Origin of the sequence: Arthrobacter sp. CAN_A1, from assembly GCF_015751665.1 — a bacterium.
In the GTDB taxonomy this organism is placed as follows: Bacteria; Actinomycetota; Actinomycetes; order Actinomycetales; family Micrococcaceae; genus Arthrobacter_D.
In genome coordinates this window covers 1-101,989 of the sequence record NZ_JADOUR010000013.1, presented here as the reverse complement: position 1 = coordinate 101,989, position 101,989 = coordinate 1, and the positions used below count along the sequence as shown (strand labels likewise).

The 101,989-nt window shown below is 64.9% G+C and carries 90 protein-coding genes, 1 tRNA gene and 1 riboswitch; of the genes, 74 read left to right on the top strand and 17 right to left on the bottom strand.

Features of this window, described 5'->3' with window-relative positions; genetic code table 11:
• Window positions 1–246: 246 nt before the first annotated feature.
• From IWX62_RS13775 to IWX62_RS13720, 12 genes are all read left to right on the top strand, one after another.
• The gene (locus IWX62_RS13775; protein WP_333483433.1) at window positions 247–1,809 is read left to right on the top strand and encodes a hypothetical protein; all 1,563 of its coding nucleotides are present in this window, start codon (window positions 247–249) and stop codon (window positions 1,807–1,809) included.
• Window positions 1,802–2,821: an HAD-IIA family hydrolase gene (locus IWX62_RS13770; RefSeq protein ID WP_196841982.1), complete on the top strand. Its 1,020-nt coding sequence runs from the start codon at window positions 1,802–1,804 to the stop codon at window positions 2,819–2,821. The genes IWX62_RS13775 and IWX62_RS13770 overlap by 8 nt, the downstream gene beginning before the upstream one ends.
• The gene (locus IWX62_RS13765; protein WP_196841981.1) at window positions 2,818–3,069 is read left to right on the top strand and encodes a hypothetical protein; all 252 of its coding nucleotides are present in this window, start codon (window positions 2,818–2,820) and stop codon (window positions 3,067–3,069) included. Before IWX62_RS13770 ends, IWX62_RS13765 begins: the two co-directional genes overlap by 4 nt.
• Window positions 3,056–3,928, top strand: a complete 873-nt coding sequence (locus IWX62_RS13760; RefSeq protein WP_196841980.1) for a TlyA family RNA methyltransferase — start codon at window positions 3,056–3,058, stop codon at window positions 3,926–3,928. The genes IWX62_RS13765 and IWX62_RS13760 overlap by 14 nt, the downstream gene beginning before the upstream one ends.
• The gene (locus IWX62_RS13755; RefSeq protein ID WP_196841979.1) at window positions 3,925–4,851 is read left to right on the top strand and encodes an NAD kinase; all 927 of its coding nucleotides are present in this window, start codon (window positions 3,925–3,927) and stop codon (window positions 4,849–4,851) included. Before IWX62_RS13760 ends, IWX62_RS13755 begins: the two co-directional genes overlap by 4 nt.
• Window positions 4,848–6,575, top strand: a complete 1,728-nt coding sequence (gene recN, locus IWX62_RS13750; RefSeq protein WP_196841978.1) for a DNA repair protein RecN — start codon at window positions 4,848–4,850, stop codon at window positions 6,573–6,575. Before IWX62_RS13755 ends, recN begins: the two co-directional genes overlap by 4 nt.
• Window positions 6,569–8,272: a CTP synthase gene (locus IWX62_RS13745; RefSeq protein ID WP_333483432.1), complete on the top strand. Its 1,704-nt coding sequence runs from the start codon at window positions 6,569–6,571 to the stop codon at window positions 8,270–8,272. Before recN ends, IWX62_RS13745 begins: the two co-directional genes overlap by 7 nt.
• Before the next feature lies 1 nt (window position 8,273).
• Window positions 8,274–8,978 (top strand): NUDIX domain-containing protein, encoded by a 705-nt coding sequence (locus IWX62_RS13740; RefSeq protein ID WP_196841976.1) that lies wholly within the window; start codon window positions 8,274–8,276, stop codon window positions 8,976–8,978.
• 2 nt (window positions 8,979–8,980) lie between these two features.
• On the top strand, window positions 8,981–9,955 hold the full coding sequence (xerD, locus tag IWX62_RS13735; protein ID WP_196841975.1) for a site-specific tyrosine recombinase XerD: 975 nt from the start codon (window positions 8,981–8,983) through the stop codon (window positions 9,953–9,955).
• 166 nt (window positions 9,956–10,121) lie between these two features.
• A complete protein-coding gene (locus IWX62_RS13730; protein ID WP_196841974.1) occupies window positions 10,122–10,634 on the top strand; it encodes an RNA polymerase sigma factor in 513 nt (170 codons plus the stop codon).
• A gap of 1 nt (window position 10,635) precedes the next feature.
• Window positions 10,636–11,916, top strand: coding sequence for a hypothetical protein (locus tag IWX62_RS13725; protein WP_196841973.1), 1,281 nt, complete (start codon window positions 10,636–10,638; stop codon window positions 11,914–11,916).
• 63 nt (window positions 11,917–11,979) lie between these two features.
• Window positions 11,980–12,456 (top strand): 8-oxo-dGTP diphosphatase, encoded by a 477-nt coding sequence (locus IWX62_RS13720; RefSeq protein WP_196841972.1) that lies wholly within the window; start codon window positions 11,980–11,982, stop codon window positions 12,454–12,456.
• Between the two features lie 107 nt (window positions 12,457–12,563).
• Here IWX62_RS13720 and IWX62_RS13715 read toward each other — a convergent pair whose 3' ends face one another.
• From IWX62_RS13715 to IWX62_RS13700, 4 genes are read right to left on the bottom strand one after another with little or no spacing between them, the layout of a single operon-like run.
• The gene (locus tag IWX62_RS13715; RefSeq protein ID WP_196841971.1) at window positions 12,564–13,703 is read right to left on the bottom strand and encodes a bifunctional 2-methylcitrate synthase/citrate synthase; all 1,140 of its coding nucleotides are present in this window, start codon (window positions 13,701–13,703) and stop codon (window positions 12,564–12,566) included.
• Window positions 13,700–14,653: a methylisocitrate lyase gene (gene prpB / locus IWX62_RS13710; RefSeq protein WP_196841970.1), complete on the bottom strand. Its 954-nt coding sequence runs from the start codon at window positions 14,651–14,653 to the stop codon at window positions 13,700–13,702. The genes IWX62_RS13715 and prpB overlap by 4 nt, the downstream gene beginning before the upstream one ends.
• On the bottom strand, window positions 14,654–16,189 hold the full coding sequence (locus IWX62_RS13705) for an MmgE/PrpD family protein (RefSeq protein WP_196841969.1): 1,536 nt from the start codon (window positions 16,187–16,189) through the stop codon (window positions 14,654–14,656). It lies immediately after the preceding gene.
• Entirely contained in the window at window positions 16,182–16,865 is a 684-nt protein-coding gene (locus IWX62_RS13700) for a GntR family transcriptional regulator (RefSeq protein ID WP_196841968.1), read from the bottom strand. The genes IWX62_RS13705 and IWX62_RS13700 overlap by 8 nt, the downstream gene beginning before the upstream one ends.
• A gap of 252 nt (window positions 16,866–17,117) precedes the next feature.
• Here IWX62_RS13700 and IWX62_RS13695 point away from each other — a divergent pair, with 252 nt between their 5' ends.
• Window positions 17,118–19,037, top strand: a complete 1,920-nt coding sequence (locus IWX62_RS13695) for a propionyl-CoA synthetase (protein WP_196841967.1) — start codon at window positions 17,118–17,120, stop codon at window positions 19,035–19,037.
• 94 nt (window positions 19,038–19,131) lie between these two features.
• On the opposite strand, the gene IWX62_RS13690 is transcribed toward IWX62_RS13695, so the two are convergent.
• Both IWX62_RS13690 and IWX62_RS13685 read right to left on the bottom strand, forming a co-directional pair.
• Complete coding sequence (locus tag IWX62_RS13690) at window positions 19,132–19,821, bottom strand: response regulator (protein ID WP_196841966.1); 690 nt, start codon at window positions 19,819–19,821, stop codon at window positions 19,132–19,134.
• A complete protein-coding gene (locus IWX62_RS13685) occupies window positions 19,814–21,457 on the bottom strand; it encodes a sensor histidine kinase (protein ID WP_196841965.1) in 1,644 nt (547 codons plus the stop codon). Before IWX62_RS13685 ends, IWX62_RS13690 begins: the two co-directional genes overlap by 8 nt.
• A 119-nt stretch (window positions 21,458–21,576) precedes the next feature.
• Here IWX62_RS13685 and IWX62_RS13680 point away from each other — a divergent pair, with 119 nt between their 5' ends.
• The 9 genes from IWX62_RS13680 (at window position 21,577) to IWX62_RS13640 (ending at window position 30,931) form a co-directional block, all read left to right on the top strand.
• Entirely contained in the window at window positions 21,577–23,019 is a 1,443-nt protein-coding gene (locus IWX62_RS13680; RefSeq protein ID WP_196841964.1) for a cation:dicarboxylate symporter family transporter, read from the top strand.
• A gap of 331 nt (window positions 23,020–23,350) precedes the next feature.
• A complete protein-coding gene (locus tag IWX62_RS13675) occupies window positions 23,351–24,229 on the top strand; it encodes a ParA family protein (RefSeq protein WP_196841963.1) in 879 nt (292 codons plus the stop codon).
• Between the two features lie 39 nt (window positions 24,230–24,268).
• The gene (locus IWX62_RS13670) at window positions 24,269–25,186 is read left to right on the top strand and encodes a segregation and condensation protein A (protein WP_442859262.1); all 918 of its coding nucleotides are present in this window, start codon (window positions 24,269–24,271) and stop codon (window positions 25,184–25,186) included.
• Entirely contained in the window at window positions 25,183–25,833 is a 651-nt protein-coding gene (scpB, locus tag IWX62_RS13665) for an SMC-Scp complex subunit ScpB (protein ID WP_196841962.1), read from the top strand. Before IWX62_RS13670 ends, scpB begins: the two co-directional genes overlap by 4 nt.
• Before the next feature lie 24 nt (window positions 25,834–25,857).
• Window positions 25,858–27,321: a pseudouridine synthase gene (locus IWX62_RS13660; RefSeq protein ID WP_196841961.1), complete on the top strand. Its 1,464-nt coding sequence runs from the start codon at window positions 25,858–25,860 to the stop codon at window positions 27,319–27,321.
• Window positions 27,322–27,325: 4 nt separating this feature from the next.
• Entirely contained in the window at window positions 27,326–28,438 is a 1,113-nt protein-coding gene (locus IWX62_RS13655) for a prephenate dehydrogenase (RefSeq protein ID WP_196841960.1), read from the top strand.
• Window positions 28,435–29,130, top strand: a complete 696-nt coding sequence (cmk, locus tag IWX62_RS13650; protein ID WP_196841959.1) for a (d)CMP kinase — start codon at window positions 28,435–28,437, stop codon at window positions 29,128–29,130. The genes IWX62_RS13655 and cmk overlap by 4 nt, the downstream gene beginning before the upstream one ends.
• 18 nt (window positions 29,131–29,148) lie before the next feature.
• A complete protein-coding gene (gene der, locus IWX62_RS13645) occupies window positions 29,149–30,693 on the top strand; it encodes a ribosome biogenesis GTPase Der (protein WP_196841958.1) in 1,545 nt (514 codons plus the stop codon).
• Between the two features lie 164 nt (window positions 30,694–30,857).
• A tRNA-Pro gene (locus tag IWX62_RS13640) sits at window positions 30,858–30,931 on the top strand.
• Window positions 30,932–31,159: 228 nt separating this feature from the next.
• Here the strand turns inward: IWX62_RS13640 and IWX62_RS13635 are convergent.
• A complete protein-coding gene (locus IWX62_RS13635; protein ID WP_196841957.1) occupies window positions 31,160–31,861 on the bottom strand; it encodes a type 1 glutamine amidotransferase domain-containing protein in 702 nt (233 codons plus the stop codon).
• Window positions 31,862–32,350: 489 nt separating this feature from the next.
• Between IWX62_RS13635 and IWX62_RS16465 the strand changes: the two genes are divergently transcribed.
• From IWX62_RS16465 to ligD, 5 genes are all read left to right on the top strand, one after another.
• Window positions 32,351–32,539, top strand: coding sequence for a hypothetical protein (locus IWX62_RS16465; protein ID WP_442859263.1), 189 nt, complete (start codon window positions 32,351–32,353; stop codon window positions 32,537–32,539).
• A gap of 526 nt (window positions 32,540–33,065) precedes the next feature.
• On the top strand, window positions 33,066–34,688 hold the full coding sequence (locus IWX62_RS13625; protein ID WP_196841955.1) for a polysaccharide deacetylase family protein: 1,623 nt from the start codon (window positions 33,066–33,068) through the stop codon (window positions 34,686–34,688).
• 39 nt (window positions 34,689–34,727) lie between these two features.
• On the top strand, window positions 34,728–35,543 hold the full coding sequence (locus IWX62_RS13620) for a hypothetical protein (protein WP_196841954.1): 816 nt from the start codon (window positions 34,728–34,730) through the stop codon (window positions 35,541–35,543).
• A gap of 128 nt (window positions 35,544–35,671) precedes the next feature.
• Window positions 35,672–36,649, top strand: a complete 978-nt coding sequence (locus tag IWX62_RS13615) for a magnesium transporter (protein WP_196841953.1) — start codon at window positions 35,672–35,674, stop codon at window positions 36,647–36,649.
• A 34-nt stretch (window positions 36,650–36,683) separates the two neighbouring features.
• Window positions 36,684–37,706, top strand: coding sequence for a non-homologous end-joining DNA ligase (ligD, locus tag IWX62_RS13610; RefSeq protein WP_196841952.1), 1,023 nt, complete (start codon window positions 36,684–36,686; stop codon window positions 37,704–37,706).
• A 9-nt stretch (window positions 37,707–37,715) separates the two neighbouring features.
• On the opposite strand, the gene IWX62_RS13605 is transcribed toward ligD, so the two are convergent.
• Window positions 37,716–38,762, bottom strand: a complete 1,047-nt coding sequence (locus IWX62_RS13605) for an ATP-dependent DNA ligase (RefSeq protein WP_196841951.1) — start codon at window positions 38,760–38,762, stop codon at window positions 37,716–37,718.
• A 147-nt stretch (window positions 38,763–38,909) separates the two neighbouring features.
• Here IWX62_RS13605 and gcvH point away from each other — a divergent pair, with 147 nt between their 5' ends.
• The 5 genes from gcvH (at window position 38,910) to IWX62_RS13580 (ending at window position 41,984) form a co-directional block, all read left to right on the top strand.
• Window positions 38,910–39,296 carry a glycine cleavage system protein GcvH gene (gene gcvH / locus IWX62_RS13600; RefSeq protein ID WP_196841950.1) on the top strand — a complete coding sequence of 129 codons (387 nt, stop codon included), beginning with the start codon at window positions 38,910–38,912 and terminating at the stop codon, window positions 39,294–39,296.
• 104 nt (window positions 39,297–39,400) lie between these two features.
• Window positions 39,401–39,895: an FHA domain-containing protein gene (locus IWX62_RS13595; protein ID WP_196841949.1), complete on the top strand. Its 495-nt coding sequence runs from the start codon at window positions 39,401–39,403 to the stop codon at window positions 39,893–39,895.
• A 10-nt stretch (window positions 39,896–39,905) separates the two neighbouring features.
• Window positions 39,906–40,655 (top strand): transcriptional regulator FtsR, encoded by a 750-nt coding sequence (ftsR, locus tag IWX62_RS13590; protein ID WP_333483431.1) that lies wholly within the window; start codon window positions 39,906–39,908, stop codon window positions 40,653–40,655.
• Between the two features lie 11 nt (window positions 40,656–40,666).
• Entirely contained in the window at window positions 40,667–41,176 is a 510-nt protein-coding gene (locus tag IWX62_RS13585) for a bifunctional nuclease family protein (protein ID WP_196841948.1), read from the top strand.
• Between the two features lie 214 nt (window positions 41,177–41,390).
• Window positions 41,391–41,984 carry a MerR family transcriptional regulator gene (locus tag IWX62_RS13580; protein WP_196841947.1) on the top strand — a complete coding sequence of 198 codons (594 nt, stop codon included), beginning with the start codon at window positions 41,391–41,393 and terminating at the stop codon, window positions 41,982–41,984.
• Window positions 41,985–42,145: 161 nt separating this feature from the next.
• On the opposite strand, the gene IWX62_RS13575 is transcribed toward IWX62_RS13580, so the two are convergent.
• Window positions 42,146–42,982, bottom strand: coding sequence for a ParA family protein (locus tag IWX62_RS13575; protein ID WP_196841946.1), 837 nt, complete (start codon window positions 42,980–42,982; stop codon window positions 42,146–42,148).
• 309 nt (window positions 42,983–43,291) lie between these two features.
• Here IWX62_RS13575 and IWX62_RS13570 point away from each other — a divergent pair, with 309 nt between their 5' ends.
• The 3 genes from IWX62_RS13570 to IWX62_RS13560 all read left to right on the top strand — a co-directional run bounded on the left by IWX62_RS13570 (window position 43,292) and on the right by IWX62_RS13560 (window position 49,649).
• Window positions 43,292–46,699, top strand: a complete 3,408-nt coding sequence (locus IWX62_RS13570; RefSeq protein ID WP_196841945.1) for a pyruvate carboxylase — start codon at window positions 43,292–43,294, stop codon at window positions 46,697–46,699.
• 89 nt (window positions 46,700–46,788) lie between these two features.
• On the top strand, window positions 46,789–48,252 hold the full coding sequence (locus IWX62_RS13565; protein WP_196841944.1) for a MinD/ParA family ATP-binding protein: 1,464 nt from the start codon (window positions 46,789–46,791) through the stop codon (window positions 48,250–48,252).
• A complete protein-coding gene (locus IWX62_RS13560) occupies window positions 48,249–49,649 on the top strand; it encodes a mycothione reductase (protein WP_196841943.1) in 1,401 nt (466 codons plus the stop codon). The genes IWX62_RS13565 and IWX62_RS13560 overlap by 4 nt, the downstream gene beginning before the upstream one ends.
• A gap of 24 nt (window positions 49,650–49,673) precedes the next feature.
• On the opposite strand, the gene IWX62_RS13555 is transcribed toward IWX62_RS13560, so the two are convergent.
• On the bottom strand, window positions 49,674–51,482 hold the full coding sequence (locus IWX62_RS13555; RefSeq protein WP_196841942.1) for an AMP-dependent synthetase/ligase: 1,809 nt from the start codon (window positions 51,480–51,482) through the stop codon (window positions 49,674–49,676).
• Window positions 51,483–51,621: 139 nt separating this feature from the next.
• On the opposite strand from IWX62_RS13555, the gene IWX62_RS13550 reads away from it, so the two are divergent.
• From IWX62_RS13550 to IWX62_RS13515, 8 genes are all read left to right on the top strand, one after another.
• Window positions 51,622–52,737: an ROK family glucokinase gene (locus IWX62_RS13550; RefSeq protein WP_196841941.1), complete on the top strand. Its 1,116-nt coding sequence runs from the start codon at window positions 51,622–51,624 to the stop codon at window positions 52,735–52,737.
• Between the two features lie 179 nt (window positions 52,738–52,916).
• Complete coding sequence (locus IWX62_RS13545; RefSeq protein WP_196841940.1) at window positions 52,917–53,099, top strand: hypothetical protein; 183 nt, start codon at window positions 52,917–52,919, stop codon at window positions 53,097–53,099.
• Between the two features lie 181 nt (window positions 53,100–53,280).
• Entirely contained in the window at window positions 53,281–54,642 is a 1,362-nt protein-coding gene (locus tag IWX62_RS13540) for an HNH endonuclease signature motif containing protein (protein WP_333483430.1), read from the top strand.
• A 384-nt stretch (window positions 54,643–55,026) separates the two neighbouring features.
• A complete protein-coding gene (locus IWX62_RS13535; protein WP_196841939.1) occupies window positions 55,027–55,620 on the top strand; it encodes a DUF6318 family protein in 594 nt (197 codons plus the stop codon).
• Between the two features lie 477 nt (window positions 55,621–56,097).
• Window positions 56,098–56,574, top strand: coding sequence for a hypothetical protein (locus tag IWX62_RS13530; RefSeq protein WP_196841938.1), 477 nt, complete (start codon window positions 56,098–56,100; stop codon window positions 56,572–56,574).
• Window positions 56,575–56,743: 169 nt separating this feature from the next.
• Complete coding sequence (locus IWX62_RS13525) at window positions 56,744–57,337, top strand: helix-turn-helix domain-containing protein (protein ID WP_196841937.1); 594 nt, start codon at window positions 56,744–56,746, stop codon at window positions 57,335–57,337.
• Window positions 57,334–58,065 (top strand): B3/B4 domain-containing protein, encoded by a 732-nt coding sequence (locus IWX62_RS13520; protein ID WP_196841936.1) that lies wholly within the window; start codon window positions 57,334–57,336, stop codon window positions 58,063–58,065. The genes IWX62_RS13525 and IWX62_RS13520 overlap by 4 nt, the downstream gene beginning before the upstream one ends.
• Window positions 58,062–59,027 carry an EamA family transporter gene (locus IWX62_RS13515; RefSeq protein WP_333483429.1) on the top strand — a complete coding sequence of 322 codons (966 nt, stop codon included), beginning with the start codon at window positions 58,062–58,064 and terminating at the stop codon, window positions 59,025–59,027. The genes IWX62_RS13520 and IWX62_RS13515 overlap by 4 nt, the downstream gene beginning before the upstream one ends.
• Here the strand turns inward: IWX62_RS13515 and IWX62_RS13510 are convergent.
• Window positions 58,921–59,445: a hypothetical protein gene (locus tag IWX62_RS13510; RefSeq protein ID WP_196841935.1), complete on the bottom strand. Its 525-nt coding sequence runs from the start codon at window positions 59,443–59,445 to the stop codon at window positions 58,921–58,923. The genes IWX62_RS13515 and IWX62_RS13510 overlap by 107 nt on opposite strands.
• On the bottom strand, window positions 59,442–60,206 hold the full coding sequence (locus IWX62_RS13505) for an alpha/beta hydrolase (protein ID WP_196841934.1): 765 nt from the start codon (window positions 60,204–60,206) through the stop codon (window positions 59,442–59,444). The genes IWX62_RS13510 and IWX62_RS13505 overlap by 4 nt, the downstream gene beginning before the upstream one ends.
• Before the next feature lie 130 nt (window positions 60,207–60,336).
• Here IWX62_RS13505 and IWX62_RS13500 point away from each other — a divergent pair, with 130 nt between their 5' ends.
• Window positions 60,337–61,233 carry a lysophospholipid acyltransferase family protein gene (locus IWX62_RS13500; protein ID WP_333483428.1) on the top strand — a complete coding sequence of 299 codons (897 nt, stop codon included), beginning with the start codon at window positions 60,337–60,339 and terminating at the stop codon, window positions 61,231–61,233.
• Window positions 61,234–61,442: 209 nt separating this feature from the next.
• Entirely contained in the window at window positions 61,443–62,834 is a 1,392-nt protein-coding gene (locus tag IWX62_RS13495) for a class II 3-deoxy-7-phosphoheptulonate synthase (protein ID WP_196841933.1), read from the top strand.
• An 88-nt stretch (window positions 62,835–62,922) separates the two neighbouring features.
• Here the strand turns inward: IWX62_RS13495 and IWX62_RS13490 are convergent, their stop codons facing one another.
• Window positions 62,923–65,046, bottom strand: a complete 2,124-nt coding sequence (locus IWX62_RS13490) for a protein kinase domain-containing protein (protein ID WP_196841932.1) — start codon at window positions 65,044–65,046, stop codon at window positions 62,923–62,925.
• Between the two features lie 81 nt (window positions 65,047–65,127).
• The gene (locus IWX62_RS13485; RefSeq protein ID WP_196841931.1) at window positions 65,128–66,519 is read right to left on the bottom strand and encodes a LysM peptidoglycan-binding domain-containing protein; all 1,392 of its coding nucleotides are present in this window, start codon (window positions 66,517–66,519) and stop codon (window positions 65,128–65,130) included.
• A 262-nt stretch (window positions 66,520–66,781) separates the two neighbouring features.
• On the opposite strand from IWX62_RS13485, the gene IWX62_RS13480 reads away from it, so the two are divergent.
• Complete coding sequence (locus IWX62_RS13480; RefSeq protein ID WP_196841930.1) at window positions 66,782–67,135, top strand: Rv2175c family DNA-binding protein; 354 nt, start codon at window positions 66,782–66,784, stop codon at window positions 67,133–67,135.
• Between the two features lie 94 nt (window positions 67,136–67,229).
• Here the strand turns inward: IWX62_RS13480 and IWX62_RS13475 are convergent, their stop codons facing one another.
• Complete coding sequence (locus IWX62_RS13475) at window positions 67,230–68,354, bottom strand: polyprenyl synthetase family protein (RefSeq protein WP_196841929.1); 1,125 nt, start codon at window positions 68,352–68,354, stop codon at window positions 67,230–67,232.
• Between the two features lie 110 nt (window positions 68,355–68,464).
• Here IWX62_RS13475 and dinB point away from each other — a divergent pair, with 110 nt between their 5' ends.
• From dinB to dnaE, 23 genes are all read left to right on the top strand, one after another.
• On the top strand, window positions 68,465–69,676 hold the full coding sequence (dinB, locus tag IWX62_RS13470; RefSeq protein ID WP_333483427.1) for a DNA polymerase IV: 1,212 nt from the start codon (window positions 68,465–68,467) through the stop codon (window positions 69,674–69,676).
• A gap of 226 nt (window positions 69,677–69,902) precedes the next feature.
• Window positions 69,903–70,283: a DUF3040 domain-containing protein gene (locus tag IWX62_RS13465; protein WP_196841928.1), complete on the top strand. Its 381-nt coding sequence runs from the start codon at window positions 69,903–69,905 to the stop codon at window positions 70,281–70,283.
• Between the two features lie 346 nt (window positions 70,284–70,629).
• On the top strand, window positions 70,630–71,061 hold the full coding sequence (gene mraZ, locus IWX62_RS13460; protein ID WP_196841984.1) for a division/cell wall cluster transcriptional repressor MraZ: 432 nt from the start codon (window positions 70,630–70,632) through the stop codon (window positions 71,059–71,061).
• A 196-nt stretch (window positions 71,062–71,257) separates the two neighbouring features.
• Window positions 71,258–72,268 carry a 16S rRNA (cytosine(1402)-N(4))-methyltransferase RsmH gene (gene rsmH / locus IWX62_RS13455; protein WP_196841927.1) on the top strand — a complete coding sequence of 337 codons (1,011 nt, stop codon included), beginning with the start codon at window positions 71,258–71,260 and terminating at the stop codon, window positions 72,266–72,268.
• Window positions 72,265–72,888, top strand: a complete 624-nt coding sequence (locus IWX62_RS13450; protein WP_196841926.1) for a hypothetical protein — start codon at window positions 72,265–72,267, stop codon at window positions 72,886–72,888. Before rsmH ends, IWX62_RS13450 begins: the two co-directional genes overlap by 4 nt.
• Window positions 72,889–72,933: 45 nt before the next feature.
• Entirely contained in the window at window positions 72,934–74,703 is a 1,770-nt protein-coding gene (locus tag IWX62_RS13445) for a peptidoglycan D,D-transpeptidase FtsI family protein (protein WP_196841925.1), read from the top strand.
• A gap of 57 nt (window positions 74,704–74,760) precedes the next feature.
• Window positions 74,761–76,407 (top strand): UDP-N-acetylmuramoyl-L-alanyl-D-glutamate--2,6-diaminopimelate ligase, encoded by a 1,647-nt coding sequence (locus IWX62_RS13440; protein ID WP_196841983.1) that lies wholly within the window; start codon window positions 74,761–74,763, stop codon window positions 76,405–76,407.
• 6 nt (window positions 76,408–76,413) lie between these two features.
• Complete coding sequence (locus IWX62_RS13435; RefSeq protein ID WP_196841924.1) at window positions 76,414–77,934, top strand: UDP-N-acetylmuramoyl-tripeptide--D-alanyl-D-alanine ligase; 1,521 nt, start codon at window positions 76,414–76,416, stop codon at window positions 77,932–77,934.
• Window positions 77,931–79,034, top strand: coding sequence for a phospho-N-acetylmuramoyl-pentapeptide-transferase (gene mraY, locus IWX62_RS13430; RefSeq protein ID WP_196841923.1), 1,104 nt, complete (start codon window positions 77,931–77,933; stop codon window positions 79,032–79,034). The genes IWX62_RS13435 and mraY overlap by 4 nt, the downstream gene beginning before the upstream one ends.
• Complete coding sequence (murD, locus tag IWX62_RS13425) at window positions 79,031–80,581, top strand: UDP-N-acetylmuramoyl-L-alanine--D-glutamate ligase (RefSeq protein WP_196841922.1); 1,551 nt, start codon at window positions 79,031–79,033, stop codon at window positions 80,579–80,581. Before mraY ends, murD begins: the two co-directional genes overlap by 4 nt.
• Window positions 80,581–81,933 (top strand): putative lipid II flippase FtsW, encoded by a 1,353-nt coding sequence (gene ftsW / locus IWX62_RS13420; protein WP_196841921.1) that lies wholly within the window; start codon window positions 80,581–80,583, stop codon window positions 81,931–81,933. Before murD ends, ftsW begins: the two co-directional genes overlap by 1 nt.
• On the top strand, window positions 81,930–83,039 hold the full coding sequence (gene murG, locus IWX62_RS13415; RefSeq protein ID WP_196841920.1) for an undecaprenyldiphospho-muramoylpentapeptide beta-N-acetylglucosaminyltransferase: 1,110 nt from the start codon (window positions 81,930–81,932) through the stop codon (window positions 83,037–83,039). The genes ftsW and murG overlap by 4 nt, the downstream gene beginning before the upstream one ends.
• Entirely contained in the window at window positions 83,036–84,460 is a 1,425-nt protein-coding gene (murC, locus tag IWX62_RS13410; RefSeq protein WP_196841919.1) for a UDP-N-acetylmuramate--L-alanine ligase, read from the top strand. Before murG ends, murC begins: the two co-directional genes overlap by 4 nt.
• Window positions 84,457–85,347 (top strand): cell division protein FtsQ/DivIB, encoded by an 891-nt coding sequence (locus IWX62_RS13405; RefSeq protein WP_196841918.1) that lies wholly within the window; start codon window positions 84,457–84,459, stop codon window positions 85,345–85,347. The genes murC and IWX62_RS13405 overlap by 4 nt, the downstream gene beginning before the upstream one ends.
• Before the next feature lie 187 nt (window positions 85,348–85,534).
• Complete coding sequence (gene ftsZ / locus IWX62_RS13400) at window positions 85,535–86,731, top strand: cell division protein FtsZ (protein WP_196841917.1); 1,197 nt, start codon at window positions 85,535–85,537, stop codon at window positions 86,729–86,731.
• An 11-nt stretch (window positions 86,732–86,742) separates the two neighbouring features.
• Window positions 86,743–87,456, top strand: a complete 714-nt coding sequence (locus IWX62_RS13395; RefSeq protein ID WP_196841916.1) for a polyphenol oxidase family protein — start codon at window positions 86,743–86,745, stop codon at window positions 87,454–87,456.
• Window positions 87,456–88,202: a YggS family pyridoxal phosphate-dependent enzyme gene (locus tag IWX62_RS13390; RefSeq protein ID WP_196841915.1), complete on the top strand. Its 747-nt coding sequence runs from the start codon at window positions 87,456–87,458 to the stop codon at window positions 88,200–88,202. The genes IWX62_RS13395 and IWX62_RS13390 overlap by 1 nt, the downstream gene beginning before the upstream one ends.
• Window positions 88,203–88,239: 37 nt before the next feature.
• The gene (locus IWX62_RS13385) at window positions 88,240–88,758 is read left to right on the top strand and encodes a cell division protein SepF (protein ID WP_196841914.1); all 519 of its coding nucleotides are present in this window, start codon (window positions 88,240–88,242) and stop codon (window positions 88,756–88,758) included.
• A 60-nt stretch (window positions 88,759–88,818) separates the two neighbouring features.
• Window positions 88,819–89,115 carry a YggT family protein gene (locus IWX62_RS13380; RefSeq protein WP_196841913.1) on the top strand — a complete coding sequence of 99 codons (297 nt, stop codon included), beginning with the start codon at window positions 88,819–88,821 and terminating at the stop codon, window positions 89,113–89,115.
• Between the two features lie 142 nt (window positions 89,116–89,257).
• The gene (locus IWX62_RS13375) at window positions 89,258–89,938 is read left to right on the top strand and encodes a DivIVA domain-containing protein (protein ID WP_196841912.1); all 681 of its coding nucleotides are present in this window, start codon (window positions 89,258–89,260) and stop codon (window positions 89,936–89,938) included.
• A gap of 149 nt (window positions 89,939–90,087) precedes the next feature.
• Window positions 90,088–90,708: a signal peptidase II gene (lspA, locus tag IWX62_RS13370; protein ID WP_196841911.1), complete on the top strand. Its 621-nt coding sequence runs from the start codon at window positions 90,088–90,090 to the stop codon at window positions 90,706–90,708.
• The gene (locus tag IWX62_RS13365; protein WP_196841910.1) at window positions 90,705–91,640 is read left to right on the top strand and encodes an RluA family pseudouridine synthase; all 936 of its coding nucleotides are present in this window, start codon (window positions 90,705–90,707) and stop codon (window positions 91,638–91,640) included. The genes lspA and IWX62_RS13365 overlap by 4 nt, the downstream gene beginning before the upstream one ends.
• 69 nt (window positions 91,641–91,709) lie before the next feature.
• Complete coding sequence (gene dnaE, locus IWX62_RS13360; RefSeq protein ID WP_196841909.1) at window positions 91,710–95,276, top strand: DNA polymerase III subunit alpha; 3,567 nt, start codon at window positions 91,710–91,712, stop codon at window positions 95,274–95,276.
• A 59-nt stretch (window positions 95,277–95,335) separates the two neighbouring features.
• On the opposite strand, the gene IWX62_RS13355 is transcribed toward dnaE, so the two are convergent.
• Window positions 95,336–95,854 (bottom strand): flavin reductase family protein, encoded by a 519-nt coding sequence (locus tag IWX62_RS13355; protein ID WP_196841908.1) that lies wholly within the window; start codon window positions 95,852–95,854, stop codon window positions 95,336–95,338.
• A gap of 55 nt (window positions 95,855–95,909) precedes the next feature.
• On the opposite strand from IWX62_RS13355, the gene IWX62_RS13350 reads away from it, so the two are divergent.
• The 5 genes from IWX62_RS13350 (at window position 95,910) to IWX62_RS13330 (ending at window position 100,755) form a co-directional block, all read left to right on the top strand.
• Entirely contained in the window at window positions 95,910–96,422 is a 513-nt protein-coding gene (locus tag IWX62_RS13350; protein WP_196841907.1) for a hypothetical protein, read from the top strand.
• A 62-nt stretch (window positions 96,423–96,484) separates the two neighbouring features.
• Window positions 96,485–97,504, top strand: a complete 1,020-nt coding sequence (locus IWX62_RS13345; RefSeq protein WP_196841906.1) for an NADPH:quinone reductase — start codon at window positions 96,485–96,487, stop codon at window positions 97,502–97,504.
• A 51-nt stretch (window positions 97,505–97,555) separates the two neighbouring features.
• The gene (locus IWX62_RS13340) at window positions 97,556–97,825 is read left to right on the top strand and encodes a hypothetical protein (protein WP_196841905.1); all 270 of its coding nucleotides are present in this window, start codon (window positions 97,556–97,558) and stop codon (window positions 97,823–97,825) included.
• 63 nt (window positions 97,826–97,888) lie between these two features.
• Window positions 97,889–98,003: riboswitch (SAM riboswitch) on the top strand.
• Between the two features lie 39 nt (window positions 98,004–98,042).
• Entirely contained in the window at window positions 98,043–99,380 is a 1,338-nt protein-coding gene (locus IWX62_RS13335) for an MFS transporter (RefSeq protein ID WP_196841904.1), read from the top strand.
• A gap of 7 nt (window positions 99,381–99,387) precedes the next feature.
• Window positions 99,388–100,755, top strand: coding sequence for an LLM class flavin-dependent oxidoreductase (locus IWX62_RS13330; RefSeq protein WP_196841903.1), 1,368 nt, complete (start codon window positions 99,388–99,390; stop codon window positions 100,753–100,755).
• Window positions 100,756–100,775: 20 nt separating this feature from the next.
• On the opposite strand, the gene IWX62_RS13325 is transcribed toward IWX62_RS13330, so the two are convergent.
• On the bottom strand, window positions 100,776–101,366 hold the full coding sequence (locus IWX62_RS13325) for a hypothetical protein (protein ID WP_196841902.1): 591 nt from the start codon (window positions 101,364–101,366) through the stop codon (window positions 100,776–100,778).
• Between the last annotated feature and the right edge of the window lie 623 nt (window positions 101,367–101,989).

The window sequence follows — 101,989 nt, the reverse complement described above, 5'->3', positions numbered from 1 at the left end:
GATGGTACTGCACCCGAGAGAGTGTGGGAGAGTAGGACACCGCCGGACAACCATTAACGAAAGGCCCCACCCACGGTGGGGCCTTTCGCACTTAACCACCACCACCAACACACCACCCGAACCGCCCACGCCCAGGCCCTACAATGGATAGGGCGGCGACGGATGCCGCCCTATAGATTCATAGAGAAACCGAGCGGGTACCGCATGCAGTGCTGGTCCGCTCGTAATGAGAGGAACCGCGCAGCCATGGCCGACCAAGACCGCAACCAAGGAGCGGACCGGGGAGAACGACGGCCCGATCGAACAGGCGCCCAGGGCGGCCGTTCCTTTGACAGGCAGGGCGGCTCCCCCCGAAGCTCGGCGTCCCGCGACGATAAGTCGGCCGGATACCGGGGTGCACGACCTGCCACCGGTGGATCGTCGGCTGGGCGTGACGGCCAGCGTGGTGGGTCGTCCGCTGGTGGACGGACTGCGGGCGGTTCCTCCGCCGGTCGTGGACCCGCTGGCGGCCAAAGTCGGGGCGGAGGTCCACGTGACGAAAACCGTGGCGGATCCGAGCGGACCGAAAGCGGAAAACGCTCCTTCAACGCCCGGGATCTCCGCAGCGCCAACCGACCCGACCGTGAACGGTCTCCGGACATCGACGAAGATGTCACTGGTGCAGAGCTGGACCGGGTCACCCGCGCACAGATCCGTAACCTCGAGGAAAAAAGCGCCGAATGGGTGGCACGCCACCTCGTGATGGCCGGGCGCCTTCTCGACGACGAGCCCGAACTGGCCTTCCAGCATGCACTTGCCGCCAGCCGCCGCGGAGGCCGGCTCGCCGTCGTCCGCGAAGCAGTAGGCCTGACGGCGTACGCTGCGGGGCACTATGGTGAGGCGCTCAGGGAGTTCCGCACCTACCGCAGGATCAGCGGGTCCAACGATCATCTACCGGTGATGGCCGATTGTGAGCGCGGGCTCGGACGCCCGGATCGGGCACTGGACCTCGCGCAGTCCGAAGAAGCAGAAGGGTTGAGTTCAGCAGGCAAGGTGGAACTCGCGATGGTGGTCTCGGGCGCGCGCTCGGACCTCGGCCAACTCGACGCCGCCGTAGCAGCCCTGGAAATCAGTCAACTGGACCGCAACCGGGCGTTCAGCTACAGCCCGCGGCTCTTCCGCACCTACGCCGAAGCACTGGCCGCAGTCGGGCGCACAGCCGAGGCTGAGCAATGGCGCCGCCAGGCTGGGATAGCCGACAGTGCGCTGGGCCTGGGCGACTTCGCGGAGCCCGACATCCTGGATCTCGCCGGCGACGATGAGGACATCCCGGATGCCTCGGCCGCCCGGCGCCGGGTGGCCACGTCACCGACGAGCAGCCCCGGCAGCACCACCGTGACTGAGCGTCACTCAGCGATTGGCGACGAGAACGCCAACGACAGTGATGACGACGGCGACGACGATGGTAACGACGACGGAGCCGGGCCGGATGACGATCGCGCGATCGTGATGAAATCAGCCGGGCAGGAAGCGGCGGAAGCAGCGGCCGCCCAGGAACCGGTGGAAGCGGCGGTCCTCCCCGACAGGGAGCCAACCGAGGAATCTCCCCGTGCGCCGGTCACTTGGCGTTCGTTGAACCGACCCGCTCCTGTCCGCACCCGCACAGAGCCAGCTGAATCGGTCCCCTCCGAGCAGCACGAGTCAGCGGAAACCGACACAGTTCCCTCCGGCGACGACGCTGCATCCGGCAGCGAGACAGTTCCCTCCGATGACACAGCTCCTTCCAGCGACCCCGTCGACGGGCAGGACACCGAAAGGCACCATGACTGAGGTTTCCCTGATCTCGTCCTACGACGCGCTGCTGGCAGACCTGGATGGCGTGGTCTACGCGGGACCCAACGCCATCCCTGGTGCGGTCGAGTCCCTGGAGCGACTGGCCGGCATCAAGGTTGCCCTGGCATACGTCACCAACAACGCGTCCCGGTCGGCGGAACAGGTTGCAGCACACCTTCGTGAGCTGGGCGCTCCGGCAACGGCCACCCAGGTCTTCGGATCAGCGTTCGCCGGGGCAGAACTGCTGGCCTCGCTGGTGCCTGCCGGCTCGACGGTCCTGGTGACCGGAAGCCAGACCCTGGTTGACCAGGTCACATCCCAGGGACTGATTCCGGTCACGTCGGCCGACCCCGTCCCGGCCGCAGTGATCCAGGGCTTCGACCCCGGCCTGGGCTGGAAGGATCTCGCGGAGGCCGCCTACGCGGTGGCGGGCGGCGCGGTGTGGGTAGCCACCAACACCGATCTTTCCATTCCCCAGCTCCGCGGAATCGCCCCCGGGAACGGGTCGCTCGTTAACGCGGTCAGCGCCGCCACCGGCAGCACCCCCGCCGTCGCCGGCAAGCCCGAAACGCCGCTTTTCACCACAGCCGTCAGGCACCTCGGCGTCTCACGGCCACTGGTGGTCGGAGACAGGCTCGACACCGACATCCTCGGCGGAAACCGTGCCCGCATGGACACCGCCCTGGTGCTCACCGGTGTCGATACCGTACGGACCGCGCTGGCAGCAGTCGCCGATCAACGCCCCACGTTCCTCCTGGCCAGTCTCGCTGGCCTGTACGAGCCGTACCCGGCCATCACGCACAGCGATGGCGTGTACCGGTGCGGTTCGTCGTCGGCACGGGTCGACAACGATACTGTCCACCTGAGCGGCGGCACCGACAACCTCGACACCTGGCGTGCGGCGTGCAGTGCCTGGTGGGGCGCCCACCCTGACACGGAGACGGACGCACTTCCCACCCTGAGGTCCGAGGGTGGCCAGGTCTTCGGCGACCCGGTAGGCCGCCAATGACGAGCGACCACCCGGGCGGACCGTCATTTAGGGACATCATTGAAGAACAGGCAACTGACGACGACGGGCCGGTCTTCCCACCCGTCACGGACGGCACCGGCGACGCCAGCGTCGATGGGCTCACCGTACGTCTGGCTGATCTCCACGGTCTGGGGACTGACGAACACAACGCGCTCTACACCGGGCTCCACGACGGATTGCTCGCTGAGCTCAACGCCGACCCGTCAGCGGACCATGACCCGTCTTGACCAGGCACTGGTGGCGCGCGGACTGGCGCGCTCCCGGTCACAGGCCGCCCAGCTCATCGCCGCCGGCCGGGTGCGACGTGCCGGCGTCGTCCAGGCGAAGGCGGCAGCCAAAGTGGCGGACGCCGACGAGCTGACCGTCGACGACGGTGGGGCACCCGACTACGTGAGCCGCGCCGGAGTGAAGCTCGACGGTGCGCTGCGGGCCTTCGACGCGATTAACGTCCACGGCAAACGGTGCCTCGACGCGGGCGCGTCCACCGGCGGCTTCACCGAGGTGCTGCTGAGGGCTGGCGCGTCGCACGTGTCCGCCGTCGACGTCGGACACGGACAGCTGGTCGACCAGCTGCGCAGGGACCCGAGGGTCGGCGTCGTCGAAGGCCAGAACGTCCGTCACCTGGAGGCGAAGGACATCGGTGGGCAGGTGGACCTGACGGTCGCCGACCTGTCCTTCATTTCCCTCACCCTGGTGTTGCTGCCCCTCGCGCAGGCCACCAAACCCGGCGGCGACATGGTCCTGCTCATCAAACCCCAGTTCGAGGTGGGTAAGGGGAAACTGAACTCCAGCGGGGTGGTGGCAACCGACGCTGAACGACGTCGGGCCGTCGGACTGGTGGTCCGCCATGCCCTGGGATACGGGCTGGACGTGGCAGGGGTCATCCGCAGCCAGCTGCCGGGCCAGGACGGAAATGTTGAGTTCTTCGTGTGGATAACCGTGCCGACGGGCCCGATGGTGCCTAGGATCGAAGAGGAGCTTGATCCCATGACCTGGCAGGTGCTGGACTCCAGCCCTGCTTTTACCGATGCCCGGCAAGTGACCGGCACGCCAGACGGCGCACTGGATACGACGGAGCTTCAATGACACGACGGATACTGGTTCTTGCCCACACCGGGCGGCACGATGCGATGGCGGCTGCCCAGGAAGCCTGCACCCAGGTACACCAGTCAGGGCTGATACCGGTGATGCGGGCCGAGGAGCTCAAAGACATTCAGGACGAGTACGGGGTGCTGACGGCTCCCACCGAGACGCTCGGCGTCGACGTCGACCTCGGCGAGGTGGAACTGGGCATGGTGCTCGGCGGTGACGGAACCATCCTGCGCGCCGCGGAACTGGTGCGCGGCTCGGAAGTCCCGCTGCTGGGCGTCAACCTCGGCCATGTGGGGTTCCTCGCCGAGAGTGAACGCGCGGACCTGGCCGAGACCGTCCGACGGGTTGTGGACCGGGACTACACGGTCGAGGAGCGCATGACCATCGACGTCCAGGTGTGGCAGGGCGATGTCCTGGTCGCCCAGACCTGGGCCCTCAACGAGGCGGCAGTGGAAAAGGCGAGCCGTGAACGCATGATCGAGGTGGTGATGGAGGTGGACGGCCGTCCCCTGAGCTCCTTCGGGTGCGACGGCGTGGTGATGGCCACCCCCACCGGATCGACTGCCTACGCGTTTTCCTCGGGCGGCCCGGTGGTCTGGCCCGAAGTGGAGGCACTCCTGATGGCACCGATCAGCGCCCACGCCCTGTTCACCAAGCCCCTGGTGATCGCGCCGACGTCCGTCCTCGCCGTCGAAATCCTGACCCGCACCGATGCGGCAGGCGTCCTGTGGTGCGACGGGCGACGCACGGTGGACCTGCCGCCGGGAGCCAGGGTGGAAGTGCGTCGCGCCAGCACCCCCGTCCGGTTGGCCCGCACCCAGCTGACCCCCTTCTCCGAGCGCCTGGTGAAGAAATTCTCCTTGCCCACCCAGGGCTGGCGTGGCCCCACGAGTCATGCAGGAGGCACCGGCCAGTGATCGAAGAAATCCGCATCCGCGACCTCGGCGTCATCACCGACGCCACCCTCCACCTGGCCGGCGGCTTTACCGTGGTCACCGGCGAAACCGGTGCCGGTAAAACCATGGTGATCACCGCCCTGGGCCTGTTGCTGGGCGCCCGGGCCGACGCCGGCGCGGTGCGGCTGGGCGCGAAGGCGGCGTCCGCCGAGGCGGTCCTGCGGATTGCGCCGCAGGGCACCGCGGCACTGCGGGCAGCGGAAGCCGGCGGGGAGCTTGACGAGGCGGAAGGTTCAGCCGAACTGATCGTCGCACGCACGGTCAGCAGTGATGGGCGGAGCCGGGCCTACGTTGGTGGACGATCCGCTCCGGCCGGGGTGCTCGCCGAGCTGGGCTCCGCGCTGGTGGTTGTCCACGGGCAGTCGGACCAGCTGCGGCTGAAGACTGCCGCCGCCCAGCGCGAAGCGCTCGACAAGTTCGCCGGAGCCGACCTCACCGAGGTGCTGGGCTCCTACCAGGGGAGCTACCGCCGTCTGCAGGAGGCCACCACCGAACTGGAGCGGCTACGCACCGATTCCCGGGAACGGGTCCGCGAAGCCGAATCACTGCAGGCCGCCCTTGAGGAAATTGACGCAGTGGCACCCCAACCCGGCGAGGATGACACGCTGAAAGCCGAATCCATGCGGCTGGGCCACGTCGAGGAGCTCCGCATCGCGGCGTTCAAGGCCCATCAGGCGCTCGTCTCGGGTGAATTCGCCGACGATCAGGACGCCACCGTACTCGTTGACGCGGCGAAACGTCAGCTGGAGTCGGCGGGGGACCACGATCCCGCCCTCGCCGCGCTGGCAGGGCGTCTCGCCGAAGTGGGCTACATTCTCACCGACATTTCCACTGAGCTGTCCGGCTATAGCGCCTCCCTCGACAGCGACGGGCCGGGCCGGCTGGCCGAGGTCGAATCCAGGCGGGCGGAGCTGGCCGTCCTGGTGCGTAAGTACGCGCCCAGCATCGACGAGGTCCTCGAATGGGCTGAGGCAGGACAGGTGCGGCTCGGGGAGCTGGGCGACGATTCGACCAGGATCGATGCGCTCAGTGAGGAGATTGCCGCCCTCGAGGAGACGGTGGCCGGGCAGGCGGCGGCGCTCACCGCCCTCCGCACCAGCGCCGCCGCCACCCTGGCGGAGCGGGTCACCGAGGAACTCTCCGCCCTCGCCATGGCTGCGGCCAGCCTGGTCATTGAGGTGACGCCGGGGGAGCGGACCCTGTTCGGCGCCGACTCGATCGCCTTCCTCCTGCAACCGCATCCAGGCTCAGCTGCCCGCCCGCTGGGGAAGGGCGCGTCGGGCGGTGAACTCTCCCGGGTGATGCTCGCCATCGAGGTGGTGCTGGCCGCCGTCGACCCGGTACCCACTTTCGTGTTCGACGAGGTGGACGCAGGTGTGGGCGGCAAGGCAGCAGTGGAAATCGGGCGGCGGCTGGCCATGCTGGCCGAACACGTCCAGGTCATCGTGGTCACCCACCTGCCGCAGGTTGCGGCTTTTGCCTCCCAGCACATCCGTGTGACAAAAAACTCCTCGGCCACCGCAGCGGGCGACGGAGTGACGGCCAGCGACGTCGAAGTCCTCCCCGAAGCCGAGCGGGTCCGGGAGTTGGCCCGCATGCTGGCCGGCCAGGAGGAATCGGCTACCGCGCAGGCACACGCCGAGGAACTACTCGCAGACGCAGCGCGGACCGTGTCGAAGTGCTAGGCTCAAACCCCGTGGTGCAATCAACAAATTCCCGGTTCCAGAAGTCCGCAAAGACTACCAAGCACGTCTTCGTGACGGGCGGCGTAGCCTCCTCCCTCGGGAAGGGACTCACCGCTTCCAGCCTCGGTCATCTTCTTCGTGCGCGTGGCTTATCCGTCACGATGCAGAAGCTCGACCCGTATCTGAACGTCGACCCGGGCACCATGAACCCGTTCCAGCACGGCGAGGTCTTCGTGACCGACGACGGAGCCGAAACGGACCTCGATATCGGGCACTACGAGCGCTTCCTCGATGAGAGCCTCGACGGGTCGGCGAACGTCACCACCGGCCAGATCTACTCAACGGTCATCGCCAAGGAACGCCGCGGCGAGTACCTCGGTGACACCGTCCAGGTCATCCCGCACATCACCGACGAAATCAAGCGTCGGATGCGTCTGCCCTCCGAACCGGTTGACGCCAAGAAGGCACCCGACGTCATCATCACCGAGATCGGTGGCACCGTCGGTGACATCGAGTCGCAGCCGTTCCTCGAGGCAGCCCGCCAGGTCCGCCAGGACATCGGCCGCAACAACGTGTTCTTCCTGCACGTTTCCCTGGTCCCGTACATCGGCCCCTCCCAGGAACTGAAGACCAAACCGACCCAGCACTCGGTGGCAATGCTCCGGTCCATTGGTATCCAGCCGGACGCGATCGTGATCCGGTCCGACCGTGAGATCCCCGACGCCATGCGGGAAAAGATCGGCCGGATGTGCGACGTCGACGTCGACGCCGTCGTGAACGCCGCCGACGCCGCGAGCATCTATGACATCCCGAAGACCCTCCATGCCCAGGGCCTCGACGCGTACATCGTGCAGTCCCTGGACCTGAAGTTCAAGGACGTCAACTGGACCAAGTGGAACAAGCTGCTCGACGCCGTCCACCACCCCAAGCACACCGTCGAAATCGCTTTGGTGGGCAAATACATTGACCTGCCGGACGCGTACCTGTCGGTGACCGAGGCGCTGCGCGCTGGCGGGTTCGCCAACAAGTCCAAGGTGATCATCCGCTGGGTGCCCTCGGACGAGTGCGATACCCCCGAGGGAGCGGCCAAGGCGCTCGACGGGGCCGACGCCATTTGCGTGCCGGGCGGCTTCGGTATCCGCGGCCTCGAAGGCAAGCTGGGTGCCCTGAAGCACGCCCGCGAGAACTTGGTCCCCACACTGGGACTCTGCCTCGGCCTGCAGTGCATGGTTATCGAGTACGCCCGCAACGTGGTGGGCCTCGAGGGCGCATCCTCGAGCGAGTTTGATCCCGATACCCAGTACCCGGTCATCGCGACCATGGCCGAGCAGCTGCACATTGTCGACGGCGACGGCGACATGGGCGGCACCATGCGGCTCGGCCTCTGGGAAGCGAAACTCGACGAAGGGTCGGTCATCGCCCGCACCTACGGCAAGACCACCGTCAGCGAACGGCACCGCCACCGCTACGAGGTCAACAACGACTTCCGCGACCAGATTGCCGCCGCCGGCCTGGTGTTCTCCGGAACATCCCCCGACGGCACACTGGTCGAGTTCGTTGAACTCCCCAAGGAAACCCACCCGTACTACGTCTCCACCCAGGCGCACCCCGAGCTGAGCTCACGGCCCACCCGGCCGCACCCGCTGTTCGCCGGACTGGTCAAGGCAGCGCTGCTCCGCCGCGGGGTCAAGGCCTGACATGTCTCACGGCCTGAGCACGGGCGATCCCTCAGACCGGCCGCTGGGTGACCAGCAGAGTCCCCGGCGGCTGCTGGACTCGACGGTGGTGTACGAGGGCAGGATCTGGAACGTCGTCAGCGACACCTTCTCGCTCACCGACGACGCCGATGGCGAACCGCTGGTCCGCGACTATATCGAGCACCCCGGTGCGGTGGCCATCCTCGCCATGAACGACGCCGGTCAGGTGCTGCTCATCAACCAGTACCGCCACCCCGTGCGGATGACGCTCTGGGAGATCCCGGCGGGTCTCCTGGATGTCCCGGACGAGGACTTCGTTGCTGCGGCGGCGCGGGAGCTCGCGGAGGAAGCCGATCTCACGGCCGAGCGGTGGAATGTCCTGACCGACCTGTTCCTGTCGCCCGGCTCCTCCAGTGAGGCGTTGCGGATCTACTTGGCGCGCGGCGTCGCGGACATACATCCCGATGAACGGCACGAACGCACTCACGAGGAAGCCGAGATCGAGCTGGCGTGGGTCGACCTTGACGACGCCGTTGCCGCCGTCCTGGCCGGCCGGATCCACAGTCCTTCAGCGGTTGCCGCCATCCTCGCTGCGTCAGTTGCGCGAAACTCCGGGTACGAGCAACTGCGACCCGCCGACGAACCCTGGCCCGAGCACGCCAGCCAGCACCACACCTGGCCCAACGGACCGGTCCTGAAGAACTGACCATGACGGCTCCTGCAACGCGGACCGTAGCTGACGAACTGCGGGAGACCGGCCCCGGGCGGCTCATGAGCGAGTACCTGCAGCACATGGCCGTGGAACGTGGATTGTCGGTCAATACCCTTGCCGCGTACCGGCGGGATCTGCTGCGGTATCACCGGTTCCTCGCCGCCCGGTCAGTCACCGAGGTGCAGCTGATCACCCGGCACGACATTTCGGCCTTCGCGCAGGCCCTCTCCACCGGGTCGGATGGTCTGGCGCCGTTGAGCCCGCGGTCAGCGGCGCGCACGGTCGTCGCCGTCCGTGGCCTGCACCGGTTCTGGGCGCTGGAAGGCATCTGCACCGCCGACCCGGCGCACGATGTTCACCCGCCGATCGCCGGGAAACGCCTCCCCAAAGCCATTTCGGTGGATGAGGTGACCCGCATTCTGGAGGCGGTGAACACTGACACTCCCGGAGGTCAGCGGGACCGGGCGCTGCTCGAATTCCTCTACTCCACCGGCTCACGCATCAGTGAGGCGGTAGGGCTCGACGTCGACGACGTCTCGGCGGATGCGGCGCTGGACGGGCCCGCCGTCGTCCGCCTGTTCGGCAAAGGGTCCAAGGAGCGGATGGTGCCGCTGGGATCGTATGCGGCGAAGGCCATCGACTCCTACCTGGTCCGGGCGCGGCCGGCCCTGTCCGCCAACGGCAAGGGTAACCCGGCGCTGTTCCTGAACCTGCGCGGCGGGCGGCTGAGCCGGCAAAGCGCGTGGACCATCCTGAAGTCCGCCGCCGAGAAGGCCGGGGTGACCCGGGAGGTGTCACCGCACACCCTGCGGCACTCGTTCGCGACCCATCTGCTCGAGGGTGGCGCCGACGTGAGGGTGGTACAGGAGCTGCTGGGGCACGCCTCGGTGACCACCACCCAGGTGTACACCCTCGTTACTGCGGATACTCTCCGCGAGGTATATGCTGCTGCGCATCCGCGCGCTCTCTGACCCCTCCCCGCCGAAGAGTGAGCTCTGGCGACCCAGGACGCTCCTGACTCACCGCATCCAACTTTTCGGCGATATGCGGATCTTTTGAGCGGTCCATGTGTAACCTTTTGTGCCTAACCGGAAACATACGGGGTAGGAGGAAGTCACTCATTCGCAGGGGGCAGATGTGTACCGAGGGCAGCACGATCAACGATTCGCGGCGGTAGACCATGAACTTCGGCCGCGGGTCTTCAACTACATCCACCGGCGCGTCAGCAGCCGCGAAGCAGCCGACGAGTTGACCAATGACGTGTTCAGGATCGCGTGGGAACGAAACCCGGAAGCCGTCGATCTGACAGTGCCCTGGCTCCTCGCGGTTGCCCGCAATGTGGTGGGCAACGAGTACCGACGCCGTGAGCGTACCGGGCTCCTGATGGAGCGCCTCCACGAATCGGCCCGGGTCTCTGCACACACCCCTGACCTGGGTGGCCAGCAGGAGACGGTCGCGGCCGGTCTCCTGCGGCTGAGGGAGACCGACCGGGAGGTGCTCTTGCTGACCTATTGGGATGATCTTCCTGTTTCTGACGTTGCGCAGGTGCTGGGCTGCAGCCCGGCAGCGGCGAAGGTGCGTCTTCATCGCGCCCGCAAAGCCTTCGCGAAAACCATACCCGCCGTGATGCTGACCGAGGGAGATGCCTGAGATGGATCCCATTGAACGACTCATACGAGGAATTGATCCGGTCCGGACCGGGACCGTGGACAGCGGCGCCGGGGGCGGGGGCGCTGCGGGCGGAAGCGCTGGGTCCGGAAGCGCTGGGTCCGACCAGCAGCCGGGATCCCCGGTGTTCAGCGACGATCTGGGCGCGCGTGGCTCAACCGTGGTGCCCCTGTACCGCCGACGCCGGTGGGCGGCAGCCGCGGCGGTCACCGCTGCAGCCGCGGCGGTGGCTGCCGCCGTCGTTATCAGTGGGAACTTCGGCGCCACCTCGCCGCTTCCGGCAGGCGAACCGGAGCCGGTGGTGACTGACTCGGCCGCTCCGTCGAGCGAGTCCACGATCACGGGCGGGCCGACACCCACGCCGTCGGGCGAGCCCTCACGCACGACGCCAGTGGCGTCCGGATTGCCGGTCGCGACCTACACCCCGTTCGGCGAGGGCGGGGATGCAGCCCTGCTGACCGGAACGCTGGTTCTTGAGGACGGCTGCCTCTACATCGAGGCTTCTGATTCCTCCCGGGTCCTGGCCTATTTCCCGGACACGGCGGTGTCATGGTCCGACGATGTGCTGTCCTTCTTCGGGACCGACTATGCGCTTGGACAGGAGATTGCCGTCGGCGGCGGTGAAAGTGTCGTACCGGGTCCGGTGGAGAACCAGACATCGTTCTTTGCCCCCGAGACCTGTGAATCGGACAGCCAGTGGATCGTGTCACAGGTTCCCCCATCGGCTTTCGAGACACCCTCCCCAGACTTCACCCGGGAGCCGTATCCGGCCGCCGACATGGGTCTGTCAGTGGAGGTGCCCGCCGACTGGGAAATCGTTGAAGCCGCACAGGGCCTGGACATTCTGAGTCCAAGCGGAGAAGTGGTGTCCAACCTGCAACGCTCGGTCGAGGGCGGGATTGGGGGTGCTTGCCTGGAGCTAGCAGTACCCTGGCAGGAGCTCCGTTCGATACCGGTCTCCATCGATACGCCCGCTGGGCCGATCGACGCGAGGTTTGTACTCAGGGTATTCACCGGCGATCGACTCGTCGGCACCACAGCGCTGGTGTTGGCCACTGACCCTACGTCGGGCGAAGGATGCATGCTCTATAACGTCATCTCGAATGCCGAGGTGGGCTTGCTGTCCCTGACAAACAACTTCCAGCTCTCACCGTACGAGGTGGGCCGGGAGTTCGCGTCCCTGGTTGATGCGGAGGCCTACGCCGGGTCGACTGAATTCGATGCCCTGGCAGGCATCGCCGATTCGATAGTCATCACCGACTAGCCACCAGTGTCGAACCCACCCCCTCTGCTTCGGCGGAGGGTTTGGAGGCTAGACTTGGGCCTCATGAAACCCCGCCCCGTTGTGCTGTGCTTCCTGTTCCGTGAGACGGCCGCAGGAAGCGAAGTGCTGCTCGGGTTGAAGAAGACGGGGTTCGGATCCGGACGGATCGTGACCCTAGGCGGGGGAGTCGAGCCCGGCGAAACAGAGGCCCAGGCGGCGGTGCGGGAAGTCGCTGAGGAGTCCGGCGTCGTCGTCGGCGTGGCCCAGCTGACCCGGTTGGGGAGGATCCGCTGGCGGTTTCCATCGCAACCGGCCGCTGACATGGACGCCGCGATCTTCACTGCCGCCGAGTGGACGGGGACGCCGCAGCCTACCCCCGAGGTGGACCCCGCCTGGTATGCAGTCGATGACCTGCCATGGGACGGCATGTGGGACGACGCGCGGCACTGGCTCGGGTCGGTTATCGCCGGTGATCAGTTGGACGTCCTCGTCACCCTCAACTCCGACAACAGGACGGTGCTCAGCGCTGTCTTCGCCTAGCCCCTTAACCACAGATTGAGTCAACAGATATGACAGTTTTTCGAAGGAAAACCCGTCATATCTGTTGACTCGAACCAGAGGTTGTGACTCGAACCAGAGAGGTGAGGCTAGGGGACCTGGCGCTGCTCCGGACCGTTGTAGACGCTGAGCGGGCGGATCAGGGAGTTGGACGCGGTCTGCTCCATGATGTGGGCGGTCCAGCCGGTGATCCGGGCGGCGATGAACAGGGGTGTGAACATCTCGGTATCGAACCCCATGAGGTGGTAGGTGGGGCCGGCCGGGTAGTCGAGGTTTGGCTTGATGCTCTTCGCCTCATCCATAGCCGTTTCCAGCCCGCTGTACAGACCCAGCAGCTCAGGCCGACCAAAGTGCTTGATCATCCCGTCCAGCGCACCCTTCATGGTGGGCACCCGCGAATCGCCGTTCTTGTAGACCCGGTGGCCGAAGCCCATCACCTTCTTCTTCTGGGCCAGGGCATCCTCCATCCACGCCTTCGCGCGGGCAGCGGCATCCTCACGGGACTCGTCGGTGCGGATCCCGATCTCCTCGAACGTGTGCATCACTGCCTCGTTCGCCCCGCCGTGCAGCGGCCCCTTCAGGGCGCCGATGGCTCCGGTGACCGCCGAATGGAGGTCGGCCAGCGTAGACGTGATGACCCGGGCCGTGAAGGTCGAAGCGTTGAACGAGTGTTCGGCGTACAGCACCATAGACACGTTGAACGCCTCAACCACCTCGGGCGCGGCCTCCTCGCCGAAGGTCATCCACAGGAAGTTGGCCGAGTAGTCAAGATCGTCGCGCGGAGCCACGATGTCCAGACCACGACGACGACGCTGGTCGTAGGCGACGACGGCGGGGAACGCCGCGAAGAGTTCCTTCGCCTTTTCCAGATTGGCCTCGGGGGAAGAATCGCCGGCCAACGGGTGATTGGCGCCGAGCACCGACACAGCTGTGCGGGCGACGTCCATCGGGTGGCAGGTTGTGGACAGCAGATCGATGGCAGCCTTGACGTTGTCGGCCAGCGCACGGTGGCTGCGTTCAAATGTGGTGAACTCGGCAAGCTCGTCCTTCGAGGGCAGCTCCCCGTGCCACAGCAGGTACGCGACCTCTTCGAAGCTGCACTTGGCAGCTAGTTCCTGCACCGGGTACCCGCGGTACAGCAGCGAGTTGGTGTCGGAATTGACCATGGAAATAGCCGTGGTGTCGACTGTGACTCCAGCTAGCCCTTTGTAGATCTGCGGTTCTGTCATGGGGACTCCTGTTCAACAGCGGAAGGGACCTGCTGCGTCGTGTGTTCCGGCGAACCGGGCACCTGAAAATTGAAAACCGAGGTGTCGAATCGGTTGTATGCCTCATAGTCCACGAGCTCGTAGAGACGGGCCCGGGTCTGCATGGCACCGACGGCGCCCTGCTGGGTGCCGTCGGCCTTGATCGCTTCCAGCGTACGCTCCGCCGCGCCCATTGCACTACGCAGCAGGGTGACAGGGTAGATCACCATGTTGACCCCCACGGAGGAGAGCTGATCCAGGGTGAATAGCTCGCTCTTCCCGAACTCGGTCATGTTGGCCAGGATGGGTACGTCGACGGCGTCGCGAATGGCCTGGAACTCACTCAGGTCCCGCATCGCCTCGGGGAAAATGGCGTCGGCTCCAGCGTCGACCAGCGTCTTAGCCCGGTCCTTGGCCGCCTGTAGACTGTCGGTCCCGCGGATATCGGTGCGCGCCATGATCAGGAAGTTGGGGTCACGGCGGGCGTCGGCCGCCGCGCGGATGCGCTTGGTGGCCGTGTCCAGGTCCACCACGTTCTTGCCATCCAGGTGCCCGCACCGCTTGGGATTGAACTGGTCCTCAATATGGCAGCCCGCCAGCCCGGCGTTCTCCAACTCCTGGATGCTCCGTGCCACGTTCATCGGCTCACCGAAGCCGGTGTCGGCGTCGACAATCGACGGCAGGTCGGTCATCCGGGCGATCTGCCCGGCGCGGGTGGCCACCTCGGTGAGCGTCGTTAGGCCGATATCCGGCAGGCCCAGGTCGTTGGCCAGGACAGCGCCGGAGATGTAGACGCCGTCGAACTCCTTGTCTTCAATCAGCCGCGCTGACAGGGGGTTGAAGGCGCCGGGGAATTGCTGGATCCGGCCGGAGGCTAGTCCCGTGCGGAACGCGATGCGCTTCTGCTCGGGAGTCACTGAGGAGTACAACATTTAGAACAGTCCCTTCGGCGCGGTGGCGGGGTTGATGACGCCGGGCGCCGCGACCAGGTTGAGCTGGTCAAGGTCGCCGGCGGCCAGTTCGGGCAGGCGCTCGACGACGGCGAGGAACCGGTCAATCTCGGCCTCGTCGACAATCCGGTTGCCGTCCTGGCCGGCGGCGAGGGTACGCAGCTTGTTGATGTACTGCTCCCGGGCGAAGGGCCGGGCGCCGAGCGGGTGCGCATCGGCGACGGCCAGTTCATCGGTGATGACCGTGCCGTCGGTGAGGGTGATTTCGACGCGGCCGCCGAAGGCCTTCTCGCTGATGTCCAGCGAGTGGTAGCGCCGGGTCCACTCTGGGTCCTCCAGCGTGGTGACCTTGTGCCAGAGGGCCACGGTGTCGGACCGTCCCGCACGCTCGGGGGTGTAGGAGTCAACATGATGCCAGGAGCCGTCCTGCAGGGCCACGGTGAAGATGTAGGGGATCGAGTGGTCGAGGGTTTCCCTGGAAGCAGTGGGATCATACTTCTGCGGGTCGTTCGCGCCGGACCCGATGACGTTGTGGGTGTGGTGCGAGGTGTGGATGACGATCGACTGCACCAGTTCCGGATCGGTGGCTTCCGGGTGCGCTGTATGCAGCTTGCGGGCGAGGTCGATCAGGGCCTGCGCCTGGTACTCGGCTGAGTGCTCCTTGGTATAGGTGTCCAGGATGGCACGTTTGGACTCGCCCGCGGCCGGCAGGGGGACGTCGTACCTGCCATCCGGGCCGTCCAGCAGCCACGCAATGAACCCGTCCTCACCCTCGTAGATCGGGGTGGGGGAGGTCTGGCCGCGCATCGCCCGGTCAGCAGCCTCCACGGCCATCTTCCCGGCGAAGGCCGGAGCGTGAGCTTTCCAGGTGGAGATCTCGCCCTTGCGGGACTGGCGGGTGGCGGTGGTGGTGTGCAGGGCCTGGCCGATGGACTGGAAGATGGTCTCGACGTCGAGGTCCAGCAAGGTGCCGATGCCGGCAACTGCGGACGGGCCGAGGTGGGCGACGTGGTCGATCTTGTGCTTGTGAAGGCAGATGGCCTTGACCAGGTCCACCTGAATCTCGTACCCGGTCGCGATGGCCCGCAGCAGGTCCCGACCGGATCGCCCGGTGTGCTGCGCTGCGGCGAGGATCGGCGGGATGTTGTCGCCGGGGTGGGAGTAGTCGGCGGCCAGGAAGGTGTCGTGATAGTCGAGCTCGCGGACCGCGACGCCGTTGGCCCATGCTGCCCACTCGGGGGACGTCTTTTCCTGGATGCCGAAAATGGTGGCACCGGCCCCGTTCGACGATGCAGGGTGGCTGGTGGCCTGCGCTCGGGCGGCAACCACCGGGGCGCGGGTGAACGAGGCCACGGCAACCGAGGCGTTGTCGATGATGCGGTTGATCACCATGTCGGCGACGTCGTCGTCGACCTCCACCGGATCAGCCGCGACCAGCGCCAGACGGTAGGCAAGCTGCTGCTCGCGGACGAGGTTCTCGTCGCTGCGGTGGGTACGGACCAGATGATGTTCAACCATTGAGGTGAGCCTTTCGTGGTGGGACGGAACCGGCGTCGAAACTGTGCTTCGACGCCAGGAGGTGGTCAAGACTGTTGTGGAGGTGGATTTTGGTGGCGGCAGCAGCGAGATCAGCGTTGCCGCCGGCGATGGAGCGTGCAATCTGGGAGTGCTCGGCAGCTGATGCCAGGAGCCGCTCAGCGTTGTCCTTGGCCAGGCGCCTGATACGCACCAGTTGAGCCCGTAGCTGGCCCTGGGCCTGGCGGAGGAACTGGTTGTTCGCAGCGTCGTCGACGGCGGCGTCCAGCTCCGAGACCAGGGCGTAGTAGTCACGCTGATCGGGGTCGGAACCGGCGATGAGGTCACCGGCGGCATCGAAGCGTTCGGCTAGCGCGGTGAACACTGGCGCATACCGGTGCGCTGCGGCGAGCTCTGCGGCCTTGCAATCCAGTGCCAACCGCACCTCGAAAAGTTGACTCATCTTTTCCACGGATATGTCGGTGACGACGACGCCGCGTCCAGCCTGAGCGGCGGTCAGGCCTTCTGCCCCGAGCCGGGCCAGTGCCTCCCGCAGGGGTGTCCGGGAGACGCCAAGCCGGGCCGATTGTTCAACCTCGGCAAGTACGGTGCCGGGGACCAGGCGCCACTCAATGATGTCGGCCTTCAAGGCGCCGTAGGCCCTGTCGCTTGCCCGCATTGATCCTCCTGCCGACGCTGGCTGTGATGTAAACACTGTAGAGCCAATGTATACATGCAGCGCACGATAGGCAATAAATTAGCACCCCGGCCGCCCACCTGACCGTCTCATGTATACACACCCCCTCCCGCCGAGCAGTGAGCTTTGGCGCCCTAAACCGGACCCAACTCACCAGAGCTGACGGTTCGGCGGAGGGGGGTGGTGGGCGTCAGTAGGATGACAGCACAACACATTGACGTGGAGGAGAGCCGAATGAGCCAGGACTATCGCACGCTGTACCGCCGAAGCCTTGAGGCCCCCGATGCGTTCTGGCTGGAGGCCGCACAGGCCGTCGACTGGTCACGGGAGCCGACCGTTGCCCTGGACAGCAGCGCCGCACCCCTCCATCGGTGGTTTCCCGACGGCGAACTCAATACGTGCCACAACGCCCTGGACCGCCATGTCGAGGCCGGGCGCGGGGACACCACCGCGCTGATCTACGATTCGGCGATGCTCGGGCTGGTCCGAAACTACACCTATCGTGAGCTCCGGGACGAGGTGGCCCAGTTCGCCGGGGTCCTGCGATCGCAGGGGGTGGACAAGGGGGACCGGGTGGTGATCTACCTGCCGATGGTGCCCGAGGCGGTGATCGCGATGCTCGCCACCGCACGCCTGGGAGCCGTCCATTCGGTGGTCTTCGGCGGGTTCGCCGCCAGGGAGCTTGCCTCCCGGATCCAGGATGCACGCCCCGCCGTGGTGGTGACGGCGTCGGGCGGGTTGGAACCCCGCGGCCCCATCGAGTACCTGCCCGCGGTCCATGATGCCCTGGAACTCTGCGGGCACCGGGTGGACGCCGTGATCGTGAAATCACGAGAGGGCTTCGTAAACACCCGCTCCCAGTACGCGACGACGTCGGGCACCAGCTGGCTTGACTGGGACGAAGCGCTCGCGGCAGCCGAACCGGCCGATCCCGTTCCGGTCAATGCCACCGACCCGCTCTACATCCTCTACACCTCTGGCACCACCGGCTCCCCCAAAGGCGTGGTGCGGGACAACGGCGGCCACGCCGTCGCCCTGACCTGGTCGATCACCAACGTTTTCGATGTCCGCCCGGGTGACGTGATGTTGACAGCGTCCGACGTCGGCTGGGTGGTGGGACACTCCTTCATTGTCTATGCCCCACTCCTCGCCGGCGCGACGACGGTCCTCTACGAAGGGAAGCCTGTCGGCACCCCCGACGCCGGAGCGTTCTGGCGTCTGATCAACGATCACCGGATCAGCGTGCTGTTCACCGCCCCCACCGCGGTGCGCGCTGTGCGGAAGGTCGACCCGGAGGCAACCCTGCTCAGGGAGTACGACACGTCCAGCCTGCGGCTGCTGTTCTGCGCGGGAGAGCGACTCGACATCGACACCTACCGGTGGGCTGGCGAAACCCTTGGCGTTCCGGTGATCGACAACTGGTGGCAAACCGAGACCGGCTGGCCCATCTGCGCCAATCCCCGCGGCATCGAAGAGCTGCCCATCAAGCCGGGATCGCCCACGCTGCCCCAGCCCGGTTACGACCTGAGGATTCTCGACGCCGACGGCAAGGAGGTGCCAGCTGGCACGGAAGGCAATATCGCGTTGAAGCTGCCGCTGCCGCCCGGGACGCTGCCCACCCTGTGGGGGAGCGACGAGCGGTTCATCAGCGCGTATCTAAGCGCCTTCGACGGTTTCTACGTCACCGGAGATTCGGGCTATCTCGACGACGACGGCTACGTCTTCGTGATGGGCCGCACCGACGACATCATCAATGTGGCCGGGCACCGGTTGTCAACGGGAGCGATCGAGCAGGTCCTGGCTCAGCACCCGGCCGTTGCCGAATGCGCGGTGATCGGGCTGGTTGACGCGTTGAAGGGCCAACGCGCCAGCGGCTATGTGGTGCTCAAGGCGGGCGTGGACATCGGTGCGGAGAGGCTGCAACAGGAACTGGTGGACCTGGTACGGCAGCAGATCGGCCCGGTGGCCGACTTCAAACAGGCGGTGGTGGTGGATGGGCTGCCGAAGACGAGGTCTGGAAAGATTCTCCGGAAGACCATGCGCCAGATTGCTGCGGGCGAGGAGTACGTGGTGCCCTCCACCATTGAGGATCAGTCAGTGCTCGACGCCATGAAACCGGTCCTCCGCCCCGCCCCCACCCCGCCGAGCCGTTAGCTCAGGCGACTTCAGCGGCGTCGAACCCGCCATATCCCGCTTCTCGGCGGGATGTCGGTGGCGGGATGTCCCGGCGGGAACATGACGTGGGGAGCTAGCTGATCCAGGAGTACTCGAATTCGGGGCGACCGCGCGTCCCGTACCGGGGTGCGCGGCGGGCGGATTCCTGGTCGGCCAGGTATTCAAGGTAGCGGCGGGCAGTGACCCGGGACAACGCCAGATCCGCCGCCACTTCCACTGCCGAGACGGCCGTGCCGCCCCGCTTGAGCATCAGGATCACGCCCTTGAGCGTCTCATCGGAAAGCCCCTTGGGTAGACTGCCCTGCGCGGGTGGGCGAAGCGCAGCGAGGGCATTATCCACCTCGGACTGGGTGGTCGAGGATGCCTGGGCCACCAGATTCTGGCGGAACGACCGGTAGTTGGCCAGCTTGTCGCTGAAGGCCGAGTAGGTGAACGGCTTGATCAGGTACTGGACAATGCCGGAGGAGATAGCCGCACGGACAATGTGGAGTTCCCTGACGGCGGTGATGGCAATGACATCGGTGGGCAGGCCAGCGCCACGGATCCGCCGGATGATGTCCAGGCCGTGGATGTCCGGCAGGTTCATGTCCAGTAGCACCAGGTCCACCGGTTCCGCCCCCGACCCAAGGAAGGTCATCGCCTCTGACCCGTTGTGGGCGACCCCCACCAGGGCGAATCCGTCCAGTCTCCTGACATATTCGGCGTGGGCCTCCGCGGTGATGGTGTCGTCCTCGATCACCAGGACCCTGATGTTGTCAGACACGGGTGCCTCCCGGGAACACGCCGTCGGCGATCGGGGACTGCGTCGAGGCGAGCGGCAGCAGCACGGTGAAGCGGGCGCCGTCGTCGTTCGCCACCGTCAGCGACCCGCCCAGGCGTTGCACCGCCTGGCGCACGAGAGCCAGCCCCAGCCCCCGCCCAGCGCCGCCCGGTGTGTGTTCCTTGGTGCTGAACCCCAGCGTGAACGCGTCGGCACCGGTTGCGCTCAGCCCTGGCCCGCTGTCCCGCACCGTGATCATGACATCGTCACCGCTGCGCTCAAGGGTGAGGCTCACCCGCCGGTCGCGCGAATCCGCTGCGGCGTCCAGGGCGTTATCCAGCAGGTTCCCGATAATCGTGACCAGGGCGCCCGGATCCAGGTGGGAGGTTTCGATCTGGCCGTCGACGGCGATTGCCAGTTCAATCCCGCGTTCGTTGGCCTGCGCCGCCTTGCCGACGAGCAGGGCGGTGATGAACGGCTCGTCGATGGCGCCGAGCACGTCGTCGGTGAGCTGCTGTGACTGGGTCAGGTCCCGGGTGGCAAAGTCGAGGGCCTCGCTGCGCCGGTCAAGTTCGATCAGGGACACGATGGTGTGCAAACGATTGGCGTGTTCGTGGGTCTGGGCCCGCAGCGCGTCGGTGAGGGTGCGCATCGTTGCGAGCTCCCCGGTCAGCGACTCGATCTCCGTGTGATCCCTCAGCGTGGTGACGGTTCCCATCGGCTTCGCTCCGGGCGGTGGTGTGCCGCCGCCGGGCACCGCAGTCTCCTGGTTGACCACCAGGATCCGGTCGGCGGTGACATGGAATTCGTCGATGGCTTGCCGGCCGGTGGTGAGGAGGTCAACGAGCGACGGCGGCAGGTCCAGGTCCCGGGCAGCCGTCGGTTGTCCGGTGCGGGCAGGTGGCAAACCCAGCAGGTGCGCTGCCTGGTCGTTGTACAACACCAATTCGCCGTGCGGATTGGTGAGGACCATTCCCTCACGGACCGAGTGCAGCACCGAGTCGTAGAACACAAACATATGCGCGAGCTGGTCCGTCCCCAGGCCGAGGGTTGCCCGCCGCAGGTGCCGGCTGAGCAGGAAGGACACCACTGCGCCGGCTGTGACCGCGCCGGCGGCGATGAGGAAGAGCAGGGGAAGCTGGGCGTTGCGGGCAATCGTCACCGTGTCCACGGTGACCCCGGCCGCCACCATCGCAACCACCGCGCCGTCGTCGTCGATCACCGGCACGATAGCGCGCACCGAAGGCCCCAGGGTCCCGGAGAACGTCTCGGTGTGGGCCCGGCCGCCGAGTGCCTGCTCGATCGATCCGATATAGGGAGCACCGATCTCGTCGGGGTTGCGGTGGGTGAACCGGGTCCGGTCCGGAGCCATGATGGTGATGAAGTCGACGCCGAGGTCATCCATCACCTCACGCGCGTACGGCTGCAGCACAGCGCTGGGATCCGGCAGGGAGACGGAGGTGCTGACATAGGGGTCGTCGGCAAACGTCGTCGCAATCGCGAGCATGCGGGCTGCCGAATTTTCGTAGGTACTCTGCTCGGCGTCGAGATAGAGGACCCAGGAGATGGCGGCGGTCAGCGCCAGCACAAACACCAGTTGTCCGACGAAGAACTGCCGAGCCAGGCTCCACTTCCTCACCGTTCCACCGGGTCCCTTCCTTGATGCTGCGAACAGTATGAACGCAATGGTGATTCACATCACTGTACGCCCGAGCATGGGATAGACAGCTTTGAATCATTCACCGAAGGAGTATGGCTATGGCGCCATCGAAATCCACAGCAGGTCAGCCGGCTCAACCGGTCAGCCCGGGTAAGCCCAAGAAACGGGTCGACAAGACCCACTTCCTTTACATTGCAGTGATCGCGGCGGTGATCCTCGGTGCCATTCTCGGCCTGATGGCTCCGGAATTCGCGAAAAGCCTCAAGCCCATCGGTGCAGGCTTTATCGGCCTGATCAAAATGATGATCGCTCCCATTATCTTCTGCACCATTGTGCTGGGTATCGGGTCCATCGCCAAAGCCGCGACGGTCGGCAAGGTCGGTGGCCTGGCTCTCGGCTACTTCATGCTGATGTCCACCTTCGCCCTGGCCATCGGCCTGGTTGTCGGCAACATCGTCCAGCCCGGTGAAGGTCTTGACCTTTCCGGCGCCACGTACGACGCTGGCGACCCCGCCGAGGCGACCGGCACCACCGACTTCCTGCTGGGCATCATCCCCGTCACACTGCTCGCCTCCCTCACCGGAACCAGCATCCTCCAGACCCTTTTCGTAGCATTGCTGGTCGGTTTCGCCCTGCAGGGCATGGGATCCGCCGGCAAGCCAATCCTCCGCGGCATCGGTCACATCCAGGCACTCGTCTTCCGCATCCTGATCATGGTGATGTGGCTTGCCCCGATCGGCGCGTTCGGCGCGATCGCCGCCGTCGTCGGCGAGACCGGCGTCCAGGCGATTGTCAGCATGTTCACGCTGATGGCTGCGTTCTACGTGACCTGCATCCTCTTCATCGTGGTGATCCTGGGCGGGCTGCTGAAGCTGGTCACCGGCGTCAACATCTTCAAGCTGATGAAGTACCTGGGCCGCGAGTACCTGCTGATCTTCTCCACTTCGTCCTCCGAGGCAGCACTGCCGCGCCTGATCGCCAAGATGGAACACCTGGGCGTCTCCAAGCCGGTTGTGGGCGTCACCGTCCCCACCGGCTACTCCTTCAACCTCGACGGCACAGCGATTTACCTGACCATGGCGTCACTGTTCGTGGCATCCGCCCTGGGCACACCCCTGGCCCTCGGCGAGCAGATCTCGCTGCTGATCTTCATGATCATCGCCTCCAAGGGTGCTGCAGGCGTGACCGGCGCTGGTCTGGCCACGCTCGCCGGTGGCCTGCAGTCGCACCGCCCGGACCTGGTGGACGGCGTCGGCCTGATCGTCGGCATCGACCGGTTCATGTCCGAAGCCCGCGCGCTGACCAACTTCACCGGCAACGCCGTCGCCACCGTGCTGATCGGAAAGTGGACCAACGAGATTGACCGGGGCCGCGTTGACGAGGTTCTCTCCGGGAACCTGCCGTTCGACGAGGCGACCATGAGCGCCAACCACATGGACGACGACGTCGAGGACGGTTCAGCTGTCACCACCGACAGGGCAGTCGATAACCTGGGTGACCTTGATAACGACGGCGACCGCCGGGTCGGCGCCAGCCGCTAGGGTCACAGCCACCGCGTAACACCACTGAAGAGGCCTTTCCCGGGAGCAGTTCAACCCGGGAGGGGCCTCTTCTGTTGTCCCGGCTGCAGCGGCGAGCGTATTCTCCCACTCACGGGACCCTGAGAGTGGGGTGGTCTGGACAGTCCCACTCACCGACGGCAGTCAATGGGACGCTTGGGTCTGGAAGGTTAGACCTCAGGTTGAAACTAAAGGCTCGCGGGTCGGTGCCAGCGGATTTACCCGTCGGAATGCAGCCCCGGTTGTAACGTTGAGGGCAGGCAAGCAAGCAATACTTTCAGCACAGCGATTAAACGGAAGCGTGGATACATACGTGAGTAGCGAACAGGGTTCCACAACTCTGACGGACGCAGAAATCGGGCCCACCGGGCGCCCGGTGACCGTGTTTCCCGAACCACCGGTCTTGTCCTCCCACGGACCGGCCCGCGTGATAGCCATGGTGAACCAAAAGGGTGGCGTCGGTAAGACCACCTCCACCATCAACCTCGGCGCGGCGCTCGCCGAGGCGGGACGACGGGTCCTGCTGGTCGACTTCGACCCGCAGGGAGCCCTCTCGGCAGGTCTCGGCACCAACCCGCACGAGCTCGACGTCACCGTCTACAACGTGCTGATGGACCGCAAGGTCCAGATTCAGGACGCCATCCAGACCACCGCGTTCGAGAATGTCGACCTGTTGCCTGCCAACATCGACCTCTCGGCGGCAGAGGTGCAGTTGGTGAACGAGGTGGCCCGTGAACAGGTCCTGGACCGTGCCCTCCGGAAAGTCTCCGACGACTATGACGTCATCCTCATCGATTGCCAGCCCTCCCTCGGACTCCTGACGGTCAACGCGCTCACTGCAGCGCACGGCGTGATCATCCCGCTGATCTGTGAGTTCTTCGCCCTGCGTGCCGTCGCGTTGCTGGTCGAGACGATCGAAAAGGTCCAGGATCGGCTGAACCCCCGCCTGCAGGTCGACGGCGTGCTGGCCACTATGTACGACGCGCGGACCCTGCACAGCCGCGAGGTCATCGCCCGGCTGGTCGAAGCCTTCGGCGACAAGGTCTTCGAGACGGTCATCAAGCGCACCATCAAGTTCGCTGATGCGACGGTCGCCGCGGAACCGATCACGTCGTACGCGGCCAACCACTCGGGCGCCGATTCGTACCGTCGGCTGGCCAAGGAACTGATCGCGCGCGGCGGCGCCCCCTAACCATGCAGCGCGCCGCGCACCTCTCGATGCAGCGCTCCGATGCTCGTGCGTGATGCCGAGCCCGACGCCGTCGCGCCCGGTCGCGGTGCAGCTGATGTGTACCGGGCTGGTGAAGGTGGGATGGAAGCTACCCGGTTCACCGTACGGCTGGAGAACTTCAACGGACCCTTCGACCTGTTGCTAGGGCTGATCTCCAAGCATGAGCTGGACATCACCGAAATAGCCCTCGCCACGGTTACCGACGAATTCATCGGATACATCCGCGCCTTCCAGGGCACCGACGCCGACTTCTCGCTCGACGAGGCCAGTGAGTTCCTGGTCATCGCAGCGACTCTCCTCGATTTGAAGGCGGCCCGGCTGCTTCCGGCCGGTGAGGTCGAGGACGATGAAGACGTGGCACTGCTGGAAGCACGGGACCTGCTGTTCGCCCGGCTGCTGCAGTACAAGGCGTTCAAGGAAATCGCCCGGCAACTGGGGGAGCGGCTGACCGAGGAAGGCAAACGCTTCCCACGGGACGTCAGCCTGGAACCCCAGGTGGCAGCGATGCTTCCCGAACTCTCCTGGCGCACCACCCCCGGGCAGTTCGCTGCCCTGGCGGCCAAAGCGCTTGAGCCGCGCGAGCCCGCGCCCACTGGGGTCGGAATCGACCACCTGCATGGGTCAGCGGTGAGCGTTCGAGAACAGACCGAGCTGCTGGGGCTACGGCTGCGTGAAGGCAAACCGCTCTCCTTCCGGCAACTCACCCATGACGCCGAGGACATGCTGACCGTCGTGGTGAGATTCCTCGCTTTGCTGGAAATGTTCCGCGATGCTGTGATCTCCTTTGACCAGGGCGCGCCACTGGGAAACCTCACGGTCCGCTGGTCGGCCGGCGCCAGCGACTGGTCCCCGGCGTCGATCAGTGAAGAGTACGACCAGCCAGCACCAGCCCCACCTCCCAGCGAAGGATCGCAGTGAACGCCCAGGAACCCGACGCCGAGGAAACCCTGTTTGACGCGGCGGGCGAGCCGGGCGGTATCAAAGCGGCGTTGGAGTCGGTACTGATGGTGGTCGACGAACCTGTCACCGACCTGCAGCTCGCGACCGCCCTGCTGGTTCCGGTCGCCGACGTCCGTCGGCTGCTGGTGGAACTCCAGCAGGAGTATGACGGTTATACTGGTCAGGGCCCGGAAGGGCACACCACCGATCCGGCGGTTTCACAGCCGCGTGGCTTCGAGCTACGCAGCGTCGCCGGTGGATGGCGGATTTTCTCGCGCAGTTCGTTTGCGCCGGTAGTGGCGAAGTTCGTGCTCGAAGGACAAAGCGCCCGCCTGTCACAGGCAGCTTTGGAAACCCTCGCCGTCATCGCCTACCGGCAACCGGTGTCTCGGGCAAGAGTTTCAGGGATCCGCGGCGTGAACGTGGATTCGGTGGTACGCACCCTGGCGTTACGCGGTCTGATCGCCGAAGCGGCAACCGATCCTGAAACAGGCGCAATTCTGTACGGAACAACTTCGTACTTTCTGGAAAGATTAGGTATTGGCAGCGTTGCTGACCTGCCGCAGCTTTCACCACATCTACCCGGGTTGGAAAACCTCGGTGACTTTGATGACACCACGTACTAAATACGCTAGCTAAAAGGATATTCAATGACACAGGCGCCACGGTCCGGCTCCGGACGCAACACCCCCCGACGCGACGGGTCCGCACGTCCTGCCAGCGGCCGCGAGGGTTACGCGCGTGATGACTCCGGCCGTGACAGTGCCCCCCGCGACGGCGGCCGGGACGGTGCCCCTCGCGGCGGGTCCGCACGCGGCGGTGCACCCCGCGCTGGTTCTGGAGCAGCCCGTGGCCGGTCGGCCCGCGACGCGTTCGGCCGCGGATCGGCTGCCGGCGCAGGTCGCGACAGCGAGGCTCGCCAGAGTTCACCTCGTGAGGGCGGTTTTGACCGCGACGGCGAGCGTAGGGGACCAGCCCGCGACGGCGCCAAGCGTCAGGGTCCTGCCCGTGGCAGTGCAGCCCGTGCCAAGCCAAGCCGCGACGGCGCACCACGCGAGGGTTACTCGCGCGACGCTTCACGTGACAGCTCGCCTCGCAGCGGTGCCCCCCGCGATGGTTCACCCCGCGGCGGACGCCCCACCAGCGGTGGCCGTCCCACCAGCGGCGGCTACCGCGGCGCCTCGGAAGGCTCCGGCGAGGCACGCCCGTTCGCTAACCGCACCCCCAAGCAGGCCGGTCCCAAGAAGAGCGGCGGCCGGCAGCAGCCTGCCGGTCCCAAGGCCTTCGGCCGGGAACGCTTCGGCCAGAGCCTCGGCCCGGTCCACCGTCCCAAGGCTCAGAAGCCCAAAGCGGCACCCGTCGATCGCCTCGACGTCCATAACCCCGACGGCGTCCGCCTCCAGAAGATCATGGCCTCGGCAGGGGTGGCATCACGCCGCGTTTGTGAGGAAATGATCGAGGACGGCCGCGTCGAGGTCGACGGAACCATCGTCACCGATCTCGGCGTCCGGGTGGATCCCACGCAGGTCGCCATCCATGTGGACGGCATCCGCCTGCAGCTCAATGATCACCTGGTCTACTACGTCTTCAACAAGCCCAAGGGCGTCATCTGCACCATGGAGGACCCCGAGGGGCGCCCCTGCATCAGTGACTACCTGAAGAACAAGAACGAGAACGAGCGGCTCTTCCACGTGGGCCGTCTCGACGTCGCCACCGAGGGTCTGTTGCTCCTGACCAATGACGGCGAACTTACCAACCGGTTGACCCACCCCTCGTACGAGGTCCCGAAGACCTACCTGGTGCAGGTCCGCGGGCCGATGGCTCACGGCATCGGAGCCAAAATGCGTGAGGGCATCGAACTCGAAGATGGCATTGCCAGCGTCGACTCGTTCCGGCTGGTCGACTCCACCCCGGGCCATATCCTGGTCGAGGTGGTGCTCCACTCCGGACGCAACCGCGTGGTTCGCCGACTCTTCGAGGCTGTCGGTCACCCCGTCGAACGTCTGGTCCGCACCCAGGTGGGCCCGATCCGGGTCAACGACCAGCGGCAGGGCAGCATCCGGGTCCTGGGCAATCAGGAAGTCGGACACCTGTTGGCAGCGGTGGGACTCTAAACACATGCCTGGCGCTAACAACGGTGGTACCCACCTGTCCGGTCCCGTGCTCATTGTGGGCACGGGGCTTTTGGGCGCCAGCATTGGGTTGGGACTGCGGGCCCGGGGGATCGACGTCGTCCTGACCGACATTTCCCCGTCCACCCAGGCAGTGGCCGAAGATATCGGCGCCGGGCGGTCCCTCAACCCGGTGGAATCCCTCGACCCGGAACTGGTCGTTGTTGCTGCACCGCCTGATGTCACGGCTGATCTGAGCGCCAAGGCACTTACCGAGTACCCGTACGCCGTCGTCGTCGACATTGCCAGCGTGAAAGCGTCGGTGCTGGACCACCTGGCGTCGGTCGTCGACGAGTCGGCGCTGGCACGCTATGTGGGGACCCACCCGATGGCCGGGCGGGAGAAGTCAGGGCCGGTCGCCGCCCGCGGCGAGTTGTTCACCAGCATGCCCTGGGTGGTCTGCCCCGGACCACAGACCACGGCGGCCGCCATCCGGACGGCCGAGGCGCTGGCCATTGACCTGGGCGCCGTCGTCGCGCGGATGAGTGCCGAGGAGCACGACCAGTCGGTCGCACTGATCTCCCACCTCCCGCAGGTGCTGTCGTCGCTGGTAGCGAGCAGGCTGCAGGATACGCCTCCGCACGCGTTGGCGCTGGCCGGTAATGGGCTTCGAGACGTGACCCGGATCGCGGCGAGTGACCCCCGACTGTGGGTACAGATCCTCTCGGCGAACGCTGACCGTCTGGTCGACATCCTGTATGGGGTGCGCGAGGACCTGAACCGGTTGATCGGCACGCTTGAGAACCCCACGGGCCCCGGCTCGCGGCTCGACATGGCGCAACTGATTTCCGAGGGCAACGTGGGCCAGGCCCGCATCCCCGGCAAGCACGGCACCCCGCCCGAGGCCTTCGCCCGACTGACGGTGCTCGTCGATGACGTCCCCGGACAGATTGCGCGGCTCCTCACCGAGATTGGCGACGCCGGCATCAACCTTGAGGACCTCCGGCTGGAACACTCGCCCGGGCGTCAGGTGGGCATGGCCGAAATTTCGGTGGTGCCAGGCAAACGGCACGATCTTCTCGAATTCCTCACCGCCAACGGTTGGAAAGTGGTCCAGTGAACACACCCCATTCCCTTTTCCGCATCGGCAAGTCCCTCGTGGTCGCCATCGACGGGCCCTCCGGATCCGGCAAGTCCAGTGTGAGCCGCGAAGCCGCGCGCCAGCTGCATGCCGCCTACCTCGACACGGGTGCCATGTACCGGGCCGTCACCTGGCACTGTTTGGCCGAGGGAATTGATCTGGCGGACGGAGTCGCTGTCGAACACGCCGCCCGCACGATCAACCTGGGCATCAGCACCCGGCCCGACGACGAATCGGTGACCGTCGGTGGTCAGGATGTCACCGACGCGATCCGTGAACCGCGGGTGTCTGACGCCGTCTCGGCCGTCGCCACCACCATGGGCGCCCGCAGCGAACTGATCCGTCGGCAGCGCCAGATCATCGCCGACTCGGGGCACCGCATCGTGGCAGAGGGCAGGGACATCACCACCGTCGTCGCGCCCGACGCCGAGGTGCGGATCCTGCTCACGGCCAGCGAGGCTGCCCGCCTGCGCCGCCGCGGTGACCAGCTCGGCGGCACCCAGACCGACGCGCAGCTGCAGGACCAGGTCCTGGGACGGGACACCAAAGACTCGACAGTAGTCAATTTTCACCAGGCCGCAGACGGCGTGGTTACCGTAGATTCATCGGAACTCGATTTTGAGCAGACCATCTCGGCTGTGCTCGACGTCGTTCGAACCGTTGCACACTGATAACGAAGGAATGCACTCATGACTGACAACCGGGCCCGCCCTGACATTGAAGGGGCAGAAGAGTTTGAGCCGACCGGCGAGGACTCGATTGCGGAGCGCCTGGCCGGAATCGACGACGACGAGGCGGAGGTCCGCGCCCGCTCTCTTCGCGCCGGCCTCGACGACTACGAACTCGACGAGGAAGACGCGGCCCTGCTTGCGCTGGAGCCCGAGGATTACGATCCCGACGCGCCGATGCAGCTCGACCCGGTCCTCGCCATCGTGGGACGCCCCAACGTGGGCAAGTCCACGCTGGTCAACCGCATCCTGGGTCGCCGTGAAGCAGTAGTCGAAGACACCCCCGGTGTCACCCGTGACCGCGTCATGTACTCGGCCACCTGGAACGGCCGCGGATTCACCCTGGTGGACACCGGTGGCTGGGAGCATGACGCCCGCGGCATCCATGCCCGGGTTGCCGACCAGGCGGAGATCGCCGTCGACATGGCCGACGCCGTCCTGCTGGTCGTCGACGCAACGGTCGGCGCTACTGCCACCGATGAAGCCATTGTGCAGATGCTGCGCAAGAAGAAGAAGCCGGTCATCCTGGTCGCCAACAAGGTTGACGACATCCAGAACGAGGCCGACGCGTCCACCCTGTGGGGTCTTGGCTTCGGTCAGCCGTGGCCGGTCTCGGCCCTTCACGGCCGTGGTACCGGCGACATGCTGGACCAGGCGCTTGAGGTGCTGCCGAAGTTCTCGGCGCACGGCGGGCTGGAACGCTCCGGCGGTCCCCGTCGCGTGGCATTGATTGGTCGCCCCAACGTGGGCAAGTCGTCGCTGCTGAACAAGCTGGCCGGCAGCGACCGCGTCGTGGTGGATCCGTTGGCCGGAACTACCCGCGACCCGGTTGACGAGATGATCGAGCTCGACGGGCGTGTGTGGCGCTTTGTGGACACCGCCGGCATCCGCCGCCGGGTGCACATGGCCCAGGGTGCCGACTTCTACGCGTCCCTGCGGACCCAGTCGGCCCTGGAAAAGGCCGAGGTGGCAGTGGTGCTGCTGGCCGTGGATGAGGTGCTCAGTGAGCAGGACATCAGGATCCTGAACCTCGCCATGGAGTCCGGCCGCGCGCTGGTGCTGGCGTTCAACAAGTGGGACCTGATGGATGACGAGCGCCGCACCTACCTGGAGCGCGAAATCGAGCAGGACCTGGCGCACGTCGAATGGGCACCCCGGGTGAACATTTCGGCCCTCACCGGCTGGCACAAGGACCGGCTGACCCCGGCACTGGACCGTGCGCTGGAGTCCTGGGACACCCGCATCCCGACGGGACGTCTCAACGCATTCCTAGGCGAGCTGGTGGCTGCGCACCCGCACCCGGTTCGTGGCGGAAAGCAGCCGCGTATCCTCTTCGGCACGCAGGCCTCGTCGCGTCCGCCGAAGTTCGTCCTCTTCACCACCGGGTTCCTGGATCCTGGCTACCGTCGCTTCATCCAGCGTCGCCTGCGGGAGACCTTCGGCTTCGAAGGAACGCCCATTGAGGTCGCCATGCGCGTCCGCGAGAAGCGCGGCAAGAAGAAGTAACCGGAGACGGCCTTCAGGCCAGGGAGTGCCGCTAGTGAGCGGTAATCCTTGGCCCGCACGTCGTTTCTGCCGGGAGAAGCTGTCTGGTACTAGCTCGGGTTCGTCCCGGGGCCCGGTATGCGATACGATTCTTCAGGTGGTTCGGCCTTCATCGGCCGGCCAATCGGGATGTGGCGCAGCTTGGTAGCGCACTTGACTGGGGGTCAAGGGGTCGCAGGTTCAAATCCTGTCATCCCGACAGCGAAAACCCCGCCAATCTAGGCTTGTTAGCCCGGATCGGCGGGGTTTTTCTTTGCCCGTGGGCTATTTGCGCCGCGACTATCTTCGTTCCAGAACCCGCCGACGCACCTGCACCGGGATCGTTCCCAGGCTAGGGCGAGGCCGACCTTGGCGGAATAGCGGTGGCGGGTACCTCGGAGGGTGTGTGCCGCAGACGGCGCCCTATCCGCCGCCTGCGGTGATTGGCTTATTCGGCTAGGGCGTTGATGACGGCGACGGCGACGTCGTGGCTGGATTGGGGGTTCTGGCCGCTAATCAGGTTGCCGTCGCGCACCACGAAGGATGACCAGTCAGGGCCCAGCTCCACTACGGCGCCCTGCTCCTGCAGTGCGGTCTCCACGAACCACGGGGTGTTCTCCCCGGTTCCCCCGGATAGCTCCTCTTTGTTGGTGAACACGGTCATCCGCCGGCCCTCGAAGGCGAACCTTCCGTTTCCGTCCACTGCACTGAGCAATCCGGCAGGACCGTGGCAGAACGGAGCGATGATTCGCCCGCTGTCGTTGGCGGCGATCAGGATGCGGCCAAGGTCCTCGTTCTGAAACAGGTCAGCCATCGGGCCGTGCCCGCCTGGCAGGACCACGGCGTCGTAAATCGCGGCGTCCACTTCGGCGAGGACCAGCGTTGCGGATAGTTCATCGTCGATGGAGGTGATGTACTCCCGGAACTCATCGACTTTCTCCTGCCCTCCGGCCATTTCCGGGGCGAGGCTGACCTGGTCGAACGTCGGCTTTACCCCGTTAGGGGAGGCGATGTGGACCGTGTGTCCGGCGCCGAGGAGGGTCCGGTGGGAAACCACCAGTTCCTCGGCCCACACCCCGGTAGGGTGCTGACTACCGTCCTTCATCGTCAGGGAATCAGCGGCCGAAACGACCATCAGAATCTTTGCCATGGTGTTTTTCTCCTTTGTGATAGCAGGTAGGTCCATGCCCGGACCTGAGACAGAACCTGTGCTCGGACCCCTTCAGTGGGGGTATCCGGTTTGCTTGAGACTGTCCGCAGGATCACGAAGCGGGCGTGGTCAGGCGGCTCCACGCGGCCAGATCGAGTTCAGGGACGGGCTGCGTGGGAAGAAGTCTCTTACCCCGCACAACCAGCCCTGCAACATGGGTATTCCCCGTTATCCACCGTCACTGCGGTGTGGGCGGCCGGAAAACGGATAGCAGGCGTGCTCTGGGACAGTGAACTCGGGCGTCGCTGCTTTATACACTGTGACGAGACTCGACCTGTGACACGAGGAGCGATTCATGAAGAGGCGAACTCCCATCATCATGGTGGCCGCCGTTGCCGTCCCCTTCTTCGCGCAATCGGCCGCGACAGATCCGGACAGGTGACCGCTGCCGGGTCTTCCCCCTCGTTTTAGGAATACACGCCGGAGGCCCTGTCATCGGCCACTGCTGACGAGACAGTGGTGCTGTTCTTCTACGCCGACTGGTGCGCGACCTGCAAGCTGCTCGACGGCGACGTCGCAGCCCTCCCTGTTTCGTGGTTGTGCGATGGCGAGCGCGCGACACGCGGAGGCGGGTTGTTCCGGCAGGACGCCACGACTGATTGCGGGGCGCCTCCATAAGGCAATAGGGCCAATCACCGCGGACATGCGCCGAGCCCTCGACGAGCGCTGCGTCCTGACCGAAGCGCGAGCAGGTGCCGTCCATAATGAGGGGCTGTCCCCTCACAACCGTTGTCGATGCTGTCCACATGGCAACCTCAGATGTGGTGGAGAAGATGTGGGGGGGGGGCCTATGCTTTTGGTCAAGCGGCTTCCGGGGTTTTGGTCTCGTAGAGTGTTTTGGTTTTGAGCATGGCGTAAATGACGTCGCAGCGGCGGCGCGCGAGGCAGATGACGGCGGCGTTGAACCTGGCGACAGCACCCCCCGGATCATCAATGACAGGGGCAGAAAGTCATACCAGGTCCAGCGACCAAGCCCCCGGCCTTCGAGGCCTCCAATAAATGTAACGGGGAAGTAGCGCGGCGCTAACGGTGCGGTGAGGAGACGACGGACTAAAGACCCTAATCCAACCGGGCCCAACGGAGTTAAATAGCAGATGAGCAGGAAAGTCCCTCAACTTATGACTCAAGAGGAAAGGGCAAAATCATGAGCGGGAGCATCATCGCAGGATTGCGAATGGGCGCCTTGGCTGCGAATCGGAGCCTCCTTGTAGGCGGTCTCGTGTCAGGGCTTGTCCTCCCCGGTGTGGTTTCACCGGGGAACGCGGTCGTAGCCCCAGCTCACATCTCTTCAGAAACGACTGTCGAGGAGTCACCTGCCACACTGCCGGCGCAGACTCTGCCGTCCAACCCCTCCATCCGCTTTACGTCGCCCTACCGGATCGGGCATGGATGGACTGCCTCACGAACGATCTCGGTCGGCGACTGGGACGGCAACGGCTTCAGCGATCTGATGCTGATTGCGCCCGACGGCCGGCTCCTCTACTACGCGGCCAGCGCTCGGGAGCGTTTCGCGGACCCTCGCCAGATTGGGAGCGGCTGGCTGGTTGCCGAGAGCGTCCAGGGTGGCGTGGACTGGAATCGTGACGGTGCGCTCGACCTGATCGCCCGTTTCAAAGACGGGCGGTTGATGCTGTACCCGGGCAACGGCTCGGGTGGATTCCTCGCTGCTCGCCAGATCGGCAATGGTTGGCTGGCCTTGCGGACGTGGACGCCGGTGCAGCAGTCTGTCAATGGATTTCCCGCTGTCGTGGCCACCGACACAGCCGGCATTATGCACGTCTACCCGACCAACGGCACCGGTGGCTTCCTTCCCCGGATCAGACTCGGAGGAGGCTGGCTCCCCATGCGCCAGGTCGTGGGAGCGGGCGACTGGGACAAGAACGGCCGCTCTGACCTTCTCGTTGTGGACAGCGAGGCCAGATTGCGCCTCTATGCCGCCTCATCCAGCGGCGCGTCGTTCCCCACGACACAGATCGGAACGGGTTGGTCCGCCTTCCCGAAAATCTTCGCCACTCAGCTCGATCCTCGCGCCCAGACGATCTGGGCGGTACGGTCGGACGGCGCCCTGTATGCCTATCCCGCGACGTCTAGCAGTCCCAACGCCGCATTCGCGCCATGGCCATCCGTCCCTGCCAAGTGGGATGACACCGACTGGGAGGTCTTCCCCACGACGCGCTCAGTCGTGGCGCTCACCTTCGATGGCGGTGCCTCCGATGCGGGGGTGAGCTCCATCCTCAACACTCTGGATCGATACGATACTCCGGCGTCCTTCTTCGTGACAGGCCAGTTCGCGCGTGCATATCCTGCCAGCGTACGAGCCATGGCAGGCGACGGACACCCCGTCGGCAACCACTCCAACACCCACCCGTACTTCTCACAGCTCAGCAATGAGGCGATCCGGCTCGAACTGGCGCGAGCGGAGGCTGCCATCTGGCCGCTCACCGGGAAGACGACCATGCCCTACTTCCGGTTCCCCTACGGCGATCGGACTCAACTCGACATCGACGTCGTCAACGGCTTCGGTTACGTCCCGTTCCGCTGGACGGTGGACACGCTGGGCTGGCAAGGGTCATCCGGTGGCATCACCGCCTCGATTGTGTGCCAGCGGGTACTGAACACGTCGCGGCCCGGCCAGATCGTTCTGATGCACGTGGGTTCCAACCCAAACGACGGCACCACCCTCGACGCAGCCGCCCTGCCCTGCATTATCGAAGGGTTGCGCGCGCGAGGCTACGGCTTCGTCTCGGTGGAGGCGCTGTTGGACTGATGCAGCGCTGTATAACTAGTTCTGGAAGGTGCCTCGGCTGTGACAGCATCCGACATCAACCTGATTCTGGCCAAGCGCTTCGACAACGGTGCCGATTTTTGGGCTACGCCGGACGGCCGGATCAGCAAAGGAAGTCCATTCACCACACTCGACTGTGCGCTGATGCTGGTGGAATTGGGTGTGGATCCTGTTCACCCCGTGCTCAAGGGAACGGCGGAGCTCATTTTCTCCGCATTGCGCGGGGACGGACGGTTCAAGGCCGCGCCGCATGGGGCTATCTACCCCTGCTACTCGATCAATTCTGTGAGGGCGCTGTGTTATCTGGGGTACGCAGCGGACAAGAGGTTGGAGGCGGCGTTCGATCACCTGCAGCAAACCGAACGGGTGGACGGTGGCTGGCAGTGCAAGAAGTTCAGTTACGGGAAGGGGCCGGAGACGGACTACTCCAATCCCGGGCCTATTCTGGCCGCACTGGACGGCTTCAGGGTGGGACTCACCCGCCAACGGCTGGAATCACAGGACCAGACGGTGGAGTTCCTGCTTAACCACTGGACGACCTGGACACCGACCGGCCCCCGTCATTGTGGAATAGGTTCCATTTTTCTGCAGGTCACCTATCCGTTCTCCAGCTACAACCTCTTTTTCTATGTTTATGTGCTCTCTTTTTACGAGAAGGCGCGGCAAGATCTTCGGTTCCACCAGGTGCTGGGTGTTCTGGAGGCGACACTCAGGGACGGGGCGGTCATTGTGCAGCGGCCTCACCAGAAGTTGGCGTCACTAAGCTTCTGCCGGAAGGGAGAACCAAGCGAGCGTGCAACCATGCGCTACCTCGAGATCCGACACAATCTGGAATAGAAACCGTCGGAAGGACGGGAGGGGGCCCGGGTTGGCGGGCTTTTTCTGTGCACGGCCCGGAAGATCTGCTGATCCCCTATCCTGAGAGCCACCGGTGTGGCGGCTCTGCGAAGTGGAGAAGGTTTCTGATGACGGTTCTCGATCCTGTTGATTCCAACCAGTTCAGGACGGCGGCGCAGCGCACCACCAGGCGGGTGCCCACCGCGCACCCCGACGAATCAGCCGGGCAGGCGCTGGAGGCCATGCGCGGGCAGCAGTATGACTGCGCCGCGGTCCTGGCCGTCCTATCGGGGGATCAACTGCTCGGCTTGATCACCATCGAGCGGTTGCTTGCTGCCCCACCAGCCGTGCCGGTGAGCCAACTCATGGACGCCCAGCCGCCCGTCGTCGCTCCCGCCACGGGGCAGGAGCGGGCGGCGTGGAAGGCAATCCAACATAGTGAACCCACCCTCGCTGTCGTTGACGACGGTCGATTCATCGGTCTCGTCCCTGCCACCGCCCTGCTCGAAGTCCTGCTCACGGAGCATGAGGAAGACCTCGCCCGCCTGGGCGGGTTCCTGAAATCCGCCTCGGTTGCCCGGACGACGACGGTGGAACCTGTGCTGCTGCGGTTGTGGCATCGCCTTCCCTGGCTCATTGTGGGGCTGATCGGGGCGCTGCTTGCGGCGGGCGTGGTCGGAAACTTTGAAGCGGACCTGGCTGAGCACGTCCTGATTGCCTTCTTCGTTCCGGGCGTGGTCTACCTCGCCGACGCAATCGGCACGCAGACCGAGGCGCTGGTGATCAGGGGTCTGTCCCTCGGCGTCGGGATCCGCCGGATCGCCGGACGGGAGATTGCCACCGGCGCGATCCTGGGCGTGCTTCTTGGCACCGTGTCTCTGGTCGTCGTGGGAGTGATCTGGCAGGACTGGCAGGTCGCGGTATCCGTTGCGGTTTCCCTGCTTGCTGCCGCGTCAATTGCGACGGTCATCGCCCTGGCGCTGCCCTGGATTATCAGCAAAATGGGGAAGGACCCGGCCTTCGGCTCCGGACCACTGGCGACGGTGATCCAGGACATCCTGACCGTGACGATCTATCTCGCGACTGCATCCGCGCTCGTAGTGTGAGCCACCCGGCGGGCCCCGGGAGTATGTTGGAGCTATGGCATCTGAGGCAACAATCCTGTCCGTCGACGGACCCCATGGCACCCGCGACGTGCGGATCTCCAGTCCCAGCCGAGTGCTGTGGCCCGATTTAGGGATAACCAAGCTGGACCTCGCCAAATACCTGGTCGAGGTGGGAGAGGCCTTCGTTGCCGCCAACGGCGACCGGCCCCTGGCACTGCAGCGGTTCAAGGACGGGATTGGCGGCGAGCAGTTCTTCTCCAAGAACCCGCCCAAGGGTGCGCCCGATTACATCCGGTCGGTGCCCGTAATCTACCCGAGCGCACGATCACACCCGCAACTGGTCATCGACGAGCCAGCAGCGGCCGTCTGGGCCGCACAGATGAACACCATCGTCTTCCATCCCTGGCCTTCCCGTGCTGACAACTCCGACAACCCCGACCAGTTGCGGATCGACCTTGACCCCCAGCCGGGGACAGATTTCGACGACGCCATCCCCGCCGCCGTCGAGCTGCGCAAGGTGCTTGAGGAGGCCGGGCTCACCGCCTTCATCAAGACCTCGGGTAACCGCGGGCTCCACGTCTTCGCGCCCATTGAGCCGGTTCGGGAGTTCCTCGATGTGCGCCACGCGGTCATCGCCGCCGCCCGCGAACTGGAACGCCGCATGCCCGACGCCGTCACCACCGCATGGTGGAAAGAGGAACGGGGAGAGAAGGTGTTCGTCGACTTCAACCAGGCCAACCGGGACCGCACCATCGCCGGAGCGTACAGCCCCCGGGCACTCGCCCACGCGCCAGTCTCGTGCCCCATCGAATGGGATGAGTTGGAGAACGCTGACCCGAAGAACTTCACCGTTCTCACGGTGCCCGAGCGGCTGAAAACCACCGGCGATCCGTGGTCCAGCTTCCATGAGAAGCCGGGCTCGATCGACCAGCTGCTTGCCTGGTGGCAGCGGGACCTCGACTCGGGCCTGGGCGAGCTGCCCTTCCCGCCGGATTATCCAAAGATGCCGGGGGAGCCCTCCCGGGTTCAGCCAAGCCGGGCGAGGAAAGACAAATAGAATGCCGAGCTAGGCGAGGACCTCATTCAGGTCGTAGGCCACCGGGACCTCCAATTGGTCGAAGGTGCAGGACTCCGGGTCACGGTCCGGCCGCCACCGGGAAAACTGCGCCGTATGCCGGAAGCGCGAACCCTCCATCTGGTCGTACCTCACCTCCATCACCCGCCGCGGGTGCAGCCGCACAAACGACACGTCCTTGCTGGACGCGAACCGGCTCCGATCGGTCTCCCCACGAATTGCCTCCCCGTCGGAGTCGCGCACGACGTCGGACGCCAGTTCGTCGACCAGCTCCAGCCGCCGCTTGTTCGTGAACGCCGAGGCGCCGCCCACGTTACGCAACTCGCCGCCGTCGTACAGCCCCAGCAACAGGGATCCGACTCCGGCACCGCTCGTGTGGACGCGGTACCCGACGACGACGACGTCGGCGCTGCGGTGGTGCTTGATCTTGAGCATCCGGCGCTTACCCGGCTCATAGCAGGCGTCCAACGGCTTGGCGACGACGCCGTCCAGCCCGGCTCCCTCAAACTCGACCAGCCAGCGACGGGCCAGCTCGACGTCCCTGGTGGTCTGCGACAGATGGATCGGCGCGGTGAACGCGCCACCAATACGTTCCAGTGCGGCACGTCGGTCAGCGAAGGGGGATTCGACCAGGTTTTCGGAGCCGGTTGCGAGCAGATCAAACGCGACGAACGAGGCGGGAGTTTCCTCGGCGAGCAGCCGCACCCGGCTGTCAGCGGGATGAATCCGCTGCGACAACGCCTCCCAATCGAGCCGCTCATTGCCGGGGGAGCCCGTGCGGACCACAATCTCGCCGTCAACCACGCACCGCTCGGGAAGGGAAACCTTCAGCGCATCGACCAGTTCAGGAAAATACCGGGTGAGCATTTTCGAGCCGCGGCTGCCAATGTCAACGGTGTCGCCGTCGCGGTGGATGATGGCGCGAAAACCATCCCATTTCGGCTCGTAGAGCAGGCCGCCGGCAACGCTGTCGGGTTCGGGCACCTCGCTGACGGCTTTGGCGAGCATGGGCTGAATGGGGAAGGGGAGATCGGTCATGGTCCGATCTTTCCTCACTCTGCAGGCTCTGGGTAGTCCATAGGTGGTCCGCCCCTGCCCATCGTTCAATCACTATGCCTATACTCGATCAGTGGCATCCGAAGGACGTCGCGCCCAGTCAGACCGGAGTACGACGAAAGGCTGCCCATGAGCAACGTTCCCGATAATCTTCACTACACGGTCGAACACGAATGGGTGACCCCGCCGACCAGCGACGGCGTGGTCCGCATAGGGATCACCGACTTTGCGCAGGACGCGCTCGGCGATGTGGTTTATGTCCAGATGCCCGAGGCCGGTTCGCAGATCACCGCCGCCGACGTCGTCGGGGAAGTCGAATCGACCAAGAGTGTCAGCGATATTTACGCCCCGGTTACCGGTGAGGTGGTAGCCCGGAACGAAGCCCTCGAAGACAACCCGGCGCTGATTAACTCTGATCCTTACGGTGAAGGCTGGCTCCTCGAGATCAAGGTTGCGGATACCTCGGTGGTGGATGACCTGATGAGTTCATCGGATTACTCACAGCAGGTAGGCTAGAGCTACCGGATCCGTCCGGCGCAGCTGGCAAAATCACCGTTGTAGGGACACGGTGGCCAATCGGTCTCTCGACTGGTTGGCCACATATTTTGGGGAGGAACACCATGGTTGGCAACGAAAACGCGGCCACGTATGGCGGAACAGAGAATCAGGCGCCGTCGCCCGAGACCACCACGATTGGCATCCCAGCGCTGGCGCCCTCCGCGGTGGATCCAAAGCTTTCCCCCGAAGAGCAGGCAGCGGTCACCGCACTTCCCAGCACCTCAGCCCTGCTGGTCGCCCATAGCGGCCCCAACTCCGGCGCCCGTTTCCTCCTTGACCAGGATGTGACCACTGCGGGACGCCATCCCAACGCGGACATCTTCCTCGACGACGTCACGGTATCCCGCAAGCACGCCCAGTTTGAGCGCACCGACGCGGGGTTCACGGTGATGGATACCCGCAGCCTGAACGGCACCTATGTCAACAATGACCGGGTGGACAGTGTTGCGCTGCGCAACGGCAACGAGATTCAGATCGGTAAGTTCCGTCTGACCTTCTACACCGCCCAAAACGCCGGGCAGCAGCAGTCACCAGTTCAGCCTCTCGGACAGGAATAGGTCCCGCTGCATGCCCTCACCCCAGTCAGCGCGGCGCACCGTAGGAATCGCTCCCGAGCGCGTCCACGGCAATGTGCTCAACATTGGCGAGGTCCTCACTGAACTGTCCGGGGACTTCCCGCAGATCACCGCGTCCAAAATCCGGTTCCTTGAGGAAAAAGGACTGATCTCACCTCAGCGGACCCGCGCAGGCTACCGGAAGTACGCACCCCACGATGTGGAACGCCTCCGGTTTGTCCTGGCGCTTCAACGGGACCAGTACCTGCCGTTGAAGGTCATCAAGGATTACGTCGACGCCATCGACCGCGGCGAGAAGCCCGAGTCCCTGCCGGGCGGCATGACACTGTCCCCACGGATGGTCTCCGACCAGATGTCGCGGGACCTGCACTCCTACACCCGCTCGCTGACGCTCGAGACACTGACCGCCGAAGCCGGTGCCAGGCACGCCCTGGTGCTTGATCTGGTGGGGTTCGGATTGATCGCACCCGTCGATGGCCGATTCGATGAGCATGCACTCCGGATCACCCGGGCCTGCGTGCTGCTGGAAGGGCACGGGATTGAACCCCGCCATCTGCGCCCGTTCCGTGCCGCGGCCGACCGCGAACTGGGTCTCGTCGAACGGGTCGTCGCACCGGTCGCCTCCCGGCGGGACGTCGCCTCCAAGGCGCGCGCCGCTGAAATGGCCCGCGAAATCAGTGAGCTGTGCCTGAACCTGCACACCGCGCTGGTACAGGGCCATATTTCCCGCATGGATAGCTGAGGTGGCCCGCAATGCTTGAAGTAGAAGTTGTCGGCGTTCGGATTGAACTGCCCTCCAACCAGCCGCTGGTCCTCCTGAAGGAAACCAAGGGTGAACGCCACATACCGATCTGGATCGGCGCCCCGGAAGCCAGTGCCATTGCATTCGTACAGCAGGGGATCGTGCCGCCCCGGCCCATGACCCACGATCTCCTGGTGAGCGTGGTCAGCGCGCTAGGCCGCGAGGTAAGCCAGGTCCGGCTGATCTCCGTCGAAGACACGGTCTTCCACGCCGAGCTGGTGTTTGATGACGGCACCTCAGTGAGCTCGCGCGCCTCCGACGCGATCGCCGTCGCCCTCCGCGTCCCGTGCCCCATCTACTGTGCTGTGTCTGTGATGGATGAGGCAGGGGTCGAGATCACCGAGGCAGTCGAGGACGACGACGACGAAACCCCCGCCGCACCGCCGGTGAACGCCGAACGTGAGCTGCGCCAGTTCCGGGAGTTCCTCGCCGACGTCGAACCCGAGGATTTCGAGCGCTAAGAGGGCCGACACGCCAACTCTTAAAGGCCCACATCTTTGACCTGGGGTGCCCGGCGATCTAACGTCGAAGCATACGGTTCCATTGCACAACCCATGAACTCAAGGCAGAATTGAGAGCAAACCCTGAGAATCCTGGTGTGTGCCTAGTGCCTACCGTTCAAGTTTTTCCACGATCATCAGTTTTCCCACGGTCATCAGAACGAGGAGGCAGCACGTGAGTCCCAAAGGCGACGCCGGTACGGGTTCCAGCGCAGTTGCGTCCGGGTCCGGTATCCCGGCCAGTGCGCAGGGCCTCCTGTTCACCGAAGACCTCCCCGTTCTCGATGAGGACGCCGGCTATCGCGGCCCTACCGCCTGCAAGGCAGCCGGAATCACTTACCGCCAACTCGATTACTGGGCCCGCACCGGCCTGGTGGAGCCAGCCGTCCGCGGAGCCTCAGGCTCAGGCACCCAGCGGCTCTACGGTTTCCGCGACATTCTGGTCCTGAAGGTCGTCAAACGACTGCTCGACACAGGAGTTTCCCTGCAGCAGATCCGCGCCGCCATCGAACACCTTCGGGAACGTGGCGTCGAGGACCTCGCGCAGATCACCCTGATGAGCGACGGCGCCAGCGTTTACGAGTGCACCTCCGCGGAGGAAGTCATTGACCTGGTCCAGGGCGGTCAGGGCGTCTTCGGCATTGCCGTTGGCAAGGTGTGGCGTGAAGTGGAAGGTAGCCTTGCGGCCCTTCCCAGCGAGCATGCAGCTGACCAGGACTTCCCTGACGACGAACTCAGCAAGCGTCGGGCCACCCGCAAGATCAGCTAAGACTGACCCACGAGGGGTTGGTTTACCAGGCTTGATTCAGCCAAGCCTGGCTCAGCCAGCACTGATCAGCCAAGACTGACTTACCAGGTTTCTTCCAGCCGGCATCGGTCAACAGCGACTCACCAGGTCTGTTCCAGCCGGCACTCATCAATCAGGCCCTCTCAAGCCCGACGGGCGACGCGGCTTCTCATCCGGCCGGAATCCAACAGGTTCTTCAGCAACTCGTCAAAATAACCGGCCGCGTTACGCGCCGATTCTCCTGGCCAATGATGCACCGAGTGTGCGGCGCCCTGGATCTGCTGCCAGTTCGCCTGCTCAGTGATCGTGGGACTCAGCAACAGGTCTCCGAACATTTGGCGCATTTCAGCCAGTCGGAAGGTGTGCTCGTTCGAGCCTGGGCGCACCCGGTTGGCAACAATCCCAGCCGTCGACAGATTCGGCGCGAACTCGCGCTTGAACAGTTCAATGGCGCGCATGGTCCGCTCGGTGCCAGCCACCGAGAACAGGCCCGGCTCCGCGACCAGCAGCACCCGGTTACTCGCCGTCCAGGCCATCCGCGTGAGGCCATTGAGCGACGGCGGACAGTCAATCAGAACCAACCCATAGCCCTCAAGGCGGGACAACAGGGTGGCGAGCCGTCGCAGGTTACGCCGTCCCAGGTCTGGCCGGTCATAAATGCCGGAATAGGCAGAGCCAACGGCGACGTCGAGAATGGGCTTCTTCCCAGACGATGGCGGGTTCTGCCTCAGCGCTGAAGCCACCCAACCGCTGGGCATGACATTCGCCCCCAGATCGCCGCGGCGCGCAATCTTCAGCAACCGGCCGATATCAAGCTGATCCGCGGACCTGACGCCCAATCCGGTGGTGGCATCAGCGTGCGGGTCCAAATCGACCACCAGGGTCGGAATTCCAGCGGCTAGTGCTGCGGAAGCAAGTCCGAGAGTCACGGACGTCTTGCCGACACCGCCTTTGAGGCTGCTGATGCTCACTACTTGCACTTCTTAAACCAATACCTAACATCTCGTGTACGCGGCTGCCGGAGGTCGCGCCAGCGGGGATCCCGGGCTGCAGCCATCTGCGGGCGGCCCCTTTGCGTCTGGATCTGGTCGGTGCCGCTACGACGGCGGCTGACCTACCCTCCATCATAGTTGAGCGGGACCCGTTGCAAGGTCAGGCACGGGTCCGGCCGGCTTCAGATGCTGAGAAGTGTTAAGAGGTGGGCGTCACAGCGCGGTAGGGTGAGAATTGCCGTGACGCAGGACACGGACCCCCTACCCAGTGGTGAGATGCACGGACGCAGGAGAGCGATGTTTTCGAAAATTCTGGTAGCAAACCGTGGCGAGATCGCCATTCGCGCCTTCCGGGCAGGCTTCGAGGTGGGAGCCAAGACGGTTGCGGTGTTCCCCTACGAGGACCGCAACTCGATTCACCGGCAGAAGGCCGACGAGGCCTATCTGATCGGTGAGGAAGGCCACCCAGTCCGCGCTTACCTTGACGTCCAGGAAATTGTCCGGGTCGCCAAGGAAGCTGGCTGTGACGCCATTTACCCAGGCTACGGTTTCCTCTCAGAAAACCCAGGGCTCGCCCGTGCCGCCGAAGAGGCAGGCATCACCTTCGTGGGTCCGCCCGCCGATGTGCTCGAACTCGCCGGTAACAAGGTCCACGCGCTGGAGGCCGCCCGCAAGGCCGGCATCCCGGTGCTGAAGTCCTCCCAGCCCAGCTCCGATGTCGATGAGCTGATCGCCGCTGCTGATGAGATTGGCTTCCCTATTTTTGCAAAGGCGGTGGCCGGTGGCGGCGGGCGCGGTATGCGACGCGTCGACAAGCGCGAAGCCCTCCCAGAGGCACTCGAAGCTGCCATGCGGGAAGCCGATTCAGCGTTCGGCGATCCGACCATGTTCCTCGAACAGGCGGTGCTCCGTCCCCGCCACATAGAGGTGCAGATCCTCGCCGACGCGCAGGGCAACGTGATGCACCTGTTCGAGCGTGACTGCTCTATTCAACGCCGCCACCAGAAGGTCATTGAGATTGCCCCCGCACCGAACCTGGACGAGGACATCCGGCAGGCGCTGCACCGGGACGCTGTCGCTTTCGCCACCGCGCTGGGCTACGTCAACGCGGGCACCGTCGAGTTCCTCGTCGACACCGTGGGAGAGCGGGCAGGCCAGCACGTCTTCATCGAAATGAACCCACGGATCCAGGTGGAGCACACGGTCACCGAGGAGATTACCGACGTCGACCTGGTCCAGGCCCAGCTGCGCATTGCCGCGGGGGAGACCCTCGCCGATCTCGGCCTGAGCCAGGACACCGTCCAGGTCAGGGGCGCCGCCCTGCAGAGCCGCATCACCACCGAGGATCCGGCCAACGGCTTCCGGCCCGACGTCGGGCAGATCACCGCGTACCGGTCCGCTGGCGGGGCCGGGGTGCGGCTCGACGGCGGCACCGTCTACGCGGGCGCAGAAATCAGCCCGCACTTCGACTCGATGCTGGTGAAACTGACCTGCCGCGGCCGCGACCACAAATCAGCAGTCACCCGCGCCCGCCGCGCCCTGGCGGAGTTCAGAGTCCGCGGCGTGTCCACCAACATCTCCTTCCTGCAGGCCGTCCTCGACGACCCGGACTTCATCGCCGGCAATGTGGCGACCAACTTCATCGACGAACGGCCCGAACTCCTCACCGCACGGGTCTCCGCCGACCGCGGTACCAAACTCCTCACCTGGCTCGCCGACGTCACAGTGAACAAGCCTCACGGGGAGCGCCTCGTGGAGATTGATCCGGCCGACAAGCTGCCCGAACCCGCCGAGGGTGAGCCCGCCCCCGGCCCCGGATCCCGTCAGCGGCTCCAGGAACTGGGTCCCGAGAAGTTCGCCGCAGAGCTCCGCGCCCAGACCGCCGTCGCCGTCACCGACACCACCTTCCGGGACGCGCATCAGTCCCTGCTCGCCACGCGGGTCAGGACCCGGGACCTGGTCGCTGCGGGCGGCGCCGTCTCCCGCGCAACCCCCCAGCTGCTCTCGGTGGAAGCGTGGGGCGGTGCCACCTACGACGTCGCTCTCCGGTTCCTCGGAGAAGAACCCTGGGAGCGGCTCGCCGCCCTCCGCAAGGAACTGCCGAACATCTGCCTCCAGATGCTCCTGCGTGGCCGCAACACGGTCGGCTACACCCCGTACCCGGAAGAGGTGACCGCAGCCTTCGTGAAGGAGGCTGCCGAGACCGGGATCGACATTTTCAGGATCTTCGACGCCCTCAACGACGTCTCCCAGATGGAACCAGCCATCCGCGCGGTCCGGGCCACCGGCACCGCCGTCGCCGAGGTGGCGCTCTGCTATACCTCGAACATGCTGGACCCCGAAGAGAAGCTGTACACGCTCGAGTACTACCTGGAGCTGGCGCAGCGGATGGTCGACGCCGGCGCCCACATCCTCGCGATCAAGGATATGGCGGGGCTGCTGAGGCCAGCGGCCGCGGCCCAGCTGGTCACCGCACTGCGGGAACGGTTCGGCCTGCCGGTCCACCTCCACACCCATGACACCGCCGGTGGCCAGCTGGCCACCCTGCTCGCCGCCGTGAACGTGGGGGTGGACGCCGTCGACGTCGCCAGCGCCTCCCTGGCCGGCACCACCAGCCAGCCGTCCGCGTCGGCACTGGTCGCTGCCCTGGCGAACACCGAACGGGATACCGGGATTTCTCTCGCGGCTGTCTGCTCGCTGGAACCCTACTGGGAAGCAGTCCGCCGGGTTTATGCTCCCTTCGAATCCGGGCTGCCCGGGCCCACCGGGCGCGTGTACCGCCACGAAATTCCGGGCGGGCAGCTCTCCAACCTGCGCCAGCAGGCCATCGCCCTGGGCCTCGGTGAACGGTTCGAAGCCATCGAGGACATGTATACGGCCGCCGACCGGATCCTCGGGCGCCTGGTCAAGGTCACGCCGTCGTCGAAGGTAGTGGGTGATCTTGCCCTGCAGCTCGTGGGCACCAACGTGGATCCCCAGGACTTCGAGGAGAACCCGCAGAACTACGACATCCCCGACTCGGTGATCGGCTTCCTCAGCGGCGAACTGGGTGACCCTCCCGGTGGTTGGCCCGAGCCCTTCCGCACCAAGGCGCTGCAGGGCCGCGACGTCAAGGTCCGCGACACCGAGCTCAGCGCCCAGGATCAGGAAGCACTCACCGGTGACTCCGCGCTGCGCCGGGCCACCCTGAACCGTCTGCTCTTCGCCGGCCCCACCAAGGATTTCCTGGCTACCCGGGAAACCTACGGAGACGTGTCAGTCCTGGACACCCGCGACTACCTGTACGGCCTGCAGCAGGGCAGCGAGCACGTCATCCCCCTCGAAAAGGGTGTTCGCCTCATCGCCACGCTCAGCGCTGTGTCCGAACCGGATGAGAAGGGGATGCGCACGGTGATGTGCACGCTGAACGGGCAGATGCGTCCCGTCGTCGTGCGCGACCGCAGTATCCACAGCGACGTCAAAGCCGCTGAAAAGGCAGACAAGGCGACGCCGGGCCACATCGCAGCACCGTTCGCCGGTGCTGTCACCGTCACGGTGGCCGAGGGCGACACGGTCGAGCAGGGCGGCACCATCGCCACCATCGAGGCCATGAAGATGGAAGCGGGGATCACCTCGCCGGTTGCTGGCACGGTTCAGCGGATCGCCGTCGACGCCGTGTCCCAGGTGCAGGGTGGGGACCTGCTGTTGGTGATCAAAACCTCGTAGGTCATTACCCTGCCGCGGGGCCCGGTGCGCTAGTGTTTGGCTGGAGACCACGGCGCCTCAGGTGCGCCCCGCTGAACCTGTGAGGAACTATGGCCCCGCAAGATCCGTCCGGTACCGGCCCGTCCGCCGGACCAGACAACGCTACGTCAGACACCGACACGTCAGTCGATGCGCCCTCCGAAGCGCCCGAGGGTGACGCGCCGGAGGATGACGCTCCGGGGACTGATGTGCGCGACGACGCCGGCGAGACTGCTGATGCGTCGTCTACTGCGGTTGACCCGGCACCCGGGGCACCCAGTTCTCCTAGCGCACCTAGCGCGGGGGAGCCGGGGCGCGATCACGGTGCGCTGACCGGATCGTCGGTCGATTACGCTGCGGCGTGGTCGCTCGGCACCGGTGAGACTCCGGCGGTGGCACCCTCGGTGGCCGCGGTTCCTTCAACGTCCGCGCCCAGTCCTCCCGCCGCCAACCCTGCCCCGGCGGAGGCTCCGGAAGCGGCGTCGGACCTTGGCGGCTGGTTCCCGTCGGCAAAGTCCACCTCACATCCCACAGCCAACTCGGCGCCCGCTGGGGACAGGCCTGCGACAGAGACCGCTGAAGCTCGCAGCGCCCGTCGGCAGAGGGAAGCGGGCCCGGAGACGGCTTCCTCCCTGACCGCTGACCGGCTCCTCGAAGTCACGAAACGGCCACCCGTCGACGGGTGGCGCCGGCTCCTTCACACCCTCACCTTCGGCTACGTCAACGTGGGTGACTCGGACGCCGTGCGCATCCGTCGCGCGCTGGAGCACCGCATTGCAGCGCGGCTGGGGGAGCGCACCCGCTTCGTCCCCGTGCTGTCAAGGAAGGGCGGCGTGGGGAAGACCACCGTTACCACCCTGCTCGGCATGACTCTGGCTGACATGCGCGAAGACCGCATCATCGCCATGGATGCCAATCCGGACCGGGGGACCCTCTCCGACCGCTCGCCTGGCAAGGCAGACTTCACGGCCCGCCAGCTGGTCCAGAACCGGTTCATGGTGGATTCCTTCGCCCAGCTTTCCAGCTACGTGGCCCGCGAGGGGTCACGGCTTCATGTGCTGGCGTCCGATACCGATCCGGCCGTCGCCCAGGCATTCGACGACTCGGACTACCGTGCGGTCACAGACATCCTGAGCCGGTACTACTCGATTGTCCTCACCGATTCGGGCACCGGTATGGTGCACTCGGTGATGAAGGGAACACTGGAGAAGGCCGACGCCGTCGTGCTGGTTTCCGGGGGCAGCGTCGACGAGGCGCGGCTCGCGTCCGAGACACTGTCCTGGCTGGAAGCGCACGGGAGGCATGATCTGGTGGCCAACGCCATCGTGGTGATCAACCTGTCCTCGGGCAACGGCACGCAGGTCAACGTTGCCGAGATCGAGGAGCATTTCCGGTCGCGGGTCAGCACTGTCGTGAGAATTCCCTACGACCGTCACCTGGCTGAAGGTTCCCGGGTCGACCTGGCCCGGCTCAAGCCCGCCACCCGCGATGCAGTCATCGAGTTGGCGGCCCTAGTGGTCGACGAGCTGCAGTGACCCACTACGACCTGGCGATCATCGGCTCCGGATCGGGGAACAGCCTGATCACCCCCGACTGGGATGGCCGGAAGGTGGCGCTGATCGACGGTGGCGTCTTCGGCGGAACCTGCCTCAACGTTGGTTGCATCCCGACCAAAATGTTCGTCTTCCCCGCCGAGCTTGCCACCGGAGCCAAGGAGGCCGGAGCGCTCGGCGTCGACCTTGAGCTGCGTGGTGTCAGGTGGCGCACCATCCGGGACCGGATCTTCTCCCGCATCGATGCGATCTCGTGGGACGGCAGGCGGTACCGGGCCGACGAGCTGGAGAACGTCGCCCTCTACGAGGATTACGTCCGGTTCACGGGCGACAGATCGTTGGTGACCGGGGCCGGCGAAGAAATTCACGCGGATCAGGTGGTCATTGCCGCCGGGTCGCGGGCTATGTTGCCTGACATTCCAGGCATCACCCTGCCCCAGGTTCACACTTCGGACACCATCATGCGCCTGGACGAGCTGCCCGGCCGGATCCTGATTATCGGCGGCGGGTACATTGCCGCCGAGTTCGCCCACATTTTTGGCGCCTTCGGATCGGCCGTCACCGTGGTCAACCGGTCAGGCCAGTTGCTGCGAACCCTCGATGACACCGTCTCAGCGGCGTTCACCGCGGAAGCGGTCCGCCAGTGGGATGTGGTCCTCGACCACACGGTCGCCTCCTTGACTGCCAACGACGACGGCTCGGTCCACGCGGTCCTTGCGGGGGACAGTGCACGGGAGCTCGACGTCGACGTCGTCCTGGTGGCCGCAGGCAGGGTGCCCAACACTGACCGGCTGGATGCCGCCGCCGTCGGGCTCGATCTTGAAGCCGACGGGCGCCTGGTCGTCGACGCGCAGCAGCGGGTGCTCCGCGACGGTGCGCCGGTTGATGGGGTGTGGGCGCTCGGCGACGTCAGCAACAAGTTCCAGCTCAAGCACGTTGCCAACCATGAGGCGCGGATCGTCTCGCATAACCTGACTCACCCGGAGGACCTTCGCAGCAGTGACCACCGGTTCGTTCCCGCCGCCGTGTTCACCCACCCACAGGTCGCCGTCGTCGGCCTGACCGAGAGCGAAGCGTTGGCCAAGGCGGAGGCTGAAGGCTTCGAAGTCGCTGTGGTTGTGCAGCAGTATGGGTCGACTGCCTTTGGCTGGGCGATGGAAGACACCACCGGTTTTGTGAAGCTGATCGCAGACCGGCGGACCGGTCTGATCCTCGGCGCCCACATCATGGGCCACGAGGCGTCAATGATCATCCAGCCGGTGATTCAGGCGATGTCCTTCGGGCTGGATGCCCAAAGCATGGCCAGTGGCCAGTACTGGATCCACCCGGCCCTTACGGAAGTAATCGAAAACGCGTTACTGTCCCTGAAGGCCGGGTAGCCAGCCCCCCACCACCCGGTGGGGTTAGGTGCGCGGCGCCGAGTAGATCCCCTCGACCACTGTCGAGTAGTCCTTCAGCACCTGGGCGCGCTTGATCTTCAGTGACGGCGTCAGGTGCCCGCTGGTCTCGGTGAAGTCGGTTGCCACGATGCGGAACGCCTTGATCGACTCTGCCTGTGAGACGTTGGCGTTGGCCTGATCCACCAGCTCCTGCACCGCGGCGGTGACCAGTGGGTGCTCGGCGGCCTGCGCCATGGTGGTGTCCTTGGGAAGCTGGTGGCGCTCCAACCAGCCCGGCAGGGCTTCCTCGTCGAGGGTGATCAGGGCGGAGATGAACGCACGGTGGTCGCCGACCACAACACACTGGGATACCAGTGCGTTGGAGCGGATGGTGTCTTCCAGCTGCGCTGGGATGACGTTCTTGCCGCCCGCCGTGACGATGATCTCCTTCTTGCGGCCGGTGATCTTGAGGAAGCCGTCGGCATCCAGTTCGCCGATGTCACCGGTGCGGAACCAGCCGTCAACAAAAGCTTCTTCGGTCAGGTCGTCGCGCTTGTAGTAGCCGCGCATCACGCACACGCCCTTCGCGAGGATTTCGCCGTCGTCGGCAATCTTCACAGCATTGCCGGGGAGCGGTGCGCCCACGGTGCCGATCTTGATCTTCTTCGGAGTGCTGACGGTGATGGGTGCTGTGGTCTCGGTGAGGCCGTAGCCCTCGAGGACCATCAGGCCAATGCCGTGGAAGAAGTGTCCCAACCGGTCGCCCAGTGGAGCGCCGCCGGAGACCGCGTGCTCCACCCGGCCGCCCATGGCGTCGCGGATCTTGCTGAACAGGATCCGGTCGAAGACGGCGTGTTTGACCTTGAGCATCAGCGGGACCTTGCCCGCCTGATCGGCCTTGGACCATTCGATGGCCACCTTGGCGCCGGCGTGGAAGATCTTGCCCTTGCCGCCGTCCTCGGCCTTGAGCATCGAATTGTTGTAGACCTTCTCGAAGACGCGGGGAACGGCGAGGATGAAGGACGGCTTGTAACTCTGAAGATCGGGGAGCAGGTTCTTGACATCGGGGGTGTGGGCGACGGTTGCACCCGACGCGACGCACAGCACGGAGATGAACCGGGCGAACACATGCGCCAGGGGCAGGAACATGATGGTTTGAGCGCCCTCATGGGCTACCTCCGGCAATGCTGCCGCGGCGTTCACTGACAGGTCAACAAAGTTCCCATGGGTCAGTTCGCAACCCTTCGGCTTGCCGGTAGTGCCCGAGGTGTAGATGATGGTGGCGATGTCGTCAAGGCCGGCCAGCACGCGGCGGGCCTCGAGTGCCTGGTTATCGATGTCGCTGCCCGCACTGCGCAGTGGGTCGAGGCCATTGTTGTCGAGCTGCCACACATGCTGGACGCCGGGGATATTCGCTGCGGCTGAGGCTTGGCGCACCACATTCTCGTGGCGGGAGGACTCGACGAAGGCGGCCACAGCGCCCGAATCCTCAAGGATCCAGCCGACCTGCGACGGTGACGACGTTTCATAGACGGGAACCGAGATGGCGCCGGCAAACCAGATGGCGAAGTCCACCAGAGACCACTCATACCGGGTGCGTGCCATGATGGCTACGCGGTCGCCAGCCTGGACACCGTTGGCCATCAGGCCCTTGGCAAGGAGTTGGACGTCAGCGAGGAATTCAGTTGCCCTAATATTCTGCCACTCCCCGGCGCTGTCCTTCTTGGAAAACAACGCGGGGTTGGAGGCCTTGGCGGCCTGCTTGACAACCAACTCCGTGATATTGCTGTCACGGGGGGTGTCCACCAGAACGGGGACGCTGTATTCGCGCACGACTATCTCCTTTGATATCTCCAAAACCTGCGGGATTTCACTAGCCTATAGGTTCGGTGACTGTTAATACTGTCCAGTAATGTACGAATCGGTAACGGTCACACAACACCTAGCGCTGGCCCAGGGACGAGGACTTTCCATGATCAGGCAGACGGACGCCGCGGCACAGCCGCGGCTGCGCGGCCAGTTGAGGGTTCCAGGGGGCGCGGGTCCAGGGGCACTACGTCGGCCCGGCGGTCTCACCGCCGGGTCGTCGGACTCGCCCACCTTCCTGCGGCGGGGCCTCGCCATCGGGATCGACATTGGCGGCACCAAGGTGGCGGCCGGCGTCGTCGACATCCGCGGCAACATTCTGGCGGAGGCGCGGCGGGACACCCCCGGCCACGATCCTCGCCATGTGGAAGCGATCATCGCCGAACTGGTGACCGAATTGTCTGCCGGGTACCGGATCAGATCCGTGGGTATCGGTGCCGCGGGCTGGATGGACCTGACCAACGGGACGGTGCTGTTCAGCCCCCACCTCGCCTGGCGCAACGAACCCCTGCGCCACAACCTGGAGCGGATCCTGCGGCGCCGGGTCACCGTGGTGAACGACGCCGATGCTGCGGCCTGGGCCGAATGGCGGTTTGGCGCGGGTCAGGGTGAGAGTCGGCTGGTGTGCGTCACCCTGGGGACGGGGATCGGCGGCGCAATGATCATGGACGGTGCCCTGGAACGTGGACGCTTTGGGGTGGCGGGGGAGTTTGGGCACCAGATCATCGTGCCGCAGGGGCATCGTTGTGAATGCGGAAACCGGGGGTGCTGGGAGCAGTACGCGTCGGGCAACGCGTTGGGGCGGGAAGCGCGGGAGCTCGCTACCGCCAACTCCCCGGTGGCTCAGGCGCTGCTGCGGGAGGTCTACGGCGATCCGCAGGCCATCACCGGTGCCGTCGTCACCAAGCTGGCGCTGGAGGGCGATCCGGCCTGCCGGGAACTGGTCGACGACGTCGGGCAGTGGCTTGGGCTGGGGCTTGCCAACCTGGCTGCTGCGCTGGACCCGGGGACCTTTGTCGTGGGCGGGGGACTGGGTGCTGCGGGCGAGCTGCTGCTCGAACCTGCCCGTCGGGCGTTCGCCCGCAACCTGACCGGTCGCGGATTTCGACCCGCGGCCCGGGTGGAAGCTGCAGCTTTGGGTCCCTTCGCCGGGCTGGTCGGAGCCGCGGATCTGTCCAGGCTGAGTCCGCGGTTAAGCCGCACCCGGGCTCGCCCGAAGTAGACGGGCCCCGAATTCCGCCGAAGAGTGACGTATGGCGAGTCGGGGCGTCTCTGGCACGCCTTGTCTCGCTCTTCGGCGAAGGGTGCTGATCTAGGACACGGGACCAGTCTCGGTTCCCAAAAAACTTGGAAAAAGATTTCTTGAGCGTCCCGATTACCCCCTTAAAATGTCGGTGCTCGATGATGGAATGGGGGTATGAAAAGCAGGACAGCTTCTTCTACTGGAACGGGATTCTTTCCCGGTTCGGGCGCGGAATCCGGCTCGACGAGCGGGTCTGCGGATACCGGTGCGGACACCTCGGCGGGGGCTTCCAGCGGGTCCTCGGACGGGACGCGGGGCGGAACTTCTGGTGGGACGTCTAGGGGTTATGGCGCTGGTGGTCCCTTGGGTGTCGACGCGGTGTGGGCTTCCCCTCCCGTGGAGGCGCGGGAGTCCTGGCCGGGGAGCGCTTCCCCCGGTTCTGGGGCGGGTAGCCGTGGTAGCGGTCGTGATGGCGGTCGTCGTGATGCTGATGCCCAGACACACCTCGTTGGGGAACCGTCGGTGTTGTCGGGCCGGGTGGCGGTCACGGCGATGGCCGCCCTGGATCCGGGGCAAACCCTGGGGGTGTTGAAGGATCTGGGACGGTTGCGTTCCTGGGTTGATGCGCAGGAAGCCAAAGCGGTCACCCACCTTCACGACCTCATCGCGGACGCGCATCCCTTTGTTTCGGATGGGGGCCGGGTCCGGGCCCTGGCCGCGGCGGAACTCGCCGCCGCGACCTTGGTGCCGGAGGTGACCGCGGGGATCCTGATCGATCATAGTGATTTGCTGACCCGGGACTTCCCGACCACCCTGGCGGCGTTGGAGGAGGGCAGGTTATCGAAGCGCCACGCGTGGGCGGTCGTCGGGGAAGCGATCAGCATCCCGGACACGATACCCGCGGTGTTGGAAGCGTTCGAGTCCACCCTCGTCGCGATGGCGGCGACGACCACGGTGCGCAAGTTCACCAGCCAGGCCCAACGGTTACGGGAAATGCTCCACCCGGAATCGATCACTCTCCGGCACCGCAAAGCCGTCCAGGACCGCCGGGTGTTTCTTGATCCCGACCGGGACGGGATGGCCTGGTTCCAGGCGTTCTTGCCCGTTGAGGACGCGGCCGGGATTTTCCACCGGATCGATACCACGGCCCGCCACCTACAGGGCCCCGACGAACCAAGGACCCTCACCCAACTCAGAGCCGATGTCCTCGTCGACGTCCTCACCAGCGGTCCCGGGCCCACCGGCCACCTGATGGATAACCCCGAACCCGTCGGACCAGAACCGGCCACCAAGGTTGAGGCTGGAGGGGACGCCGGAAACGGGTCAGGCCCTGGTATCCGTGGGAACGGTGCTTCGCGGGATAGTGAAGCGTATTGGGGTGTTCAGGCGAAGGTCTTCGTCACCGTCCCGGTGATGACCCTCCTCGGTGGGGATGCCCCCGGTGAGCTCGAAGGATACGGTCCGATCGACCCGGAGACCGCCCGACGACTAGCCGGACACGCACCATCGTTCACCAGGATCCTCACCCACCCCTACACCGGGGCCAGACTGGGAGCGGAAGCGACCACCTACCGGGTCCCGAAAGATCTACAGGACGCGGTCAGGGCCAGGGATCGGACCTGCCGACACCCAGGATGCAACAGGCTGGCCGTGTTCTGCGAACTCGACCACACCACACCCTGGTCCCAGGGCGGGAAAACCAGCTACGGAAACCTCGCCTGCTTCTGCAAACGCCACCACATGTTCAAAACCAAGAACTACTGGCGCTACACCCAACCCAAACCCGGAACAATCATCGCGATCTCACCCCTCGGCGAAACCTACCTCACCACCTCCGACCCACCACCAACACCCCCCACCCCAGAAACCCCACCCCCGTTCTAGGGTGAAGTACACCTCAACCCCTTTCGCCGAAGAGTGAGCTCTGGTGGGTCCACGGCCCGTGAATCCGCCAACCCACCAGGTTTTGCTGTTCGGCGGTGGGGGTGGTGGTTTTTTGGCTGGTTCAGGATCCGGCTGGTTTAGTATCCGGCTGGTTCGGGATCTGGCTGGGTCGTGCTGGGTGAAGGTGATCAGTTTTGGGTTGTGGATAACCGGTTGTAAAACTTCGGATTCGGTTATTCTGGTGTTTTCTATTTGCTTCGACTCGTCCCGTTGTTCCCGGGAGTCACAGTGCCACAGCCTCGCAGCACCTTTCGTTCGCGGTCTTTGACGGCCGCGCTGGTCATCCTCCTTGGCTTCCTCGTTAGCGGTTGCCAGAGAGATTCCGTGCCGATCGATCCGACGAGTCCGGCGACTTCAACGCCGACGCCGGTGCCGACGCCTGCTGCCACTTCGTCGGCGCCCGCTGAGGCTCCCACTCCCTCGGAACCGGGCACGCCTGAGCCGACTGCCGCTTCTTCTGACGGTCCGGCGGCTAACATCCCGGTGCCGGAGAAACCTGCTTTGGCGGATGAGAACACGGTCGAAGGTTTAGAGGCGTTCACCGAGTACTGGTTCGAACTCCTCAACTACGCGTACATCACCAATGATTGGGAGCCGTTCGAAGCGGTGACCGACCCCGGATGCGATACCTGTGTCGCGATCCGGTCCTCCGTGGAGGAGGTATACGAGCAAGGCCAATGGATCGCTGGTGCAGAAATCCAAATGCTTCGATTTGCCTCCGACTTTGAAATCAATACCTCTGGATCAATCAACTCCTTCGTAGAGAATCAACAAGCGGAGATTCTGTATTTCGATTCTGACGGAACGCAACTTGGATCCGACCCTGAACAGTCAGACCCATCTTTAGACGTCGTGATCGCCGTGTGGGATGACGATTCCTGGTTTCTCCTGGATTTTGGGCGTCCGGAAGGGACATGATCTGCAATGAAATCTCTTCTAGCGGCTGCAACTATCGCATTGTCGTTAGTAATGACAGTCCGGGCCCCGACGGAGTCCGCATTCCCCACCGAAAAGCCATCTGTATCTGCCCGGGACAGCAATTTCGTTGCGGACAATCAGACGAAATCTGTCACAGACGGGAGTGGCGGATCTGGGGGTTCTGAGGGGAGCCAACGTGCCGGTGCGGAGCCCGCGCTTCTTCCTGCGGATGATGGGGTTGATTACACGTATGAGCGGGTGTGTCTTGCTGGGTCGCGGGATTATATGGATCCGGCGTATTGCGTGGAGTTGAATGCTCAGTGTGATGAGCGTGAGGGTGGGGCGTTGGTGCAGTGGATTGAGGTGAATCGGAATGTGAGTCCGGCGACTCGGACGGCGACGGGTCGTAGTGGGTGTTTGTATCCGGGGTTGCCGCCGGTGGCTCCGACGGCGGGGTTGTTGGCGGAGGCTCCGATTGTGATTTCGTTGGTTGAGTTTGAGAGTCAGCCGGTTGTTGCTGCGGGGGTGTTTTCGCAGCCGGATCATTTTGGGGTGCGGAATGCTCACAGTAATTTGTTTGCGGTGGCCGGGGAGCAGGAGTTCACGTTTGTGTTCCAGGAGGCGCAGATCCGGTTGCGGGCGTGGCCGGTGTCGTATGAGTGGTCTTATGGTGATGGGTCGACGTTGGTGACCTCTGACGCGGGGTCGGCTTTGCCGGGTGATGGGTTCGATGTGGAGACGCCGACGAGTCATGTGTTTACGGAGACGGGGGATTATCTGGTGGGGTTGGATACTTTGTTCGCTGGGGATTATTCGGTTGATGGTGGGGAGTGGTTGCCGGTCGCGGGTTTGGCCAGGGTTGCCTCGGAGCCGCATGTGATGAGTATTTGGCGTAGTGAACGTCATAGTGTTGCGGAGACGTGTCTGGAGAATCCTGCCGGAATCGGTTGCTGATCCTGCGGCTGACCCGGCTGCTGAGAGGTTAGCTCTGGTGGGTTCGGGGCGTTTTGAGTCGCCAGAGCCCACGGTTCGGCGAAGGGTGGAGAGGACGCCCGCGCAGCCAAAAGACCCAACAGTTCAGCCCAACCGATAGAGTGCACAGAAAGTGCAGTATGCTGCACTAGTGGATGACAGTACAACCGTTTTGGCGGCAGCAATCGGGCGACGGGTCAAACATGAGCGGCAAGCCAGCTCCTTGACCCTGGACCAACTAGCGATAAGGGCAGGAGTGAGCCGGCGGCTGCTGATCAACGTTGAACAGGGAGCCACCAACCCGAGCGTCGGAGCGCTGCTGCGGATCAGCGATGCTCTCGGCGTCGGACTCCCCGCCCTGGTGGAATCACCAACACCCAAGCCGGTCACGATCACCCGCAGCGGCGAAGGTGCAGCCCTGTGGAGTTCCGAAGCCGGTGGCCGTGGAATCCTCGTGGCGGGCACCGAGTCGCCTGACGTCGTCGAACTGTGGGAGTGGATCATGGTCCCGGGAGACCGGCATGAGAGCGAGGCCCATTCCGCCGGAACCAGGGAACTCCTCCAGGTGCAGCAAGGGGAAATCACTGTGGAGGTCGGTGACGAGTCGATTGTTCTCGGGCCGGGGGATGCACTGTCCTTTCCGGGGGACACCGCCCACTCCTACGCCTCGGCCGCCAGCGAACCAGCGCGGTTCACAATGGCGGTCTTTGAACCCGGCGTTGGCCTGAAGCGGGGGGCCCGGTGAACAGGAGAATCGCCCTACAACACCTCGTTGAGTCCAGCCGCGTCGATGCAGAGGTCTTCCAGCTCCGCCCGGACTACCGAGCCGTCGTCATCGCTGTCGACGGACTCGTTCCGGGTCCCAGCGACCAACGCAGCGAGGCACTGTTGCAGGCAGCCGAAGCACATTCGCGCAGTCTCCTGGGCCAGACTCCCGTGGAACAGCTCCCCCATGTCGCCGCCTGGCGCGATGCCTACCGCAGCTTCGGGGCCAAACCACAGCGCACGCGCAACAGCCTCGAGGGTCTGCTGCGCCGAGCCGTCACGGGGCTGCCACGCGTCAACCGCCTGACCGACCTGTACAACGCGATTTCGGTCCTGCACCAGATTCCGCTGGGAGGCGAAGACCTGGCCGGGTACGTCGGGGCACCACGACTGCTTCGCGCGATCGGTACCGAGCCGTTCGACACCGCGACAGGGGGGACCGAAACAACTGAGCACCCGGAGCCGGGCGAAGTGGTCTGGTGCGACGACGCCGGAGTGACCTGCCGACGCTGGAACTGGCGCCAGGGCCGGCGGACCCAGCTCAGCGACAGCACGACGACGGCGTTGTTCATCCTTGACGCGCTGGAGCCGATGTCCGACGACGCCCTGCAGCATGCGGCGGATGCCCTCGGCTCCCACCTCGACCAGCTGGGGCCCGACGTGCAGCGCGCCAGCCTCCTCATTCGGGCCGAACCGGGGAGACCATGAACCAGAGAACGGCTATCCCTCCGTGGGGACTGGCGATCACCGCGATGCTCTCGGTGCAGCTGGGCTCCGCCCTGTCGGTCGATCTCATTGGCGTTGTTGGACCTGCAGGAACCGCCTGGCTCCGTCTGAGTATGGGTGCGCTCATCCTGTTCATTCTGGTTCGACCGCCGTTACGGTCGATCCGCCGCCGGGACGTGCCGACAATCTTCGGTCTCGGCGTCGCGACAGGCGTCATGACTCTCGGGTTCCTCGCCGCACTTGAACACATCCACCTGGGCACCGCTGTCGCCATCGAGTTCCTCGGCCCGCTGACCGTCGCAGCCGTTCGCAGCCACAGGAAACGTGCCCTGGCCTGGCCAGCCATCGCGCTGGTGGGTGTCGTACTGATGACCCAACCCTGGGCAGGGGCAGTCAACCTCACTGGCGTCGGGTTCGCGGCGATGGCCGCCGTCGGTTGGGCCGCGTACATCCTTCTTACCCAGCGCATCGGTGACCGGTTCACCGGCATCGGCGCACTCTCCCTGACCATACCGATCGCGGCGCTGACTGCGGCGATCGTGGGGATCCCGCCGACTGCAGGCCACATCACCCCTGGCATCCTGGCGGCGTCGCTGGGGCTGGCCGTGCTGCTGCCAGTCCTTCCCTTCGCCCTGGAGATGCTCGCCCTACGCCGGATGACCCCGACCGCTTTCGGGACGCTGATGGCGTTGGAACCCGCCATCGGAGTGTTGCTGGGGCTGCTCATCCTCCAGCAGCAACTGGGTTTGCTGCAGATCATCGGGATCGTTCTCGTGGTGCTGGCAGGTGCCGCATCTCAACGGGGCGGGATCCGCCCACCCAACGCCAACCGGCCCGCTAAACCTCAGCGCCGTTATCGCCGTGATCGCGGGTCTTGGGCAGCCGCAGGATCAGGAAAATCACTGACACCAGAAAAATTGCCAGTACCCCCAACATCACCGTGAGAGGCGCAGCACGCCAGAACATGGAAAGCAACAGCAGGGTGATGGGCCCGCCGACTGCGCCGAACCAGGCCAGGACCAGCAGCGGTTCCCCGGTTCCCAGCGCCGGCGGCTCGGGCGGGTGATACCCCTCATCCTCGTCGTCGGACTCTTCAGGGGTGTAGTCGCGTGGACCGCCGGGAGAGCGGCGGGGTTGATTCTCGAACAACGCCCGCACACGGTCCTGATCGGACATCTCCGCATCGGCGGTCCGCCCGGCGGTCGGCTCCGAAGCTGACGTTGCCGATGAAGCTGACGTCGGACCAGAGGCTGACGATGTTCCGGTCTCGGGTGCACTGGGAGTTTGTTCCAGGCGCGACACCAGATCCTGCCACACGGCATCATCGGTGGACTCGTTGGGTTCCTGGCCTCGGGATGTCATGCGCTGGTACCTGCCGTCACGTGCTGGATGAATTGCGCTGAGCGTTCAAAAATCAACTGCGCGTCATGGTCCATGGTCGCAACATGGTAGCTGTTCTCCAAACGGACAATATCCAGGACGTCGGAGCCAATCCGCTGCTGCAGGACCTCAAGGCTACTCTCCGGCACCACCGGGTCAACCGAGGAGCGGAAGACCAGCGTCGGAGCGGTCACCGATGGCAGCCGCTCCACCGTTTCCCTGAACAATCGGTACAACTGTCCCACCGCCGCGACGGGTGTTCGCGCATAGGCACCCTCGTCCAGCCCTTCCTTCTTGATGTTGTTGGCGATTGCCGGGACCGATTTCATGAAGTACTTCAGCACACTGGCGTAGCGGGCGCGTGGATCGGCAATGGTGAGCCCCGGATTGACGACGACGACGCCCGCCACCGGTTGCAGCGCCGCCAAGCGCAGCGCCAGGGTCCCGCCCATGGAGAGGCCAGCGGCAACAATCACCTCGGTTGACTGTTCCAACTCCTGGTAGCTCGCCTCATAGCTGGCATACCAGCGTTGCCACGGGGTGCGGGCAAGTTCCTGCCAGGTGGTGCCGTGCCCGTCGAGCAGGGGAAGACGCACCGCGTACCCCTGATTGGCCAGATACTGGGCCCAATCCAGCAGGCTGACGGGTGACCCGGTGAACCCATGGCTCATTACGACGCCGATGCGCGCCGACTCCCCAAAACCGTCGGAGGAGAAGGCGACGGGACCAGCGCTGGATGTCATAGCCCCATCGTGCCACCTGCGACCGATGCCTTACCAGCGGATCTGCGCCTTAGAGTAGTCTCTCAAGGAAAGCGCGATCAACAGTGGGGTACTCCGCCGTGATCCGTTCGGGTCTAGGAAGGCTGTCAGCGTGTTTTATTGGTTCATGAAGCGGATCATCGTCGGTCCAATTCTGGGTCTCCTGTTCCGGCCGTGGGTTAAAGGGATGGACAACGTTCCTGTCGATGGGCCGGCGGTCCTGGTCAGCAACCACCTCTCCTTCTCCGACTCGATCTTCCTCCCCATCGCTGTGCCCCGGCCGGTGATCTTTCTGGCCAAGTCCGAGTACTTCACGGGCAAGGGAATCAAGGGCAAGCTCACCGCTATGTTCTTCCGACTCTCCAATCAGCTCCCGATGGACCGCTCGGGTGGCGCAGCGTCATCCAGTTCGTTGAGCGCGGGCGAGGCGGTCCTCAACGGGGGCGGCATCCTCGGAATCTATCCGGAGGGAACGCGCAGCCCCGATGGGCGCCTCTACCGGGGGAAAACCGGTGTCGCCAAGCTGGTGCTCGCCACCGGAGTGCCGGTGATTCCGGTGGCCATGATCGGGACCGACAAGGTGCAGCCCATCGGGCGCCGTATCCCCAACATCCGCCGGATTGGGATCATCGTTGGCGAACCCCTTGATTTCAGCCGCTACAAAGGGTTGGCGGACGACCGCTTTGTGCAGCGGTCGGTCACCGACGAGATCATGTACGAACTGATGAGACTCTCCGGTCAGGAATACGTTGACGTCTACGCCAGCAGCGTGAAGGAAAAACTAGCCGCAGCCAAGGCATCCGACAAAAAGACCCATGGCAAAACCGAGGACGCGAAGCCGACGGGACCGGCGATGCCCGACGTCGCCGCGAAGCCGGCGGGACCTGCAAGGCCCGACGACGTAGCGATGCCAACAGACGCCCCGAAGTCAGGAAACCCCGGCAGGAAGTCGGTCCGCAGCCGGCTCTCGGGCATCAAGCTGCCGGGCTGGCTGACCAGGAAACGCTAGCCGGCCCCGGGAGACGCCAGGCCACTTTAGCCAGCCCCGCATCAAGCCAGGCCACCATGAACACGGTAGGCCGATCCAGAAAAAGCCAAACCCTGGGCGGCGGCCCACGGAGTCACCTGCAAAGGTGGCGGACAGCACAATGTGACGTATCGCCCGGCTGCGTGACGGCCCCGGCGGCGCCTTCGATGCCGACCCATTAGGCTTAACGGGTGACTGACATCTTTGCACCCACCGAATCCACCGTCCCCCCAGCTCAGCAGGCCAGCGCTCAGGCAAACTCAATGCTGGACAACTGGCGTCAGCTGCCCATTTCGCAGCAGCCCACCTGGCAGGACAGCAGCGTGTATTCGGCCTCCGTCAAGGAGCTCTCCACCCTTCCGCCCCTCGTTTTCGCTGGAGAGGTCGACGTACTGCGCGACCGCCTGGCCGCTGCCGCACAGGGCAAAGCGTTCCTGCTGCAGGGTGGCGACTGTGCCGAAACCTTCGAAGGCGCCACCGCCGACCGGATCAGCGCACGCGTGCGGACCATCCTGCAGATGGCAGTGGTCCTGACCTACGGCGCGTCATTGCCCGTCATCAAAATGGGCCGGATGGCAGGGCAGTTCGCCAAGCCCCGCTCCTCGAACGACGAGACCCGCGACGGCGTCACCCTCCCGGCCTACCGGGGAGACATGGTCAACGGCTACGAGTTCACCCCCGAATCGCGCGGCCACGACGCCTCCCGGATGGTCAAGGCGTACCACACGTCCGCATCGACGTTGAACCTGATCCGTGCGTTCACCCAGGGTGGCTTCGCCGACTTGCGCCTGGTTCACCACTGGAACAAGGGCTTCACCGCCAACCCGGCCCACTCACGCTACGAGTCGCTGGCCGGCGAGATCGACCGCGCCGTCCGGTTCATGGATGCGTGCGGCACGGACTTCGAGGCCCTCAAACGGGTCGAATTCTTCGCCAGCCACGAGGCGCTGCTGCTCGACTACGAACGCGCACTTACGCGCACCGATTCGCGCACCGGACTGCCCTACGACACCTCGGCCCACTTCCTGTGGATCGGGGAGCGCACCCGGGACATCGACAGCGCGCACATCGACTTCCTCTCCCGCGTGCGGAACCCGATCGGCGTGAAGCTGGGCCCGGGCACCTCACCCGACGATGCCCTCGCCCTCATCGACAAGCTGGACCCGAACCGCGAGCCAGGACGCCTGACGTTCATCACCCGGATGGGTGCCGGCAACATCCGCGAGAAGCTGCCCAAACTGGTCCAGAAGGTCACGGACTCCGGCGCCCAGGTGCTGTGGGTATCCGACCCGATGCACGGCAACACGGTCACCTCGCCCAACGGCTACAAGACCCGCAACTTCGACGACGTCATGGATGAGGTCCGCGGCTTCTTTGAGGTCCACAATTCGCTGGGCACCTTCCCGGGCGGCCTGCACGTGGAGATGACGGGCGACGACGTCGCCGAGTGCCTGGGCGGCGCGGACCCCGTGGATCAGGAAGCCTTCCTGGAACGCTACGAATCAGTCTGCGACCCACGGCTGAACCACATGCAGTCCCTGGAGATGGCCTTCCTCGTCGCCGGAGCACTCTCCCAGCGATAGGCCGGCTACACAAGAAAGGCGAAGCGGGTATCCGCTTCGCCTTTCTTGTGTGTGGAGCCCGTCGTGTGGCTACAGGACGGTGAATCGGCTAGGTGACCGTGATCGTGACGGTCGAGCCTTCCGGCTGCTCACCGGTCAGATCCTGGCCTGCCACCAGGCCGAGAACCGAGCCGCCGAAGGTGTAGTCCACCACCACGGTGAATCCCGCAGCCTCCAGCTCGGCCACGGCCGCCTCTTCCCGCTGGGAGAAGACGTTCGGTACCTCAACCAGGCGTGGCCCCAGGGACAGGGTGAGGGTCACTGTCTCACCTCGTGTCAGCTGGCCGCCCGTAGGACTCTGCGCCACGACGGCGCCTTCCGGAATGTCGGGGTTGTTCTCACCCTCCGGCGCGACGGCGGCGACCAGTCCGGCCTCCTCGATGGCGGCGACTGCCTCATCGCGGGGCTGTCCGGTCACCACCGGAACGTCGAGCGGTTCGGGGCCCTGCGAGATCACGAGGCTCACCGCCGTACCCCGCCGCGCCTGTTCGCCGGCTGTGGGCGACTGGCTGATGACCAGGCCGTCCTCGACGTCGGCGCTGTACTCGCGGGTGATGTCCCCGACCGCCAGCTCGCCGCCAGCCAACTGTTCGGCAGCGGCAGCTTCACCACGATCGACCACGCTGGGGACCTCGAACAGTTCGGGCCCCTTCGACACAAACAGGTCCACCGACTCGTAGCGGCGAATCTCGGTCTGTGCGGCAGGTTCGCTGCGGATCACCAATCCGGATTCCACCTCGTCATGAAACTCCTCTTCGGAGCGCGGCGCATCGAAACCGTTCTGTGTCAGCAGCAGCTCGGCCTGGTCCACTGAGCGGTTGACGACGTCGGGCACCGCTGCCAGGGCACCCGGCCCCACTCCGAAGAACCAGCCAACTCCAGCAGCCAAACCGGCAAGCAGCAGCAGCAACACCACTAGGATGGCGTTGCGGCGGCCCCGGTGGCCGGAATGCAGCGACTTCTCGGGCCGTTGGGCGGCCTTCGCTTGGTGCTTCTGGTAGACCTTGAAATCCTTGCGTGCCTGTTTGTCCCTCGTCCGTGGATCCGGTTCGGGGGTGGTATCCGCCCCGGCCCGTGGAAGGTGGGGGATGGCACGGGTGTGCTGGACGTCGTGGGCGATGACCGAGGTCAGTGACTGGTCGGCCCGGATTACCTCGGTGGGGCGGGGCGCGCGTGACGGCCTGATCGCCTCGGTTGGTGACCCGCCCCCTGTGGTGATCACCTCGGTGCCGTTCATGACCGGAGGGATGACACCCGCCTGGTTGTCAGCGCTCCCGGCCCCGGCGGGTCCACCGGGAAGTTCGAAGTCCAGTTCCGCGTCCGTCAGGGTGGTGCGGATATGCCTGAGCTCCCCGAGGAGCGCGTTGCCGTCGATCGGGCGATCCTCCGGATCCACCGAGGTGCACCACTGGACCAGCTCATCAATGTCGGCTGCGAGCCCCGGGACCAGGGTGGAGGGCGCGGGGACCGTCGAATTGGCGTGCTGCAGCGCCACCCGGATCGGGATGTCCCCGGTGAATGGCTGTTTCCCGGTCAGGAGCTCAAAGAGGACAATGCCGGCCGAGTAGATGTCGCTGCGGGCATCAGCGCCGCCACCGGTCACCAGCTCGGGGGAGAGATAGGCGACCGTGCCAATCAGGGTTCCGGTGTTGGTGGTGGTGGACACCGCGCGGGCCAGGCCAAAGTCGGCTATCTTGATGCGGCCGTTGCTAGCCAGGAGCACATTCTCGGGTTTGACGTCGCGGTGCACCAACCCGACGTCGTGCGCTGCGCCGAGGCCTTCGACCACAGGGTCCATCATGGCCAGCGCAAGCCGGGGGGTGAGGCGGCCCTTCTCCCGGAGGAGGTCCCTGAGGGTCTTGCCCGGCACATACTCCATGACCAGGTACGCCAGTGAACGGTCGGGGGAGTCCTCGACACCCTGATCCAGGACGCCCACCACATGCGGATGGGACAGACGGGCCGCCGACTTGGCTTCCCGTTCAAACCGGTCCAGGAAGCTGGAGTCCTCGGCGAGGTGGGGGTACAGGATTTTCAGGGCGACGTCGCGATCCAGCCGCTGGTCGGTGGCCAGGTAGACCGTTGACATGCCGCCGCGCGCCAGGCGCGACAGAACACGATAGCGTCCGTCTACTAGCGCGCCAACCAGTGGGTCATTCTGCCGTTCCTGCACCCTTTGATCCTAAGTGCAGACATGTTGAGGGGTGGAACCGACACCCGATTCCACCCCTATTCACGGGTCCTCCCAGTGTTCCTACCGGAAGGTCGCCTGATGCGCGGTGATCGCCGCGACGTAGTCCTTGGTGTCGCTGAACATCCCGTGGGTGGTCACCGAATACTGGCCCTGATAGTAGGAAGCGATGGCCTCGTCGAGGGTGTCGCTGGTGCGGATCAGTGACTGCAGGATGGCGACGCCGGCGGTGGCGTTGTCGTGAGGATCCAGCAGGTTCAGCTGCCGGCCCACCAGGTCGGAAGCCCATTCGCCGGACATCGGGATGACCTGCATGGCGCCGATGGCGTTGGCGGGTGACACGGCGCGCTGGTTGAAGCCTGACTCCTGGTACGACACCGCGAGGGCGAGGCTCGGGTCAACGCCCATGGAACGGGCGGTGTCCGCGACGATCGACTTCATGGCGTCGTTACCGGGGACCGGGAGCGAGTTCAGGAGGTGCTTGTTGCGGTTCGCTTCCGACACCACATGCTGTGGGTAGGTGTAGTGCAGGAAGGTGGACGGCACGAGATCAGTTTGGGCGTCTTCAGCAACGGCCGGCGCCGGCTCGGCAGCGGGCGCCGCCTTGCCGGGAAGGGTGAGCTTGTCGCCGGGGTGGATCATCGTGGATGCGGTCAGATCATTGGCCTTCACGAGGGCGCTGAGGCTCACGTTATGTTGAGCCGCGATGGCACCGAGGGTGTCGCCGCCCTTGATGGTGTAGGAACCGCCGTTGGACGCTGGGGCTGCCGGCTTGGGTGCTGCCGGGGTGATCTCTGTTGTGGCGACCGAGACGGCGGCAGAGCCGCCCAGGGTGATCTTCTGTCCGGGGTGAATGATGGAGGTCATCGACAGCGAGTTGGCCTTCAGCACCGTTCCGAGGCTGACTCCGTTGTTGGCGGCAATCGCGCTGAGCGTGTCCCCGGCCTTGACGGTGTAGGACGACCCTGACGACGACGATGGCTGCGTGTTGCTGGCAGGCTTGGCGGTGGTTTCACCGGCAGGGGCACCGGCGAGCTTGATCTTCTGTCCCGGGTAAATGATCGAGCTGGCGCTCAGGGCGTTGGCTTTGAGTACAGCGCCCGTTTCCAGTCCGTGCTTGAGCGCGATGCCGCTGATGGTGTCACCAGCCTGGACCGTGTAGGTCTTTGGCGCGTTCTGGGCCGGTGCCAAAAAGGCCGGGATCCGGGCTGCGACGTTGCTCGTCGGGATGGTCAGACCGGCAGGGACGGTCACCGCTGGGGCGAGCCGGGGGAGTTGTAGCGACTTCACCGCCACCGGTGCGGCAGTGGCCGGCTGCGCAAGGGCGACGGCGGAGAGCAGTACTGCGGGAATTGCGGCGGTGGATACCGCAACGGTGAAGCGGCTGGGCAGACGGGTGCCGTGGGCACGAGCCTGGGGTCCGAACAGCAGCGATGACGAACGCTGGGCAGTCATGGTCTAATCCTCATCTTTGGTCAACGGAACGGGCCGCGCCGATGGCCGAATGGAGACCCGACCGGCGATGCCGTCGGGGACCTCTTTCAAAAACATCTGATGGTGCGCGAGAGTCTGATGTTGTTACTGTTACTGGTGTGACTCATGTGAATCTACACTAAAAGTCACTTAGCACAATAGTTACTTTCCACCCCGCTAATGATGCGTCGGCGTGTCGTTTCTTGAAGTGGAGTGACGGGCCCACTTCTGGCACCCTTAGGGGGTGAATGAACTTGAAGAACTTGTGCCCGCCTGGCTGAACCTCCCGGAGGTGGCACTGGAACTCGATGTGCCCATCACCAAGGTGCACGGCCTGCTCGACGAGAAGTCGCTGATTGCGCTTCGCAGCTCCCAACGGAATGTCAGGAGCGTCCCGGCGGAGTTCATCTTCGAGGGCGCAGTAGTGGACAGCCTCAAGGGCACCATCATTGTCCTCGCCGACTCAGGCTTCAGCGACGAAGACATTGTCCGGTGGCTCTTCACCCCTGACGAGTCCCTCCCGGGCCGTCCCATCGATGCCCTTCGTGAGGGCCGTAAAACCGAGATCCGGCGGCGCGCCCAGGCTGCTGCCTGGTAAATATTCCTGGCCTGCCTGGTTAACCCTGGTCTGGGCCGATCGCCCGACCGCTGCTTGGTACATACACTGGGTCTGCCCGGTGAACATTCCAGATTTAGGCCGATCGCCTGACCGCCGCCGTCGCCAGGTCCGCGAGGGCCGAACGGCAGATGTCTTCAAGGTCGAGGCGCCCCAGAGCGTGTGCTGCCGCCTCGGAATGCCGGGCAATCAGGGATTCAACGGCCTGTAACGCTCCCGATGAGGAGATGGCGTCCCGAAGGCGGGCAACGCCGTCGTCGTCAAGAGCTGCCTGGCCCAATGTCTCATTGATCAGTGTCCGGTCCTCGGGGCTACCGCCCTGGAGGGCGTGGGCAATGAGGAGGGTTCGTTTGCCCTCACGCAGATCGTCCCCGGCGGGCTTCCCGGTGACCGCTGGATCGCCGAAAACCCCGAGCACATCGTCGCGGAGCTGAAAAGCTTCCCCCAGGGGAAGCGAAAACGCTGAGTAGCCGTCCAGCAACGAGGCATCGGCCCCGGCGAGGGCACCCCCCAGAGCCAGGGGATGTTCGATCGAATACTTCGCGGATTTGAACCGGACAATCTGCTGGGCGCGCTCGGCGGCGTCGGCTGGCGTCCGGTCCGGGCCCACCGCTTCCTCCAGGAGGTCGAGATACTGGCCCGCCATCACCTCGGTGCGCATCCTGTTGAAAATCGCGCGGGCAGGGGTTCCCGAAGCGGCGCCCGCCCCGATGTCCGAGAACTGTTCCTCACTGAAGGACAGGCACATATCTCCGGTCAATACGGCTGCGGAGACGCCGAACCGGTCGGCGCTGAGGTGCCACCGGTTTCGCTGATGCAGCGCACCGAACTGGCGGTGCACACTGGGCGATCCACGCCGGGTATCGGAGCGGTCAATGACATCGTCGTGAATCAGGGCCGCGGCCTGGAACAGTTCCAGGGCAACCCCGGCCAGGATGGGTTCGCTGGCGCCGGCCGGGCCGCCCGCCCCCCTGAAACCCCAGTAGCAGAGCAGAGCGCGCAGCCGTTTGCCCCCCGCGGTCAACCGGGTGATGGCTTCGGCGGGCTCAAGCGCATCGTCGGCAATCCCACCCAGAATGGTCCGCTGGCGGGTGAGGAACAGATCGAGCCCGTTCGTCACATCAGCCCGGTACGCCGTCTGCTCACGCGTCACCAGGTGGTCAACAGAGCCATCCTGGGCAAACAGGTTCTGGTCGGTCATGGACTCTCCTCGGAGTGCGGACGGCAGTCCACGTGGGGGTGCGCCGGGCATTCCGCCGGCCAGGGTGATCTGTGGGCTGTCTTATCCTACTAACTGGCTACGATTGACCTGTGATCGTTGGACCCAAAGAACATCTTCCGCACGCGGAGTGCAGCATCCTCCATGTGGACATGGATGCCTTCTATGTGGGTGTCGAATTGCTGGACCGACCCGATCTGGTGGGCACGCCAGTGATCGTCGGGTCACCGAGTGGGCGTTCGGTTGTTCTCTCCGCTTCCTATGAGGCGCGACGGTTTGGTGTCCGCTCCGCGATGCCGATGTCGGCGGCGATGCGGTTATGCCCCCAGGGGGTGGTGCTTGAACCGCACCATGACAAATACTCGGTGATCTCACGCGATGTGATGGCAATCTTTGGGACCATCACTCCCTTCGTTGAACAACTCAGTGTCGATGAAGCGTTCCTCGACATTGCCGGGTCCATGCGCCGGCTGGGCGGCCCCCGTGACATCGGCGAGTTGATCCGAACCACCATCCACCGGGAACTGGGAATTACCGCGAGCGTCGGTGCGGCGACCACCAAGTTTGTCGCCAAAATTGCCTCAACCCGGTCCAAACCCAACGGCCTCCTGGTGATCCCCGGCGACCAGACGGTCGCCTATCTGCATACCCTCCCCGTGTCAGCGCTCTGGGGGGTCGGCGCCAAAACCCAAGAGGTGCTGGCGCGGCTGGGAATCAGGACCGTCGAGGACCTCGCGCAGACTCCCGTGTCCTCCCTCCGCAAGCTGCTGGGCGTGACCGGGCAGCATGTTTATGACCTTGCCTGGGGAAGGGATCCGCGGACCGTCACGGTCACCCGTCAGGAGAAAACCCTCGGGGCTGAGGAGACCTTTGCCGAAGACGTCAGCGACGATTCGACCCTGCACACTGAAATGCTCAGGCTGTCCCACCGGACCGCAGCGCGGCTGCGGCAGGCTCATCTGCAGTGCGGCGGTGTGGCAATCAAGCTGCGGTATGCGGATTTCTCGACCCTCACGAGGACCAAGAGGCTGAGCGAACCCACCGACAGTGCACATGCGATTTACTCTGCAGCTACCTCTCTTCTGGCGTCCCTGGGGGAGCGGCCGATGAGCGTGCGGCTGGTGGGGGTGCGCGCCGACCAACTGGAGCCATCTTCCGGGTCGGGCCACCAACTCACCATTGATCGCCGGGACGAGAACTGGCGCCTCGCGGAGTCGGCGCTGGATCAGGTGAACAGGAAGTTCGGCAAGTCCGCCATTCAGCCAGCCCAGCTCTTCCGCCGCCCCTCGGATACCACACCCTGAACCGCCCACGCGGCCGGCGTCGGGAGGGGGGATTTCCGCCCGTGAGGCCTGTGGCTTTCCCTTGTGGGGATTGCGATCTATCCTTAGACCAAAGGCGAATCTCAACCAGGAATACCAGTCAATGCGGCCCCCGGACACACCGTAAAACGTGGCGGGGAACCGGATGCGTCAGGTGCTCGTTGGTTGGGGTGAGGGATCAAGAATTATTATCAGCATGGAGGCAGTGATGGCACTCTCGGAACACGAACAGAGGTTGCTTGATCAGCTGGAGCAGCAGCTTCACGCCGACGATCCAAAGTTCGCCAACTCGATGGCATCAAGCACCCAGCGGTCACTGTCAACGCGCCGGATTGTCATTGGCGCCCTGATGGCTGTTGCGGGCATTCTGGTGCTCCTGCTCGGCGTAGCGAACCAGATCATTCTTGTCGGAGTGGCAGGTTTCCTGGTGATGGGCGCAGGCGTGTACTTCGCCACCACCCGGCCCAAGGGGGGCGATTCAGCCCCCATGCCGCGCGGAACAACCAAGGCCGCTCCGGTCAATCGAAGCGGAGGCTTCCTCAGCACTCTCGAGGAAAAGTGGGATGAGCGGAAACGGGATCAGCCCTAGCCCAATCAGCTAGCAGCCTGCCCGGGCCCCTCCACTTTCATCCACAAAGCCCAAAACTTCACCCAAAGCTCAGCTGGATAGACCCGCATCTGCGGGTCTATCGGCATTTAACGGGACATTTCGGGCCCGATCGGAGTATTCCGGGACGCGCTGGTGCCATGAGGCTGTCAGACCCCTCCACTTCGCACCACCCTGTCCCCGCCGCGCCAATACAGGAAACTGCCAGGAAATTGATCTGCCCAGAGGGTCAAAATGGATTGACGGGGGAGGGATGTGGAGTAAAGTGGTGGTTATAAGAGCGTAGTGGTGCCGCGAGGTGCTTTCCGGATCGGATGGGCGGTGGCAGATGTTCCTCGGAACCCATCTGCCGCGTCTTGACGAGAAGGGCAGGCTGATCCTCCCAGCGAAGTTCCGGGAGGAACTGTCCAACGGGTTGGTCCTCACCCGGGGCCAGGAGCGGTGTATCTACGTCTTTAGTCAGCGCGAGTTTGAACAGCTTCACGAACAAATGCGGGCAGCACCGCTGTCATCACGGCAATCCCGTGACTACAGCAGGGTGTTCTTGTCGGGGGCCTCGGATGAGGTGCCGGACAAACAGGGGCGGATCACCATCCCCCAAGCGCTCCGGACCTATGCGGGACTGGACCGGGAACTTGCAGTGATTGGTGCGGGCAGCCGCGCTGAGATCTGGGATGCCTCAGCCTGGAACACCTACCTTGCCGAGAAGGAGAACGTGTTCTCCGAAACGGATGAGGAAGCCCTTCCCGGGTTTTTCTAGCAGCACCACGCACCACCTGAAACACGCACCACAGCAGGACGGCTTCTTGAACGAGATCTCCAGCCGCCCGGCGCCAGTTCCACCTGGATCACCTTCCCCGGACCCAGGCGGGCACAGCGCCTGGTCGGATGGGGATCTGGCTTAAGAAGCGAGTCGCACCACCACACGCCAGCATGACCGAGGAAGGAGCGACTGAATGAGCGACGACCGCCCTACCGGTGAACGCCACGTCCCGGTACTGCGTGAACGCTGCATCTCGCTCCTCGAACCGGCACTTCTCGCCGCTGCCGCCGCGGGCCGCACCCCGGTGGTCGTTGACGCGACGCTGGGCATGGGCGGCCACTCCGAATACCTCCTGGAACGGTTCCCGCAGGCCCATCTGGTTGGCATCGACCGGGATCTGCAGGCCATCGGTCTGGCAGGGGAGCGACTCTCAGCCTTCTCGGGCCGGACCGACCTGGTTCACGCCGTCTACGACGAAATCCCCGAGGTCCTCGCTGACCTGGGAATCGACGCGGTCGATGGCGTGCTTTTCGACCTCGGAGTCTCATCACTCCAGCTGGACGAGCGAGAACGCGGATTCGCCTACTCCTACGACGCGCCCCTGGACATGCGGATGGATACCAGCACAGGACAGACAGCCGCCGACGTTGTCAACGGGTACCCGGAAGCCGAACTCCTCAGAATCATCCGCTCCTGGGGGGAAGAAAAGTTCGCCGGCAGGATTTCCTCGGCGATCGTCTCGGCTCGCCGCGATGCCCCTTTCACCTCAACCGGCCAGCTGGTCGACGTCATCCGTGCAGTGGTCCCCGCAGCCGCAGCACGAACCGGCGGCCACCCCGCCAAGCGGACCTTCCAGGCGCTGCGGATTGAAGTCAACGAAGAGCTCACCGTCCTGGAACGGGCCATCCCGGCCGCCATTGAATCGCTGACTGTCGGCGGCCGGATCGTTGCCATGTCCTACCACTCGCTGGAGGACAAGATCGTCAAGACCGCCTTCACCGCTGGAACGCGGTCCTCTGCTCCCGTCGGCTTCCCCGTGGAGCTCGAGGAGCACAAGCCGTACCTCATGTCACTTACCCGGGGCACCGAAGCCCCGACCGAGCACGAAATCGAAGAAAACCCACGGGCGGCCTCAGCCAAGCTGCGGGCCGTGGAACGAATCAAAAAGGTGTCCCGAAACACCAAAGACAGGAATGCATCATGAGCCAGCAACTCGCTGAATCTTACGAGCCGCTGGCTACCCCCTCGACGGGTGGTGCATCATCCCAGCAGATCAGAACCCCGCTATCGCTCGTGCCAGCCGGACCGGCCCGACGCCGTATCCCCTTCGCCGTGTTCAGCATGATCGCACTCGTCGGCGCGCTGGTCACCGTGCTGATGCTGAACATTTCGGTATCGAGCAGCCAGTATGAGCTCGTAGACCTGCGCAACCAGCAGATTGCCCTGAGCCAGGAAAACCAGGCTCTGACCCAGCAGATGGAAGACTTGCGGGCTCCACAGAATCTTGCCGCCGAGGCCAGGGAACTCGGCATGGTGGCCTCCCCGGGATTCGGATCCATTGATGTAGATTCGATGAAAATCGCAGGAACACCGGAGGCTGCAAAAAAGGGCGGCGAGCCATTGGCACTCATCGCTGCACCCGACGTCTCCACCGCCAGTGCGGTAGCTCCACCCGTGGCCGCTCCGCCGGTCGAAACGCCAGCCGAGGACGCCGCCGCAGCGGAAGCAGAAGTTGAGGAACCCGTCACCCCGGCGGAGCAGCCGCAGGCCATCGAACTCAACGGCGGATCGATCCCAGCACCACAGCAAGGCACCGGCGGGTAACGCACCTGATCAACGATTACCGAAGTGACACCAAAGGATATTGAAGTGGCTACAGCAACTGAGCACGACAAATTCCGGGTGGCTCTCGGTGCCAAACGGCTTCGGGTCGGTCTCGCCTTCGTCCTGATTCTCCTGCTGGTTCTTGGCGTCCGCCTTTTCCAGGTGCAGGCGCTGGACCTCGGCGGCATGGCACAGGCCGGGCTCAACAAACGCCTCGAATCCTTCCCCGTCCAGCCCGTGCGCGGCGACATCCTCGACAGCAACGGCAACTACCTGGCCCGGACCGTGGAGCGCTTCGACGTCGTCGTCGACCAGACCCTCGCCGAGGGTGATACCTTCGCCCGCATCAACGCCGAGGGCGACCGTGAAGAGCTGACCATGGATGAGGGGATCGCTGAACTGTCGGCCATCCTCGGCCAGGATGCAGCCACCCTTGAAGCGTCGATCATCGGCGACAAAAAGTTCGGGTATGTGGCCCGTGAGGTGACCCCCGAGGTCAAGAACGCTGCACTGGCCGTGCGGATGCCCGGCGTCTACGCTGACCCGGTCAGCCTCCGCACCTACCCTTCGGGTCCGGTTGCCGGATCGATTGTCGGCTTCGTCGGGGAGGAGAACGAAGGACTTGAGCTCACCCAGAACGACATACTGACGGGCGAGGCAGGCAGCCGCACCTTCGAAATCGGCGGGGACGGCATCCGCATCCCCTACGCCACCAACGAGGACGTCCCCGCTCAAGACGGGCAGTCAGTGAAACTGACCATAGACCAGGACCTCCAGTGGTTCGCTCAGCAGACTATCGCCTCCCAGGTGGAGGAATACGACGCCCAGTGGGGCAACATCGTGGTGGTTGAAGCGGACACCGGGGGCATCGTTGCCATGGCCGAGTCCACCACCATGGATCCCAACAACCCCGGCGCCACCGAACCCGAATTCCGGAAACCCCTGTCGGTCACCTCGTCCTTCGAACCCGGCTCCACCACCAAGCTGATCACCATGGCCGCAGGGTTGGAGGAGGGCATCATCGAACCGACCAGCGAGTTCCTGCTGCCCAACACCTACACCGTGGGCAACCAGACCTTCAAGGATGCGTTCGAGCATGGCGAAGAGCGGCGCACCGTTGCCGGGATCTTCGCCAAGTCCATGAACACCGGGACAGTCATGGTCGGAGAGCAGCTCAGCAAGCAGCAGCGCTACGACTGGCTGACCAAGTTCGGGATCGGCCAGCCCCTTGACGTCGGCCTGAATGGTGAAACCAGCGGCATCCTCGCCCAGCCCGAGGACTGGGACGATCGGCAGCAGTACACGGTGCTCTTCGGACAGGGCCTGGCGCAGACAGCGCTGCACACGGCGATGGTCTACCAGACCATCGCCAACGACGGCGTCCGGCTGAAGCCCCGCCTGATCGATGCCTATATTGACCCGGACGGCACCGAGCACAAGGTGCCCCAGGACGAGGGCATCGAAGTAGTGTCACCCGACACCTCATCGCAGCTGCAGAAGATGCTCGAAACTGTCACGGTCGAGGGGTCCGGCGCGTCCGGAGCCCTCGACGAGTACCGGGTGGGGTCCAAAACCGGTACCGCCGAGGCGCCCGGCGCTACCGGTGGCTACGACGGATACACCCTTTCCTACGCAGGCATGGCGCCCATGGACGACCCCAAATACGTAGTGGTGGTGACCCTCCAGCGTCCGCAGGGCGATCTGTACTATCTGATCCCAGGGCAGTCCTTCCAGAAGGTCATGGAGCAGGTGCTCAACGCGAAGAACGTTGCACCCTCCACGGGGAAGCCCGAGACCTACCCCATCGAGTACTAACCCGGAGCAGCACACGTGCCAACAATTGAAGATCCTGCAGCGCACCCTGACGCAGGGATGCGCCCCGCTGTAGTGACCCCCCTCCCGCTGCACCGGGTATTTAGTACCCTTCCTGCCGGTTTACCGGCAATCCACCCGGTTCCCGGGTACGACGGCGGCTCCCACACTCAGATGACCGGGATCGCCATTGACTCCCGCATGGTCCGGGCGGGCGACCTCTACATCGCCCTCCCCGGCGCCGGCAAACACGGAGCCTCTTTCACCGCCCGGGCCCTGGCGGCGGGTGCCGTCGCTGTCCTCACCGACGAGGCTGGCCTTGCCCCAGCGGCCGAAGCCGTCTCAGCCGCCGGGTCCACACCACTGTTCAGTGCCGCCCGGCTCAGGGAACTGGTGGGCCCCCTTGCCGCTGCCATCTTCGACAGCCAACCCACCGGGTCCGACCGTCCCACCCTGTTCGGTGTGACGGGCACCAACGGCAAAACCACCACTACCTACTTCATCAACGCGCTGCTCGACGGTCTGGGCAAGAGCACCGGGCTGATGGGCACCATTGAAATTCATGCCGGCGGTCAACCGATCGCCAGCGCACTCACCACCCCCGAGTCACCCCAGGTGCATGGCATCCTGGGCCTGATGCGGGAGCGCGGCATTCAGACGGCCGCCATGGAGGTGTCGTCCCACGCCATCGAGTACCGGCGGGTCGACGGCGTGAAGTTTGACGTGGCAGGGTTCACCAACCTGACCCAGGACCATCTGGACCTCCACGGCACCATGGAGGAGTATTTCGACGTCAAGGCAGAGCTGTTCTCCCGGGAACGGGCGAACAGCGCGGTCATCATCGTCGACGACCCGTGGGGCGTGAAGATGGCCCACGCCGCCGGGGCCGACGTCGTCACCCTCAGCACTCATACCGCCCGGCACGACGACGGCGGGACGACCGGTAGCGGGCGACCAGCCGGCACACCTGACTGGCAGGTTCGCGATGTGGCCCGTCGCGGGCTTGGCCACGCGTTCTCCCTCACCGGACCCGCGGGGGAGAGCCTCAGGCTGCACACCAGCCTGCCGGGTACGTTCAACATTTCCAACGCGGCGCTGGCCACGGTCATGGTGCTCGCCTCGGGGGTACCCGCCGCCGAGGTCCAGGCCGCCGCCGACGCAGCCGACCCCTTCTCGTCAGCAGTGCCCGGACGCATGCAGCTCATCGGTGAGCACCCTGCAGCAATAGTCGATTTTGCCCACAACCCGGACGCGCTGGCCCGCACTCTCGAATCGGTCAAACCCACTGCGCCCGGGGCGCGGTTGATCGTCGTTTTCGGGGCCACCGGCCAGCGGGACCAAACCAAGCGGCCCATCATGGGTGCCACAGCAGCCCGGCTCGCCGACGTGGTGATCGTCACCGACGATGACCCCCATGACGAGGACGAGGCGGAGATCCGGCAGGGGGTACTGGCCGGTGCGCTGGAAGCCCGCGACGCGGGGGCCCTGCCCTGCGAGGTGCTCGAAATCTATCCCCGCGCCGAGGCAATCGACCGCGCCGTCGCCATGGCGTCGCCGTCGGACACGGTCCTGATTGCCGGCCGCGGTCATGAGGTCTGGCAGGAGGTCAAGGGAGTCAACCTGCCCCTGGACGACCGGGTGGAATTGGCCAAGGCGTTGACACGCTACGGATTCTCTGTCCATCCCAGCCACAGGATAGAATCCTAGACCGTCATGATTGAACTAAGCGCAGCCGAAATCGCGGCAATAACCAAGGGCCATTTGACCCCCCCAGCCGCAGCGCGGCAGACCCAGACTGTCAGCTCTGTCACGGTGGATTCCCGCGACGTCCAGGCTGGCGGCCTGTTCGTCGCGAAGCCCGGAGAAACCGCTGACGGGCATCAGTTCGTCCCGCAGGCCTTCCTCAACGGGGCAGTCCTCGCGCTCGTGGAACACCCGGTCGCCGAGACCGGCGCCGACGGCGCGGCGGAGTACCCGGCAGTCGTCGTCGACGACGTGGTGCTGGCCATGGGCCGGCTCGCCGCCGAGGTGGTGCGCCGGCTGCGCGCCCACTCACCGCTGACCGTCATCGGGATCACCGGGTCAGCCGGAAAAACCACCACCAAGGATCTACTGTCAGGCATCCTCTCGGAGCTGGCACCCACTGTCGCTCCGATCGGTTCCTACAACGGCGAGGTCGGCGTTCCGCTGACCGTATTCGGCGCCGACTACACCACGAGGTACCTCATCATCGAGATGGGAGCCACGAAGATCGGTCACATCACCTATCTGGCCGACCTGGTCGCCCCCGATATCGGGGTAGTCCTGGGTGTCGGCAGCGCACACGCAGGAGAATTCGGCGGCGTGGAAAACATCGCCCTGGCCAAATCCGAGCTGCTGCGCGCGTTGCCCGCCACCGGAACGGCCATCATGAACGCCGACGACGCCCGCGTGCTCGCGATGGAACAACGTACCATCGCACAGAAGCTGTACTTCACGTCTGACAACACCCACGTCCCCGCCGGAGGCCCGGTGATCCGGGCTACATCGGTCACTACCACCGCCGAGGGCCACCCGGCCTTCACGCTCACCGTGCCTGGTGATGACGCGGCCTACCCGGTCACCTCACGCCTGATCGGCACCCACCAGATCACCAACCTCCTCGCCGCAGCATCGGTGGCGACAGTCCTCGGCATCCCCGGAGCAGCCACCGCCGCCGCCCTCTCGCGGCTGGAAGCACAGAGCCGGTGGCGCATGGAGCGGACCGAACGCGCTGACGGAGTGACGGTCATCAACGACGCGTACAACGCCAACCCCGAATCGATGCGGGCAGCGCTGCGCACCGTAGCCGAACTCGGCCGGGGCAGGCGCACCTGGGCCGTACTCGGCGAGATGCTCGAACTCGGCGAGGATTCCATCGCCGAGCACGACGCCGTCGGGCGGGTCGTGGTCCGCCTCAACATTTCCAAGCTCCTCGTCGTCGGAATGGGGGCGCGTGCCCTCTACAACGGCGCCGTCCTCGAAGGGTCCTGGGGAGACGAGGTGCTCTTCGCCGATGACCTTGCAGCAGCCGAGCAGATGCTCACCGCGGCGCTGCAACCCGGCGACCTGGTGTTGTTCAAATCCTCCAACGGGGTCGGGCTTCGATTCCTGGGTGATCGGATAGCATTGTCATCGACCGAAGCACCGTCCACCGCCACGCCTGGAACATCAGTGCCCGGCTCAACTGAACTCCAAGGGGAGCCACAGCTGTGATTGCACTACTGATCGGCTCAGCTATGGGGCTGGTGCTGGCACTCGTGGGCACCCCCCTGTTCATCAAACTGCTGGTGAACCGCGGCTACGGCCAGTTCATCCGCGACGACGGACCCACCGCACACCACACCAAGCGCGGTACCCCCACCATGGGTGGCGCCGTCATCGTGGGCTCGGTCCTGATCGCCTACTTCGTCACCCACCTCCTCATGGTCTGGGCCGGGGTGTCGACCGGCCCCTCGGCCTCGGGACTCCTCCTGCTCCTCCTCATGGTGGGCATGGGAATCGTCGGATTCTTCGACGACTACATCAAGATTTCCAAACAGCGCAGCCTCGGCCTCAGCGCGCCGGCGAAGATCGCCGGACAGACCCTGGTCGGCATCATCTTCGCCGTCCTGGCCCTCGGGTTTCCCAACGAGGACGGCAGGACGCCGGCCTCCACCGCCATCTCCTTCCTCCGCGACACCTCAATCGACCTGGCATTCGCGGGCACCATCGTCGGTGCAGTGCTGTTTGTCATCTGGTCCAACCTCATCATCACCGCGGCCAGCAACGGGGTGAACCTCGCGGACGGCCTCGACGGTCTGGCAGCCGGAGCATCAGTCCTGGTGTTTGGCGCCTACATGCTGATGGGAATCTGGCAGTCCAACCAGAGCTGCGCCCTTGACGACGTCGCCCGCAGCGTCTGCTACACCGTCCGTGATCCCCTCGACCTGGCCCTCATCGCGGGAACCATGTGCGGTGCCCTCGTCGGTTTCCTCTGGTGGAACACCTCGCCGGCGAAGATCTTCATGGGCGACACCGGTTCGCTCGCCATCGGCGGTGCGATCGCCGGCTTCGCCATCCTGTCCCGCACCCAGCTCCTGCTGGTCATCCTCGCCGGGCTGTTCGTCATGATCACCCTCTCCGTGATCATCCAGGTCGGCTACTTCAAACTGTCCGGCGGTAAACGCGTCTTCAAGATGGCGCCCCTGCAACACCACTTCGAGCTCAAGGGCTGGCAGGAAGTCACCGTGGTGGTCAGGTTCTGGATCCTCGCCGGCCTGTTCGTGGCAACCGCCCTCGGCATCTTCTACGCCGAGTGGGTGGTGCTGATATGACCGGCGCCCCCGATCTCGATTCACTGATCACCTGGGACAGCGACTGGCACGGCCTCCGCGTGGCCGTCACCGGCGTCGGGCTCTCCGGGTTCTCGGTCGCCGACACCCTCATCGAGCTCGGCGCCCGCGTCGTCGTCATCGACGGTTCCGACACAGCAGAAAACCGGGCCAAAGCGGACACCCTGTCCATCGTCGGTGCGGTGGACGTCCTGCTGGGCCCCGACCAGGCGACGGCCCTTCCGCTGATCGACGGCGACCTTCCGGACCTCGTGGTGACGTCGCCGGGTTGGACCCCCCAGCAGCCGCTGCTCCGTGCAGCCGCCGACGCCGGCATCCCTGTCTGGGGGGACGTCGAACTGGCCTGGCGGGTCAGGATCCGCGAGGGCCGCCCCACCGCCGAATGGCTGACCATCACCGGGACCAACGGGAAAACCACCACCGTCTCCCTCGTGGAATCGATGCTCCTCGCCGCAGGCCTTCGTGCCGTCGCGGCAGGCAACATCGGCACTCCGATCCTGGACGCCATCCGGGACCCCCAGGGCTACGATTTTATCGCCGTTGAACTGTCCAGCTTCCAGCTGCACTGGACCGGCTCCATCTCACCCCTGGCCAGCGTGTGCCTCAACGTCGCCGAGGATCACGTTGACTGGCACGGCGGCTTCGATCAGTACACCGCCGACAAGGCAAAAATCTACGCCAACACCAAAGTCGCTTGCATCTACAACGCCGAACAGCCCGCCACCGAGCGGATGGTCGAGGAGGCCGACGTCGTCGAAGGTTGCCGTGCCATCGGCTTCACGACCTCGACGCCCGCCGTCAGCATGGTGGGCGTCGTCGACGACCTGCTCGTTGACCGCGCGTTCATCGAGCAGCGCAAGGACTCAGCGGTCGAGCTCGCCGCTATCAGGGAGTTGGGCGAACTGGTTCCCCGCCACCTGGTGGCAAACGCCCTGGCCGCCGCCGCGCTGGTCCGGGCCGCCGGCGTCGAACCGGCAGCCATCCGCACCGGGATCAGGAACTACCAGCCCACCGACCATCGCATCCAGCTGGTGTCTTCCCAGGACGGCGTCCTCTGGATCAATGACTCCAAGGCCACCAATCCGCACGCCGCCGCAGCCTCACTGTCGGCCTTCCACTCGGTCATCTGGATCGCCGGAGGCCTGTCCAAGGGCGTCAACTATGACGAGCTGGTCCAGACGCACGCGAAACGGCTCAAGGCCGTGGTGCTGATCGGTGCCGACAGTTCGGACCTGATGGCGTCATTGCGCCGACACGCTCCGGATGTTCCGCTGATCGAAGCGGGCACGGGGGAGACTGGGGACGTGACGTTGTCCGACGAGACCACCACCGCGCCCCTGGGCGAACGGGTGATGGAATCGGCGGTAAGGGAATCAGTGCGGCTGGCCGGCGACGGCGACACCGTGCTGATGGCTCCGGCGGCAGCATCCATGGATCAGTTTTCCTCCTATGCTCACCGAGGCGAAGCCTTTATCGAGGCAGTCCGCGTGATCGTGGAAGGGCAGGCGAAGACCGCAAAGGAGTTCTAATGGTCACCACGCCCACCCGGCCAGTCCGCCGGAAGCCGGTGATGCGTCAGCATTCCCGGACCGGCACCCCACTCGCCGCAGTACCCCGCACCCCCGGCAAGGCCTCGACCGGCCCCGCGGGGAAAGACCCGGCACGGAAAGGTCCACTCGCCCGCTTCGGGCAGTTCTGGACGTACCTGGAGGGCAGCGACAAGCAGGCCAGCGGCGCCAGCTATTACATGATCCTCGGGTCAGCCCTGGCTCTCACCGCCATTGGCCTCATGATGGTGCTCTCAGCGTCCTCGGTGGAGGCGATCGCTGAAGGCACCAGCGAGTTCGAGTTGTTCCTGCGCCAGGCCATCTGGGCCGCTGGCGGGCTGGTACTGATGCTCCTGCTGTCCCGCTTCGGCGCCCGCGCCTACCGGCTCCTGGCATGGCCGGTGTTGGGGATAGCAATTGTCCTGCTGGTGCTGGTCCTCGCCATCGGCGTGAACATCAACGGCAACCAGAACTGGATCCAGATCGGCGGCTTCACCATGCAGCCGTCCGAGCCGGCGAAGCTCGCCCTGGCCATCTGGCTGGCCAGCGTCCTGGCTCGCAAGGGCAGGCTGGTCCGGAACTGGAAACACGCCATGATTCCTGCCCTCCCGCTCGGCGGCCTTCCCATCGGGCTGGTCCTGCTCGGCGGGGACCTGGGCACCGTCATCATCCTGATGATGATCCTCGCGGCGGCCCTCTTCTTTGCTGGCGCCCCCATGAAGATGTTCACGATCGCTGGCATTGCCGGGCTCGCCGGAGCACTGGTCATGGTGCTCGTCAGCGGTAACCGCAGCGACAGGATCAGCGCCTGGCTGCGGATCAACTGTGACGACGGCCGTGACCTCTGCCTGCAGTCCGACAACGGACTGTTCGCCCTCGCCTCCGGCGGCTGGTGGGGGGTTGGTATCGGACAGAGCCGGCAAAAGTGGAACTGGATCCCCGAAGCCCACAATGACTTCATCTTCGCCATCATCGGCGAGGAATTCGGGCTGATCGGAACCCTCGTCGTCGTCGCCCTCTTTGGCATCCTCGCCGTCGCCACCATCCGGGCGGCCCGACGCTACACTGACCCGTTTGTGCGGATCCTCCTGGGATCCATCCTGGTGTGGCTGATCGGTCAGGCCTTCGTCAACATTGGCATGGTGACCGGAGTCCTTCCCGTCATCGGAGTCCCGCTGCCCTTTATCTCCTACGGCGGGTCGGCGTTGACCTTCACCCTCGCCGCCGTCGGGGTGTTGCTGGCCTTCGCCCGCAAAATGCCTCCCGCACCGGTGTCCGATGACGATGCCCCCGCAGACACCCGTTCCACAGAAAGCGAACCAGCAACCCGATGAGCACAACCCCCCTTTCAGTGGTCCTGGCCGGCGGCGGAACCGCCGGCCACATCAGCCCACTGCTGGCGATAGCCAACGCACTGACGGAGACCGAACCCGGGATCCGTCAGGTGGTGGTGGGCACGTCCGCCGGAATGGAGACCCGGCTGGTCCCTGCCGCCGGCTACCCGCTGGAAATTATCGACCGGGTCCCGATGCCACGCCGCCCGTCGGTGGACCTGGTGAAACTGCCCATCCGCCTGATCCGGGCAGTCCGGCAGGCAGCAGCCGTCCTGGACCGCGCCGATGCCGACGTCGTGGTCGGCGTCGGGGGCTACGTCTCCACCCCCCTGTACCTGGCAGCGTGGCGGCGGAAGACCCCCGTCGTGATCCACGAGGCCAACGCCCACCCGGGCCTGGCCAACCGCCTGGGCTCCCGCATCGCCGCCACTGTGGCGGTGGCGTTCAAGGGCACCGGTCTGCCTCGCGCACAGGTGGTCGGCATGCCCATGCGGCGCAGCATCTCCACCCTCCACCGTGCCGGGGCACGAACCGCTGCGCGGGCCGCCCTGGGTCTGAATAGCACCCAGCCAGCGCTCATTGTGACCGGCGGATCATCCGGCGCCGTCAGCATCAACCGGGCCGTGGCGGCGGCAGCACCGCTGCTTGCCGCCGAGGGCATCCAGCTGCTGCACATCACCGGGGGCGGCAAAGCCGTCACCGGCGCCGACGGTCAGCCGCTGCGCGCCGAGGGCTACCGCCAGATCGAGTACGTCGATGACATGGAGACCGTCTACGCGGCAGCCGATCTCCTCCTCGCCCGTGCCGGCGCCGCAACCGTCTGCGAGGTCAGCGCCGTCGGTCTCCCCGCCGTCTTCGTGCCGCTGCCCCACGGCAACGGTGAACAACGCCGCAACGCCGCCGACCTGATCACGGCCGGCGGTGCCCTTTTGGTGGAGGACGCGTCGCTCACCGCGGGCTGGCTGACCGACCACGTGTTCCCGCTCCTGAAAAACTCCGCGGCCCTCAACGCCATGGCTGCCGCAAGCGCCGCCCTCGGTGTGCGGGACGCCGACGTCCAGATGGCCCGGCTTGTTGTTGCTGCGGGACGGGGAGCACAGTCATGACCCAGTCCACCACCCTGACGCCTGCCAGCCTCGGCCACGTCCACTTCATTGGCCTCGGCGGAGCCGGCATGTCAGCCGTCGCCCGGGTGCTCCTCGGCCAGGGCGTCCCGGTCTCCGGGTCCGACGCCGCCGATTCGCTTAACCTCCGAGCCCTCGGCAGCCTTGGTGCGCGCACCGACGTCGGGCACCGAGCCGAAAACGTTGACGGCGCCGACACCGTGGTCATCTCAACCGCGATCAGGGCAACCAACCCCGAGCTCGCCGCCGCCCAGGACAAGGGGCTCCGCATCCTGCACCGCTCCCAGGCACTGGCTGTCGCCATGACCGGGCGGGAAGTCGTGGCGGTCGCCGGCACCCACGGCAAAACCACCACCACCGCCATGATCACCGTCATGCTGCAGGCCGCGGGCCTGGACCCCTCGTTCGCCATCGGCGGCGACGTGGCTGCGCTGGGCGTGAACGCCGCCTGGGCGGAAGGCAGCGTGTTCGTCGCCGAAGCCGACGAGTCCGACGGGTCCTTCCTCAACTACTCACCCCGCATCGCTGTGGTCACCAACGTCGAGGCGGACCACCTTGACCACTACGGCACTGCCGCCGCCGTCCACGCCGTGTTCGACCGGTTCGCCGCCCTGCTGCACGTCGACGACGGCGTCCTGGTCACCTGCCGCGACGACGACGGCGCCGCTGCCCTCGCCGGACGCGTCGCCGACACCCGCCGGGTCAGGACCTACGGCTACTCGCCGTTCGCTGATGTGCGGATCGGAGCGACGGTTTCCGACGGCAGCTCCTCGACGAGCATGCTGTCCTTCTCGGTGGACGGGCTGGAGAGCGAGCAGGAACTCCGGCTCGGCGTGCCGGGCGACCACAACGTCAGGAACGCTACCGCTGCTTTCGCCGTGGCACTGGAGCTGGGCGTCGACCCTGCCGCCGCGGCCGCGGGGCTGGCCACGTTCTCCGGTGCCGCGCGCCGGTTTGAGGCGCGCGGTGAAGGTAGGGGAGTGCGGGTCTTCGACGACTACGCCCACCACCCCACCGAGGTGACAGCGGCACTGCAGGCGGCACGCGCCGTCGCCGCCGGACACTGTGTCCACGTCCTGTTCCAGCCGCACCTGTTTTCGCGGACCAAAGAGTTCGCCGTGGAGTTTGCCACGGCCCTGAGCCTGGCCGACTCCGCCACGGTGCTGGACATCTACGCGGCACGGGAAGACCCTACACCGGCTGTCACCAGCCGGCTGATCACTGACCGGCTCACCGTGCCGGGCGGCTACATCGCCGACCCGGCCGCGGCCGTCAGGGCGGTCGCGGATCGCGCCGCGGCGGGGGACATCATTCTCACCGTCGGCGCCGGCGACGTCACCCAGTACGGCGCCGACCTGGTCAAAGCTCTGTCAGCGTCGGCGCCCGGACCCTCCCGTCCATGAGCCGTCGCAAACCCGGCAGGCCCGGAACCACGTCCCAGCCGCGGAGCACATCCCAGGCGGGCGCCACCCCCGACCCCGTCAGTGTGCCCCGGATCACTAGCAGCAAAGTCTCGATGCTCGACATCCCGGACGATCCGTGGCTGCCGCGGACCCAGGACGAACCGGACAGCTCAGTCGTGGCATTCCCTCAGTCGCCCAGGAAACGGCGACGTCGGAACCTCATCCTGGGGCTCGTCTTCCTGGTGCTGCTGATGGCTGGACTGCTGGCCTACCTGATTTTCTCCCCGGTACTCGCGCTGCGCAGTGTTGCCATCAGCGGCAACACCCTCGTGACGTCCGAGGAAGCCGTAGCGGCCCTGAATCCGTTGCTGGGTGAACCGCTGCCTCAGATCGCTGACGAGGAAGTGGAACGTCTGCTTGAGGGGTTCGCTCCGATCGAGAGCGTCACCGTCGCGGCGGTTCCACCCTCGGGGCTGGCGGTCACCATTCGTGAACGGGTGCCGGTGGCGATCCTGCAGAATGACGGGCAGTTCGTCCTCATCGATGCTGAGGGCCGTCAGTTGGCATCCGTCAAGGACCGCGACGCCGTGCAGCTACCCCTGATCGATGGGGGGACCGAGGCGGTGAACAGTGAAGTGTTTTCCTCCATTGCCACGGTGCTCGCCGCCCTGCCGGAGAGCATCCTGAACCAGCTGGGTCATGCCTCAGCGGAATCAGTGGATTCGGTGGAACTGTCGCTCACCACCGACCAGACCATCTTCTGGGGGAGCGCCGAGGAGAATCAGGCCAAGGCGCTGGTTCTCGAAGCGCTACTTGCCGCCCCACCGACCGATCCGCCGGCCAAGGAATTCGACATCAGTACGCCGACGAGTCCGGTCACCCGCTAAAGAATTCTCCGACACGCGGGTTCGGTCATTGCAGATGAGAGCGCCTGCCCATAGCGTCTTGAATAGAAGTTACTTGACATAACATTGACTTTCAAGTTGAGAGTTAACGTTGATCAACGTGAAGGCTGGGTACAGATCCAGCCGGATCAAGCCCCACACAGCGCATTCGAACAAGGGACACAGGACCGTGGCAGCACCGCAGAATTACTTGGCCGTCATCAAGGTAGTAGGCATCGGCGGCGGTGGCGTGAACGCCGTCAACCGCATGATCGAGGTGGGTTTGCGTGGCGTTGAATTCATCGCCATCAACACCGACGCGCAGGCCCTGCTGATGAGCGATGCCGACGTGAAGCTCGACGTTGGCCGGGAACTGACCCGTGGCCTCGGCGCCGGCGCAGACCCAGAGGTTGGACGCCGAGCGGCCGAAGACCACGCCGAAGAAATTGAAGAGGTGCTGCGCGGAGCAGACATGGTCTTCGTCACCGCCGGCGAGGGCGGCGGCACCGGAACTGGTGGCGCACCCGTCGTCGCCCGCATCGCGCGGTCACTTGGCGCCCTGACCATTGGTGTGGTCACCCGGCCGTTCACCTTCGAGGGCCGCCGTCGGTCCAACCAGGCCGAGACGGGTATCGATACCCTCCGCGACGAGGTGGACACCCTGATCGTCATCCCGAACGACAGGCTGCTCTCCATCAGCGACCGCAACGTGTCGATGCTTGACGCCTTCCGGTCGGCCGACCAGGTGCTGCTCTCCGGCGTGCAGGGCATCACCGACCTGATCACCACCCCGGGCCTGATCAACCTCGACTTCGCCGATGTGAAGTCGGTCATGCAGGGTGCAGGCTCGGCCCTGATGGGTATCGGCTCCGCCCGCGGCGAGGATCGCGCGGTCAAGGCCGCCGAACTGGCCATCGCCTCGCCACTCCTCGAAGCATCCATTGATGGTGCGCATGGCGTGCTCCTGTCCATTCAGGGTGGATCCGACCTGGGGCTGTTCGAAATCAACGAGGCAGCCCGCCTGGTGCAGGAAGTGGCTCACCCCGAAGCGAACATCATCTTCGGTGCAGTCATCGACGACGCCCTCGGCGACGAGGCTCGCGTTACAGTCATCGCAGCAGGTTTCGATCAGGTTGATGCCACCTCGCAGCCCAACTCACAGCTGGCCAAGCCGGTCTCGGCGCCGTCCGTCGGCGCGAGCGTCCCGGTGGCAGCCGCGGCAGTCCCCGCCTCGGCGGGGCTCGGCGCCTGGTCGCAGCGGTCCCAGCAGTCGGGTAACAACGTGCCAGCGGATTCAGGGTTCGACGTCGATCTGCCAGCCGTGGTGGAGCCGGACTTCTCCTCCAGCCGCTCGGACGAACTCGACGTTCCGGACTTCCTGAAGTAACCATCGACGCCGTGTTCTTCTGGCGACAGGAAATCTCTCCTGGCCGCTGGGTGGCTTTCACCAGCACCGGGGCGGGCAATCTCGCACAACATGTGGGGGATGAGCCTGCCTCGGTGCTTCGTCGTCGGCGTGCTCTGGAGGCCGCGATGGGTGTCCCCGGCGGGTCCCTTCGCTTCATGAACCAAACCCACTCGGCTGACGCAGTGCTGGCGGGCCCCGGTCCGATCAGCGAGGTGGCCGGGGCGGACGCGCAGGTCTGCCCCGATGGGTCGGTAGCCCTGGCGGTCATGGTGGCGGATTGCGTCCCCGTGGTGCTGTCGGCCGGGCCTGGCCCGGGCGGGGCGAGTGCGGTGATCCATGCTGGACGCCAGGGCGTCCTCACCGGTGTGGTGGCGAACACTGTTGGCCTGATGCGCCGGGGTGGCGCGCAGGACCTGATGGCCTGGATCGGCCCAGCCATCTGCGGGCAATGCTACGAAGTGCCTCAGGACATGCGGCGCGAGGTGACAGCAGCCGTCCCGGCGGCGTGGGCAACCACCCGGTGGGGGACACCTGGCCTCGATCTACCCGGTGCCGTCCGAAACCAGCTCACCACCCTCGGGGTGGAAGTACGCGCAGTCGCCGATGATCCCTCGACCCTGTGTACCCTCGACAACGAATCCCTGTACTCCCACCGCCGCAGCCCAGCGGCCGGCCGGTTCGCGGGGCTGATATGGACCACCTGATGCAGTCGCCGCGCGCCGCGGAACTCGCCGAACGTCTCTCTGCCGTGCACCGTCGGATCGATCGGGCTGTGTCCGACGCAGGCCGTGCCGACAGGCCCGAGTTGATCGTGGTCACCAAATATTTCCCTGCCGACGATGTCCGGATCCTCGCCGGGCTGGGCGTCACCACCATGGGAGAGAGCCGCGACCAGGAGGCCGCCGCCAAAGCCCTGGAGCTTGAGGAGCTTGGCCTGCGGTGGCACTTCATTGGCCAACTCCAAACCAACAAGGCGCGGTCCGTGGCGCGCTACGCGGAGGCAGTCCACTCGGTGGACCGGGCGTCGCTGGTCCGCGCCCTCGGCAAGGCGGTGGCCACCGAACGGGCTGGGAGCGACCATGAGCCTGCCCGCGACCTGTCCTGCTTCATCCAGGTGGACCTGGCGACCGCGGACGGCGGCGCGGCGAACATCAGCGGACACCAACGCGGCGGCGCGGCCCCGGCCGACGTCGTCGCCCTCGGACGCCTGATCGACGGCACCGACGGCCTCGCGCTGGCTGGAGTGATGGCTGTGGCACCCCTGGGTAGCGACCCGGCGGAAGCTTTCGGGCGGCTGGCACACATCTCGACCGCACTGCAAGCTGAATTCCCTGCCGCGTCGGGGATCTCCGCCGGAATGAGCGGCGACCTTGAAGCGGCGGTCGCGGCGGGCGCGACACACCTCAGAATAGGGTCGCAGGTCCTCGGTGATCGCCCGCCCTTGCGGTAGCGTCTGGACTATACCCAATGACACGACAGGAGCTACCATGGCTGGCGCACTGCGCAAGACAATGATCTATCTTGGGCTCGCCGACGGTGATGAGCACTACGAGTCCGAGCAAAAGAATTCATCAGGCAGGAACGAGGATCACTCAGTGGATTACGATCGTGACGACCGGCACGCTGACGTCCCTCAGTCGGCCAGGCTCGCGCCGGTGGACGAGTACCGGGCCCCAGTGACTCCGATCAAGCGGGCACAGTCCTCACGCGAGGATTCGGCAGCACTGCGCCAGATCACCACGGTGCACCCACGGTCCTACAACGATGCAAAGCTCATCGGAGAAAGCTTCAGGGACGGCATCCCCGTCATCATGAACGTCACCGATATGGGCGAATCCGATGCCAAGCGTCTGGTCGACTTTTCCGCCGGACTGGTCTTTGGTCTGCACGGCAGCATCGAGCGGGTCACCAACAAAGTATTCCTCCTGTCGCCCTCCTACATCGAGGTACTGGGAGAAGACCAGAAGGCCAGCGAGGCGCAGGCTAGTTTCTTCAATCAAAGCTAGCGTGGTTAACTGGTTCACGAGTTCCTCTCGAAGTATCGTTTTTAGGACTGTGACTGCCGCGTGAGTTTGGTTTTTGTTCTGATCTATCTGGTACTGATGGTCGTACAGATAGCCCTGATTATTCGGATCGTTTACGATGCCGTGCAGATGTTTGCGCGCGGCTGGCGTCCCAAACGGCTGGCACTCGTGCTCGCTTCTGGTGTCTACACTGTTACTGATCCGCCAATCAAGGCCTTACGTCGGCTCATCCCGCCGCTACGGCTGGGCGGAGTGTCGCTGGATCTGGCATTCTTGGTGGTGTTCCTGGGGGTAACCATCCTCATGTTCGTCGCTGCCAGCCTGGCTACATCGATCTAGCCGGTTAGTTTTCGAGTCTCAAAAGATATACGCTGAATCACATAATTGGTGTGATTTCTAGAGTTTCATGTCCACAATTCGGTACCGTAGTCAGGTCTGCTTCATAGGCAGGCATGTCTTATAACCACTATGAGGTGACCAGATGGCCCTGACGCCAGAAGATGTTGTCAACAAAAGGTTTCAGCCCACTAAGTTCCGTGAAGGCTACGACCAGGACGAGGTAGACGATTTCCTCGACGAGATCGTCGTCGAACTCCGTCGCCTGAACCAGGAGAACGACGAACTGCGGCGCAAGCTCGCGGACGCGTCCTCCTCGACGTCCCAGAACGCTGCAGTGCCCGCCCCCGTATCGGCGGTCTCGCACACTGAAGAGGTCAAGGAAGAGCCCAAGGCCAAGGAACAGCCGAAGGCTGAAGAGCCCAAGGTCGAAGAGCGCAAGGTTGAAGAGCGCCCGGCAGCACCAGCTCCAGCAGCTGTTGCGGCCCCCGCCGCGTCAGCTACCGGCTCCGCAGAGTCGGCAGCTGGAGTGCTCGCGATGGCTCAGAAGCTGCACGACGAATATGTCAACGCCGGTGTCGAACAGCGCGACAAGATCATTGCCGAGGCTCAGATCGAAGCCAGCAGCATGGTTAACGAAGCCGAAGAGAAGACCCGTAAGACCCTTGGTGCACTCGAGCAGCAGAAGACCGTGCTTGAGGGCAAGGTCGAGCAGCTTCGCACCTTCGAACGTGACTACCGTTCACGTCTCAAGGCCTACATTGAAGGCCAGTTGCGTGACCTGGACTCCCGCGGATCGGTTGCTTCCGAAGCTACCGGCTCCTAGCCAAGCGCACACCAGCTCAAGGCACGTCATGAGGCCGGCCCCGGGGATCCCCCGGCGGTCGGCCTCTGCCGTAGGCTGGATGTCAGCCTTTGTGCGGCAGTCCACCTCACCCCGGCGCAGTCAGCGGCAGCGCCAAACCTGAAAGCGTTATGACAGACCAGACACCAGAGCACGGCACCCCGATCGGGTCCGACGAAACCTCCCCAGCCGTCCACGACACTCCGACGGCCGCCAGTCACCGGCGGCGGACCGGTGCCCGCTACGCGTTGCTTTTCGCCGCCTGCTGCGCCGTCATCTATGTTGCCGACCAGCTGACCAAGATCTGGGTGGTTTCCACGATGACGGAGGGTCAGATCACCCCCGTGCTTCCGCCGCTTCTGAACTGGCACTTCATCCGCAACCCCGGGGCTGCGTTTTCCATTGGCACAGACTACACCTGGGTGTTCACCATCATCATGGCGGTCGTGTCCATCGCCATCCTCACGCAGGTCCGCAAGATTGCCTCCTGGTGGTGGGCCACGGCGCTGGGGCTCGTCCTCGGCGGCGCGCTGGGCAACCTCACCGACAGGCTGGTCCGGGAACCCTCCTTCGGCCAGGGCCACGTTGTCGATTTCATTGCCCTCCCCAACTTCGCCATTTTCAACATCGCGGATTCGGGAGTGGTCACGGGAGTCTGCCTGATCTGCCTTCTCACCCTGCGTGGCATCGGCATGGACGGCAAACGCAGCAATGACGAACCGTCGCCCGACGGCTCGGCGGACGCCAAGTGAACGCCGTCGAACGGGACGAACGGGTCCCCGTGGACCTGGCCGGATCCCGCGCTGACGCCGTCCTCGCCACCCTGGCCGGGGTGTCCCGGTCCGCTGCCGCCGCCTGGTGCGTCGCAGGATTCGTGACCAGCGACGGGAAACCGGTCGGGAAGTCCGACCGCCCTGCCGCCGGCGCGGTGCTCCGGATCCGGGTTCCTGAAAGTGTCGACCCACTCGCTGTTGTGGTGGAGACCGTCGACGGCATGGGCATCCTGTACGACGACGACGAGCTGGTGGTCATCGACAAGCCGGTCGGTGTTGCGGCGCACCCCTCACCGGGTTGGGTGGGGCCCACCGTTGTTGGCGCCCTCGCCGGCGCGGGCTACCGCATCTCGACGTCGGGCGCCCCCGAACGCGCCGGGATTGTGCACCGCCTCGATGTGGGCACCTCCGGGGCCATGGTGGTCGCCAAGACCGAACACTCCTACACGGTGCTGAAGCGGGCGTTCAAGGAACGCACCGTGGACAAGGTGTACCACGCGTTGGTGCAGGGGCTCCCGGACCCGCTCGAGGGGACCATCGACGCGCCGATCGGCAGGCATCCCGCTCACGACTGGCGGTTCGCTGTGCTTGAGGACGGCAGACCCTCCAGAACCCACTACCGGGTGCTTGAGGCGTTCGGGAAGGCCAGCCTGCTGGAGGTCAACCTCGAGACGGGCAGGACCCACCAGATCCGTGTCCACTTCTCCGCCCTCCGCCACCCGTGCGTGGGTGACCTGACCTACGGTGCCGACCCACGGTTTTCAGCCAACCTGGGGTTGACCCGCCAGTGGCTGCACGCCCAGCAGCTCACGTTCGAGCATCCGGTGACCGGGGTAACGGTCAGCGCGACCAGCCCCTACCCGAACGATCTCCAGTACGCCCTCGACGCCCTGGCTTCCGGCACCATCTGAGCCGGGGCGGCGCGCCTCCGGCCCGGCAGGTCAGCCGGAGGAGGGGGCCGGCTGACCTAGAATGGGAGGGTGGTTTCAACAGCATCCCCCCAAGCTTCCCCGGCCAAGCCAACCCGCGAAGATTCCTTCGTTCACCTGCACAATCACACCGAGTATTCAATGCTCGACGGCGCCGCGCGGCTGACTGACCTGTTCAGCCACACCGAGGAACTGGGCATGAACGCCCTGGCCACCACCGACCATGGGTTTGTCTTCGGGGCCTTCGATTTCTGGGACAAGGCCCGCGCTGCCGGGATCAAGCCCATCATCGGGGTCGAGGCGTACCTCACCCCGGGAACGGCGCGTGCCGACAAGACCCGCGTGAAGTGGGGCGGCGGTGGACGCGACGACGTCTCCGGTGCCGGTGCGTACACCCATATGACCCTCTGGTCCGAGACCACCGAGGGTATGCACAACCTGTTCAGGATGTCCTCCCTGGCCTCACTGGAGGGGTACCTGTACAAACCGAGGATGGACCGGGACCTGCTGCAGACCTACGGCAAGGGCCTGATCGGGACCACCGGGTGTCCCTCGGGCGAGGTGCAGACGAAGCTGCGCCTCGGCCTGTACCGTGAGGCAGTCCAGGCGGCCTCCGACTTCCGGGACATTTTCGGTGCCGACAACTTTTTCTGTGAACTGATGGACCACGGCCTGGACATTGAACGCAACGTCAAGGCCGACCTGATCAAGCTGGCCCATGAGCTGGGGTTGCCGCTGGTGGCCACCAATGACCTGCACTACACGCACGCCGAGGACTCCAAAGCCCACGCCGCCCTGTTGTGTGTGCAGTCCGGTTCCACGATGGCGGATCCCAAGCGGTTCAAGTTCGACGCCAACGAGTTCTACCTCAAATCGCCTGCCGAGATGCGCTCCATCTTCAGCGATTTTCCCGACGCCTGCGACAACACCCTCCTCATTGCCGAGCGGTGCGACGTCGAGTTCAACACCAAAGCGAACTACATGCCGGGCTTCCCCGTCCCGGAGGGGGAAAGCGAGCAGTCGTGGTTCGTGAAGGAGGTCGAGACCGGGCTGCAGTTCCGCTACCCGGCAGGGATCCCCGACGCCGTCCGCAAGCAGGCTGAATACGAGACCGGCGTCATCACCCAGATGGGCTTCCCCAGTTACTTCCTGGTGGTCGCCGACTTCATCAACTGGGCCAAGGACAACGGCATCAGGGTGGGTCCCGGCCGTGGCTCCGGTGCCGGGTCGATGGTTGCCTACGCCATGCGCATCACCGACCTCGATCCGCTCCAGCATGGGCTGATTTTCGAACGGTTCCTCAACCCCGAGCGTGTGTCGATGCCCGACTTCGACGTCGACTTCGATGATCGGCGGCGTTCGGAAGTGATCCGCTACGTCACCGAGAAGTACGGTGATGAGCGGGTGGCCATGATCGTCACCTACGGCACCATCAAGGCCAAGCAGGCCATGAAGGACTCCTCCCGGGTCATGGGGTACCCGTTCTCGATGGGGGAGCGGCTCACCAAAGCCATGCCACCCGACGTGATGGGCAAGGGGCTCGCCCTTACCGACGTGCACAACAAGGACGCCAAACGGTACTCGGAAGCCGAGGAACTCCGTGAACTCCTGAAGTCCGACGCCGACGCCGCGAAGGTCTTCGAGACCGCGCTGGGCCTGGAGGGACTGAAGCGGCAGTGGGGCGTGCACGCGGCCGGGGTCATCATGTCCTCGGATCCGCTGATCGACATCATTCCGCTGATGCGCCGTGATCAGGACGGCCAGATCATCACGCAGTTCGACTACCCCACGTGTGAGAACCTCGGCCTGATCAAAATGGACTTCCTCGGCTTGAGGAACCTGACGATCATCACCGACGCGGTGGAGAACATCAAGCTCAACAAGGACATCGAGCTGGTGCTTGAGGACCTGGACCTCGAGGACAAGGGGTCCTACGAGCTGCTGGCCCGCGGCGACACCCTGGGCGTGTTCCAGCTCGACGGCGGGCCGATGCGCGCCCTCCTGAAGCTGATGCGCCCCGACAACTTCGAAGACATCTCGGCCGTCATCGCGTTGTACCGTCCCGGACCTATGGGCGCCAACTCCCACACCAACTACGCTCTGCGCAAGACCGGCGTGCAGGAGGTGACCCCCATCCATCCCGAGCTGGAGGAACCACTCGCGGAAATTCTGGGGACCACCTACGGCCTGATCGTGTACCAGGAGCAGGTGATGGCCATCGCCCAGAAGGTTGCCGGCTACTCGCTGGGCCGCGCGGATATTCTCCGTCGGGCGATGGGCAAGAAGAAGAAGTCCGAGCTGGACAAGCAGTACGAGGGCTTCGCCAACGGCATGAAGGACAACGGGTACTCTGAAGCGGCGGTCAAGACCCTGTGGGACATCCTGCTGCCGTTCTCCGACTACGCCTTCAACAAGGCCCACTCGGCCGCCTATGGCCTGGTGTCCTACTGGACGGCGTACCTGAAGGCGCACCACCCCGCCGAGTATATGGCGGCGCTGCTCACCAGCGTTGGCGACGACAAGGACAAGCTGGCGATCTACCTCAACGAGTGCCGTCGGATGGGTATCACTGTGCTGCCGCCCGACGTCAACGAGTCGAGCGTCAACTTCACCCCGGTCGGTACGGACATCCGGTTCGGAATGGGCGCCATCCGTAACGTGGGTGCCAACGTGGTGGGCGCCATGGTGGGTGCCCGCACCGAGAAGGGCGCGTTCACCTCGTTCAGCGACTTCCTCCAGAAGGTTCCGGCGGTGGTCTGCAACAAGCGAACCATCGAATCGCTGATCAAGGCCGGGTCCTTCGACTCGTTGAAGCACCCGCGCCGGGCCCTCGCGATGATCCATGAGGAAGCGGTCGACTCAGTGATCGTTCTCAAGCGCAACGAAGCGGCCAACCAGTTTGACCTTTTCAGCGCCTTCGACGAACCCGGATCGGTGGGCGGACTGTCGGTGGAGGTGCCCGACCTGCCGGAGTGGGAGAAGAAGGACAAGCTCTCCTTCGAACGGGACATGCTGGGCCTCTACGTCTCCGACCACCCGTTGCAGGGTCTCGACGGGATCCTCAGCCAGCACGCCGATTCGTCGATTACGTCAATCATCAGCGACGAGGGCCCGGCCGACGGCGCCATGGTCACCATCGCGGGCATGATCACCTCGCTGCAGCGGCGAATCGCGAAGAACAGCGGCAACGCCTATGCCCGCGCGGAGATCGAGGATCTCGCCGGGTCGATGGAAGTCATGTTCTTCGGTCAGGTCTACGGTCCGATCGCGGGGGTGCTCGCGGAGGACCTGATCGTCGTCGTCCGCGGACGTTTGCAGCGGCGCGACGACGGCGCGGTCACCCTCAACGCGCAGGAACTGAGCGTCCCCGACCTCAGCGAAGGACATTCAGGGCCGGTGGTCATTTCCATGGCCCACCACAAGGCCACCGAGACGGCGGTCGTCGCACTGCGGGACGTCCTGAGAACCCATCCCGGCACCAGCGAAGTCCAGATCCGGTTGAACAGCAACCGGAAGGTTGAGGTCATGCGGTTGGGGGTCGAGCTGCGGGTCAACCCGACGTCGTCGCTTTTCGGCGACCTCAAGGTGCTCCTCGGCCCCGCCTGCCTGGACGTGTAACCGGAAGCTGGAAGTGTAACCGGAAGTGGACGTCTGACCGGCTGGCCAGATCTCCCCGGTCAGATTTCGTAGTCCAGCGCGGTGGGCTGCCCGTACGCCCCGCCGTGATAGAGGAGGGGAACGCCGAGCGGGCCCACCTCCCCGGACTGCACTTCAGCGACCACCACGGCGTTGTTCTCGAAGGATAACCGCATGCTGATCCGCCCGATCAGGTGGGCTGCGACGTCGTCCAGGAGCGGCACCCCGTGCGGTCCGGGCTTCCAATGATCGCCCTCGAACCGGTTACGGCTCCGGGCAAAGCGGTCGGCGAGTTCCCGGTTGGCGAGGCCAAGCATGTGCACGCCAATGTAGTTGGTGTTCGCGATGGCGGGCCAGGAGGACGAGGTGCGGGCCATGTTGAAGGTGAACCGCGGCGGGGCTGCGGAGAGCGAGGACACCGACGTCGCAGTGAAGCCGAAGGGTTTACCCTGGTACACCGCGGTGATGATCGTCACCCCGGCCGGGTGGCGTCGAAACGCGTCTCTGAAGGCTTCTGTCGGGTCGGTGTCAGGCTGGTCGGCTGGGTCTAGGGGATCCACGCACCCCACCCTAGGCGAGGTACCGGCGACCCATAACTTTGTTAATGTATAAGTCATGCACCCCTCCACTCCTGATGCCGGGCAGCCCGGCAGCTATCCGCCGCCCGTGTACACGGTAGCCACCGATGACACAGCGGTTCCGCCCACGTCCCTGCTGTGGTGGGCCAGCGCAATGGTGGGGCTGGGGCTGGTGATGGGAGTCATCTGGTGGTTCGCAGCACCCGGCGGCGGACTCTATGGAGACCCGGCACCCGAAGAGGCCGGCCTGTTGAGCGATCTCACACTGGGTGGTCTTCAACTGGTGGTCGGCATTGTGGTGGGTTGGCTCCTGGTCCAGCGGATGGACCTGCCCGGGGCCTGGCAACGGATCGGCGCAGCAGTAGGAGGGTCATTGATCGGGTCTGTGCTCGCCGTCGTCGTCGGACAGTGGCTGGGCATGATGTTCGGAGCCGATCCCGAGTTTGTGCTGCACTCGCTGGGCGCGGCAGCTATCTGGCCCGCCGCTGCGGCCCTTGTGGTGTTCATTTCGGCCCTGATCGAGCTGGCCTGGGGTAAACGCCGCACCTAGCTCAGGCCGGGGGTCCCCGACATCACGGGAATAGTGAGTGGGGCCAGCCCGTTCCATCAGCCATGAAAGCAATCGTTTACTCCCACACCGGCCCCTCAACCGTTCTCTCCCTCGCAGACCGCGACGTCGCTGCTCCCGGCCCCGGAGAAGTTCGGGTGCGCATCGTCGCCTCGGGCGTAAATCCCACCGATTGGAAGGCGCGCTCCGCCGGCGACCTGGCCTTCGCGGAGGTGGTCCCGAACCAGGACGGCGCCGGGATCGTGGATGCACTGGGTGAGGGCGTAACGGACGCAGAGGTCGGCGACCGGGTGTGGCTGTACCTTGCGGCCCACGGGCGCCCGACCGGGACAGCCCAGGAGTTTGCCGTTCTTCCGGCTGACCGGGTCGTAAAGCTACCGGAGGGCATTGATTTCGACGTCGCCGCCAGCCTCGGTGTTCCAGCGATGACGGCGCACCGGGCGCTGACCGTTCACGAGCACGGTCCATCCCGGCTCGCACCGGAGGCCCTTACGGGCCGCGTGGTTCTTGTGCAGGGTGGGGCGGGTGCCGTGGGTCATGCAGCGATCCAGCTGGCTGTCTGGGCGGGTGCGACAGTGATCGCGACGGTCAGCAGCGACTCGAAGGCAGAGTTGGCATCCGCCGCTGGAGCCCATTATGTGGTCCGGTACCCCGATGACTCACTGGCCGACCGCATCCTCGAGATTGCACCCGATGGCGTCGATCAGGTGGTGGAGGTGGCACCGGCCCAGAACGCGGGGCTCGACGTCGAGGTACTCGCCAATCACGGGAGCATCGCCTATTACGCGAACAACAATGGGGACGATTTCACCGCCCCGATTATTGCGAGCTTCGCGAAGAACGTCCGCTGGCAGGGTCTGCTTCTGTACACGGTGGGACCCGTTGCCCTGCGCGCCGCTGCCGAGGACATTACCGCTGCGCTGCGGGCTGGCGTCCTGCCGGTGGGGGAGTCGTCGGGGCTCCCGCTGACCTGGTTCCCGCTCGAGGAAACAGCCGCCGCCCACGACGCCGTCGAGAGCGGCGTCACCGGCAAGGTCCTGATCCGCGTAGCCGATATAAGGTAACGACACAGCCTGCGTTGCGCAGCTGACTGAGAATGTTCCGAGGAGTGGGAAATGGCGTTCGTGCATCAGAATTTCGTTCGCCGTCTCCTACGCCGTCTGGGGCGCGGGCTGGTGCTTGGCGTCTCGGCGGGACTCTTTGTGGGGATCGTTGCTGCGGTCGTGACCTCAGGGGGAACCGACAACGCCCTCCGCAGCGATGTGGGGTGGGGCGCCGGGTTGTTGGCGTTCGCCATCGCCTTTCTGTTCACCATTTGTCTCCCCTCACACGACGCGGTCGACGGACCGCCGCAGTACGGTCAGCTGCGCGGTCCGCGGCCGTAGGCCCAGTCATGTGGCGTCATGAGCTTTAGCAGAAGCTGCGTCAGACCATAGTCTCGAAAGCAGAATCAAGAGTCCCGACGCAAAACCCTGGTTTGTCGGGCGGCAACCCTCCCGCTGTAGCGGGGTGCCCCAGGTGATGATTCGGCCCGATGCGGAACCGCACGGGCAAGTATGGCGTCTCTGAACCGGTTGCGCCTGATGTGCAAGGGGTTGTTCCATGTCCGTCGTCGAATCCGTTGCGGTACCCACACCCGCAATCCGCATCCGTGACAAGAAGCGTGTCCTTAGTTCGGCCTTTGTCGGCACCACCATCGAGTGGTACGACTTCTATTTGTATGGCACGGCCGCGGCGCTGATTTTCAACACCCAGTTCTTCCCCCAGTCCTCGGCATTCGCCGGTGTCCTGGCCTCATTTGCCACCTTCGCCGTGGGCTTCTTTGCGCGGCCGGTGGGCGGGATCCTGGCAGGTCACCTCGGTGACCGCATCGGCCGCAAAGCCCTGCTGGTGGCGTCACTCGTCACCATGGGTGTTGCCTCAACGGGCATTGGTCTTCTACCGAACTACGACAGTATTGGGAGTTTCGCCGTCGTCGGGCTGGTGGCGCTCCGCCTCTTGCAGGGGCTATCGGCCGGCGCCGAATGGGGAGGTTCGGCCCTGCTCTCGGTCGAACACGCTCCACGACACCTCCGCGGGTTCTTCGGAAGCTTCACCCAGGTGGGTTCAGCCGCCGGCATGCTGCTGGCCACCAGCGCCTTCGCCATCACCCAGTTGGCCATGACTGCCGAGCAGTTTCAATCCTTCGGGTGGCGGATCCCGTTCCTGGCCAGCGCAGTCCTGGTGGTCATTGGTTTGGTCATCCGGCTTGGTGTTGAGGATGCGCCCCAGTTTCAGCAGCTCAAGGCCGAAAACAACACCGCGAAGGCGCCCATTGCTGAGGTGTTGAAGTATCACCGTCGTAGCCTGCTCGTGGCGATCGGTCTCCGTCTGGCTCAACCGGCGTTGTTCGTCGTGCTCACCGTATACCTTCTCGGGTACATCAGTTCCCGCCGGGACGATACGACGTCGGGACTGACCGCGGTCCTCGTCGGTTCTGCGGTGGGCCTGATCTCGGGTCCGTTCTGGGGGTGGCTTTCCGACCGCTACGGCAGGCGGCCCATCGCCATCGCGGGTGCGATTGGTATCGGCATCTTTGTGTGGCCATTGTTCTGGTTCCTCGACCATGGCCCGCTGGTCCTGCTGCCGCTGGTGATGATTCTGGGAATGAATGTCCTGCACGATTCGATTTACGGCCCGCAGGCGGCGTGGTTTGCTGAGCAGTTCCCGTTGCACCTGCGCTACAGCGGAGTGTCGTTCGGCTATCAGGTGGGCACGGTCCTCTCCGGGGGTCTCACGCCGTTCATCGCGGCGGCTCTCCTCAATGTTGGCGGCGGTCAGCCCTGGCTGATCTGCGGCTACCTGACCCTGCTGGCGGCGCTGTCCACTCTCGCCGCCGTTGCGGCGAAGGACCCCGCTCGTGCGTACGCCAAAGACCACTCCACTCCCGATACTTTCTAGGAGACCAATGAAGAAGTCCATCCTGCTCAACGCCTTTGAAATGCTTGTCCCAGTTCACCAGTCGCCCGGTCTGTGGAGGCACCCTGAGGATCAGAGCCGTCGATACAGCGAGCTCACCTACTGGACCTCCCTGGCCACCACGCTGGAAGAGGGAGGCTTCCACGGCATCTTCTTCGCTGACATTCTGGGACAGTACGACGTCTACGCGGGGAACGCTGATGAAGCTGTGCGCGGCGGAGTGCAATACCCGATGCTGGACCCACTGCTGATTGTGAGCGCGTTGGCGGCGGCGACCAGCCGAATCGGCTTCGGAGTCACCGCATCCCTCACCTACGAACAGCCCTACCTGTTGGCGCGAAAATTCAGCACCCTGGACCATCTCACCAAGGGGCGGGTGGCATGGAACATCGTCACGTCCTATCAGGACTCCGCCGCCCAAAATCTCGGACTCACTGAACAAATCCCGCACGACCAAAGGTATGACCGTGCGGAGGAGTACATGGACGTGGTCTACAAGCTGTGGGAAGGCTCGGTTGATGATGATGCGGTCAGGGCAGACAAGGCTGCCAACGTCTTTGTTGATCCAGCAAAGGTGCGTGGCATCGGCCACGAGGGTGAACATTTCACCGTTCCTGGACCCGCCCTGACCGAGCCATCACCTCAGCGCACCCCCTTGTTGTTTCAGGCCGGAGCTTCGCCCCGGGGACAGGCCTTTGCTGCGAACCACGCCGAGGCGATCTTCTTCAGCGGGTACTCCACCGAACTGACACGCACATGGGTGGACGGCATTCGTGCGGCCCTTGCTGCTAAGGGTCGCGCGCGGGACTCTGTGAGGATCTTCGCGATGGCAACGGTCATTGTGGCGGAAACGGACGAAGCCGCCGCGGCGCGGTTGGACGACTACACCCGCTACGTTGATCCGCAGGCCGCGCTGGCTCTTTTTGCTGGCTGGACCGGTGTGGATCTCAGTACAGCCGACCTGGACAGCACCCTTGAGTACGTGCAAACAGAGGGAAACCAATCCGCCTTGGCAGCCTTTACCAAGCTGGATTCTTCGCGGGTGTGGACGGTCCGCGAGCTGGCACACTTTGTGGCCATGGGTGGACGGGGCCCGGTCATTACGGGCTCCCCATCGACTGTCGTTGACGAGCTGGAACGGTGGATGAGTCAGGGCGACGTTGACGGGTTCAACTTGTCCAACGCTGTGCGTCCCGCGGACCTGGAAGAATTCGTGCGCCTTGTCTCACCCGAATTGCGTCGACGGGGACTGTTACCGGAGGACCCGCAACCCGGGAGCACGCTCCGTGAAACCATTCTTGGACAAGGGCCCCGCCTTGCCGACGACCATTACGGCGCCCGTTTCCGCCGAGGATGAGCAGAGCGGAATTGGTGTTGTCATCGACCCGACGCGTCGCCGGGTTGAGGCTCGTCCTCGGTCGGCATCGACAGGGCGTCCTCTAGACGTGCCAGCGCGTCCTCGTCTGCTGCGAGATGCATTATCCCCTTATCGGTTCGCAGGACGGCAACGGCCCACCCGCGGCGCCAGATCCGTGGTTTCCTGATCGGCTCAACCCGGTCCAGGATGTCCAGAATGACGTATGCCCGCTTCTTGCCAGCCGGCGCAGGCTGCAGATCGCCCATTTGAGTCTGAAAATCCATTCCCTGTCCAGTTTGCTGTGCGACACCGTCATCCCACAGGTCGCGCAGCGAGCCGGGCAGGGCATTGGCGAAGCGGATGGAGCAATCGAAAATCCCGCGATCCAACTCATTCTGAAGCCGTCGACGGCGTTCGGCTCCCGCGGGTCGCCTGAGTAGATACAACAGGCCGAAGTAGATGAAAAGGGTAAATCCGGTTCGGGCCCAGAAGCCGATGCTGAGACCTTCCAAGACCTCCCAGATCAGGTACGCCGGAAAGAGGATTCCAAGCAGGACCAGGTGCTGAATCTTTTCCCATTTGCCAACCTTGGCGCGTTCGATATCGTCCATGCCTCAGCGTAACTGTGGAGGACGCCGGTGATGAGTAAGGTCTAGTCATTGATCCGGGCCTCAGCGACGGCCTCTCAATTCGTGATTTGGCTGTAGCGGTTGAGCCACCTTCACGGACATTTTCTCGGGCGGGGGATACGCGAATCGCCTAGTCAGAGCCCGGGCTGACAAGGGCTCAAGTAATTGTGGAAGGACCCTGTTGCGGTGGGCGACCGGCTTACGGGCGGTCAATTAGAGCGTTCTATATAGGCTGAAGCCCACTAGCATCGACTGCGAACTTATAATCAATGGGGCTGCGCTTAGCGTCTACTCCCTCTGGCCTCGCACGCTTCATATTCTCTTGAACGGAAGTTGTCCTTACCGTCCTACTAGGATGTTCGAAAAGAAGCGCTGACCAATGCTTCCCACGTTGGCGCTCCAGGTACAGCATCCCTTGACCTACTCCTAGCCCGGATTTTTCATGGGATTTGTGATCGGTTTGGGGTGATTGGGTTTGGTGTTGATGGTTGGGTGGATGCCGATTTGGGCGTTTTGAGGTGTTCCCGTTGGTCGCCGGGGTGGGCGCCGGTTCCACTGCCGGTTGGTGTGTTCTTCCTGTCTCGATGTGCTTTTTGACTGCCCCG

Coding starts and splice junctions, on each gene's coding strand:
- IWX62_RS13775 (WP_333483433.1), top strand. CDS start 247: ATGGCCGACCAAGACCGCAACCAAGGAGCGGACCGGGGAGAACGACGG.
- IWX62_RS13770 (WP_196841982.1), top strand. CDS start 1,802: ATGACTGAGGTTTCCCTGATCTCGTCCTACGACGCGCTGCTGGCAGAC.
- IWX62_RS13765 (WP_196841981.1), top strand. CDS start 2,818: ATGACGAGCGACCACCCGGGCGGACCGTCATTTAGGGACATCATTGAA.
- IWX62_RS13760 (WP_196841980.1), top strand. CDS start 3,056: ATGACCCGTCTTGACCAGGCACTGGTGGCGCGCGGACTGGCGCGCTCC.
- IWX62_RS13755 (WP_196841979.1), top strand. CDS start 3,925: ATGACACGACGGATACTGGTTCTTGCCCACACCGGGCGGCACGATGCG.
- IWX62_RS13740 (WP_196841976.1), top strand. CDS start 8,274: ATGTCTCACGGCCTGAGCACGGGCGATCCCTCAGACCGGCCGCTGGGT.
- xerD (WP_196841975.1), top strand. CDS start 8,981: ATGACGGCTCCTGCAACGCGGACCGTAGCTGACGAACTGCGGGAGACC.
- IWX62_RS13725 (WP_196841973.1), top strand. CDS start 10,636: ATGGATCCCATTGAACGACTCATACGAGGAATTGATCCGGTCCGGACC.
- IWX62_RS13720 (WP_196841972.1), top strand. CDS start 11,980: ATGAAACCCCGCCCCGTTGTGCTGTGCTTCCTGTTCCGTGAGACGGCC.
- IWX62_RS13715 (WP_196841971.1), bottom strand. CDS start 13,703: ATGACAGAACCGCAGATCTACAAAGGGCTAGCTGGAGTCACAGTCGAC.
- prpB (WP_196841970.1), bottom strand. CDS start 14,653: ATGTTGTACTCCTCAGTGACTCCCGAGCAGAAGCGCATCGCGTTCCGC.
- IWX62_RS13705 (WP_196841969.1), bottom strand. CDS start 16,189: ATGGTTGAACATCATCTGGTCCGTACCCACCGCAGCGACGAGAACCTC.
- IWX62_RS13700 (WP_196841968.1), bottom strand. CDS start 16,865: ATGCGGGCAAGCGACAGGGCCTACGGCGCCTTGAAGGCCGACATCATT.
- IWX62_RS13695 (WP_196841967.1), top strand. CDS start 17,118: ATGAGCCAGGACTATCGCACGCTGTACCGCCGAAGCCTTGAGGCCCCC.
- IWX62_RS13680 (WP_196841964.1), top strand. CDS start 21,577: ATGGCGCCATCGAAATCCACAGCAGGTCAGCCGGCTCAACCGGTCAGC.
- IWX62_RS13670 (WP_442859262.1), top strand. CDS start 24,269: ATGCTCGTGCGTGATGCCGAGCCCGACGCCGTCGCGCCCGGTCGCGGT.
- IWX62_RS13660 (WP_196841961.1), top strand. CDS start 25,858: ATGACACAGGCGCCACGGTCCGGCTCCGGACGCAACACCCCCCGACGC.
- IWX62_RS13655 (WP_196841960.1), top strand. CDS start 27,326: ATGCCTGGCGCTAACAACGGTGGTACCCACCTGTCCGGTCCCGTGCTC.
- der (WP_196841958.1), top strand. CDS start 29,149: ATGACTGACAACCGGGCCCGCCCTGACATTGAAGGGGCAGAAGAGTTT.
- IWX62_RS13635 (WP_196841957.1), bottom strand. CDS start 31,861: ATGGCAAAGATTCTGATGGTCGTTTCGGCCGCTGATTCCCTGACGATG.
- IWX62_RS13625 (WP_196841955.1), top strand. CDS start 33,066: ATGAGCGGGAGCATCATCGCAGGATTGCGAATGGGCGCCTTGGCTGCG.
- IWX62_RS13615 (WP_196841953.1), top strand. CDS start 35,672: ATGACGGTTCTCGATCCTGTTGATTCCAACCAGTTCAGGACGGCGGCG.
- ligD (WP_196841952.1), top strand. CDS start 36,684: ATGGCATCTGAGGCAACAATCCTGTCCGTCGACGGACCCCATGGCACC.
- IWX62_RS13605 (WP_196841951.1), bottom strand. CDS start 38,762: ATGACCGATCTCCCCTTCCCCATTCAGCCCATGCTCGCCAAAGCCGTC.
- gcvH (WP_196841950.1), top strand. CDS start 38,910: ATGAGCAACGTTCCCGATAATCTTCACTACACGGTCGAACACGAATGG.
- IWX62_RS13595 (WP_196841949.1), top strand. CDS start 39,401: ATGGTTGGCAACGAAAACGCGGCCACGTATGGCGGAACAGAGAATCAG.
- ftsR (WP_333483431.1), top strand. CDS start 39,906: ATGCCCTCACCCCAGTCAGCGCGGCGCACCGTAGGAATCGCTCCCGAG.
- IWX62_RS13585 (WP_196841948.1), top strand. CDS start 40,667: ATGCTTGAAGTAGAAGTTGTCGGCGTTCGGATTGAACTGCCCTCCAAC.
- IWX62_RS13570 (WP_196841945.1), top strand. CDS start 43,292: ATGTTTTCGAAAATTCTGGTAGCAAACCGTGGCGAGATCGCCATTCGC.
- IWX62_RS13565 (WP_196841944.1), top strand. CDS start 46,789: ATGGCCCCGCAAGATCCGTCCGGTACCGGCCCGTCCGCCGGACCAGAC.
- IWX62_RS13550 (WP_196841941.1), top strand. CDS start 51,622: ATGATCAGGCAGACGGACGCCGCGGCACAGCCGCGGCTGCGCGGCCAG.
- IWX62_RS13545 (WP_196841940.1), top strand. CDS start 52,917: ATGATGGAATGGGGGTATGAAAAGCAGGACAGCTTCTTCTACTGGAAC.
- IWX62_RS13515 (WP_333483429.1), top strand. CDS start 58,062: ATGAACCAGAGAACGGCTATCCCTCCGTGGGGACTGGCGATCACCGCG.
- IWX62_RS13510 (WP_196841935.1), bottom strand. CDS start 59,445: ATGACATCCCGAGGCCAGGAACCCAACGAGTCCACCGATGATGCCGTG.
- IWX62_RS13505 (WP_196841934.1), bottom strand. CDS start 60,206: ATGACATCCAGCGCTGGTCCCGTCGCCTTCTCCTCCGACGGTTTTGGG.
- IWX62_RS13485 (WP_196841931.1), bottom strand. CDS start 66,519: ATGACTGCCCAGCGTTCGTCATCGCTGCTGTTCGGACCCCAGGCTCGT.
- IWX62_RS13475 (WP_196841929.1), bottom strand. CDS start 68,354: ATGACCGACCAGAACCTGTTTGCCCAGGATGGCTCTGTTGACCACCTG.
- IWX62_RS13465 (WP_196841928.1), top strand. CDS start 69,903: ATGGCACTCTCGGAACACGAACAGAGGTTGCTTGATCAGCTGGAGCAG.
- mraZ (WP_196841984.1), top strand. CDS start 70,630: ATGTTCCTCGGAACCCATCTGCCGCGTCTTGACGAGAAGGGCAGGCTG.
- rsmH (WP_196841927.1), top strand. CDS start 71,258: ATGAGCGACGACCGCCCTACCGGTGAACGCCACGTCCCGGTACTGCGT.
- IWX62_RS13450 (WP_196841926.1), top strand. CDS start 72,265: ATGAGCCAGCAACTCGCTGAATCTTACGAGCCGCTGGCTACCCCCTCG.
- IWX62_RS13440 (WP_196841983.1), top strand. CDS start 74,761: ATGCGCCCCGCTGTAGTGACCCCCCTCCCGCTGCACCGGGTATTTAGT.
- IWX62_RS13435 (WP_196841924.1), top strand. CDS start 76,414: ATGATTGAACTAAGCGCAGCCGAAATCGCGGCAATAACCAAGGGCCAT.
- murD (WP_196841922.1), top strand. CDS start 79,031: ATGACCGGCGCCCCCGATCTCGATTCACTGATCACCTGGGACAGCGAC.
- ftsW (WP_196841921.1), top strand. CDS start 80,581: ATGGTCACCACGCCCACCCGGCCAGTCCGCCGGAAGCCGGTGATGCGT.
- murG (WP_196841920.1), top strand. CDS start 81,930: ATGAGCACAACCCCCCTTTCAGTGGTCCTGGCCGGCGGCGGAACCGCC.
- murC (WP_196841919.1), top strand. CDS start 83,036: ATGACCCAGTCCACCACCCTGACGCCTGCCAGCCTCGGCCACGTCCAC.
- IWX62_RS13405 (WP_196841918.1), top strand. CDS start 84,457: ATGAGCCGTCGCAAACCCGGCAGGCCCGGAACCACGTCCCAGCCGCGG.
- IWX62_RS13390 (WP_196841915.1), top strand. CDS start 87,456: ATGCAGTCGCCGCGCGCCGCGGAACTCGCCGAACGTCTCTCTGCCGTG.
- IWX62_RS13385 (WP_196841914.1), top strand. CDS start 88,240: ATGGCTGGCGCACTGCGCAAGACAATGATCTATCTTGGGCTCGCCGAC.
- IWX62_RS13375 (WP_196841912.1), top strand. CDS start 89,258: ATGGCCCTGACGCCAGAAGATGTTGTCAACAAAAGGTTTCAGCCCACT.
- lspA (WP_196841911.1), top strand. CDS start 90,088: ATGACAGACCAGACACCAGAGCACGGCACCCCGATCGGGTCCGACGAA.
- IWX62_RS13350 (WP_196841907.1), top strand. CDS start 95,910: ATGCACCCCTCCACTCCTGATGCCGGGCAGCCCGGCAGCTATCCGCCG.
- IWX62_RS13345 (WP_196841906.1), top strand. CDS start 96,485: ATGAAAGCAATCGTTTACTCCCACACCGGCCCCTCAACCGTTCTCTCC.
- IWX62_RS13340 (WP_196841905.1), top strand. CDS start 97,556: ATGGCGTTCGTGCATCAGAATTTCGTTCGCCGTCTCCTACGCCGTCTG.
- IWX62_RS13335 (WP_196841904.1), top strand. CDS start 98,043: ATGTCCGTCGTCGAATCCGTTGCGGTACCCACACCCGCAATCCGCATC.
- IWX62_RS13330 (WP_196841903.1), top strand. CDS start 99,388: ATGAAGAAGTCCATCCTGCTCAACGCCTTTGAAATGCTTGTCCCAGTT.
- IWX62_RS13325 (WP_196841902.1), bottom strand. CDS start 101,366: ATGGACGATATCGAACGCGCCAAGGTTGGCAAATGGGAAAAGATTCAG.